Origin of the sequence: Mesorhizobium marinum, assembly GCF_040813675.1 — a bacterium.
GTDB classification, from domain to species: Bacteria; Pseudomonadota; Alphaproteobacteria; order Rhizobiales; family Rhizobiaceae; genus Mesorhizobium_K; species Mesorhizobium_K marinum.
The window spans coordinates 29318-124336 of sequence record NZ_JBFOCI010000010.1 but is presented as its reverse complement, the minus strand read 5'-3'; the positions used below and the strand labels follow the sequence as shown (position 1 = coordinate 124336).

Here is a 95019-nt window from a genome sequence, read left to right as displayed (position 1 = left end):
CTCAAGGTGCTCGCGGGCTGCCTCGGCGTCGGTGTAGATCGGTGCGGTGATGTCCATAACGGTAACTCCTTGGTTCCGTTATGAGTCCACCCCCTACTTTTGTCAAGTATATAATTAGGCATTTGTTCCTAGTCTGTGCCTATGCAGACATGGACGGATGCGGCCGAACTCGCCAACGCCATCGAGGAGCGCGTGCTGTGCGGCGCGCGGCGGATCGCACTCTCGCCGGCCACCGCGCTGATGCTCGTCGAGACGGTTCGAAGCGCCATTGCGCATCCGCAACAAGCGCCGCCGGCAACGTCCAAGTTCAACGTTGACCTCTACGGCACAGGATCCTGCATCATGGAGGTCGACCAGAACGCGGACATACGCAAGGTCGTCGCCTGGGCCGAAAACACGCTCGCCGCCCGTGCTGCCTTCGACGAGCTTTGCCGGCGTAATCCGACCACTTCCTATCACCAGCGGCGGCGCAGCTGGGTCGAGGCCGACAGGATGGTGAAGCGCTAGGGGAGTCCGTTCTGAGACACTTGTGTGTGGGCTACTTGCCCCGTCGGCGTGCCGATTTGGCCTTGGCGGCCGGCTTCCGGCCAAGGCCTAATTTCTTGGCCAGTTGTGAGCGTGCTGCAGCGTAGCTTGGTGCAGTCATCGGATAGTCGTGCGGCAGGTTCCACTTCGCACGGTATTCTTGTGGCGATAGCCCGTAATGGCTTGAGAGGTGACGCCTGAGTGACTTGAACCGCTTTCCGTCCTCGAGGCAGATAATGTAATCGTCGTGAACCGACCGCTTCGGATTGACAGCCGGCTTTGGCGGTTCAATCTCCTCGGCCACTGGCGTGGACAACCCCGAGACCGCGGAATGCACAGTCGCGATCAACTCAGCCAAATTGGATGAGGGAACGGAATTGTTCGCGACATAGGCAGATACGATCTCTGCCGTCAACTCGGCGAGCAGGCCGTCGGTATTCGATGTTTCAGACATCTCAATTCTCCAGTATCGGGCGCACTCAATAGCTGAGCCGTGAAGTTCTAGCAGCCTTTGTTTTTCTGCATCGCCTCGATCGCTACAATCTCGCCCTTGTGCTGGGCAACCTTGCCCTCCTGATCCCCGCCGAAGGTGCTGCTCATAGGAACGCCGATAAGGAACACGCCGACTGCGTCTCCGGTTGCTGCGTTGTTCTGAGCCTGAGACACAGTGGTAAGCGCGGCGCTCGACTTCTGATGCTCTGACGCAAGCTGCGCGCAGCTTAGGCCAGAGTAGGCATTGGCCGGCATCGACATCGGCGTGATGGCGTCTGGTCTCTTCGCGCAGCCTGCAAGCAGCACGACGGCTACCGCCGCGACAAGAGGTCTGATCATTCTATCCCCCCGAAAACACCAACCGTAACGCGGCCTACCAGCCTCATCAACCAGGAGGTGCGAATTAGGCAGAGCGTCCGAGCGCTCTTACCGGATCCCGAGATCGATGCCGGGTTTTGCGGTCACCCGGCCAACCCGGTTCTTGAGCCAGCATTCATTTTTCCGACGAACGAAGGCGAAAGCTAAACATACACGATCCATCTCGCATTCAATGTAGCAGCCCAAAAAGTTGCTTTTGCGAATGCGCCTATAATCTCCGCCAGCCATATCCCGCCCGGAAGCGACGACAAAGGTGGATACCAGAACATCATTTGACAGTTCGTCATCCACGAAAGCGGACGCATCGGAGTTGGCGACCAGCAGCTTTGCGTCGTCCTTTAGGAAGCAAAACCGTGCCTTCTTGTTGTAGGTCGTTGCCCTGCAAGAAGGATCAGCCTTACACGCATCACGGCATTGTAGCTCGGACACCGCCGACAAGGTTCGATAGTCGAAGCCGATCACATCGTAGTTCGCAACACGCTGGAAGGACCGCTCGATCGAGGCTGGCTGCGGGATGCTCGCAGGTCCAGTGGGTCCGCCAGCCGTTGTTGCTTCTGGCCTGCCGAAGCAGAGCAACGTGACCACCGCCGGAGCAATTCGCTCTGCCAAGTCGGCCGTCGAAAGTTCAACGCCACCGGAAGGCTGTGTCGCGTATGATACCGACCTGCTCTGAAGGAAAAGCTCAACGATAGCCGATCTGATTGCGAAGTTCACATTCTGAGGAAGGATTCCGGTGTTTCCGACAAATGTGGAGCCGAGGACTGCAGTTGCTACGCCCACCACGCGGCCTGTCCGATCAACAACTGGGCCGCCGGAATTGCCAGGTTGGAGAGGTGTCGATATCTGCAGGTAGCGGGCGTCATTGTCGATCCCGACCAACGAATTGATATTGCCAGTCGTTACCTTGATTGAGTCGGAGAGCAGGCCGCCAAGCGGGTATCCGAACGCGGTGATGTCTTCTCCCAACCTGGGAGAGCCACCAAGCAATCGTAGAAACGGCTTTCCAGTTCCGCCGGTGACTTTGACCACGGCAAGGTCGTTTTGTTTGTCGACGATCCAGTTCGTTGCTGCCCCAAGCGAAGGGACGGAGGCGCTGGTGCAGCCTTCAATCACATGGGCGTTGGTGATGGCCCAACCGTCTGAATTTATGAAAAAAGCGGTCCCCGAGCCGGAAGGGGATTGACCTGCCGCGGCACCAGCGCACAACACCGCAGCCAAGCAGGTCGACCAAAACCATCCACGCAACGTCGTACTCCTACTTTCCAAATCCCACAACTTCCCGATGTGCCCTACGCATTCCCCTTCGTCTCGGTCTCCTCGTCGATCGGATCGAACGGTAAGCGACCGTGGGCGATCAGCCAATCCCGTAGCGCTTCGTTGACAGTGAAGGGCTCCTGGCCCGCCTCGTTCAGTTCACGGATCAGCGACAGGTATTCGACGTCCAACTCGCATTCTTCGGCGGCACGACGCAGCAGCGCTCGAACGCTCGCGGGTAGGCTTTCATCGTCTGCGGCCGCGAGGAGTTCTTCGATGAGGGTCATGCACCGCTTGGGGCGAACTTCATCAAAACAGCCCTCCCTGATTGCCTTCGCCACGAAGCTTCAAAACTTCGCAAAACTCACGCACCATATCAGCGGTGACGTCTTCCGGAAAACACGGCGGGGAATATCCCCCAGGCCGGTTCCAGGCGCTTCGCTTACCGCAGTTGCGACCTCGAGCATCTTTGTTGTAGGGGCACGGACAGTTGCCTGGATAGCGCGCGATGCTCTCGGCTATCAGCCGATCCTTCAATGTGGGAACCGGGATCTGGCAGTTGAAAGTCTGAGCCGTCGCAGGTGTACCAGACAGGAGCGCCAAAAGGCAGCAGGCTGTCGGTAAAGTCCGGCTCAAGGCGTTCCAAGGCCGCCAGGTTCTGCATACGTCTGGAAGTGCAATCGCAAGGATTGCGAGAAATCGCATCGACCATCCCCCTCGAAAATACTGGAGGGCACTCAACCTATAGTCAACCATCGCGTTGAACTTGGCTGGACTCGTCTCGCGGCCGCATGCATCGTCTAGTCGATTGGAGGAAAATGGGCGGTCGGTCCTCACATGGTCGCGGAGGAAACGCGGTGCGCTTCAGGCGCCGACGGCGACCTGTGAGCGTACGTTCGATACTGGTTGCCACGATCATTGCCGGTGCAATCGGGTTCTCTTTGGCGGGGAGAGACTTCAGCAACGATACGAGTGCCGAAGTTCCATCGTCCGCCGCCGGTTCGGCCAAGGTAGTCAAGGTCGCCAAGGCCAAGACGGCGTCAGATGGCAGTACCATCTCAGGTAGGGCATCTGTGATCGACGGTGACACGATCGAGATCACTGGCACCCGCGTGCGTTTCAACGGCATCGATGCCCCGGAGACGAAGCAGCTTTGCAAAGACGCCAAGGGCAAGAGCTACCGCTGCGGGCAGGTTGCCAGTAAGGCGCTCTCTACCTGGTTGGCGAAGTCTCGGCCAGTCACCTGCACTTTCGTCGAGTGGGACAGGTATGGCCGCTTCGTCGGCGACTGCTATCGGGCCGATGGAGCGTCTGTCGCAAAGTGGCTGGTGCTTGAAGGCCACGCGCTGGATTGGCCGCGGCATTCGGGTGGCCTATACGCCAGCGATCAGGACGAAGCGCGAGCCTCGGGCAAGGGTATCTGGCAAGGCGAGTTTGAACCACCATGGGAGTGGCGTGCGGCGCAACAGGCGCCGCAGCAGGAAGTGTCCAGCCCGCCTGCCAGACTTCTCTCTGGGTCCTGTGCGATCAAAGGCAACATCAGCAAGAAGGGCGAGCGCATCTACCACGTCCCGGGTCAGCGCTTCTATGACGAGACGGTCATCACCAAATCCAAGGGCGAGCGCATGTTCTGTTCGGAGGGTGAGGCTCGCGCGGCGGGATGGCGCCGGGCACGGCAATAAGTAACAATGTCAGCTGGGTCGCAATCCCAACTCCCAAGGAGGAGAAAGGGACTTAGAAAGGCCAAGAGACATGACTAGGAAACTCGCTATTAGTCAAAAGCAAGTCACTGCCATATGCAAAGGTGCGGCTAGGGCTGGCTTTGTGCCGGAGTTCCGGATCGGCGAGGTAACTGTTCGATTGTTACCGCAGCACCTCGCTTTGGACAAACGCCTCCTCGAGGAAGAGGACGAAGAGGAAATCAGTCTCTAGGTCGTCTTCATGGAAATCACGCCTATCACAACGCCTGCGGAATTTGCGAAGCACGTTGGCTGCTCCGAGCGCAGGTTGCGCGAGATCGCCAGGCGAATCGGAGCTTGCCGCGTTATCGGAAACCGCATGTTCTTCACGGAGGCTGATGTGGATGCAATACTGGAGGCCACTCGCCCCAAACGAGCGCCTCCGATGCTTCCTTCCGGCCCCGACGCACTGGCCGTGCTGCGGGCAGAGATTGATAAGAGGAAGCCGAAAAAAGGCAGCAGGCGATCCGCGTAGAATTCTACCGGCCTCCGCGTCTCCCAATTCCTCTTAGTGCTGCGGTGGCAGCGCTCAATTCCGCCATCGAGGTCGCCAAGTTTCTTTCCTCCGATGATGTCGTTTCGATCTTGCGGTCGGAGATAGTGTAGGGGCTTGGCTTGACGCGGCAATTCGCCCTCATCTCCCGGATGGCGGCAGGGGTGGTGAAAAGGTTCTTGCCAATTTTCTCGGCTGCCAAGTTGCCGCGCTTGATTTCAGATCGCAAAGCACTGACGGTTACAATCCCTCGCAATACAACGCGGCTCGCTTCTGTGAGCGTAATCGGGTCTGTATCACGAAGCTCCGCAAGGATCTGTTCGCGAGACTTCTTCATCGTTTGGCTAGTCGGACCCCCGGTCCGCCTCCGTTTTCTGCGATGAACTGAATCCCAGCGCTTTCCAGAGCGGATTGAATTGCGCGCAAGGTCGATGCCTTTGGGTCGGCACTCCCTTTTTCTATGTTGTTCAAGCCGGTGGTCGATAGACCCGCCAGCTTAGCGAGTTCTGCTTGCGTTAAGCCCAACATGGCGCGGGCGCCGCGGATTTGCTCGGGGGTCAGCATTGGTCGTCATTACACTCCACTAGAAAAATTATCAACTGCAATTGACGCGACTTGCGGTTAAGGTTAAAGCAATTCTGCTTGATAAATATTCAGCTGGAGTTAATTCCGATGCCGAACACCGCTGTTCGGGCAGCCGCCGAAGGCGTGCCCAAGGTCATCTTCAGGACGGTCGCTGAATTCCCCGAACTCTACATCATGGAATTCAGCGGCAACGATTTCGCGCCGCGCATCAACGACGGCGACTCGCTGGTGTTCTCGAAGAGTGAGACGCCGAAGCGCGACGACATCGTCATCGCCTGGAAGCGGCCCGACAAGATGCAGCCGGGGGACATGCAGGCCAGCATATTCACCCTGTTCCTCGGCCAATCCGGGATCACGTTACCGGTCGACGACCATCCCCAATCGGAGGTCAAGCTGGTCTTCGTTCTGATGCAGAGCGACGGACGACGGGCGCTCGTCGAGGCAAGCAAGCTGCTGGCCGTCCATAAGTGCGTCAACATCGTCAAGCGGGAGGACTGCTCCAATGAAGATGACGCTTAAGAGCGCCGCAGGCGAGATTGCCACGGCACAGGACAAGCTCAGCCGCGCCCGGCAACTCGTCGAATTGATGTTCATGGCTGGCGAAAGCCTGCCGACGAGACAGGGCAGTGCCATCACCAACGCATGCGACCTAGTCGACGGCATCTTTGATGATGTCAGGGCCGACCTCGACAAGCTGCGCGCCCGAATGAGCAAGGCGGAGGACCAGCAATGAACCGCATCATCCCACAGGCCGACATGCCGGCTGCCCAACTCATGCAGTGCAGCAGCGACGTAGCTGCGCTGCTCAACCTGTGCCACCTCGCGGCGTGGGAAATCCAGAACTCCAACGACGAGGAAGAAATCGCCGCACTGGCCGACAACATCGTGCAGGTCACGCGGCTTGCCACCGAACTGCTGGAGCCCGTCACCGAGGCGCTTGCCACGCACGAAGGGCTGAGAAGTGGGACATGATAAGGGGAGGCGCCGGCCTCCGCGGTGAGTATTTGGTGAGTGGACTTTGGTGACCGCTCAGTGTCTGCAGCCTAAGCCCTTGAAATATTTGGTGCCGCTTGCGTGACTCGAACACGCGACCCCATCATTACGAATGATGTGCTCTACCAACTGAGCTAAAGCGGCCAGCGCTCGGGCGCGGGCCCGGCGGAGTGGCCGCGTGATACCCGTATTGCGGGCCGAATTCAAGACGGCCGCGGCCAGCCTGTGAATTTTCATGGCCAGAGACGGATTCTGACGGAATCCATGCTTAACAACGAGGGGCGGGCATACTATGGATGGCTTCCAAAGCGCTTTGGAGGATAGGATGGCGATCAGGACGGTGGTTTGGGGCGAAAACGTCCACGAGCAGACCAGCGAAGTCGTGCGGGCGATCTATCCCGACGGCATGCATGAGACGATCGCCTCGGCGCTGCGCCAGGACAAGGCGTTCGACGTCTCCACCGCGACGCTGCAGCAGCCGGAGCATGGGCTGACGGCTGCGCGTCTCGCCGAAACCGACGTGCTGCTCTGGTGGGGCCATGCCGCGCATGGCGAGGTCGAGGACACGGTGGTGGAGGCGGTCGCGCGCCGGGTCTGGGAAGGCATGGGGTTGATCGTGCTCCACTCCGGTCACTATTCGAAGATCTTCAAGCGTCTGATGGGCACGCCCTGCTCGCTGAAATGGCGCGAGGCCGGCGAGCGCGAGCGCGCCTGGGCGATCAACCGCGGCCATCCGATCGCGCAGGGGGTCGGCGAGTGCATCGAGATCGCCGAGACGGAGATGTACGGCGAGCCGTTCGCCGTGCCGGAGCCGATGGAGACGGTGTTCGTGTCCTGGTACGAGGGCGGCGAGGTGTTCCGCTCGGGCATGACCTGGCAGCGCGGCGCCGGCAGGATCTTCTATTTTTCGCCCGGCCACGAAACCTATCCGATCTATCACAACGAGGGCGTTCGGCAGGTGCTGAGGAATGCCGTGCACTGGGCGCACAACCCGGCGCCAGCCTGGAGCACCGTCACCGAGGCGCCCAACGTGCCGGTTGCCGCAGCCAGGGAGAAGATCGTGCAGAAGGGCGGCCGCCTCCACGCGGACGGCGACAAGGGTTTGAGCTGAGCGCCGCGAGTTCGGCGCGGACGCCGATGCGCTCGCGCCGACAGGGACGTTGCGGCCAGCCGAAATGCCATCCGAGGAGAATTTGATGCACCGTCTGTTGTTGCTCGGCACCGGCGCCATAGCCGGACACCACGTCGAGGAGTTCGCCGCCGTCCCGGGATGCGAGATCGTCGCCTGCGTCGACCGCTTGCCGGGCAAGGCTGCCGAGTTTGCGGCGAAGAACGGGATCGAAAGGCATTTCCAGAGCCTCGAGGAAGCGATCTCCTGGGGCGGTTTCGACGCCGCCATCAATGCGACGCCCGACGGCGCGCACAAAGGGACGACGCTTGCGCTGATAGAGGCCGGCAAGCACGTCTTCTGCGAAAAGCCGCTGGCGCCGACCTTCGCCGATGCGCTTGCCATGACCGAAGCGGCGGAGGATGCGGGGCTGGTCAACATGGTCAACCTCACCTACCGCAACGCGCCCGCCCTGCAGAAGGCGCGAAAAATGATCGAGGCCGGCGACATCGGTGCGCTGCGCCATGTCGAGGCGGCGTACAGGCAGAGCTGGCTGGTGTCGAAGGCCTGGGGCGACGCGATGACGGAGCCCCAGTGGCTGTGGCGTCAATCGACCGCGCATGGCTCGACCGGCGTGCTCGGCGACGTCGGCGTCCATATCCTGGATTTCGCAAGCTACGGAGCGGCGGACGAGTTCGCCAGCCTGCAGGCCGATCTGACGACCTTTCCGAAGGCCGAGGGCAACCGCGTCGGGGACTATCTGCTGGACGCCAACGACAGCGTTGCGATGACCGCGCGGATGCGATCGGGCGCGCTGGCGACCGTCGTGGCGACGCGTTTCGCCACCGGCTACATCAACGAGCTGTCGCTTTCGCTGCACGGCACGAAAGGCGCGCTTCGGGTCGTGTCGGACGGACGCGAATCGACGCTCCAGGCTTGCCTGGGCAAGGATGTCGACCCTGCCGCCTGGCGCGAACTCGAGGCGGAGCCGGTCGCGCGCAATGCCCGGCGTTTTGCCGACGCGCTGGCGACGGGGAAGAACGGCGATCCGTCCTTCCGTCGCGCTGCCGACGTCCAGAAGGTGATCGACGCGGCGTTCGAGAGCGCTCGCGTCGGGCGCCGCATCGTCCTCTGAGCGCCCGCGCGTCTCGCCCCTGGCGGGCAATTTCCCGGGCATTGGCGGCCGCCGGACATTGCCTGATGGTCCGGCTAAGGCTAACCATCGTCAACGCCAAGTTCCGCACCGGGGAAAAACCGTAATTGGATCCTGTTGAAAAAGCGATCCGCAACGCGCTTGAGAAGGGTGATGCCGAGGACCGCGCCTTCCGCGAGAAGGTGTATCGTTCGGCGTTCGCCGCGCTGGAGCGCGCCACCCAGGCAAATCCCCAACTGACCGTCGAGATGGCGATCAAGCGCCGGCAGAGCCTGCAGGCGAAGGTCACAAGCATCGAATCGGAATATCTGCCGGCGGCTCCTGCCTTGCCGGTGCAGCCGGACGATGTGCCGGAGATAGCGCTCCACGAGGACCGCGGCGAAGCCGCTGCGCCGGCCGTCGAGGCTCCGCAGGCGCCCGCGGGCGACGCCTTTGGCGATGCGCCGTCGGTTGCGCTCGATGGCGGGCCGGCGTCCGACGGGGGCGCGCCTCCCGTCGATCTCGGACCGCAGGAGGCAGCGCCGGCGGCGGTTGCGCCACCCGCCGAGGCTGTGTTGCCGGATCACGACGGGCGACGGTCGGACAGGGGCAGGCGTCCCTTCGCCGCGATGTTCGTCATTGTCACGCTGGTGTGCGCGGCCGCGCTCGGGGGCTGGTTGGCCCATGAAACCGGCATCTTGCGGATCCCGACTGCTCAGGCTCCAGCGCCGTCGCCTCTCGGCGACAGCGAGGATTTCGATCCGGCGCAGGAGATGCCGCTGCAGCCCGGCGAGCCGGCCGGAACGCAGCAATTGCGCAACTGGATCACCGTGTTCACGCCCGACGACCCCTCCGGCGTCAACGCCCCCTCGGGCGCGACCGCCGAGGTGAGCGAGGACGAGTCCGGCGAGTTCATTCGCATCCGTTCGGGCGCCGAAGGCGCGGCCGTCGTGTTCGACGTCGGGCAGGGGATACTCGAACGGATCGCCGGCAGGAAGGCGGTGTTCGACATTTCGGCGCGCGCCGAGGACGGAACGCAGACGCAGATTTCGATCAGCTGCGATTTCGGCGAGATGGGCGATTGCGGGCGCCAGCGCTACGCCGTTGGCTACGAGCGCGGCGAATACCTGTTCGACGTCGAGTTGCCGTCGAACCGGCCCGGCGCGGGCGGTTCGATCGCCGTCAACTCCGACTTCGCCAATGAAGGCAAGGCGGTCGACATTTACGAGATCAAGGTCTCGGTCCTCGAATAGGTCAGTCGAGCAGCGCCTTCAGCGTCTCGATGCGGTCTGCCTCGGCGGTCGGCTTGTCCCAGCGCAGCCTCGAGATTCGGGGGAAGCGCATGGCGACGCCCGACTTGTGGCGGGTCGAGCGGGCCAGTCCCTCGAAGGCGACCTCGAGCACCAGCCCCTTTTCGCGATCGGCCCGCACCGAACGCACCGGCCCGAAGCGCTCGACCGTGTTGTCGCGCACATATTTGTCGATCTGCCTGAGTTCCTCGTCGGTGAAGCCGAAATAGGCCTTTCCGACGGGCACCAGTTCTTCGTCGCCCGGCGAACCCTGCCAGACGCCGAACGTGTAGTCGGAATAGAAGCTGGAGCGCTTGCCGTGGCCGCGCTGGGCATACATCAGCACGGCGTCCACCGTGTGCGGGTCTCGCTTCCACTTGAACCATGGCCCTTTCGGCCGCCCGGCGACGTAAGGCGAATCCAGCCGCTTCAGCATGACGCCCTCGATGACCGGATGCGGCGGGTTGCTGCGCATGTGGTTCAGCGCGTCCCAGCCGGCGAACGCCGCCAGCGGCGAGAGGTCGAAACGCGCCGGGTCCAGCGTCGCCACCAGGGCCTCCAGGCGTTTGCGGCGCTCGCCGAAGGGCAGGGGCCTGAGGTCCTCGCCGTCGAGCAGCAGCACGTCGTAGCAGCGCATGAAGGCGGGGAACTTTTCGCGGATCTTGGCCGAAACGGTCTTGCGGTTCAGCCGCTGCTGCAGGTCGGAGAACGTGCCGGTCCCGCCCCTCGGATCGCCGACCAGGAGTTCGCCGTCGAGCGCGGCGGAAAAGTCGATCGCGTCGACCAGGTCCGGAAAGGCCCCCGACACGTCGTCGCCGGTGCGCGAGTAGAGCCGGCGCGCGCCGCCTTCCGACACCGCCTGCACGCGAATTCCGTCCCACTTCCATTCGGCGGCGTAGTCGGCGGGGTCGAGCTTTTCGAGGTCGCGGTCCTCGACCGGATTGGAGAGCATCACCGGCCGGAACAGCGCCATGGCTGCCTTCTCGGGTCTTGGCGCCTTGCCTTCCAGCCAGGCGAAGAGCTCGGTGTAGGGCGGCTTCAGCCCATGCCAGAGTTCCTCGATCTCCGCGACGTCGACCTTGCCGAAATCGGCGAGCGCCTGTTTCGCCAGCCGCGCCGAGACGCCGATGCGCAGACCGCCCGTGACCAGCTTGATGATGGCGAAGCGCGCCTCGATGCTGGCGCTGTCCAATAGCCTTGCGAGCACCGTCGGCCCGTCCGAGCGGCTGGCCGCCTGCAGCGCGCCGACCACGTCGCCAAGCGTCGGCTCGCGGTTGGGCTTCTGGTTCTGTGGCGGCTCGGGCCAGACCAGGGACACCGTCTCGGCGAGGTCGCCGACATAGTCGTAGGAATAGCCGAACAGCACCGGATCCATGCGATCGGCAATCAGCGCCCGCAACATGGCCGGCTTGACGGCGGCGATCGAGAGGTCGCCCGTGATCGCCGCCAGCGCAAAGCCGCGGTCCGGGTCCTCGACCGCGCGGAAATAGTCGGTGAGCAGCGTCAGCTTGCCGTTGCGGGCCGGCGTCAGCACCAGGCGGTCGAGCAGTTCGGCGAAGCGGTTCATCAATCCCCCTCGTCCTCGTAGCCGACGAGGTGCAGCGCCTTGGCCGAGATGCCCTGCAGTTCGCACCATCGCACCAGCGCTTCCTCGCGGCCGTGCGTCACCCAGATCTCGCTTGCCTCCGTCTCGACGATGGTCTCCAGCAGTTCGTCCCAGTCGCAATGGTCCGAGATGATGAGCGGCAGCTCGACGCCGCCCTGCTTGGCGCGCTGGCGGATGCGCATCCAACCCGAAGCGAAACAGGAGATCGGGTCGGGAAACCGTCGCGCCCAGCGATCGGCGAAGGCGGACGAGGGGCCGACGACGATGGCGCCGGCGAAATCGCCTTTGGCGCCGCCCTCGACCGTGGCGGGCCTGAGGTCGCCGAGATCGATACCCTCCGACTGGTAGTAGTCGCACAAGGTCGCCATCGCGCCGTGGATGTAGATCGGCTTGCCATAGCCGGAATCGCGGAGCAGTCGGATGACGCGCTGCGCCTTGCCGAGCGCATAGGCGCCGACGAGGTGGGCCCGCTCCGGGAACTGTTCGGCCGATCGGATAAGCTTGCCGATCTCCTTGTCGGCTGGCGGGTGGCGGAAAACAGGCAGGCCGAAGGTCGCTTCGGTGATGAAGACGTCGCAACGGACAGGCTCGAAGGGCAGGCAGGTGGCGTCGGGCCGGCGCTTGTAGTCTCCCGAGACGACGATGCGCGTGCCGCCGTGTTCCACCGAAATCTGCGCCGAGCCGAGAACGTGGCCTGCCGGGTGGAAGGTGACGGCGACGCCGTTGACGTCGATGGTCTCGCCGAGGATCGCCTCCTGGGTCGAGCCGGCGAAGTCCTCGCCGTAGCGCAATCCCATGATGTCGAGCGTCTGGCGCGTCGCCAGCACCGCTCCGTGGCCGGAGCGGGCATGATCGGAATGGCCGTGAGTGATCAGGGCGCGCGAGACTGGCCGCACCGGATCGACATGGAAATCGCCGGGCGGGCAGTAGAGGCCCGCGGGTTTGGGGCAAAGCAGATCGCGTGGTCGCATCGCCTCAAAGATAGGCGATACCGGCCGTGCGGGAAGTCGCATTTGTCAGCAGTCGTCGGTTCAAAAAATGCCGCTTGCTCTTTTTCGCGCGCGGCAGCATAGACGCGCGTCCTTCCTGAGCGACCCCCATGAGCGTGAAATTCAGCCTGTCTTCCGGCGATCCGGCGGCCGACCGCCGGGTGGACTTCGCTCTGATGCTGTTTGCCGAGTCGGACTTTTCCGGCGCCACGGAAATGCTGCTGGCCGCCCTCGACATGGTTCCGGGCTGGGCGCTCGGCTGGTACCAGCTCGGCGAATTCCATGAGGCCGCCGGCGACATGGCGGCCGCTGTCGTCGCGTGGCGCACCGCGCTTGCGCTGGACCCGGCGGACCACAGCGGAGCCAGTTTGAAGCTCGCGCTGGCCGAGGCCGGGGAAAGCGCTCCCGTACCGCCGAGCGCCTTCGTTGAGATGCTGTTCGACCAGTACGCGCCGAAATTCGACCAGGCGCTGGTCGACACGCTCGGCTATCGCGTACCGGAATTCCTGGCCGAGGCGATCAGCGGCGCGCGTCCCGGCCGGTTTGCGGTGGCGCTCGATCTCGGCTGCGGCACCGGGCTGATGGGCGAGCGGCTGCGCCCCTTCTGCGACCGGCTCGAAGGTTTCGATATCTCGGCCCAGATGCTGCGAAAGGCGCGGGAGAAGGGCGTCTACGACCGTATGGAGAAGGCTGACCTGCAGGCCTTCGCCTACGATGGGCCGAAGGCCGATCTGGTAACCGCGGCGGACGTCTTCATGTATGTCGGCGCGCTCGAAGGCGTGGTGAAGACCGTGGCCGGACTGCTGGTCGAAGGGGGGCTGTTCGCATTCTCGGTCGAGAGCCTGGATGCGCCAGACGGCTTCTGGCTGCGGCCTTCGCGGCGCTATGCGCATTCCGAGGCCTATGTCAGGCGCGTTCTCCGGGATGCCGGGCTTGCCGTCGTGTCGCTGGAAGAGCGCGCCATCAGGCAGGACCGCACAGAACCGGTGACGGGGCTGATCGTCGTAGCGGAACTGCTCCCTTCTCGTTGAACGGTCGAACGAAGGTCCGGCCGCGCTTGAGTGCTGGAGCGTCCGGTACCCGCTCAAAAGGTCGGCGCGAATACAGGCTGCAATCCGATCCCTGTTTGTTCCATTTTTCGCTTGGCGGCGGATAGCGCCCGCGCTACCTCTGGCGCGTGACGCGACAGCTCAAACCAAAGGCCGATCCCGAAACCACGGTCGCGATCCTGCCGGACCAGTTCATCAAATGGTTCGCGGAACGCGGCTGGTCGCCGCGCGCCCACCAGATCGAGCTTCTGGCCACGGCGCAGGCCGGCAAGTCGGTTCTGCTGATCGCGCCGACTGGCGCCGGCAAGACGCTCGCCGGCTTCATGCCGACGCTAACCGAACTCGCGGAGCGTCCCAGGCGCCGGCCGGGCGAGGCCAGGCGCGGCGTCCACACGCTCTACATCTCGCCGCTGAAGGCGCTGGCGGTCGATATCCAGCGCAATCTCGGCAAGCCGGTCGATGAAATGGGCCTGGCCGTCACGATCGAGACCCGCACGGGCGATACGCCGGCGCACAAGCGCCAGCGCCAGAAGCTCGCGCCGCCCGACATTCTGCTCACCACGCCCGAGCAGCTCGCGCTGCTGATCGCGACATCGGACGCGAAGCGCTTCTTCGAGGATTTGCGCTACGTCGTCTTCGACGAGTTGCATTCGCTGGTGACGTCCAAGCGCGGCCATCTTCTGGCGCTCGGGCTTGCTAGGCTCCGCGCCATCGTTCCCGGCCTGCAGGCGATCGGCCTGTCGGCGACGGTGGCTGAGCCGGACGAGTTGAGAAGATGGCTGGTGGCTCAGGACGTCACGGCGGCAAGCCCCCCCTCTGGCCTGCCGGCCATCTCCCCCTCAAGGGGGGAGATTACCCATTCCGCCCCCGCTGCATCCGCTTCGACGTCGGCGATTGGCGAAGGAAGAAAAAGACAGCCGATCTCCCCCCTTGAGGGGGAGATGTCCGGCAGGACAGAGGGGGGTGACGTTGCCCGCGCCCCACCCATGGCCGAGCTGATCACCGTCGCCGGTGGCGCGAAGCCCGACGTTTCGGTGCTGGATTCGCGCGAGCGCGTGCCTTGGCAGGGGCATTCCTCGCGCTACGCGATCCCCGAAATCTACGAGCAGGTGAAGGCGCACAAGACGACGCTGCTCTTCGTCAACACCAGGAGCCAGGCAGAACTGCTGTTCCAGGAACTCTGGCGCATCAACGAGGACTCGCTGCCGATCGCGCTCCATCACGGCTCGCTCGACGTCGGCCAGCGCCGACGCGTCGAAAAGGCGATGGAGACCAATTCGCTGCGCGCCATCGTCGCGACGTCGACGCTCGACCTCGGCATCGACTGGGGCGACGTCGACCTCGTCATCCATGTCGGCGCGCCGAAGGGGGCAAGCCGGCTGGCGCAGCGCATCGGCCGCTCCAACCACCGCATGGACGAGCCGTCGCGGGCGATCCTGGTCCCGGCGAACCGTTTCGAGGTGCTGGAATGTCGTGCGGCTCTCGAGGCGTCGACGGTGGGCGCTCAGGACACGCCGCCGCTGCTGGAGGGCGCGCTCGACGTGCTGGCGCAGCATGTGCTGGGCGTTGCCTGCGGCGCGCCCTTCGATGCCGACGACCTCTACCGCGAGGTGCTCTCCGCCGCGCCCTATGCCGGGCTCGCGCGCGAGACGTTCGACCGCGTCGTCGATTTCGTCGCCACCGGCGGTTACGCGCTGAAAAGCTACGAACGCTACGCCCGCATCCGCAAGACGAAGGAAGGGTTTTGGCGCGTCACCCATCCCCGCATCGCCCAGCAGTACCGGCTGAACGTCGGCACCATCATCGAGGTGCCGGCGCTGAACGTGCGCTACGTCCGCCAGGGCAAGGGGCCGGTGGCGCGCGGCGGCCCGGTGCTCGGCAAGATCGAGGAGGCGTTCCTGGAGACGCTGGTCTATGGTGACACCTTCCTTTTCGCCGGCAAGGTGCTGCGCTTCGAAGGCATCCGCGAGAACGAGTGTTTTGTATCCAACGCGCCGGGCAAGGACGCCAAGGTGCCCTATTATGGCGGCGGCAAGTTTCCGCTTTCGACCTACCTTGCCGACCAGGTGCGCGGCATGCTGGCGGACCCGCGGCGCTGGAAGGCGCTGCCCGAGCAGGTCGCTGACTGGCTGCGGCTGCAGGCGGAGTACTCGATCCTGCCGAAACGCGGCGAACTGCTGGTCGAGACCTTTCCTTATGGCGACCGTTTCTACATGGTCGCCTATCCCTTCGAGGGACGGCTGGCGCACCAGACGCTCGGCATGCTGCTGACGCGTCGTCTCGAGCGGATGAGGGCAAAGCCGCTCGGCTTCGTCGCCACCGACTACGTGCTCGGCGTCTGGGCTGTCGGCGACCTTGGCGCGCTATTCAGATCGGGCAGGATCAGGCTCGGCCAGCTTTTCGACGAAGACATGCTTGGCGACGACCTCGACGCCTGGCTGGCGGACAGCTGGATGCTGAAGCGCACCTTCCGCGCCTGCGCGCAGATTTCCGGCCTGATCGAGAAACGCTTTCCCGGCCAGGAGAAGAGCGGCCGCCAGGTGACGGTGTCGGCCGACCTCATCTACGACGTCCTGCGCACGCATGAGCCCGACCACATCCTGCTGCAGGCGACGCGTGCCGACGCCGCGGCCGGACTGCTCGATGTCAGGAGACTTGCCGACATGCTGTCGCGTATAAAAGGCCGAATCGTGCACAAGGATCTCGACCGGATTTCGCCACTCGCCGTGCCGATCATGCTGGAGGTCGGACGCGAGCGGGTCGACGGCGAGGCCGGCGACGCACTCCTGTCGGAAGCGGAAGAGCTGATCGCGCAGGCGACGGGAAGACCGAACGGAACAAGGGACAGACAGTGAGGGGCGCAGAACCGATTTTCCTGCCGGATGCTGGTGACGCTGCCGAGATCACGGTGGCGGGCGAGGCTGCGCTCTGCGATCGGCGCGGCGCCCTCTATTTTCCCCGTCACGACCTGCTCTGCGTCTCCGACCTGCACCTGGAGAAGGGGTCGTCCTTTGCCCGCCGCGGCATGCTGGTGCCGCCCTACGACACCGCCGCGACGCTTCTCAGGCTGCAGGCCGTCATCGATCACTACCGACCGAAATCCGTGGTCAGTCTGGGCGACAGTTTCCATGACGACGAGGGTTCTTCGCGACTGCCCGAACGATTGCGGCTGGACCTGTCGGCGCTGGCTGCCGGCCGCGACTGGTTCTGGGTCTCCGGAAACCACGACCCCAGTCCGCCGGCCGGCCTGCCGGGCGACACCGTCGAGGCGCTGGCGGTCGGTCCGCTCAGTTTCCGCCACGAGCCGTCGAAAAAGTCGCCGCCCGGCGAGATTGCCGGCCATCTTCATCCGTGCGCGCGTATCGTGCAGCGCGGCCGGTCGGTGCGCCGCCGCTGCTTCGCTGCCGATGGGACACGCATCGTCATGCCTGCATTCGGCGCCTACACCGGCTCGCTCAACGTGCTCGACCGCGCTTATGCCGGCCTGTTCCGCGAAGACGGGCTGGTCGCCTACATGATCGGCGCGAGCAAGGTGTTTGCGATCGCTGGCGCGATGCTCAGGCCGGGCTAGTCCTTCCGGAAGACAACCCGCCCCAGCCAGCCGGTCAGCACCGCCAGCAGCGTGGCAAGGATGCCGTAGGCGAAGCCATGATTGCTCGCGAAGCGGTAGATCGTCTGTTCGAAACCCGACTTCACGATGGACAGCTGCGCCGAGCTTTCCTTGATGAACACGCCGTTCTTGAACAGGAAGGCGCGGGCCTTGTGGGTACCGACCGGTACGCTGGGCGACAGAGGCAGCGAGGCGCGGAAGAGGCTCTGCGAAAGGAATTCCACGCCGCCGACGCGCATGCTGAACAGTCCAGCCGCAGCCTTGCGTTCGCGCAGCGCCGCGCGGAACTCGTCGATGGTGGCCGGGTTGCCGTCGCGGTCCATGGGTTCGATGTGCAGGTTGTCGGCGCCGAGCGACAGCCGCCGGTAGCTGTTTGTATCGGTGATGTCCTGCGGCATGCGCGTCGTCGCGACCGAATAGGAGACCGGGACGTTCACGAAGGTTTCGGACTCCACGTTGATCCACATGCCCAGCACGCGATCCTTGCGCCGGACGACGATCTCCTGCGCCGGGCCTTCGAGCACCACGATGACGTCGTAGCGCCCGTGCCTGGACGTCAGCGGATCGGAGTTGTCGAGCGACCCGAAGATCGTCAGGTCGGCGCCCGAGAAGTCGGCGGTGATGGCGACGCGGTTGGTCGAAAGGCCGATCTGGATCGATTCCGGGTTCGGCGCCGGCGCCGTTTCCTGCGTCTCGGCTTCCGGGCGCTGCGCAGCGGCGGCGCCGGCGAAAAGCATTGCCGCCGTCAGGATGGGCAGGATTGCGAGCCGACCCATCTCAGAATCCCGGCGTCGCAAGCGAATAGATCGACTGCGGGCGAACGAACAGGTCGAAGCCGAGCCGCAGCGCCACCGCCAGCACGAGCAGCGCCAGCAATGCGCGCAACTGCTCGCCGCGTAGCCGCTGCCCCGCCTTGGCCCCGTATTGTGCTCCGGCCACGCCGCCGATCATCAGCGCGAAGGCCAGCACGACATCGACGGTCTGGTTGGTCGAGGCGTGCACGATGGTCGTGTAGGCGGCCACGAAGATGATCTGGAAAAGCGACGTGCCGACGACGACGTTGGTCGGCACCTTGAGCAGGTAGATCAGCGCCGGAACCATGATGAAGCCGCCGCCGACGCCCATGATGGAGGACAGGAAGCCGATGCCGGCGCCCAGTCCGAGCACGGGGATGACGCTGACGAACAGCTTCGAGGCGCGGAAGCGCATCTTGAGGGGCAGACGATGGATCCAGTTGTGCTGGCCGGGCTTCTTCAACGTCGGCGCGGCGCCGTCGCGCGCGCGGCGGATCGCCCTGACGCTCTCCACCAGCATCAACCCGCCGACGGTGCCGAGCAGGGCGACGTAGAGCAGCGAGATGATCAGGTCGAGCTGGCCGAACTGGCGCAGGAGCGTGAACACATAGATGCCGACGGTCGCGCCGACAACGCCGCCCGCCAGCAGCACCGTGCCGAGCTTGAAGTCGAGCGTCCCCTTCTTCAGGTGCGACAGCGCGCCGGAGAACGACGAGGCGACGACCTGGTTTGCGCCGGTGGCCACGGCGATCGCCGGGGGGATGTTGTAGAAGATCAGGAGCGGGGTGATCAGGAAGCCGCCGCCGACCCCGAACATGCCCGACAGGAATCCCACCGCCGCGCCCATTGCAAGAAGCACGAACAGGTTTACCGACAGTTCGGCGATCGGCAGATATATGCCCACCCGCGACTCGTCCCGACAGCTTGGTTCCTCGGCCGTCCATGCGTTGAGGATAGCCCAGGCGAGTTAGCCAGCACTTGCGCCCACAATGCGGCGAAGTCAATTTCGCCGGCATTGTAGAAGCAAAAAAATCCCAATCGGTTAAAGCGCGTTTCCTAAACGGTCGCGGGCTTGTCCGCGACCTTTGCGCCTCTATTTGCGGGCGAGCAGCACGCGCACGAGCTTTTCGTCGATCTCGCCGGTGGCCTGCATGCCGTTGTCCATCTGGAACTGCGCGATCGCCGTCCTGGTCTTGTCGCCCATGACGCCATCGGCGTTGCCGGCCTGGTAGCCGCTCTTGTTGAGGATCTGCTGGACCGTCATGATCGCCTTCGGCATGTCGATGCTGGCGGTCTTCTCGTTGCTCTCCTGCCACTCGGCAGGGACATCGGTCGTGTTGGCCTCGGGGTCGAGCGGCCTGGGCTTCCAGAGTTCCGCGGTCGCGCGGGCGCGTTCGAGTTGCTCGGGGCGCAGCGCGTTGGCGATCTCGTCGCGCTTGTTGGCGGCGTCCTTGTCGCCGGTCTTGGCGACCAGCGCGAACCACTTGTAGGATTCCTCGAGGCTCTGCTTCATGCCGACGCCTTTTGCGCTGAGGATGCCGAGGTTGAACTGGCTGTCCTTCACGCCGAGTTCGGCCGCATTGACGAACCACCGGGCCGCCGCGTCGTTGTCGGACTGGCCTTCGGCGCCCATCGCGTAGAGGACGGCCAGGTTGTGCATGGCGCTGGCGTTGCCGCTTTCGGCCGCCTTGAGATACCAGCCTCGGGCCTTGCCGAGGTCGCGCTCGACGCCAGTACCCTTCTCGTACATGTTGCCGATGCGGTACTGCGCGGGAGCAAAGCCGAGTTCGGCCGACTTCTCGTACCATTCTGCGGCTGCCGCCATGTCCGGCTTGGCGCCGCGCCCCTCGGCATACCGTGTGGCGATCTCGAAGAGCGCCCTGGCGTCGCCCGCGGCGGCCGCCTCGCGAAGCGGCAGCGGGCCGGCGTCGGCAGGAACGTCGATCGAAACGCTCGGAAGCGGTTCGAGCGCGGCGGCGTCCGCGATCGGCTGGACGGGCGCGATCGCCGCCACCTTGATGTCGTGCATCGCGGTAGCCGGCATGTCGGCGGCCTGCGGCGCGTCGATCGCATCGAAGTCTTCGATATCCGTTCCCGCGTCGTCGTCCTGCCCGGCCAGGGACATGTCGTCCAAGGCGCCGGCCATGCGCGCGGCGACCGGGTCGTCGGTCGGGCTCGCTGCTGCCTGTGTGGCGGCAACCGGAACGGGATCGAACTGCGCGGCGACGACGGGAACGCTCTCGCCGTTGTCGTTCATAAGGGTCTTGCCGAGTTGCAGGCCGGCCAGTGCGGTCAGCAACGCGGTCGAGACCATCAGAACCTGCTTGCGCCGCGACTTCAGGATGTCGCCGAGGCGCAGCGCTTTGACAGGGCTGCCGACGTCGGACTTGCGCTTCTTCACGTCGGCTTCGGCCGCGGCGGCCTGGGCGGCGCGCCGCGCGGCGGCGATGAAGTCGGACTTGCCGGCGTCGCCTTCGCCGGCGCGGGCGGTCGGGCTGCGTTCGTCGCGCACGCGCTTCATGATGGCGCTGAGGTCCGGCGCTCCGGAGCCCGGCTCCAGCGGCCTGTTGGCGAATTTGGGGTCGAGCGGCGTATCCAGGTCCACCGTGGGTGCGACGGCGGCGGGCGCCTCGTTCACCGAGGATCCGGCAAGCTGGGGCTCCTTCGCCGCCTTCCTGCTGCGGAAGAGGCCGCCGAGCAGGGACCGCTTGTTCCCCGGGGCCTGTCCGGGATCGTCCGATTTGTTGTCGTCGCTGACCGCCGCCATTGCGGCCGCCGCAGCGGCTTGGGCCGGGGTGCGTTCGACGGTTGCGCGTTGTGCCGGGGCGGGCCCGGCATCGGAGTCCAGGTCGGCGTCGGCAAAAATGTCGTCCGCGTCGATCGACGGCGTGTCCTTGACTTCCAGCTTGCCGACGGGCCCGGCCGCGTCGCGCTCCAGCGAACCCATCCGGTCGACGATCTTGAGCAGCGTGTCGTGTATGGCCTCGAAGGTCTTCGAGTTGCGCTCGTCCGAACGGCGGGTGAGTTCCTCGAGAGCCTTCAGTTCTTCGGTCAGGCCGCTCACAGCGCCTGCTTCCGGCTGGGCGCCGGCAAGCGAGCGCGCCGCGGTTTCGGCCGCGGTCCGCGCTGCCTCCAGCACGGAGTCGCGGCTCTCCGCGATCGACTTTTCAATCTCCCTCAGCCGTGGCGAGAAGTCGACGAATTCCGGCAGCGGCGCCGTCGGCCTTGCGAGGTGCTCCGAAAGCCCGGAGACCTGTGCCTCGAGGCTGCGCACGAGGTCCGGATCGATGCCCGCGAACTGGCTGGCCGACTGGTCGATCTGCCTGGAAAGGCTCTCCAGCCTCGATTCGAGGCCGCGGATGACGTCGTCGCCGACGCCGTCGCTGCGGCCGGCGCCGAGCGTGGCCGCAAGCTCGCTGAAGCGCTGGTCGATCGCCTTCATGATCAAGCCGCTGTCGAGAGCGGGTTGCGCCTGGCGCTGGTCGATCCGCTCGGCCACCTCGTTGAGGCGGCGCTCCAGTTCGCGAAACAGCATGTTGCCCTGTTCGAGCGCGTCGTCCTGGCGCCGTTCGAACAGGCTTGAGAGGACGTCGAAACGCTGCTCGATGCCGGCGAAGATCTCGCCCACTTCGGGCATTGCCGGCGTGTGGTCGACTTTGTCGGCGATGATGGAGATCTGGTAGGCGAGACGCTCCACCGCTTCGTCGGGCAGGGAACTGCGCGCCGCGAGCTCGTCCACCCGCCGCGACAGGGCCTGCAGGTGCTGCATCATCTCGCTGCCGGCCCGGTCCTCGGCGACCTCGTCGATCTGCTTGGCGAGCGCGGAGATTCGCCCCTCGATGCGCTCGAAGGGTTCCGGATCGATATGCTGATGCTGGGAAGCCACCGTGGCCGCCACGATCGCCCGTGAAATCTCGTCGAGACGCTCCTCGATCTGGCCGAAGGTCTGGCTGGCGCGCCCGTCCTGCCGCTCGATGAAGTGATCGAGCGCGGCGGCGAGCGTGCGGACCTTGTCCTCGAGTGCGCGCAGCGGAAGCGAGTCGGGCAGTTCGCCGACGGCCCGGCCGATCTTCTCGATGCGGTCGGTCAGGGCTGCGATCTCCGCCGAGGGCGCCGGTTGTCCGCCGCCGCCGGCCAGGCGGTTCTCGAAATCGTCGAGACGCCGGCCGATGTCGTCCCAGCGGCGATCGACCGAAAGCACGGTTTCCTCGCGCGCCACCGTGTGCAGCGCGGCCTTGACCTGTTCGATCTCGGTCCTGAGCATATTGATGCTGCGGTCGTCGCCGCGCTCGCCCAGCGCCTGCACGGCGCTGGAAATGCGCTCGATATCCTGGGCGAGCTTGCCGGCGGCGTTGCCGCCGTGCGCGTTGACGTGCTGGAAATCCTTGCGCAGGTCGTCGAACTCGCGGCGCATGCTTGACGCCATCTGGTGCCTGAGTTCCTCGCGCAACCCCTTGAGTTCGCCGGCGATCTTGCCGAAGGCGGCGACGCCGACCTCTTCGCGGCGCATGCGTTCGATGTCGCTGGCGATGGACTGGTAGGGCTGCCGATCGGTTTGGTCCGGCCAGCCACGGTAGTCCTGCGGGCGTGCGCGCGAGGGCGCGCCCTGCGGGGCCTCGTAGGCGGCGCGGCGATGGCTCTCGAAACCGTGGCCTGAGGTTTCTTCGCGATTGCGCTCGAGGCGCTGCTCGAGGGTTTCGAGCGACCGGTTGAGTTGTTCCAGCGATGCGTAGGACCGGCGCTGCCTGCCTGCGTTGACTGCGTCGAGGTAGGATCGCTTGCTGCTCATCGAAACGTCCGTTCGCTCCGCTGGCCCGCCGCCAGCTGTGATTCTGCATGCCGGACCGGGCAGGCTGCGTTCCATCCGGTGGAAAACTGCGAGCCTTCGCCCGGGAGTTCCGTGAAAAAGTCGTTACAGATTAGCCACGGCGCACCGACATGCGCACCTTTCCCCTAACGTGGTAAACAAGGTGTTAACCGCGTTAGGGATTTGGCAAACTTCGTAAAAATCCGCGTTGGCGACCTGCCGCGGCTGCACAAAACTGGTTCAAACTGCCGCACATGCATGCAACCATCGCGCGCTTGCATCCTGTGATCGCCGGCTTTATAGGGCTGCGCTAATGCGGGCGGGGCGCTAAGGTGCCCGCTTGCGATGCATTTGTCGAAACCACGGCCGGATTGCTTACCCCTCCGCTTCCGGTCAGGCGTCTTCCAGACGCCGCATTGGGGAAAGTCAATGACCATGACCTTCAATCAGGCCGGCGCCGCCGCGCCGGCGAATGACGCTGTTGTTCCTGAGGCCGACGAAGAGTACGCCCGCATCGGCGAGATGGCGAAGATGTTCGATGTAACGCTTCGCACCCTGCGCTTCTACGAGGACAAGGGGCTGCTCAGCCCCAAGCGCGACGGCTCGACCCGTCTCTACACGCGCCGCGACCGCGCCCGCCTCAAGCTGATCCTGCTCGGCCGCAAGATCGGCTTTTCGCTGCGCGACGTGAAGCAGATCATGGATCTCTACGATCCGAGCGGCGCGAACACCAAGCAGCTTCGCCTGACCATGGACAAGTCCGAGAAGCAGCTTGCGCGCCTGCAGAAGCAGCGCGCCGCGATCGACGACGCGATCGCCGAACTCTCCGACATGATGACCGCGGTCCGCCGGATGCTCGCCGAGCGCAGCGCGCCGACGGCCGTCGCCAGCTGACGTCCTGACGGATCGGGCGGCTGCTTCTGGCTTCGCCCGATCGACGTTTCCCCAAGATCGACCATGATCGGACGGTGGCGCAAGCCGCCGCTTCTTCTGCTGCCTTGAGCCAGCGTTTCGCGGTATCGGAAGGCCTCCGGCGAACGCCTGATCGCCAGAAACCAGTTCCGAAAAGTTTCGCCGCCGCATTGGCCGCCAAGCCGATGCAGGATGAACCCGGGGCTCAAGCCAGTTCCTCCTCCCCACAAAACGATAGCCTGGCCGCCGGTTTCGCTGCCGCACCCATCGAGAAAGTGCGTGGCCCAATATTGACGTTTGCGTAAACGTCAATATTCTGGGGTGACGTTTCAGAGGCGACAGGATAGCCTGACCGGGCTGATCGGCCTCGCCGCCAAGACCGTCCGGAGGAAAGCATGCCGACCTACACGGCGCCCGTGCGTGATACCCTGTTCGTGCTCAATGAGGTTCTCGGCTACGAGCGCTATTCCAATCTCGCCGGCTTCGCCGATTCCTCCGCAGATGTCCTCGAGGCGATCCTGACCGAAGGCGCGAGGCTGACCGAAAATGTCATCCAGCCGACCAACCGCGCCGGCGACATCGAAGGTTGCGTCCGCCACGACGACGGTTCGGTAACGACGCCGAAGGTGTTCCGGGCGGCTTTCGACGAATATCTGCAGGGCGGCTGGATGGGCCTCGCAGCGCCCGAGGAATTCGGCGGGCAGGGCTTGCCCTACACGGTCCACACGGCCGTTTCCGAATACATGATCTCCGGCAACATGGCCCTGTTGATGTATGCCGGCCTGACCCAGGGCGCGATCGCCGCGCTGATCGCGCACGGCACCGAAGAGCAGAAGGCGACCTGGCTTCCGAAGCTGGTCGAGGGCGGCTGGACCGGCACCATGAACCTGACCGAGCCGCATTGCGGCACCGACCTCGGCCTGTTGCGCACGAGGGCAGTGCCGGCGGGCGACGGGAGCTACCGGATTTCCGGCCAGAAGATCTTCATTTCGGCCGGCGAACACGACATGGCCGACAACATCGTGCACCTTGTCCTTGCCCGCATCGAGGGCGCGCCGAAGGGCACCAAGGGCATTTCGCTGTTCATCGTGCCGAAATTCCTGCCCGACGCGTCAGGGAGCCCCGGACAGCGTAACGGCGTCTCCTGCGGCTCGATCGAGGAGAAGATGGGCATCCACGGCAACGCCACCTGCGTCATGAACTACGACGCGGCGACCGGCTGGCTGCTCGGCGAGGCCAATGGCGGCCTGAAGGCGATGTTCACGATGATGAACGAGGCGCGCCTCGGCGTCGGCCTGCAGGGACTGGCGGTCGGCGAGGCCGCCTATCAGGCCGCCGCCGTCTATGCCCGGGAGCGGCTGCAGGGCCGCGCGCTGACCGGCCCGAAGGAGCCTGACCGGCCGGCCGATCCGATCATCGTTCACCCCGACGTCCGCCGTATCCTGATGACGATGAGATCCGTCAACGAGTCGGGCCGCGCGCTGGCGCTGTGGACGGCGCTGAAGTCGGACATCGCCCATCGCTCCGCCGACGAAAAGGAGCGCCAGGATGCCGACGATGCGCTCGGCCTGATGACGCCCATCGTCAAGGGCGTTCTCACCGACAAGGGGTTCGAGCATGCGGTGATGGCGCAGCAGGTGTTCGGCGGCCATGGCTACATCGAAGAACATGGTATGAGCCAGTTCGTGCGCGATGCCCGCATCGCCATGATCTACGAGGGCGCCAACGGCATCCAGGCGCTCGACCTCGTTGGCCGCAAGCTGCCCATGCACGGCGGCCGCGCCATCCAGGCGTTCTTCAAGGAAGTCGGCGATTTCTGCGAGGAGAACCGCGCGGATGCCGACATGGCGCCGTTCACCAAGGCCCTCAAGAAGGGTCTGAACGACCTCCAGGCGGCGACCATGTGGCTGATGCAGAATGCCATGCAGAAGCCCGACAATGCGGGCGCGGCGTCGACCGATTACATGCATCTCTTCGGGCTCGTCGCGCTGGGCTACATGTGGGGCCTGATGGTCAAGGCCTCGCAGGCAAGACTCGCTGTCGGCGCGGGCGACGCGGCCTCGTTTTACGAAAACAAGATCGTCACCGGCCGCTATTTCATGGAGCGAGTGATGCCCGAGACGGCGGCGCATCTCGCCCGCCTCTCGGCGGGCGCCGACGCCATGATGGCGCTGCCGGCGGAGGCGTTCTGAAGCCATGACCGCTCCCGCTGACATCCTGGGCCTGCCGGCGCCCGCTTGGAGGAGCGAGGATGTCGCCATGCTCTACGACATGGCGCACCGCTTCATGACCGAGGAGATCGCGCCCCGCTACGACGAGTTCGAGAAGCAGGAGATGGTCGATCGCGCGAGCTGGGAGAAGGCGGGCGCAGCCGGCCTGCTCTGCGCCTCGATGCCGGAAGAGTATGGCGGCGCCGGCGGAAGCTTCGCCCATGAGAGTGCGATCATCGAGGCCATCGCCCATGTCGGCGTCGATGGTTTCGGCATCGGCCTCCACAACGCGATCGTCGCGCCCTACATCCTCCACTACGGCTCGGAGGAGCAGAAGAGGCAGTGGCTGCCGAAGCTCGCGACAGGCGAACTGATCGGCGCGATCGCGATGACGGAGCCCGGCGCCGGATCGGACCTGCAGGGCATCAGGACGCGCGCCGAGAAATCCGGAAACGGCTACCGCATCAACGGACAGAAGACCTTCATCACCAACGGCCAACTGGCCAACCTCGTCATCGTGGTCGCCAGGACCGATCCCGACAAGGGCGCCAAGGGCATTTCGCTGATGGTGGTCGAGACCGACGTCGTCGACGGCTTTGAGCGCGGCCGCAACCTCGACAAGATCGGCCTGAAGGCGAACGACACCTCGGAACTGTTCTTCAACGATGTCGACGTTCCGGCCTCCGCGCTGCTCGGCGCCGAGGAAGGCCAGGGCTTCGTCCAGCTGATGCAGCAATTGCCGCAGGAACGGCTGATGATCGGCACGACGGCGATCGCCATGGCCGAGCGGGCGCTGGCGCTCACCATCGAATACGTCAAGGAGCGCAAGGCGTTTGGCCAGCGCGTCATCGACTTCCAGAACACCCAGTTCAGGCTCGCCGAGCTGAAGACCGAGGCGACGATCGGCCGGGTGTTCTACAACGACTGTGCCGCCCGCCATATCGGTGGGGGGCTCGATCCGGCGACCGCCTCGATGGCGAAATACTGGCTGTCGGAACTGCAGGGAAAAGTCGTCGACGAGTGTCTTCAACTCTTCGGCGGCTATGGCTACATGAATGAGTATCCGATCGCGCGCATGTTCCGCGACGCGCGCGTGCAGCGCATCTACGGCGGCACCAACGAGATCATGAAGCTGCTGATCGCGCGCGGCCTCTGACGCGCAGCGACAGAATTCAAGGAGCAGGAAGATGGCCGAAGCCTATGTCTATGACGCCGTGCGCACGCCGCGCGGGCGCGGCAAGAAGGACGGGTCGCTGCACGAGGTGCCGGCCGTCCGCCTCGGTGCGAAGGTTCTGGAAGCGTTGCGAGACCGAAACGGACTCGACACCTCCACCGTCGACGACATCATCTTCGGCTGCGTCGATCCGGTCGGCGAGGCGGGCGCCGTGATCCCGCGCTCGGCCGCCTTCGAGGCGGGCTACGATACCAAGGCGCCGGGCATGCAGATATCGCGTTTCTGCGCGTCGGGCCTCGACGCCATCAACTTCGGCGCGGCCAAGATCGTGCAGGGCGCCGACGACATCGTGATCGCCGGCGGCGTGGAATCGATGAGCCGGGTCGGCATGGGCATGTCGGGCGGCGCCTGGTACATGGACCCCTCCGTCGGCCTGCCCGGCTGGTTCGTGCCGCAGGGCATTTCGGCCGATCTGATCGCCACCAAATACGGCTTTTCCCGCGATGACGTCGACGCCTATGCGGTCGAGAGCCAGAAGCGCGCCGGCAAGGCCTGGGACGAGGGCCGCTTCAGGAATTCCGTCATTCCGATCAAGGACCAGAACGGGCTGACCATCCTCGACCGCGACGAGCATATGCGCCCCTCCACCGACATGCAGGCGCTCGCCTCGCTCAACCCGTCCTTCGTCATGCCCGGCGAGATGGGCGGCTTCGACGCCGTCGCCGTGCAGAAGCATCCGGAAGTCGAGGAGGTGAACCACGTCCACCACGCCGGCAATTCCTCGGGCATCGTCGACGGCGCGGCCGGCGTCCTGCTCGGCTCCAGGAAGGCTGGAAAGACGCTCGGTCTGAAGCCGCGTGCGAGAATCCGCGCCTTCGCCAACATCGGCTCCGAGCCGGTCCTGATGCTGACCGGCCCGGTCGACGTGACCGAGAAGCTGCTGAAGCGCGCCAAGATGAAGCTGTCGGACATCGACCTGTTCGAGCTCAACGAGGCTTTCGCCTCGGTCGTGCTGCGCTACATGCAGGCCTTCGACATTCCGCACGACAGGATCAACGTGAACGGCGGCGCCATCGCCATGGGTCATCCGCTCGGCGCAACCGGCGCGATGATCTTCGGCACCGTGCTCGACGAACTGGAGCGTCGCGACCTCAACACGGCGCTGGTGACGCTCTGCATCGGCGCCGGCATGGGCACCGCGACCATCATCGAGCGGGTGTAGGGGAAGGTTATGTACATCCCCCAGCAGTTCCGCGAGGCGCGCCGCGACGTGCTGGTTTCGGCGATGCGTGACATCCAGCTTGCGGCGATCGTCACGCCGGGACCGGACGGGCTGCGCGCCACGCATGCTCCGGTCGTCGTGCGCGAGGAACGCGACCGGCTGGTGCTCGAATTCCATGTCGCCCGCGGCAATCCGCACTGGCAGCTTGCCGGAGCGCAGTCGATAGTGATTTTCCAGGGGCCGCAGGCCTACATTCACCCGGGCTGGTACGCCAGCAAGGCCGAGCATGGTCGCGTCGTTCCGACCTGGACCTATGTGATGGTGCACGCGCACGGCCGCCTGGAAACGATCGAGGCGCCGGAGGAACTGCTGGCTCATCTGGTGGCGTTGACCGACCGGAACGAGGCTGGACGCACCGTGCCCTGGGCGGTCTCGGACGCCCCGGAGAAGTATATCGATGGCATGACAAGGGCGATCGTCGGCCTGCGCGTGACGGTCGAGCGGCTGGAAGGCAGCTGGAAGCTGAACCAGCACAAGTCGGAAGGGGACCGCCGGGGCGTGCAATCCGGGCTTGCCGACCAGGCCGACGAGAACTCGCAGTCGATCTCGACGCTGATGCGCGACCTTGAACAGGTACGAGCCGCAGCAGCCGACAAGCAGAAGGTGAACCCGACATGACCTACAAGAACTTCACCGTCGAGACCGACGCGGACGGCATCGCGCTCGTCACCTGGGACATGCCGGACAAGTCCATGAACGTCTTCACCGAGGAGGTGATGGACGAGTTCGAGACGATCATCGACCGGGTGGCCGCGGACGCCTCCATCAAGGGGGCGGTGTTCACCTCGGGCAAGGACAGCTTTTCCGGCGGCGCCGACCTCGGCATGCTGCAGAAGATGCTGGGCGTCTTCCACGCCGAGAAGGCGAAGGACCCGGAACGGGCCATGGCGCTGCTGTTCGAGGGCGCCGGCCGCATGGGCTGGCTCTGGCGCAAGCTCGAAACCTCCGGCAAGCCCTGGGTGTCGGCAATCAACGGCACCTGCATGGGCGGCGCCTTCGAGCTGTCGCTTGCCTGCCATGGACGCGTCGCGGCCGATATCGACAAGGTGAAGATGGCGCTGCCCGAGGTGAAGGTGGGCATTTTCCCGGGCGCCGGCGGCACCCAGCGCGTGCCGCGGCTGACCGACCAGCAGCAGGCGCTGCAGATGCTGACTTCGGGCCAGACGCTGTCGCCGCAGAAGGCGAAGGCGATGGGCCTGATTCATGCGGTGGCCGAGCCGGCCAAGCTGATCGACGCGGCCAAGGCGATGATCCTCGGCGGCCTCAAGCCGGTGCAGCCGTGGGACGAGAAGGGCTTCAAGCTGCCGGGCGGCCCGATCTATTCCGCCGCCGGCGCGAACCTCTGGCCGGCAGCGATCGCCATCCTGCGGCGCGAGACCTACGGCAACTATCCCGCCGCCGCGGCGATCCTGAAATGCGTCTATGAAGGGCTGCTCGTGCCTTTCGACACGGCGCTGAGGATCGAGCAGCGCTACTTCACCGAAATCCTGCAGACGAAGGAGGCGGCGGCGATGATCCGCTCGCTCTTCGTGTCGCTGCAGGAGCTCAACAAGGGCGCGCGCCGCCCCGCCGGCGTTGCCGAGACGAAGTTCACCAAGATCGGGGTCGTCGGCGCGGGCTTCATGGGCGCCGGCATCGCCTACGTGACGGCCAGGGCTGGCATTCCCGTCGTTCTCATAGACCGTGACATGGAAGCGGCCGAGAAGGGCAAGGCGCATTCGGAAGGACTGATTTCCGATGCCGTGAAGAAGGGGCGCGCCAAGCCCGAGGAGAAGGAGAAGCTTCTCTCGCTGATCACGCCGTCTGCCGACTATGCCGACCTCGACGGCGCCGACCTCGTCATTGAGGCGGTGTTCGAGGATTCGGAGGTAAAGAAAGCGACGACCGGAAAGGCCGAGGCCGTCCTCAAGCCGGGCGCCGTATTCGCGTCGAACACCTCGACGATCCCGATCACGTCGCTGGCGAAGAATTCGGCGCGGCCGAAGGACTTCATAGGCATCCATTTCTTCTCGCCGGTCGATCGCATGATGCTTGTCGAGATCATTCTCGGCAAGAAGACCGGCGACAAGGCGCTCGCGGTCGCCATCGACTACGTCCGCGCCATCAGGAAGACGCCCGTCGTGGTCAACGACACGCGCGGATTCTACGTGAACCGCTGCGTGCTGCGCTACATGTCGCAGGCCTACAAGATGCTGATCGAGGGCGTGCCGGCTGCGATGATCGAAAACGGCGCGCGCGCCGCAGGCATGCCGGTCGGCCCGCTGGCGCTGACCGACGAGACCGCCGTCGACCTTGCCCAGAAGATCATGCGGCAGACCGCGCGGGACCTCGGAGAAAAAGCCGTCGACCCCGCGCAGATGGCGCTCATCGACACGCTGGTCGACAAGTTCGATCGGCGCGGCCGCAAGAACGGCAAGGGCTTCTACGACTATCCGGCCAAGCCGGCGAAGAAGAAGCTGTGGCCAGGCCTGAAGGATCTCTACCCGCAGAAGCGGGCGGAGGATGTCGACTATGAGGAGCTGAAGCGGCGCTTCCTGGTGGTCATAGCGCTCGAGGCGGCGCGCGTCATGGAGGAGGGCATCGTCACCGACCCGCGCGAGGCGGATGTCGGTTCGATCCTCGCCTTCGGCTTCGCGCCCTTCACCGGCGGAGTGCTCTCCTACATCGACGGCATCGGCGCCGCCGCGTTCGTCTCGATTGCGAAGGGGTTGCAGAAGAAGTACGGACCCGATTTCAAGCCGCCAAAGCTGCTGCTCGACATGGCGGCCAAGGGCGAGACCTTCTACCAGCGCTTCGACCCCTACACGAAGGACGGCGAGCGCAAGGCGGCCTAGTTTCCCTCCTTTCATGGGAGGGCAACCCGGAGAACTTCAAATGTATGTCTGGTTGCGGTTTGCCCGGATGGCGGCGACGACGGGCGCGCGCGGCCCCTACCGGCCGGGCGGCGAGAGCGTGCTTTCGTTCCGCTGCCTGCCCACCGACATCGACTTCAATCTCCACCTGAACAATGCCCGCTACCTGATGCTGGCCGACCTCGGCCGCATCGACATCTTTTTCCGCTCCGGCCTGTTCGCGCTGATGCGCCGCCGCAACTGGGCGCCGATGCTCGGCGGCGTGCAGACCGCGTTCGTGCGCGAGGTCAGGCTGTGGCAGCGCTTTTCCGTCGCGTCGTCGATCGAAACCTGGGACGGCACGCAGGTGATCGGTCGGCACAGGTTCATGCACGAAGACGGCGCGGTGGCGGCGACCGTCCTGACCACGGCCGGCGTCTACGACCGGAAGGCGAAACGCTTCGTGCCGATGGACGAGGTTGTCGCGGAGCTCGGCCATGGAGGCCGCGTGCCCCGTCCGCCGAACGATGCGGAACAGGCCTTCCTGGCGTCGCATTCCGGGTTGCGTGCCCTGTCGAAGCGCGGCTGAAGCGGCCGGGCGCAGGGCGTAGGCGCCGTTCGTTTGGTCTGGACAGGCATCGGCCGCAGGCCTACAAGGAAAAGGCATTTTTTCCTGTCTGAAGGAGACGAGCCATGCTGTCGCATGAGCGCGTCTGGGCCGCCATAGACGCTCTGGCCGCACGCTATTCACTGTCGGCTTCCGGCCTGGCCAAGCGCGCCGGCCTCGATTCGACCGCCTTCAACAAGTCGAAGCGCCGGTCGGCCGACGGACGCCCGCGCTGGCCGTCGACCGAGTCGCTGGCCAAGATCATCGAGGCGACAAATTCTTCCCTGGAGGAGTTCTTCGCACTGGTCGAAGACCGGCCACGGGCAGCCGGCCGCCCCTTGCCGGTACAGGCGCCCACCGTGCCGCTGATCGGCTTTGCCCAGGCCGGCGCCGGCGGGTTCTTCGATGACGCCGGCTTTCCGGCCGGGCAGGGATGGGACCTGATCGAACTGCCGGCGCCGGCGGGCGAGGGGTCTTATGCGCTGCAGGTGCAGGGCGATTCCATGCTGCCGCTCTACCGGCACGGCGACATGCTCGTCGTGCAGCCGAGCGCGGCCGTCCGCAGGGGCGACCGCGTCGTCGTGAAGACCACCTCCGGCGAGGTCATGGCGAAGGTGCTGGAAAAGCGCACGGCGGCCGTGATCGAACTCGTATCGCTCAATCCGGAGCATCCGCACCGCAAGCTTGCCGCCGGCGAGGTGGAGTGGCTGGCGCGCATCGTCTGGGCAAGCCAGTAGGCGCAGAACCGGTGCGCGCCATCATCCCTCCGGCAGTCGCGCTGGGACTTGCCGCGGCCCTCGTTCTTGCCGGTGGCCGCATGGTGGCGGGTCCGCCGGACGTGGATCCGGTCGTCCTGGACCAGCCGACTGTCGAAGATCTCGTCGCACTTGGCGAACCGGTCGGGGTCACCCCGACCGAACCCGGGCGTGTCGCCGACATTGCGGCCGCCGACCGAGGCGTACCTCCCGACGACCTGCCTGAGCCGCCATCGGCCGGCAAGGAAAGCGTGGCTTCCCAGGCTCCGTCGAACCCTGCCGTGCCGCCCGGCGACGACGCACCCGCCGCCGAACCAGCCAAGCCGACGGCGGCGTCGCGCCTTGTCGCGCCCGCCATCGTCGCGCCGCCCGATCTCTCGGCGGACGACCTGCAGCGCGACGCGCCCCGCGAGCCGCTGAGCCAGCTCAGCCTCGCTCTGCCGCCGAAGCCCGAAATCAGGAACGAGTGGGCCGGCACGTCCTTCTTCCGGCCGCTCGCCATCGAGTCCGCCGTCTTCGAATCCGGGGGACGGACCATCGCCATTTCGGGCGTGAAGAGCGTGCCGGTCGACGAGAGGTGCAACCATGACGGCGCGTCCTGGCCTTGCGGCATGAGGGCGCGCACCGCCTTCCGCCTCTGGCTGCGCGGACGTGCGCTGGTCTGCCAGTTGCCCGACGAGGAGCATGAGGTGACGCGCGCCCGTTGCCGGCTCGCAAAGCAGGATGCAGGCGCGTGGCTCGTGTCGAACGGCTGGGCCTTCGCCGCGCCCGGCGGTCCCTATGTGCAGGCCGAGGAAAAGGCGCGCGCCGCCGAGATGGGCATTTTCGGCGCGCCGCCCGATGCGTCCTCGATCTCCAGCGTGCCCGATGCTCCGGTCAGCGCCCCGCTGGACGACCTGCAGATCATGACCGAAGGCGGCGCGGAACCCCAGCCATCGGATCCGCGCCTGGCGTTTCCGCCGCCTCCGCCTGCTCCGTAGGCTGCGACCAGACCGTCAGGCAGCCAGTTTCCCGGCCAGCGCCTTGTCGATCAGCGCGCGGGTCTCGGCGATGCCGTAGAGGTGGGCGAAGGAGCCGAAGCGCGGGCCGCGCTCCTGGCCGAGCAGCACCTGGTAGATCATCTGGAAGAACGCGACGGAGACGCCGGGCCCACCCTCCGGGCTCTTCTTGGCGTGGTCCTGGTAGCGCTCGATCCGACGCGCGACGTTGAGCGCGGCATTCTGGATCGCCTCGCCGTCGGCCTCCGCAGGCAACGCGCCAAGCGCTGCTTCGAGCGCGGCGAGCGCCTCGCGCTCGACGGCGTCGGGCGCGCGATAGACCTTGGCCGGCTTCACGAAGTCGTCGAAATAGCGGATCGCATAGTCGGCCAGCCGGTCGAGCTCGGGATGCGTCTCTGGCGTCACGCCCGGCGCATGGCGCGAGATGAAGCCCCACAGCACACCCCTGTCATGCGCGTTGGACGCGCTGACGAGGTTCAGCAGCAGCGCGAAGCTGACCGGCAGGTCGATTGCCGGCGGATTGCCGTCGTGCATGTGCCAGACCGGATTTCCGAGCCGTTCCTTCCACTCCTGCCGCGGATAGGCGGACAGGAAGGAATAGTATTCGTCCACCGCCTTCGGAATGACATCGAAATAGAGCTTCTTCGCCTGCCGCGGGCGCTGGTACATGTAGAGGCCGAGGCTCTCGGTCGGCGCATAGGTCAGCCACTCGTCGATGGTCAGCCCGTTGCCCTTCGACTTCGAGATCTTCTGGCCGACCTCGTCGAGGAAAAGCTCGTAGACGAAATGCTCCGGCGGCCTGCCGCCGAGGATGCCACAGATCTTGTCGTAGATCGCGGCGTTGGTCTGGTGGTCCTTGCCGAACATCTCGAAGTCGACGTTGAGCGCAGCCCAGCGCATGCCGAAATCGGGCTTCCACTGGAGCTTGACGTTGCCCCCGGTGACGGCGAGCGTGGTCTCCGTGCCGTCCTCGTCGTCGAAGGTGATCGTNATCTCGAAGTCGACGTTGAGCGCAGCCCAGCGCATGCCGAAATCGGGCTTCCACTGGAGCTTGACGTTGCCCCCGGTGACGGCGAGCGTGGTCTCCGTGCCGTCCTCGTCGTCGAAGGTGATCGTGCCGGCCCCGGCGTCGACCTTCTTCATCGGCACGTAGAGCACGCGGCCGCTCTTCGGCGAAATCGGCAGGAACGGACTGTAGGTCGCCTGACGCTCCGGCCCGAGTGTGGGCAGCATCATTTTCATGATCGCGTCGTACTTCTCGGCGGTCTTGATCAGCATCGCATCGAAGCGGCCGGACTTGTAGTAGTCGGTCGCGCTGGCGAATTCGTAGTCGAAGCCGAACGTGTCGAGGAAGCGCCGGAGCATCGCGTTGTTGTGGTGGCCGAAGCTCTCGTAGTCGCCGCCGAACGGGTTGGGCACGACGGTGAGCGGCATGTGCAGGTAGGGCTTCAGCGCTTCCGGGTCCGGCACGTTGTCCGGGATCTTGCGCATGCCGTCCATGTCGTCGGAGAAGCAGAGCAGCTTGGTCTTGACCTTGTCTCCGGTCAGCACCCGGAAGGCGTGGCGCACCATGGTCGTGCGCGCCACCTCGCCGAAGGTGCCGATATGCGGCAGGCCCGACGGGCCGTAGCCGGTTTCGAACAGCACGGTCTCCGGAAAATCGCGGCCCTTGTAGCGCTCGATGATCTTCTTCGCTTCCTCGAACGGCCACGCCTTGCTCTCGGCCGCTGCCGCGAGCATTTCCGGATTGAGGTCGATGCTGGCAGGAGACGCCATGATGTTGACTTCCGATACTGTCCTGATTGTCGCCGGCTGCCCGGGCTTTCGTCGGCAATGCTCTATGGAACCCGCGCGGCGGCGTCAACGATTCCGGGCTTTTTCGTTGCCAAGCGCGCGGATGCTTCCTAGCTAGGGGGCATGGCAAGGGAGAACCGCATGAAGAAGCCCAGCGCGCACGAGGCGTTGATTTACCTGATGGTCGTCACGTCGGCGTCTGACCGGGACATGACCGACATCGAACTGGCGCGCATCGGCGACGTCGTGCGCACATGGCCGATCTTCGAGGGCTTTGACCCGGCCAAGCTGGTCAAGGTCGCGCAGGATTGCCAGAAGCTCCTGCACGAGGACGGCGGCATGCAGGCGGTGATCGGGATCGCCCGCCAGGTCGTGCCGCTGCATCTCCACGAGACGGCCTACGCGGCCGCCTTCGAGGTCGCCGCGGTCGACCTCGAAATGCGCATGGAAGAACTACGCGTGCTCCAGCTGCTCCGGCAGGAGCTGGCGGTCGATCCGCTCACCGTCGCGGCCATCGAGCGCGCCAACAAGGCGCGCCATCGCAGCCTGACCTGAGCCGACCTAGTAGAAGCTGACCGGGAAATAGCGCAGGTAGAGCTCGGCGAAGCGCCCCTTCAGCGCGATCTGCTGCAGCGCGTAGTCGAAGGCGGCGGCAAGCGTCGGGTCGCCGGCATTCGTGGCGATGGCAAGCCCGAGCCCCAGATATTCCGGCGCCAGGTAAGGCCCGCCGGCGAAGCGGCAGCACCCGCTCGCATCCGAGCCGGCGAGCCAGAAGGCGAAACGCATGCCATCGCCGAACGCGCCGGCGATCTTTCCGGCCTTCAGGTCGCCATACATCCACTCCTGGCGCGAATAGGTCACGACCTTCACGCCCGGGAAGTAGTCGCGCAGCATGGTCTCGTGGCCGGATCCTGCGATCACGCCGATCCGCTCGCCTTCGATCTTGCGGAAGATCGGCTCCGAGGTTGCGCGTGTCTTCTGCATCATGAAGCGGGCGGGAAACTGCAGGTAGGGGCGCGAGAACGCGAACTGGGCGCGCGACTCGGCGGTGATGGCGACACCGGCGATGATCGCCTCGCCACGGCCGCGCGCCAGCGCGTCCTCGATCTGCTCCCACGGCATCGCCTGGATCTGGCACTTGTCGGCGATCCCGAGTTCGGCGCAGATCGCCCGCACCAGGTCGACATGGAAGCCCGAGAGGCGACCGTCGCGATCAAGGTAGTTGAAAGGCGGAAAGTCGGTCGTGGTGAGGAACCTGACCCTCGTCACGCCGCTGAGGTCCGGTTTGGGAAGACGCTCCTTGACGTCCCAGAACACCGGCGCGACGGGCTCGGCGGCTGTCGGGATGGCGGCGCTCGCGAACAGGGCGGCGCAGATTGCGATGGCGAGACGGTTCATGCTGTTCCGGCCGTGCCGGCGACGCGCCGGCGGTTGACGGGTGATCGAAGTCGCCGTTGGGATTTACTCCGGCGCGCCGACCTGGAAAAGGCCTTATTGTCGAGCAAACATTCGCTCGAGCAAAGCCGGCAATCGGTCGTGCGCCCAATCCGAGCCGATTTTCTACCGGTAAACTGTCGAATGTGCTATTTTGCAATCCAAGGTTAATGGTAGGGTGCGGTTCGGGCGGCTACGTTAGGCGCATTCTTGCGGCAACATGGGTGGATGTTGCGATGGGACATTTTGATCGCACGCTTGCATATATAGGCGAGTTGCAGCAGGCGCAGACGGCCGGTGCCGTGTGCGAGAAGCTCCTCGACGTCACGTCGGCCTTCGGCCTGACCGCGCTGATGGCGGGAACGGTCCCGAAACCGGGAACGCCTACCGGCCGGCAGAAGGACCATGTGCTGCTCTGCGACTGGCCGGTCGAATGGCTCGAGCGCTACGTCGCGCGCAACTACATCGACCACGATCCGGTCGTCACCCGCATGAAGCAGTTGCAGGCGCCGTTCCAGTGGCGCGACGCGACCGAAGAAATCAGGATTGACCGCAGCAGCGAAGCCGTCATGGGCGACGCCGGCGAGTTCAAGCTCAAGGACGGCCTCGCCTTCCCGCTGGTGACGCTCGACGGCCAGATCGTCATGGTGTCGCTGGGCGGCGAGCAGATCGAGATGTCGGGCGTCGAGTTCGGGATGGTTTCGCTGGTCGCCACCTACGCGATCGGTCGCGCCATGCAGTTGCAGAGCGTGCAGGAGCCGACCGTCGAACATGTCGAACTGACGCCGCGCGAGCGCGAATGCCTGCAGTGGGCCGCAGTCGGCAAGTCGGAATGGGAGATCTCCCAGATTCTCGGAATATCCGAGCACACATCTGAAAAGCACCTGCTCAACGCCAAGTTCAAGCTTGGCGCGGTCAACCGTGTGCAGGCCGTCGCTGAGGCAATCCGTCGCGGTTATATTTAGATGCGGCCGAATCGTATCAGATCATTACATTCCTAAAGGTTGATGTAAGCATCCATAAGGGTAGCGGTCCCTAGTCTGCCTTGAGAAATCAAGGAGACTTTCGTGCTTTACGCGCTTACCACCGAAGAACTGATGCAGCGGCCGGACCTCTGGGAGGCGGTTCACCGGCTGCGCCACCGTATCTTCGTCGAGGAGATGGGGTGGGGAGACCTTCATCGCGACGATGGCCTCGAGATCGACCAGTTCGATCACGAGGAGGCGGTCCACCACGTCGTCATCCGCGATGGCGAGGTCGCCGGCTATCAGCGCATGCTGCCGACAACGCGTCCGCACCTGCTGACCGAAGTGCTGAGCGACCTCTATGAGGGCGAACCGCCCAGCGGCCACAACGTGTGGGAACTCACCCGCTACGCCGTGGCGCCGGCGTATCGCGACGGACGCCGCAACGTTTCCACCGTCGGAACCGAGCTGATCGCGGGCTTCGTCGAATGGGGCCTGCCGCGCGACGTAAATCAGGTGATCATCGAGTTCGAGCCGATGTGGGTTCTGCGCGCGCTGCAGTTGCACTTCCTCGCGCGGCCGCTGGGCTACCAGCGGACCTATGGCCGCCAGCAGGTCGTGGCGACGCTGCTGACCTTCAACGAGCACACGCTGGAGGTGGTGCGCAGCCGCCGCGCCCACCACGCCCCCGTGCTGGCGCGCGGCTATCCCGACATGCTCGACCAGCGACAGGCATCGTGACGATGACGACCGACCTTCCCGTCGATGGCGCCGCGGCGGGCATGCGTCCGCAGGCGGAGCTCAAGGGTCATATCCTGACGATCACCGTCGCCGCCGACGACGGGCGGCCGCTGCTCGACCGGAAGGCATACGAGCGGCTCGCCGCGACGCTTCGCGAGGCCGCCGGCGACGACGAGGTTCGCGTCGTCGTCCTGCGCGGGCTTGCCGGCTGCTTCTGCCTCGGCGGCGACCTCTCGGAGTTCCTCGACGCGACCAAGCACGCCGGACTGATCGAGGCGGTCACAGGCATGTTCCGCACGCTCGCGACCTATCCGAAGCCGATCCTCGCCTGCGTCGACGGCGACGCGGTCGGTGTTGGCTGCACCATGCTTTTCCATTGCGACATGGTGGTTGCGTCCGGCCAGAGCACCTTCCGCGTGCCGTTCGTGGATCTTGGCCTGGTTCCGGATGCCGCCACCAGCATCCTGGCGCCGGAACGGATGGGTTATGCCGCCGCGTTCCGCTTCTTCTGCCTCGGCGACACCCTCGGCGCCGAAGAGGCGATGACCCTTGGGGTGGTCGCCGAAATCGCCGTGGGCGACGTTGAGGAGCGGACCTTCGCGCGTGCGCGGCAATTGGCCAAGAAGCCGATCGAGGCCCTGCGGCAAACCCGCCATCTCCTGCGCGGCGACGGCGACGACCTGTGTGATCGCATCGACGAGGAGATCACGCTCTTCCACAGGGCTTTGCAGGACGAAACGACGCTTCGCAGGCTTGCGAGGATCGCCCGTCTCGCCGCCTGAGCGGAATACCTTTCAGCAAGAATATAGATGTCGCCGGCGCAAACATATCTTCTCGTTTGACTTGCCTTTGTTTTAGGTTAGGCTGAAATGCCGCAACAAATAGGCGGTAGGGGACGTGCGATAAGCTGATCGGGGATCGGCATGAAGCGCAATGTTGTTCGGTGATCTGCCACATCTGAACGATGCGGCAGTCCCTCGGGATATGTCGTTCGAAGGGGCCGCCCTTGCGGAGCATGGTCGCGGAGACGGCTACGAATTCGCCGTCCACCTGTTTCCGCAGCTACTGGAGTGGATGCCGGTCATTCGCCGCCTCCGCCTGCCGGCCGGAGATGCCGCCTGTGTGGCTGCGCTCGCGTCTCGCAACGGCACGGATTTCCAGACCGAGTTGCTTGTGTCCGGTCTCGTCACGGAAGCCGACTTCGTCCGCGCGCTCGCAGAGGAACTGCAGGTCGGACATTTGCTCGCGGTCGATCCGGACCGGCTCATCGTCTCCGATGAACTCGCCACCGCCTGCCTGCGGCGACGATCGTGGCACGTGCCCTTCAAGCTCGCCGGAAAGGATGGCGCTGCCAGCTATCTGATCGTGCCTGACGGCGTCGGCCTTTCAAGGCTCGGTCGGCTGATCGCGGACCGCCCTCGACTGCGCGACAGGCTGAAGCTCGTCGCGCCGGGGGCCATGCGCGCGGCGCTTCTCCTGCGCGTCCGGGAAGCACTGACCCGGCACGCGATCTCCAGCCTTTTCGACCGCTATCCGGAACAGTCGGCCCGCATCGTCGCGAACGCTTGGCAGGGCCTGGTCGTCGGCGCGTTCCTGGCGACGTTGCCCGTCGCCTTCTGGCTGGCGCCGGGCGACACGTGGTTTGCCCTGCATCTCGTCTTTTCGGTGATCTTCCTGACGTGTGTCGCGCTGCGCTTCGCGGCGCTCACCGCCGTTCGCGGCAAGCATCGGCAGCTTGTGCCGGAAGCGCGAGGCAGGATGCCCGTCTACTCGGTCCTGGTCGCACTCCACCGCGAAGCCGACGTGGTGTCGGAACTCGTCGCCGCCCTTCAGCGGATCGACTGGCCGAAAAGCAGGCTGGAGATCAAGCTTGTCTGCGAGATGGATGACCGGGCGACCCTGGGCGCTCTTCGCGCCATTTCGCTTCCGCCGAACATGGAAGTGGTCGAGGTGCCTGTCGCCGGACCGCGCACCAAGCCGAAGGCGCTCGCCTACGCGTTGCCGCTCACCAGGGGCGAGTTCGTCGCGCTCTACGACGCCGAGGATCATCCGGATCCTCGTCAACTGCTTCATGTCTGGGCAAAGTTCAATGAATCGCCGCCGGAAGTCGCCTGCCTCCAGGCCCCGCTTGAGATCGCCAATCGCGGCGCGGGCATTCTCGCCAGGATGTTCGCCTTCGAATACGCTGGTTTGTTTCGCGCGATGTTGCCGTGGCTCTCGGCCAGGCGGCTCGTGCTTCCATTGGGCGGCACGTCGAACCATTTCAGGCGATCGGCGCTGGACGAGGTCGGCGGCTGGGATCCGTTCAACGTCACGGAGGACGCCGATCTCGGCATGCGGCTCGCCCGTTTCGGCTATCGCACGGAAACGATCGACTGTCCGACCTGGGAGCAGGCGCCCGAGACGATCGCCACCTGGCTGCCGCAGCGAACCCGTTGGTTGAAGGGCTGGATGCAGACCTGGCTGGTCCACATGCGTCAACCCGTGCGTCTCCTGCGCCAGTTGGGCCCCGGTTCCTTCCTTGTCGGACAGATACTCTTTGGCGGCATGGTGCTGTCGGCGCTCGCCCACCCGTTCCTGCTGGGCACCGGCTTGATCCTGGCGATCGAGATCGCGCTTGACCGGCCGACAAGCCGCTGGAAATCGACGCTGCTCACCATCGACATCGTCAACGTCGCTTGCGGATACCTGTCCTTCCTGCTGCTCGGATGGCAGGTGCTGAAGGTTCGCGAAAAGCTCGGCTTCTGGAAGGTGGTACTGTTCACCCCGGTCTATTGGATGATGATGTCCATCGCTGCCTGGCGGGCGGTCTGGCAGCTGTGTCGTGAACCGTATCTCTGGGAAAAGACGCCGCACCGGCCGATGCGGCGGGCGCGCCCGCCTAGTCCTGCAGGCGCTTTGGTCCTTGCCCGATGATCTTGTTGTCCGCCTTGCCTATCACCCCGAGGTCGCGGCCGGTGTAGTCGAGCGACCGCAACACGTGCCCGATCACCTCGATGCGCGCCCGCCGCTTGTCGTTCGAACGCACGATCGTCCATGGCGCGTAGTCTGTGTGGGTTTCCTTGATCATCAGGTTGCGCGCCTTCGTGTAGTCGTCCCAGCGCGTGATGCCGGCGATGTCCATCGGCGAGAACTTCCAGTTCGTCAGCGGGCTGTGGCGCCGGTCGTGGAACCGCTTCAACTGCATTTCCTGGCCGAGGTTGAGCCAGAACTTGAAGAAATGGATGCCGTCCCCTTCGATCATCTTCTCGAAGCGCGGAACCTCCTTCAGGAACTCCTTGTGCTGCTCGGGCGTGCAAAATCCCATCACCGGTTCGACGCCGGCGCGGTTGTACCAGGAGCGGTCGAAGGTCACGAATTCGCCGGTAGTCGGGAAATGCGCCACGTAGCGCTGGAAATACCATTGCCCGCGCTCGGTTTCCGTCGGCTTGGGCAGCGCCACGTTGCGCGCGGTGCGCGGGTTCATGTAGTAGCGCATCGCGCCGATCGTCCCGCCCTTGCCCGCGGCGTCGCGTCCCTCGAACAGGATCAGCACGCGGCGGCCGGTGGCCTGCTGCCACGCCTGCAGCTTGACCAGTTCGATCTGCAGCGCCTCCAGCGACTTCTCGTAGTCCTCCCTCTTCAGTTTCTTGTCGTAGGGGTAGCCGTCGGACGTCAGCGCGAATTTTTCGACCCAGTCGGGCAGCACCGGGTCATTGATGTCGAACACCCGCTCGACGCCCGCCACCTTGATCTTCAGCGGTTCCGCCTTTGGTGGCGTGTTCTGGTTCGTCGCGTCCATCGCCGACACCCTTTCTTGTCATGAAAGGCATGCTATTGGGTGGCTTCGCGGTGGTCCATAGCGAAGTTCCGCCGCCGCCGAATGGAAGCCGATGGACGAGACCAGACGCAAAGAACAGACACGCCGCGCGGTGAGCCTGGTCGTCGGAAGACTGGCCGCGAACCGCTGGATGCTGGCTGCGGGCGTCGCCGCGCTTTGCGTGGTCGGCGCCGTTGCCGGGGCCCGGCCGGCGATCGTTGCCGGTGCCGTCCTGTTCCTCGCCGCCGCTGCGGCGCTGGCTCCGAAGCGCACCCGCGGGCAACTCCGGGCGGCCCGCGCGGCGGCCGATGGCGGCAGCCTGGATGCTCTGTCCGCGCAGAACCTTGCCGCCGCCGTCAGCGACCCGCTGATCGTGTTCGACGCCGCCGGAACCGCGGTCCATGTCAACGACGCGGCGCGCGGGGCCTTCGGCGCCATCGCCCCGGGTCTGTCGCTCCTGATGAAGTTCCGGGCGCCCGAGATCCAGTCGGCGATCGAGCGCGTGCGCAAGGGCGCCAGCGAGGCGGAGGTCGTCGACTATGTCGAGCGCGTGCCGATCGAGCGCGTCTACAGGGCGACGCTGACGGCGATCGGCCGGGGCACGGGTCTCTATGTGGTCATCTTCAAGGACCAGAGCGAAACGCGGCGCATCGACCGCATGCGGGCCGACTTCATCGCCAATGCCAGCCACGAACTGAGAACGCCGCTCGCCTCCATATCCGGATTTGTCGAGACGCTGCGCGGTCCGGCAAGGAACGACGCGGCCGCGCGTGATCACTTCCTGCAGATCATGCAGAACCAGACGGCCCGCATGGCGCGGCTGATCGACGACCTATTGTCGCTGTCGCGTCTTGAAATGAAGCCCTACCTGCCGCCGGGCGCCTTGGTCGACGTGCGCCAGATCGTGGTCAGCGTGATCGACTCGCTGTCCCCCCTCGCGCGGGATTCCGGCGTCGTCATAGAGCAGGATCTTGGTGAAGGGCCGGCGGAGGCGAGGGGCGATCGCGACGAGCTTTTCCAGGTCTTCGAGAACCTGCTCGAGAACGCCTGCAAATACGGGCAGTCCGGCGGTCGCGTCGTCGTCTCGATCGAGAGGAAAGGCGGACCGGAACCGGAAGTCGCGGTCACCATCCGGGACTTTGGCCCGGGCATTCCGGAGGAGCATATCCCCCGCGTCACCGAGCGCTTCTACCGCGTCGATGTCGATACAAGCCGCAAGGGGACGGGGCTCGGCCTTGCGATCGTGAAGCACATCCTGACGCGCCATAACGCGCGCCTGACCATCAAGTCCACCATCGGCGAAGGAGCCGCCTTCACCGTCCACCTCCCGGTGGCCTGACGCCTGCGATCAGTAGGTGGTGCGCCCGCCCGAGAGGTCGAACACGGAAGCCGTGGTGAAGCTGTTATCCCGGCTGACCAGCCAAGCGATCATCGAGGCCGCCTCGTCCACTTCCAGGAAGCGGCCGCGCGGAATGCGCACCAGCATGTAGTCGATGAACTCCTTGGTCAGAGTATCGAGGATCCGCGTGTTGGCGGTTGCCGGCGTCACGGCGTTGACCGCGATATCGTACTTGGCGAGTTCCTTGCCGAGCGACTTGGTAAGGCCGATCACGCCGGCCTTGGCGGCGGAATAGGCGGAAAGGTTCGGGTTGCCTTCCTTGCCGGCGACGGACGAGATGTTGACGATGCGGCCATAATTCCTCGCCTTCATCGACGGAATGACGACCTTGTTCACGTAGAAGGTGCCGTTGAGGTTGATCTCGACGACGCGACGCCATTCGTCCGGGTCGTAGTCCTCCAGCGTCGCGTTGTTGCCGGCGACGCCTGCCGAATTGACCAGGATTGACACCGGCCCCGCTTCCGCCTCGGTTTCGGCATGCACGCGGCGCAAACCCTCGAGGTCGGTAATGTCGACCTGCTTCGCCGAGGCGCCTTCGCCGAGCGCCGCGGTCGCCTTCGCCAGCGCGTCGGGATCGCGATCCCACAGGCTGACCCTTGCGCCCGATGCCAGCAGGCGCCGCGCGATCGCGAAGCCGATGCCCTGCGCTCCGCCCGTGACGACTGCCGTTTGCCCCTTGAGGTCGATGCTGTTCATGGTTCTTCCCCAGACGTTTGGTCAGTTTCGACTGACAACAAGTGGCTGGCTTCGTCAAGGGTTGCGATTGCGGGGAGGGAGGATGGTGTTCAGGCTCGACTCGAACGATGCTTTGCGCTGCTTGAAGAGGGCGGCCGCGAAAACATGCGATGCCTTGTCTGTCGCCTGTTTCTTTTTTCTGTCACGCGGTTAGCCTATCAGGACGATCAACGATCCCACATGCATGAGTCGCGCAGACTGCCATGAACACGCACATCGTCCGCTCCTATGACGAGGAGCTGAAATATCTCGGCAACCGCCTCGCCGCCATGGGCGGGCATGCGGAACGCATGGTCGACCAGTCGGTGCTGGCCCTGGTCAACGCCGATGCCGGTCTGGCACGCAAGGTGATCGCGGACGATGCCTTCCTCGATGACGCCCAGCGCGAGGTCGACGACAAGGCGATCGTGCTGATCGCCAAGCGCCAGCCCATGGCCGACGACCTGCGCGAGGTGATCGGCGCCATCCGCATCGCCGCCGATCTCGAGCGCGTCGGCGATCTCGGCAAGAACATCGCAAAGCGTGTCGTCGCCGTGACCGAGGGGCGCCAGCCACTCAGCCTTTTCCGCGGCCTGCAGGCGCTTGCCGAACTGGCGCTGACGCAGCTGAAGGACGTGCTCGACGTCTATGCCTCGCGCTCCGTAGCGAAGCTGGCGCTGATGCGCGACCGCGACGACCAGATCGACGCCATGTACACCTCGCTTTTCCGCGAGCTGTTGACCTACATGATGGAAGACACGCGCAACATCACGCCCTGCACGCATTTGCTGTTCTGCGCCAAGAACATCGAGCGTATCGGCGACCACGCCACCAACATCGCGGAGACGGTCTACTACGTGGTGACCGGCGAGCAGATGCCGATCGACCGGCCGAAGCAGGACAAGAGCCACAACGTGGTGTTCAAGGACGACGCCGGCTAGCCGCTCACGTCCGCTTTTTCTCAGACACGGCCAATTTCACGCCGGCTATCCGGCATTGCGGATGCAGCGTCCTGCCTTCAGCGCCGGCGGCGTTCGGCGGCCGGCTGGAAGGCGATGCGGGAGTGATAGGTGCAGTAGGGCCCGGTTTCGGCGCAATCGTTGCCGCAGAAGGAAAACTCCTCGGTCAGCGGGTCGCCGTTCGGCCATTTGCAGGTGCGTTCGGATAGCTGCACCAGCTGTAGCCGGCGCGAGATCGGCACGACGACGTCCTCCACCGGCCGCTGGTGATAGCGCGCGACCGGCTCTGCGTCGAACTGGGCCTGCAGCGCCGTGGCGCCGATGGTCGTCACCGAGCGGGTGACGGTCGCCGTCCGGGTGACGCTGCGCGTGGCGGTCGATCCCGAGACGGTCTTCTTCTGGCGGGCGGGCGACGCCGTGGCGCGGCCGCGGCTCGACAGCTTCAGGCGATGAACCTTGCCGATGACGGCGTTGCGGGTGACCGAGCCGAGCTGGGCTGCGATCTGGCTGGCGCTCAGCCCCTCCGACCACAGTTTACGAAGAAGTTCGACCCGTTCGTCCGTCCAGTTCATGGCTGTGCGCTCCAGGTGCTGTGCGGAATCCGGAATCCGACGTCGTCCCGAGGCTGTCGGGGTCGACACCACATATACGCTTCGGATTAGGGTAGCCGCACGAGATATAGGCTTTTATTGGCTGCAAATTACTCCATCGGCTGACTCGGTGACAAGAGTCCCCGGTGCAACACGATTCGGAATCTTCGGTTTTCCCCAACTTGCCGGAAGCATGTCCGAAGTCGTCCGCTGGACCTGCCGGCAATGGAGTGTGACACAGTTCAAATGCGACCTTTTCGTTGACTTCACGCCCGAAAACCACAATATGGCCCCGGTTGGCCGCCGCTTGGGCGGCTTTTTGATTTTTTGGCCGCTGCACGGGCCGAGCGGTCGCTTAGGCGGCGGCGCCCGGATGCGGATCCGGAGACGCATATAATGAGCGGTTCGGCGCTTTTCGATACCTATGCCCGGGCGCCCCTCGCCTTCGAGAGGGGCGAAGGCTGCTGGATGACTACCGACAGCGGCGAGCGATACCTCGACTTCGGCGCCGGCATCGCCGTCAACGCGCTTGGCCACGCCCACCCGCACCTTGTCGCCGCGCTGACCGAGCAGGCTGGCAAGCTCTGGCACGTGTCCAACCTCTACGAGGTGCCCGGACAGCGCCGTCTCGGCGAGCGTCTGGTGGCGTCGACCTTCGCCGACCGGGTGTTCTTCACCAACTCCGGCGCCGAGGCCATCGAAGGCGCGATCAAGACGGCCCGCCGCTATCACTTTGTGAACGGCCATCCCGAGCGTTTCGGCGTCATCACCTTCGAAGGCGCCTTCCATGGCCGGACCCTGGCGACCATCGCCGCGGGCGGCCAGCAGAAGTACCTCGAGGGCTTCGGCCCGAAGGCGGCCGGCTTCGACCAGGTCCCCTTCGACGACATCGACGCCGTCGAGAAGCTGATCGGTCCGGAGACCGCGGCCATCATGCTGGAACCGGTGCAGGGCGAGGGCGGCATCCGCGCCTTCCCGACGCAGTCGCTCAAGCGGTTGCGCGAACTGTGCGACAAGCATGGCCTTCTGCTCATCTTCGACGAGGTCCAGTGCGGCGTCGGCCGCACCGGCAAGCTGTTCGCCTATGAGTGGTCGGGCGTGACGCCCGACATCATGGCGGTCGCCAAGGGCATCGGCGGCGGTTTCCCGATGGCGGCCGTGCTGGCCACCGAAGAGGCCGCCAGCGCCATGACGCCGGGGGTCCACGGCACCACCTTCGGCGGCAATCCGCTTGCCATGGCCGTCGGCAATGCCGTCCTCGACGTTCTGCTCGCCGACGGTTTCCTCGACGACGTCGCGCGCAAGGCCCTGCTGATGAAGCAGGGGCTGGCCGCCATCGCCGACGAGTTCCCGGACGTCATCCAGGAAATCCGCGGAGCCGGCCTGATGCTCGGCGTCAAGTGCAAGGTGTCCAACGCGGCCTTCAACGCGGCTCTGCGGGAGCACAAGTTGCTGGCCGTTCCGGCCGGCGACAACGTGGTGCGCCTGCTGCCGGCGCTCACCATCACCGACGCCGACATCCGCGAAGGGCTCGACCGGATCCGCGCCGCCGCCGCGTCGATGTCGACGCAACACGCCGCTGCAAGCTGAGCCGGAGCCACGCATGTCCGGGATTCGTCATTTCACCGATCTGTCAGCGATCCCGGCGGCCGATCTGCGCGGCATGCTCGACGATGCGGCTGCCCGCAAGGCCAGGCTGAAGGCCGGCGAGCGTTCGAAACCGCTCGACGGCAAGGTGCTGGCGATGATCTTCGACAAGCCGTCGACCCGCACCCGCGTCTCCTTCGACGTCGGAATGCGCCAACTGGGCGGCGAGACGATCATGCTGACCGGCACGGAAATGCAGCTCGGCCGCTCGGAGACCATTGCCGACACCGCCAAGGTGCTGTCGCGCTATGTCGACGCGATCATGATCCGCACCACCGACCATGCGCGGCTCCTTGAGCTCACCGAGCATGCGACGGTTCCCGTCATCAACGGCCTGACCGACGACACGCATCCCTGCCAGATCATGGCCGACATCCTGACCTTCGAGGAGCATCGCGGTCCGGTCGCCGGCAGGACGATTGCCTGGACGGGCGACGGCAACAACGTGCTGCATTCCTGGCTGGAAGCGTCCGCCCGCTTCTCCTTCCGGATCAACGTCGCGACGCCGCAGGGTAGCGAACCCGGGGAAACCTATGTCCAGTGGGCGCGGGCCAACGGCGGCGCCGTCAGCCTGACGAACTCGGCCGAGGATGCCGTGCGCGACGCCGACTGCGTCGTCACCGATTGCTGGGTGTCGATGAACCAGGAGCATCGCGCCCGCGGCCACAACGTCTTCGGCCCCTACCAGGTGAATGGCGCGCTGATGGCGAGGGCCAAGCCTGACGCGCTGTTCATGCACTGCCTGCCGGCGCATCGCGGAGAAGAAGTCACCGACGAGGTGATCGACGGCCCGAACTCTGTCGTGTTCGACGAGGCGGAAAACCGCTTGCATGCCCAGAAGGCGGTGCTCGCCTGGTGTCTCGGCGCTTGAGCCCCGGCTTGAAGATGGACGCGGCGATGCCTATCTGGCGGACATCCCAGAAAACCAGGGCGTAGCGCGCATGCTTCCGCGACGGCGGCATCGCCGGACGCTGGAGACGTGCCATGTTGGAAACCGTGAACGTGCCTGACGCAACCAAGAAGCTCGGCGATTTCGGCTTTGCCGGCGAAGACCATGTGATCCCCTTCGAGGTCGGGGCGCTTGACGCGCGTGGGCGCGTCATCCAGCTCGGTCCGCTGCTCGACGGCATTCTCGGCCGCCACGACTATCCGGAGCCCGTCGCGAGGCTGCTGGCGGAGGCTTGCCTCGTCGCCGTGCTGCTTGGCTCGTCGCTGAAGTTCGAGGGCAAGTTCATCCTGCAGACGCGCACCGACGGTCCGGTCGACATGCTGGTGGCCGATTTCACCACGCCCGGTTCGCTGCGCGCCTATGCGCGCTTCGATGCCGACCGGCTGGAAGCGCTGGCTGCCGCCGGCGAGGCGTCGCCCGAGACGCTGCTCGGTCACGGCGTACTGGCGCTGACGATCGACCAGGGCGCCTACACGCAGCGTTACCAGGGCATCGTGCAACTCGAAGGCACGACCCTGCAGGAGGCGGCGCACATCTACTTCCGCCAGTCCGAGCAGATCCCGACCGAGATCAGGCTCCAGGTGGCGAAGCTCGTGCGTCCGGGCGAGGGCGAGTTCTGGCGCGCCGGCGGCCTGATCGCCCAGTTCCTGCCGGAATCGCCCGAGAGGCTGCGCATGGGCGACCTGCACGGCGGCGACGGCGCGCCGGACGTCGAGGTTGAGATCGACAACGCCTGGCGTGAGGTGCAGGCGCTCGTCGGCACCATCGAGACCGGCGAACTGATCGATCCGACCATCGAGCCCGAGCGGCTGCTCTACAGGCTGTTCCACGAGCACGGCGTGCGGGTCTTTCCAGCGACGCCGGTGGCGGACGTCTGCTCGTGCTCGCGCGAACGCATCCGCGGCATCCTCGACGGGTTCTCAGCCGAGGAGATCGTCGAAAGCACGGAGGACGGCAGGATCTCGGTCAATTGCGAGTTCTGCTCGAAGTCCTACGAGTTCGATCCGGCCGAGTTCGTCGCCGCCAACTGACGCTCGATCCCCGCTCCGTCACGCCTCGCGTGACACCTCTCCCCCGCTCGCCGGGGGAGAGCAAGCGTCTGCGCTGGCGGCAGGCGGGGTCCGTAAATCAGGCGAGCTCCCACTCCGCATACTGCTTGATCAGCCCTTCATAGGCTTCCATCGGCGGCAGTTTCTCGAAGCTGTGCACCGCCGCGGTCTTCGCCCAGGGGAAACCCTCGCTGGTCCACGTCTCGATGAAGGGCGGCGACCAGCTGGCGTCGTCGAGCATGGTCGGACGGATGTTGACGAACCAGTCGATGCCCTCCGGCCGCGTGAACATCCACGTCATGCAGTATCCGCAGAAATAGTGTCTGGATGCACCGTGCAGCCCGCCGATGACCGGCTCGCCCTCGGTCACCTCGAAGCCGTCGGCCGGGATCGCCGCGCTCAGCGAATAGGCGCTCGAACTCATGCGCTGGCAGCCCGTGCAGTGGCACGCCATGGTGATCAGGGGCCGCTTGGTGACCTTCAGCCGCACACGGCCGCAGCGGCAGCCGCCTTCCCTGGCAACGGTCTCGGCGCTCATATCGTCCCTTTCAGTTCACCACGCGCGGCTTGCCCGGCAGATCGAGCGAGAAGGCGGGAATATCGATCTCGAACAGCTCGCCCCTGTCGTTCTGCATCGTGTAGCGGCCGACCATGATGCCCGACGGCGTCGGCAGCGGGCAACCCGAGGTGTACTGGTAGCTGTCGCCGGGGTCGAGCTCCGGCTGCTCGCCGACCACGCCTTCGCCGATCACTTCCTCGACGCGGCCCGCCCCGTCGGTGATCTGCCAGTATCGGGCGACCAGCTTCACCCATTCGTCCGACTGGTTGTCGATGGTTATGCGATAGGCCCAGACGTACCGGCCTTCGGACGGATCGGAACGATCGTCGAGGTAGAAAGGCTCGACGCTGACCGCGATGTTGTTGGTGGTTGCGCTGTACATGGTCGCTGCTCCCGCTACAGCCTCCTTAGCCACAGTGATCAGCGACATTGTGGCGGCGCTACCCGGCGCGATCCAGCGCTTCTCCGATGTCGGCGATCAGATCGTCGGTGTCCTCCAGCCCGACCGAGAGCCTCAAAGTGCCGCCGCCGATGCCGAGTTCGGCGCGCGCATCGTCGGTGAGGTTCTTGTGCGTGGTCGTCGCCGGATGCGTGATCAGGCTCTTGGCGTCGCCGAGATTGTTGGAGATCTTCACAACCTCGAGCGCGTTCTGGAACGCGAATGCCGTCTTCTTGCCGCCCTTGAGTTCGAGGCAGATCAGCGTCGACCCGCCCGCCATCTGCTTGGCGACGACCGCTGCCTGCGGATGGTCGGCGCGGCCGGGATAGATGACGCGCGCGATTTCCGGCCGGGTGGCCAGGAAGCCGGCGATCTCAGCGGCGCTCTCCGTCTGCTGCCGTACCCGGACCGGCAGCGTCTCCAGGCCCTTCAACAGCGTCCAGGCGTTGAAGGGCGAGAGGCTCGGCCCGGTGTGGCGGAAATAGTCGTGCAGGTTCTTGTCGATCCACTCCTTGTCGGAAAGCACGATGCCGCCCAGGCAGCGCCCCTGGCCGTCGATATGCTTTGTCGCCGAATAGACGACGACATGCGCGCCGAGTTGGAGCGGCTTCTGCTGCAGGGGCGTGGCGAAGACATTGTCGACGACCAGCCTTGCGCCCCGCGATGTCGCGAGTTCCGCCACCGCCGCGATGTCGATCACTTCAAGCGTCGGGTTGGTGGGGCTCTCGAGGAAGAACAGCTTGGTGTTGGGGCGGCAGGCTTGCTCCCAGTTCCCGATGTCGGTTCCGTCGACGAGCGTGGATTCGATGCCGTAGCGCGGCGCCAGCGTCTCGATTACCCAGCGGCACGAGCCGAAAAGGGCGCGCGCGGCGACGATGTGATCGCCGGCCTGGAGACCGCAGAGGATCGCCGCGGTGACGGCGGCCATGCCCGACGAGGTCGCCCGCGCGTCCTCCGCTCCTTCGAGCGCGCACATGCGCTTTTCGAACATGTCGACGGTCGGGTTTGCGTAGCGCGAATAGATGAAACCGGGCTCCTCGCCCTTGAAGCGGGCTTCCGCCGCTTCGGCCGTGTCGTAGACGTAGCCCTGCGTCAGGTAGATCGCTTCCGACGTCTCGCCGTGCGGCGAGCGCAGCGTTCCCGAATGGACCAGCTGCGTTGCGGGCTTCCAGTTGCGCTTCCTGCTTGTCATCGACCTGCCCCAAACAACAAAAAACCGGCCGCGGAAGTCGCAACCGGTCCATATGGGCTTCGAGCCCCGACGGTCCTTTAGCGACTTGTTTAACGTGGCTGCAAGCCGACCGGCCAAATCACCACGGGATAAAGAGCCTTTAGACCTGTCATCGGCTTGCGTCAATCGCGCCGTTCGCTAAACCACTTGGCCAGCATGGTCCGACGGCGATGGTATGGCTTGCCGGGGCCGCACGGAGACCGGCGATTGCGTCAGACTGGCATCCTGCCCGACACCGAGATAGCCGCGCTTTTCGAAAGTGGCGCGCTTGCGGTTTCGCGCGCCCTCGATCACGACCAGATCCAGCCGGCGAGCCTCGACCTCAGGCTGGGCGACAGGGCCTGGCGGGTGCGCGCCAGCTTCCTGCCCGGGCCGAACAGCCTGGTCGCCGACAAGCTCGACCGGCTGAAGCTGCACGAGATCGACCTCGCCAACGGCGCGGTGCTGGAGACCGGTTGCGTCTACATCGTGCCGCTCCTGGAAAGCCTGAACCTGCCGGCCGGCATTTCGGCCTCCGCCAATCCGAAGAGTTCGACCGGTCGCCTCGACATCTTCACCCGCGTCATGACGGACCGCGGGCAGGAGTTCGACAAGATCGCGCCGGGCTACGGCGGGCCGCTTTATCTGGAGGTCAGCCCGCGCACGTTCCCGATCGTCGTGCGCACCGGCTCGCGGCTGTCGCAGATCCGGTTCAGGACCGGAAACGCGCTCCTCACCGAGGACGAACTCGCCGTCCTCCACCGGGCCGAGACGCTGGTCGCCACCGATCCGCCGAACATTTCGGGCGGCGGGATCGCCCTCTCGATCGATCTCAGCGGCGAGGCGGGCTCGCTCATCGGCTACAGGGGAAAGCACCACACCGGCTTGGTCGACGTCGACCGGCGCGCCGCGCACGAGGTGCTCGACTACTGGGAGCCGCTCTATGCGCACGGCGCGCCCGAACTCGTGCTCGACCCCGACGAGTTCTACATCCTGGTCAGCCAGGAGGCGGTGCACGTGCCGCCTCTCTACGCCGCCGAGATGACGCCGTTCGACCCGCTGGTCGGCGAGTTCCGCGTTCACTATGCGGGCTTCTTCGATCCGGGCTTCGGCCATTCCAGCGCCGGCGGCACCGGCAGCCGCGCCGTGCTCGAGGTGCGAAGCCACGAGGTGCCGTTCATCCTGGAGCACGGCCAGATCGTCGGCCGCCTGGTCTACGAGCACATGCTGAAGCGCCCCAAGGCGCTCTACGGCGTCGATCTCGGCTCCAACTACCAGGCACAGGGCCTGAAGCTGTCGAAGCATTTCCGCCCGACCTGACCGTCAACGCCGCGCTGCGCTGTCGTCCACCTCCGGCGGCAGCGTCCCGTCGCGCATCTGCAGTGCGATCAGGCCGGCGCAATGTTCCGCAAATCGTCGGGTCGAGGCCAGGGTTGCGGCGGTAATCGCCTCGTTCGCTGGAACAAGCGGCAGCCGTGCGGTCGGGGTCGCGGCGAGCAGGCTGTCGGCGGCGATCCTCCGGTCCAACGCGCGCAGACCCTCCACGCCCTGGTCAAGCCGCTCCAGCCTGTCGAACGCAAGGCCGATCTCGGGATACACGTCCCGGCCGCCCGTCCAGCGATAGGCCGCCAGATCGGCTGCCGGCACATCTTGCAGTTCATAGGTGACGCGTCCGGCCCTCAGCGCGTAGATCGGCTTGTTGGTGCCGATCTCGTAGAGTCTCGCCCACTCTCCCGGTCCGGTTTGGCTCGCTTCCAGCCATGCGGCCGCGGCCCTGGCGGCGGCCAGATACCGCCCGTCGCCGGTGGCCAGGTGGAGGTCGATCAGGGCATTGATCGCATAGGCAGTCTCCAGCGACGAATAGGCAGCGGGTTCGAACTTGCGCGCCGGGGCGACGTTGAGGGCTGAGTCGTACTGCTGGCCGAAGGCGCGCTGCGCGCCAGCGCCCTGGGCGCGCAGCAGGAAGTCGCCGCCGCGCCGTGCGGCGTCGAGATAGGCGGTATTGCCGTTTCGCCTGTAGGCCGCGATCAGGACCCGGATCATGCCCGTCGTGACATCGTCGTTGAGGGTGCCGAGCCGGGCGTAGCCCTTGCCGTCGTCGACGATCTGCGGCCAGCTTCCGTCTTCTCGCTGCGACCGGATCGAAAAATGCTGCGCCCGCCTGGCGCTCGCGGTCAGCCATAGTGGCGGCTCGATCGAAAGTTCCGAAAGCCGGTCTTCGAGGTCGAACAGGAAGTACAGGATCGACGGGATCGTGCCGTCGTCGAGGGTCTCTTTTGCTTTCGTCGTCTCGGCGCCGTGCGACCCGCAAACCGGCCCCGGCGACGCGGTCTCGCTCCAGCCTCCGTTGGCGTTCTGCACGCAGGCCAGGGCTTGTGCCACGCCGAGGGCCTCCAGAAGCAGGCGTCTGCTGTCCGACGCGCGCGACGCAGCGACCAGGCACGCGCCCAGTTCCTGGGCCGAGCCGGGAGGGCGCGCGACCACGGCGTGTTCAGGCAAAGGTGACGGGGGGGTCCGGGCGCGCCAGCCGCTCGCCCGGCTGCTGCCCGTCGAGGCCTCCAAGGCTGCCCGCGACGACCATGGGCAAATGGGCAAGCAAGCGGCTTTCGAGGGGTGTTTCTGGAGCCGTTGCCGCAAACAGGGGAATTGACGGCTTTGAATAGCCTTCGGTGGCGGTTGAAAGTCTGGGGGTCAGCGCCCCGATCCGGTTCAGCAGGTCGGGACTGTAGCCGCGCCGGCGGAGCATCACCGGGCTGTCGGGGTGCGTTCGCACCTCGTGCAGGATTTCATCCTCTGTGATGCCGCCGACCGCGATCCGCTTTTCCGACCAGACCGCCAGGTTGGGCGGCACGGACTTTCGCTGCCGGAACGCGTCCATCGGCTTGTCGGTAACCACGACTTGGGACGCGCTGCCAAGAACGGCTAGGCTTGTGCTCGCCATCTCCTGGGCGATCGTCGGGCGTGCATTCAGGAGCTGCTGGACATGTCTCATGTCCTTAAGCGCGAGGGCCGCCATCGCAGCCAGGAACGAGAGGACGAGCGCGCCGCCGCCCAGGCGGACCATTCGATGCGGGTGCTTGGCGATCCGGTCGACGATCCCGAGCCGCTCGCCCTTGACGAACAGGCTCTTCAGGCCGACGCCGCCCAGCCAGCAAAGCGGCGGTACGAGAAGGAGGACCTGATGGTCCCAGAACGGCCTGTGCGTTCCGAGCAGGGTTATTGCAGCGACAAGCCAGAGGATCGGAACGAGCAAGTGGGACGCCGGCCGCTTCCAGAACGCGGCGAGGCCGAAGGCGGTGGCGGTGCAGAGCGCGACCGCAGCCCCTCTCCAGAGTGTCTCGAACAAGACCACGAAGCCGCCGATGGTCTCGAAATCCTCCGTTTGGCGGGCTATCGCGTGGGTTCCGACCAGCTGCTCGAGCGAGAAGCCCCGGACAAGGACGAACACGACGGGAACCGTGATCGCCGCGGCGCCCAGGAACCACAGGCAGGCCAGAACGCCGGCTCGCCTGCTTCTGTCGCCCCTGGCCGCCATCCACGTGCCTGCGAGCGCGGCCGGCAGGATCAGCACGACGAACAGCTTGGTCAGGGCGGCGAGCGCGAAGACGCCGCCGGCCGCGGCCGCGTTTCGGTGGTCGCGCGCGCTGCCTGGCCTGGTCGCGACGTCGATCGCCAGCATGGCCAGCGCCACCGCCGGCAGGCCGACCATCACGGACACGCTCAGTTTCAGGAAAAGACTGCTGCAGGCCAGAAGGACGACCGCGTTCCAGCCGGCCATCGTCCCGTCGAAGCGGGCCGTCACGCGAAACAGGCAGCCAGCCAGCAGCGCGCCGAACAAGAGGACTGTCGCGCGCGCGGCCGGAACCGAAAACGGAAAGACCAGGTGGGTCGCCGCGAGCAGATATGTCAGGATCGGCGGCTGGTCGCTCCAGATATCGGCATGCAGGCGATAGCCTTCGGCGACGAGGACGGCCTTCTGCAGGTTGAGCCCCTCGTCGGGATTGAACTCATAGACCGACCACCAGGGGCCGAGCAGGCTGGTCAGGCCGATGATCGCCAGCGCGGCAACGGTCGGGCGGACAAAACTCATCGACGGTCATGTCCTGAAAAATCCCGGACCGCCCTGCCGCTCGGGGGCGGGCGAAACCTTCGCTGGAAGGGAGCGCCTTGTCGACGGCGCCGGTGCGCAGTGGAGCGGGTAGCGGGAATCGAACCCGCGCGTTCAGCTTGGGAAGCTGACAGGCTACCATTACATCATACCCGCAACGGAAGCCTGCCTATCATGCCCGTCGCGGGGTGCGCAATCGGGAAGCTTGCCTCGCCGGTCGTCAGGTGATCGAGAATTGCCTCGTTCCGCGGGAACGTGGCCAGATAAGCTTCATGAGCCTACGATCTGCCGTCTGAATTGCGCCTCGCGTTGGCAGCTACCACGTCATCGGCTCGCTTTCGGGCGCCTCCGGCAATGCCTTGACGTAGACCGCTGCCAACCCGGCATGTCCTTCACGAAGGAAGTGTGATCCCTGAGGTCCCAGTTCCCGCCGCATTCCTGGCTATCTCGGGGTTCGACCAGGTACCGTAGCCGGCCGCCGAGTAGATGGTCAGCTCTCTCTGGCAAGTTGCCGAGAAATACTTGCAAGTATCGGCAGGTCTTGCCTCGAGCAAAACTTTGCAGGAAGCTTTGCTTGCAGGCTGGCGGGTGACGCGGAGGACGACCATGAAGTCTCTGTTCAAGATTGCTGCTGCGTGTGCGTTCGTCGGCCTTGGAGTGGCCCAGTCCCAGGCGCAGGACCAGTCGGCTGCTTCCGACCCGGACCGCACCGTGCTTCCCATGCCCTTTCCTCCCTTCGGAGGGGTCATCGGCGAGACCTACAAGGAATCCACGGCGGAGTGGCCGAGGCTGCCGACCCCGCCGGAAGGTGCGCCGAACATCGTGGTGATCTTGCTGGACGATGTCGGCTACGGGCAGACCAGCACGTTCGGCGGGCCGATCCCGACGCCCGAACTGGACAAGCTCGCGGCCGATGGCCTGCGCTTCACGCAGTTCCACACCACGGCGATCTGCGGCCCCTCGCGCGCCGCCCTGATCACCGGGCGAAACCATCACAACGCGGGTTCCGGCTTCCTCGCCGAATGGGCGACGGGCTTTCCGAGCTACGACAATCTCATCCCGCGCACCACCGCGACGATGGGCTCCATCCTGAAATACAACGGCTACTCCACGTCGTGGTTCGGCAAGAACCACAACACGCCCGACTGGGAAAGCAGCGTGTCCGGGCCTTTCGACCGTTGGCCGACGGGCATGGGCTTCGACTATTTCTACGGCTTCATCGGCGGGGAGACCCACCAGTACTATCCGGTGCTGTTTGAGAACACGAAGCCGGTCGAGCCCGACAAGACGCCCGAGGAAGGCTATCACTTCATGGCGGACATGACCGACAAGGCGATCGACTGGATGCGCTATTCCAAGTCGGTCGCCCCGCAGAAGCCGCTGTTGATTTATTTCGCGCCGGGAGCGGCACATGCGCCGCACCATGCGCCGAAGGAATGGCGCGACAAATTCAAGGGCAAGTTCGACGCCGGATGGGATGCGATCCGCGAGCAGACCTACAGGCGCCAGATCGAGATCGGCGTCATCCCAAAGACGGCGCAACTTACCGCGCGGCCCGATTGGGCGAGAACCTGGGACAGCCTGAGCGACGAGCAGCGCACGGTCTATGCGGCGCTGATGGACAATTTTTGCCGCCTACCTGGCCTATACCGATCATGAGATCGGCCGTCTCATCGACGCCATCCACCAGATGCCCGACGCCGACAACACGCTGATCTTCTATATCGTTGGCGACAACGGCGCGAGTTCGGAGGGAGGCTTCGACGGCACGATCAACGAAGTCATGAACCTGAACGGGTTCCCGACCGACCTGCACACCGTGGTGGAGCGCCTCGACAAGGTCGGCGGCCCCGATACCGAGCCGCACTATCCGCTGGAGTGGGCATGGGCCGGCAATTCGCCGTTCCAGTGGGTCAAGCAGGTGGCGTCGCATCTCGGCGGGACGCGAAACCCGATGGTCGTCTCCTGGCCCGGGCACATCAAGGACCCCGGCGGGATCCGTGGGCAGTTCACCCACCTGATCGACGTGCTGCCGACGATGCTTGAAGCCGCTCACCTGCCGGCTCCGAAGGTTGTCGACGGCATCGAGCAGAAGCCGATGGATGGGGCGTCGTTCCTTTCCGTCGTCAACGACGCCGGTGCCGGCGAGGTGCGCACCCGGCAGTACTTCGAGGTGTTCAGCAACCGGTCGATGTACGACAATGGCTGGAAGGCCAACGCCCAGCACACGCTGCCCTGGCGCCAGGACGTTGCCCCGGGCAACTGGGACAGCGACAAGTGGGAACTCTACAACCTCAAGGAAGACTACAGCGAGGCGAAGGACCTCGCCGCTGAGATGCCCGACAAGCTTGCGGAGCTGAAAGCGCTCTTCAAGGAGGAGGCGGAGAAATACCACGTCTATCCGCTGGATGATCGCGGCGCGCAGCGCCTGGCCATCCCGAAGCCGACGCCGTCCGATCCGAACCGGACGCACTTCGTCTTCTATCCAGGAGCGGTGCGGCTCGCGGAAACGGCTGCCCCCAACACCAAGAACAAGTCCCATACGATCACCGCCGACATCGTCGTGCCGGATGGGGGTAGCGAAGGTGTGATCGTCGCCGAGGGCGGCAGTTCGGCCGGCTTCGCCCTCTTCATGCGCGAAGGGAAGCTCGTCTATCACTACAACTGGTTCGACGAGGAGCGAACCGAGGTCGTTTCCGAAAAGGCACTGCCGGCGGGCGAGGTGAAGGTGAAGATGGAGTTCGCCTACGACGGCCAGAAGGACGAACTCGGCAAGGGCGGAACGGCGACGCTGTTCGTGAACGACGAGAAGGTCGGCAGCGCCATGATCGAGAAGACGGTGCCCGGCCGGTTCGGCATCGACACGTTCGGCGTTGGCGAAGACACGGGCTCGCCCGTCGTCAACACCTACTCCCCGCCCTACCGCTTCACCGGCGAGATCAAGGCGGTGGAGATCGACCTGCAGTAGGCGCGCGGTGGCAAGCGCTTTGCCACCGAGGCTTTGACGGGTGGGCGCTCGGGGCGGTCGGTTCCGCCCCGTCGCGCACAGGACCGGAGGCCACGGCGATGGTACGGAGCCGGTCGGTCAGAGCGTCCTGTGCGGGGGAGCGATCTCGGGTTCCTGGTGGTCTCCGAACACCTGCCGAAGCCCCTCGAGCGTGGTCTTGTAGTGTTCGGTCAGCAGGTCGCAGGCAAGCGCGGTGTCGTGTTCGAGAACCGCGTCGAGGATCGCCTGGTGCTCGGCCGCCGCACCTTCGCGCCGGGCCTTGCTGGGGTTGGTGTTCATCGACAGGCTGCGGTAGCGCACGGCCTGGTCCATCAGTGTCGAGCAGAAGCCGAGCAGCCAGCCGGAGCCGCAGCGGTCGAGCAGCAGCATGTGGAAATCCTTGTGGCGGATCTCCCATTCGTCGGACACCTCGCTTCCGACCTCGGACGGCAGCCGTCGCTGGATCCGCGCCAGCCTGTGGTAGCTGACGACGAGTTCGTCCTCCCACGCCTCGTCGCCGTTCGACATCGACTCGGCAAGCGCCCTGGTTTCCAGCCAGATACGCGTCTTCACCAGTTCCTCGAGGCTGGCGATGGAGATCGTCTGGACGAAGAAGCCGCGATTGCTCTTGCGGTAGACCAGGCCCTCGGACGAGAGCCTGTTCAGCGCCTCGCGGACCGGCACCGCGCCGATGCCGTAGCGTTCCGAGATCGCTTCGATCTGCAGCTTCTCGTCGGGAAACAGCGCGCCGTGCAGGATGTCGTGCCGGATCCTGTCGTAGGCCTGCTCCGACAGGTTCCGTCCGTCGGACGCGCTGCTCTCGACGATGCTCATGTCAGCCGATCGCCCCGGGTTGATCCGACTTGTTCCAGAATACGAACCGCCGCTGGACCCACACCACCGTGAAGTAGAGCGCCAGCCCGAGGATGCTCAGGTAGAGGATGAGCGCGAACACGCGCGGCGTGTTCATCTGGCTCGCCGACTGCCGGATCAGCGCGCCGAAGCCCTTGCCGCCGCCGAGGAATTCGCCGGTGATCACGCCGGCCATGACGCCCACTGCCGCGATCTTCAGGCCGGTGAAGATGTAGGGCAGGCCGGTCGGCAGCTTCAGCCGCAGCAGGATCTGCATCCGCGACGCACCGATCGACTTGAACAGCATGCGCTCGTTTTCGCTGGCGGCGTAAAGCCCGGCCGCGGTCGACACGACGATCGGGAATGTCGCGATGAAGGCCGCGAGCGCGACCTTGGACGAGATGCCGAAACCCAGCCACGCGATGAAGAGCGGCGCGAAGGCCACCTTGGGCATCGTGTCGATGGCGACGAGATAGGGCATCACCGCGCGTTCGCCGAACTTCGTCTCGCCGACCAGGACGCCGAGCGAAAAGCCGATCCCGGCGGCGATCAGGAAGCTGTAGAACACCGTCAGCGTCGTGGTCCAGAGCGCGTCCAGCATGTAGTCGCCGGACAGGAGGTTGCCGCCGACGAACATAAGGTCCGCCAGCGTCTCGCCGGGCGTCGGCAGGATGATCGGCGACACCCAGCCCATGCGCGTCACGAGATCCCAGATCGCGACAACGGCGACGAACAGGAACACCATGGCGACGCTGCGCGGGATGCGGTCGATCAGCGCGTCCTTTTCCACCCAGACCGTATCGCCGTTCGCCGTTGTGGAAACGTCGCTCATCCGAAAGTCTCCTTGCCCAGCAGGTCCCGGATATGGGCCACGATCTCGCCGAAGCGCGGCGTGTTGATCATCTCCAGCGTGCGCGGACGCGGAAGCTCGACCGGAACCTCCTCGACCACGCGCCCGGGCCGGGGTTTCATCACCAGGATACGGTCGCTCAGGATCACCGCTTCCGCAAGCGAGTGCGTCACCAGGAAGGCGGTGGCCTGCCGCTCCATGCAGATGCGCTGCAGTTCCATGTTCATGAAGTCCCGCGTCAGTTCGTCGAGCGCGGAAAACGGCTCGTCGAGCAGCAGGACCGCGGGGTCCGCGACGAGCATGCGGCAGATCGCGGCGCGCTGCGCCATGCCGCCCGACAGTTCGCCGGGATAGACATTGCCGAAATCGCCGAGGCCCACGAGTTGCAGCAGTTCGCGGGCTCGCCCGGTCGCCGCCTTCGCCGCCGCCTTGCCGTTGCGGATCTCGATCGGCAGGACGATGTTCTCGACCGTCGTCTTCCAGGGCAGCAGCGTGGCCTGCTGGAACATCATGCCGATGTCGGGCCGCGGCCCCATCACGGGCTTGCCCTCCAGCATGACCCGGCCAGTGGTGGGCGGCAGCAGGCCGGCCATGATCTTGAGCAGCGTCGATTTTCCGCACCCGGAAGAACCGACGACCGACACGAACTCGCCCTTGTAGAGCGACAGGTCGACGCCCTGCAGGGCAACGAGTTCGTTTCGGGCGTAGGTCTTGGAGAGCCGCGAAATCTCGTAGACCGGTCGCGTCGGGGACGCGACCGGTTCTGCTTGCCCGGTGTTTCGGGACACCGCCATTGTCATCAGGCGTTCCAGCCTGCCACGAAATCGTTCGTGTAGACCGCCGACAGGTCCGCGATGGGCGCCTCGAGCGCGCCGGACGCCACCGCCGAGTCGTGGATCGCCTGCCAGTGCTCCGGCGGCTGGTAGCCGTAGCCCTTGGCGAAGAACGCCTCGGTCGGCGTCATGCGATGGATCACGCCCTCGAGCAGCGACGCGGCAAAGCCCTTGTCCTCGCCCTCCTGCGGGTTGCCGGCCGCGCAATGCGCCAGCGCCTTGTCCTTGTTGGCCGGATCGATGGCGAAGCGCATGCCGCGCACCAGCGCCTTGCCGAACTTCGGCGCAAGGTCGGGCGTCGCGGCCATCTGCGATTCCAGCATGGCGATGCCGTTGCCGAAGAAGCCGAGATAGGCCTCCGGCGTGATCTCGCGAAGCTTCAGGCCGCGCGCGCCGAGGATCGCCGCGTCAGACACGGCGCCCGCATAGCAGGAAACCTCGTCGCGCAGGAACGCAACCGCCGCGGTGCCGCCGTCGCCGACCGGCAGGAAGGTGTAGTCGGTGCCTTCGCTCAGGCCCACATCCGTCAGGATGGCGCGGCTGAACGAGACTTCGGCGCCGTCGGCGGTGCCAACCCCGATCACCTTGCCCTTCAGGTCCTCGGGCTTCTGGAAGGGGCTGTCGTCCTTCACCAGCAGGCCGAAGACCGACTTCGGGTAGAGGTTGTAGAGGAACTTGATATCGACGCCGCGCGACCGCGCGCCGAGCGTCGGGCCCGGCCCGGGGGCGCCGATCTGGGCCTGTCCGGCCGACATCGCCTGCATACACGCCGAGGAGCCGTCGACCGCCTCGAGGGTGGGCGCAAGCCCTTCGTCTCCGAAATAGCCCTCGCCGACGGCGACCCAGTAGGGCAACCAGGTCAGCGCGGAGGGGTTCGGCACCACGAAGGTGATTGCCGTCTGCGCGCGCACGATCGCCGGCATGCCGACCACCGTCGCCGCGAGGCCGCCGGCGGCCAGTTTGCCAAAGCTACGTCGCGATATGTTGAAGCCCTGCTTCATCGATCATTCCTCCCATTGTTCTCCTCGGCGGGGCGGCGGCCGGTAGCCGGTCGCCCTCATCGAGCAATCTATACGAACTGTCCTGGTTTGCAAAAAGAATATATGAAATGACGAAATTTTGAGTTTCGTATCTTGATTTGGACTCCCAAACGCGAAATCCTAATGGGCGATCGTGGGTCCCTCCAGCCCGCGGGCCAGGCATCTGACATTGGAGGGGAGGAGTTTCATGGTTTCCTACGCCATTGCGGCGCCCGCTCAGGCGCATCTCGACATCGTCGGTTCCGACGAGAAATTCCCGGTGCGGCGCATCTACTGCATCGGCAAGAACTACGTCGCGCACATCCGCGAGATGAACCAGGACGAGCGCGATCCGCCCGTGATCTTCATGAAGCCGGCGGACGCGATCGTGAAGAACGGCGGGGAGATCCCCTATCCCGTCTTCACCAGCAACTTCCACTACGAGTGCGAACTGATCGTCGCGCTGAAGTCGGGCGGCTACAACATTGCCGAAGAAGACGCCTCCAGCCACATCTTCGGCTATGCGGTCGGCCTCGACATGACCCGTCGCGACCACCAGGCGGCCGCGCTTGCGAAGGGGCTCCCCTGGGAGGTCACCAAGTCGTTCGACCTGTCCGCGCCGGTCGGCCCCATCACCCGCGTCGAGGACAGCGGCGTCCTCGAGAACGGCCATGTGCGCCTCAAGGTGAACGGCGACGTGCGCCAGGATGCGGACATCTCGCTCATGATCTGGAAGATCGACGAGATCATCGCCAAGCTGTCCGAGCAGCACAGGCTGATGCCCGGCGACATCATCATGACAGGCACGCCGGCCGGCGTCGGCGCCGTGGTCACCGGCGACGTGATGGATTGTTCGGTCGACGGCCTGGCCCCGATGCAGGTGCGCGTCGGAGGCGTCGCGGCGTGAGCCTCGCCGCCCGCCTCGCCGCGCTTGGCACCGCCACGATAGGCGAGGTCGCGTCGGAGGCGCGGGCGATCGACCTGCCGCTGCGCGCCCTTGCGCCGGCGGCCATGGCGGGTCCGGCGATCACGGTGCGTTGCCGGCCCGGCGACAACCTGGCGCTGCACAGGGCGATTGCCGCAGCCACGGCTGGCGACGTCCTCGTGGTCGACTACGGCGGCAGCGTCGCCAGCGGGCCCTTCGGCGAGATCATGGCGCTGGCCTGCCAGTTGCGCGGCATCGCCGGCATGGTCATCGACGGCTCGGTGCGTGACAGCACCAGGATCGCCGCGTTGGGATTTCCCGTATTCTGCCGCGGGCTGAACATCCGCGGCACCACGAAACAGGATCGCGGCGATGTCGGCGCGCCGGTCACTCTCGGCGGGATGCTTGTCCGGCAGGGAGATTTCGTCATCGCCGACGCCGACGCGATCATTGTTCTCCCGGCAGGGCAGGCCGAGGCCGCGGCCACCGCCGGCGAGGCGCGGGTCGCGCGCGAGGACGCCATGATGGACCGCTTGCGCGCCGGTGAGACGACGCTGCAGATTCTCGGCCTGAACGAGGGAGACGAGCGATGACGACAGTCGGGATAGCCGGCGCGGGCAGAATGGGAACCGCCTTTGCGCGCCGCCTTGTCGAAACCGGCCACAGGGTTGTCGTGTGGAACCGCACACTGGCGCGGGCCGAAGCCGCCGCAGGCGACGGCGCCGAAGCGGTCGCCGACCTCTCTGCCCTGGCCGCTGCCGCCGACGTCATCCTGATTTCGCTGACCGATGCAGCTGCCGTCGAAGCTGTCGTGGACGGCCTGGTGGCTGCCGGGATCAAGGGCCGTCTCGTGGTCGACATGTCGACCGTCCTTCCGGACGAAAGCCGCGCGATCGCCGCGAAGGTTGGCAGAGCCGAGGCGGAGTTCGTCGATTGTCCGGTCGGCGGAACGGTGGCGCCGGCGCTCCGGGGACAGCTTCTCGGTCTGGCGGGCGGCACGGCGGAAGCGCTTGCTCGGGCAAGGCCCGTGCTCGAACAGCTCTGCCGGCGGGTCGAGCACCTCGGTCCTGCGGGAAGCGGGGCGCAGATGAAGCTCGCGATCAACCTGCCGCTTGCCGTGTACTGGCAGACCCTGGCCGAGGCGCTGGCCCTGATCGAAGGCGCCGGGATTTCGCCTGCGACGGCCGTCGACCTGATTGCCGACAGCTCGGCCGGGCCGACCGTGCTGAAGAACCGCGCGCAGGTCGTCGTCGATACGCTGTCCGGCGCCGACCAGTCCGGCACCTTCGACATCGCGGGGCTGAGCAAGGATCTCGACCTGGCGCTGCGCTGGGCGCGCTCCGGCGGGAAAACGCTTCCCTTGTCGGAGGTCGTCAAGGCCAGCTATGAAAAGGCGCGGGCCTCGGGCCTCGGGCGTTTCGATGGCGCCAGCCTGACCCGGATGCTGCTGGACGGATCCTGATCTTTGGAAGCGCTGTCGGACCCTGAAACACTTGTTACGCTCGCCTTCTCCCTTGTTGCCGCTGGCGCGGCCATCGGGTTCCTGGCGGGTCTGTTCGGCATCGGCGGGGGCGCGATCTCGGTGCCGGTCTTCTTCGAGATTTTCAGCGTTCTTGGATACGCATCGGACGTCGCCATGCCGCTCGCCGTCGGCACTTCGCTCGCCGTCATCATCCCGACCTCGATCAACTCCGCACGGGGCCACTACAAGAGAGGCACGGTGGACGTGTCGCTGCTTCGCGTCTGGGCAGTGCCGATCCTGCTCGGCGTTCTCGCGGGGTCGGCGATCGCGCGCTTCGCCACGCCCGAGGTCTTCCAGGTGGTCTTCATCGCCGTCGGATTGGTCAACGCCACCAAGCTGCTGTCCGGCGGCAAGGGGTGGCGGTTGCGCGACGGGCTGCCGTCCCGGGCAATCCTCAGGGTCTACGGGGCCGTGATCGGCCTGCTCTCGGCGCTGATGGGCATCGGCGGGGGCGCCATATCCAACCTTGTCATGACCCTGCACGGCGTGCCGATCCACCGTGCGATTTCGACGTCTGCGGGCGTCGGCGTCCTGATCGCCATCCCGGGCACGATCGGCTACATGGTCGCGGGCTATGGCCGCCCCGACCTGCCGCCCGATGCCATCGGCTTCGTGTCGCTGGCGACCTTCGCGCTCACCATCCCGACATCGCTGATGACGACGCGCCTCGGCGTGTCGCTTGCCCACGCGCTGTCGCGGCGGGCGCTGGAAACGGGCTTCGGGCTTTTCCTCGTGCTGGTCTGCGCACGGTTCATCTGGGACATGCTCGCCTAGCGCGGCGAACGCATCTCCGCCGCCCGGACAGGTGTCCGGGCGGCGGGCTGGCTTTGGCTTGTTAGGGTGGGGGAACCCAGCGCTCAGGCGGCGCTGAGTTTCGCCAGCGTCGCGTCGTCCACTTCGAAGTTCGCGTAGACGTTCTGCACGTCGTCGTCGTCTTCCAGCGTGGCGACCAGCTTCATCAGCGATTGTGCGCGCTCTTCGTCGACCGGCACGTTGTTCTGCGGTTTCCAGATCGTCTTCACCGATTCGGCTTCGCCGAGCGATGCTTCGAGCGCCTTGGAGACGTCGCCGATGCTCTCGAAGGCACACAGGATCGTGTGGCCTTCCTCGTCGGACTGCACGTCGTCGGCGCCGGCTTCGATGGCCGCGTCCATCACCTTTTCGGCGTCGCCGGCCGATGCCGGGTAGTAGATCTCGCCGGCGCGGTCCCACATGAACGAAACCGAGCCCGTCTCGCCGAGCGAGCCGCCGGCCTTGGTGAAGGCGGCGCGGACGTTGGATGCCGAGCGGTTGCGGTTGTCGGTCAGCACCTCGACGATCAGCGCGACGCCGCCCGGGCCGTAGCCCTCGTAGCGCACTTCCTCGTAGTTCTCGGCGTCTCCGCCCGAGGCCTTGTTGATCGCCCGCTGGATGTTGTCCTTCGGCATCGACTCGGCCTTGGCGTTCTGGATCGCCAGCCTGAGGCGCGGATTCATGGCCGGGTCGGGCATGCCGGTCTTGGCCGCGACCGTTATTTCGCGCGCGAGCTTGGAGAACATTTTCGACCGCATGGCGTCCTGGCGACCCTTGCGGTGCATGATGTTTTTGAACTGTGAATGGCCGGCCATCGAGCCCCCGTCGTCATTTGGCACATGTTTTGGGATGGCGCGCCTTATAGATAAGTCGGCGCACCTCGTCCAGACGAGCCGGCCTTTTCGGCTCGCGCAAACGTGACCGCGCCGCCGCCTTGTCGTCTGGCGATCGGCGGCGGGGGCGCTATCGTTGCGTCATCAGTGCCCAGGGAGATCGCCATGCTCCGCCGCCTCGCCTTGATGCTTGTCGTCTTCCTGTCCTGGCCGACGATCGCCCCGGCGGCATCGGAGGCCCCGCCGTCACGATGCGTGGCGATCGCGCAGGCGCTGCCGTCGGTCACCCTTGTCCGTTTCGATCCCGCTGGCGCCGGGCCGCTGCTGCCTGTGCAGGCGGCCGCCGGCGACGCGGTGACGATCAGCTATGCCGGCCATTCGACCTATGTCATCGAAACCCCGGGTGGCGTCCGGATCGCTACGGACTTCTCCGGATTTTACGGCGGCGATCCCCTGCCGCGCGTCGTCACCATGAACAAGGCGCACCGCACCCATTTCACCGAAGCGCCCGATCCGCGCATCGAACATGTGCTGCGCGGCTGGAGCCCTGACGGAGGCTCGGCGAGGCATGCGCTCGTCGTCGACGACGTCTACATCCGCAACGTGACGACCGATATCCGCGGCTGGGGAGGAGAGCTTGAACGGGACGGCAACTCGATCTTTATCTTCGAGGTGGCGGGCCTGTGCATCGGCCATCTCGGCCATCTGCATACCGGCTTGAGCGACGCGCAATACGGCCAGATCGGTCGCCTCGACATCGTGATGGTGCCGATCGATGGCGGCATGACGCAGTCGATCGGCTCGATCAGCGAAATCACCACGCGGCTCTACTCGTCGATGATCCTGCCGATGCACCGGCATTCGACACCGATCGGCGCGTTCACTGCCATGATGGGCAAGGAGTTCGAGGTCGAGTTCCGACCGTCCCGTTCGCTGTCGGTGTCGCTGCGGACCTTGCCGAGCCGGCCGACCGTCGTCGTGCTCGACGGAGTCTGAACGGCCCTGCAGGAGCCGGGCCGGCAATCGGCTGGAATCCCGGGCGCGCGGGAGCGCCCGGTCAAATACTCACCGCTTCTTGCGCCGCGCCAGCATGTTCAGCCCCTCGACCAGCGCCGAGAAGCCCATCGCGGCGTAGATGTAGCCCTTGGGCACATGGAAGCCCATGCCGTCGGCGATCAGCGTGGTGCCGATCATCAGCAGGAAGCCCAGCGCGAGCATGACGATCGTCGGGTTCTTGGCGATGAAGTTTGCCAGCGGCGCGGCGGCGATCAGCATCACGGTCACCGCTGCGATGACGGCGATGTACATGATGGCGATCTCGTCGGTCATGCCGACGGCGGTGATGATGGAATCGATCGAGAAGACCAGGTCGAGCAGCAGGATCTGGAAGATCGCGCCGCCGAGCGACAGCTGCAGCGTGCCGACCATGGTGTCCTTGTGGTCGGTCGGGTCGACGGTGTGGTGGATTTCCTTCGTCGCCTTCCAGACCAGGAAGAGGCCGCCGGCGATCAGGATGATGTCACGCCAGGAGAAGGGATGGTCGAAGAGCGTGAAGAGCGGGTTGGTCAACTGCACGATGAAGGAGATCGTCGCCAGCAGGGCCAGCCGCATCAGCAGCGCCGCACCGATGCCGAGGCGGCGCGCGCGCGCCCTCTGATGCTCAGGCAGCTTGTTGGTGAGGATGGAGATGAAGATCAGGTTGTCGATGCCCAGCACGATCTCCAGCACGACCAGCGTCAGAAGCGCCACCCAGGCGGTCGGGCTGTCGATCCACGCGAAGTGTGGTGCAAGAAAGTCGATGATAGGCATTCAGGTCGTTCCCCCCAAGCCCGTCAGCAGGTTCGGCTTTGCCGCCAAGTAGGGCCGGGGTGCGCCAACGTCAATGCCCGGACCAGAAGGACGGGACGGCTTCTTCCAGGCGCGGTCCGCGGCGGAACGGCGCGACCTTCTCGGCAAGTCCGGTCCGGTCCGAAATCTCGACCGCCACGCCGCACAGCGTGGCCGGTCCGGTCGCCGCCTCGAAACGCCCCTTCGGAACCTTCGAGAGGAAGCGGTTGAGCGGCTCTTCCTTGTCCATGCCGAGCGAGGAATCGTAGTCGCCGCACATGCCGGCGTCGGAAATGTAGGCGGTGCCGCCGTTCAGGATCTGGTGGTCGGCAGTCGGCTGGTGCGTATGCGTGCCCACGACGAGGCTGGCGCGCCCGTCGACGAAATGCCCGAAGCACATCTTTTCGGAGGTCGCCTCGGCGTGGAAGTCGATGACGGCCGCGTCCACCTGGTCGCCGAGCGGGCAGGCGGCCAGTTCGCGCTCGCCGGCGATGAACGGATCGTCCAACTCGGGGTGCATGAAGATGCGGCCCATGATGTTGGCGACGAGCACGCGCGCGCCGTTGCGCGCCACGTAGACGCCGGAACCGCGGCCCGGCGTGCCCCTGGGGTAGTTGGCGGGGCGCAGGAAGCGGTCCTCGCGGGCGGCGAATGTCAGCGCCTCGCGCTGGTCCCAGACGTGGTTTCCGGTGGTGACGACGTCGGCGCCGGCCGAAAGCGTCGTCTGGAATATCTCTTCGGTAATGCCGAAGCCGCCGGCCGCGTTCTCGCCGTTGACCACCACGAAATCGAGCCTGAAATCGGAGATCAGCCCCGGGAGTTGCTCCCAGACCGCTGTGCGCCCGGACTTGCCGACCATGTCGCCGAGAAAGAGAAGTCTCATGCTTCCTCTATAGGGGCGCGGCGAAGCGGCGCAACCCGCCTTCGGTGAGGATTTCGTCGAGGACGACGTCGTGCGGTTCGTCCGGCACCCTTTGCACCTCCTGGCAATCGAAGGCTATGCCGACGAGGCGAGGGGGGCGGCCGGCCTCCGTCAGCCTGGCAATGGCGCGGTCGTAGTAGCCTGCCCCGTAGCCGATGCGGTGGCCGCGGGCGTCGAAGGCGGCGAGCGGCACCAGCATGATCTGGGGATCGAGCGTTTCGGCGCTTTCGCCGGGGCCGAGCGTCCCAAAACCCATGTCGACCAGATTCGCGCCGCGCACGAGGTCGCGGAACACGATGGTCGTCTTGTCGAGGATGGCGGGCAGGCAGAGCCGCGCGCCGTCCTCGCGCAGCGCGAACATCAGCGGCCTGACGTCGACCTCGGAACGCATCGGCCAGAAGCCGGAGACGACGGCGCCCGGCCCGGCGGCGATCCGCCCCCTGCCGGTTGCGGCCATGTCCAGCGACGCCTCGATGCGCCAGGCCGGATCGAGCGCATCCCTGCGCGCAAGCGCCTCGCGGCGCAGTTCCCGTTTCAGCTCTTTCGGAGAAGTCATGAACCAGATGATTTCAGGGGAAACCGTGGCGATCCACGCAACCGGTGGAGAAGTCGATCCCGGGAACCTACAAAGTAGGTGGGCGCCATATGTCCGGACCCACGAGCCCGGCCAGGGACAGCTCCCTAGGGATCAATAAGGCCCCGGGGAAATGTCTCTCCTGCCGGGAAGCGCAGACCGCCACCGCCTATATAGGCGCGCCGCCCGCCCCGCGCCATCGGAATTCGAACGCTTCGCGTCGCCCGTCCACCGGCATCGAGGACGGCCGGCTCAACGCGGTCCTGGCGTCTCCTCGAGGGCAATCATGGTTAAGCGACAGGGTTAAGTCGCATTTAACCTTTGCATTTCATTATCCCTAACGAAATCAGCATAACTCGGGCTCTGGCCCGGGGCAGACCGAAGGTAAGAAGCATGCATGCATTTGGGAGGAATACGCTGGTTGCGGTGTGCCTGGCCGCCGCGACCGGACCGGGATTTGCAGCAGACCTCTATGAGCCTGTTCCCGTCGTGCCCGCCGTGGGCGGTTGGTACATCCGCGGCCATCTCGGCATGAGCAATCAGTTCTTCGACCAACTCGAGTCGGACCTGTTCGACACCGCCGACTCGTTCGGCTGGTACGACGAAGGAGGATTCGCCGCCGCGCCGATCGCCGGCGCCGGCTTCGGCTACGCGTTCAACGACAACCTGCGCGGCGACCTGACCGTCGAATGGCGCGGCAAGTCCGACTTCTACGCCCTCGACTGGGTCGACAATGGCGGGGGCGTCACCACCAACGAATACACGGCGACGAAGTCCGAACTGGTGTTCATGGCCAACGGCTACTACGACATCGGCAACTACTACGGGTTCACGCCCTATGTCGGCGCCGGCATCGGCGCCTCCTACAACACGATCTCGCATTTCCGCGACGTGAACATCATCAACGGCGGCGGCGCCTACGCCGACGACAATTCCGAATGGAACCTCGCCTGGGCTCTGCACGCCGGCCTCGGCTTCAAGGCGACCGAGCGCATGACGATCGACTTCGGCTACAGCTTCATCTCGCTGGGCGATGCCTCCACCGGGGAACTCAAGAACGACGATCCGTCGGAACCGTTCCCGCCGGCTGGCAACAACGGCATCCAGTTCAACGACATCTACTCGCACGATTTCAAGCTGGGCGTGCGCTACGCGCTGAACTAGGCGCGGACGAGTTCCGGTCAGAAGGCCCCGGCGACGGGGCCTTCTTTTTTGCTGCTGCATCGCAACTCGGATTCAATAACCATATGAAAACAAAGGGATTGCGTCGCAATCGTGGTTAACCCGCATTTAACCTCCATGGTTAACAATGCGCTCTCGAGACGGGCGGATCGTTCCCATGCCCGGCGCCACTTCGGGGAGTTCGCGCCATGAACCTGACCTTGCGTATCGCGCTGTCGCTTGCGGCGCTTGCACCATTCGCGGCGCACGCCGCCGACTACGAGCCGCCGATCTATGTCGAGGAAGCCGCGGAATACGTCCCGGTCGAAGTCGGCTCCGGCTGGTATCTGCGCGGCGACGTCGGCTACATCTTCAACAGCAGCATCGGCGGAGTCGACTACACGACATACGACGGCGTCGACTACGCGTCCGCCTCGTTCAGCTCGAGTTCCATCGACCCGGATTTCACCTGGGGCGGCGGCTTCGGCTATCGCTTCACCGACTACTTCCGCGCGGACGCGACCGTCGAGGGCTTCCGTGGCGGCTTCAGCGGCAGCACGGCCAGCGATGAGCCCTGCCTTGCCGATCCGGCGGTCGACACCGGCTGCCGTTCCAGCAACAGTTCCGACTTCTCGGCGATCGGCGTGATGGCCAACGGCTATGTCGATCTCGGTACCTATGTCGGACTGACGCCCTATGTCGGCGCCGGCATCGGCTACTCTNCGAGTTCCATCGACCCGGATTTCACCTGGGGCGGCGGCTTCGGCTATCGCTTCACCGACTACTTCCGCGCCGACGCGACCGTCGAGGGCTTCCGTGGCGGCTTCAGCGGCAGCACGGCCAGCGATGAGCCCTGCCTTGCCGATCCGGCGGTCGACACCGGCTGCCGTTCCAGCAACAGTTCCGAGTTCTCGGCGATCGGCGTGATGGCCAACGGCTATGTCGATCTCGGTACCTATGTCGGACTGACGCCCTATGTCGGCGCCGGCATCGGCTACTCTCTGGTGAGGTGGAACAGGCTGAGCGACACCACCTACTGCGTTGATGGCGTCGCCCTCTGCTCCGGAACCGATCCGGTCGGCAGCACCAGCCATGGCGGCGAGGACGGCTGGCGCTTCACCTATGCGCTCATGGCGGGGTTCGCCTACGACATCACCAGGAACTTCAAGCTCGACGTCGGCTACAAGTATCGCAGCATCGACGGCGGCGACATGTTCGGGTGGGATTCCGGAGAGACCTTCGGCAACGGCTCGCACGACAACATCGATACGCACGAGGTCAAGGTCGGTCTGCGCTACGAACTCTGGTAGCGCACGCGCATTTGCTTCGCGGCGGCGGGCCTCGGCCCGCCGTTTTCGTTTTCGGCACACTTGCGGGTCGGCGAAACGAATTCTCTTGACGCGGTCGTGGCGAAGGCATATCGCCGCCAGTGGGACACCTCTCCCCAACGAGAGGCTTTCTATCTGGAAGGATAGCCACGATGACGACGACCCAGAAGCCCGGACTCCGTCCGGCAAACCCCCATTTTTCATCAGGCCCTTGCGCGAAACGTCCCGGCTGGTCGCCGGCGGCGCTCGAAAATGCCGCGCTCGGCCGCTCCCATCGCGCCAAGATCGGAAAGGCCAAGCTCGAGCAGGCGATCGACCTGACGCGTGAGGTCCTAGAGGTTCCGGCCGACTATCGCATCGGCATCGTTCCCGCCTCCGACACCGGCGCGATCGAGATGGCGCTGTGGTCGCTGCTCGGCGAACGCGGCGTCGACATGGTTGCCTGGGAGAGTTTCGGCGAGGGCTGGGTCACCGACGTGGTCAAGCAGCTCAGGCTCGCCGACGTGCGCGTCATTCGGGCGCCCTACGGCGAACTTCCCGATCTCGGGGGCATCGATTTCGACCGCGACGTGGTGTTCACCTGGAACGGCACGACCTCCGGCGTACGCGTCCCGAACGGCGGTTTCATTCCCGCCGATCGCAAGGGCCTCACCATATGCGATGCGACGTCGGCGGCCTTCGCCCAAAAGCTGGATTTCGCAAAACTCGATGTCGTGACCTTCTCCTGGCAGAAGGCGCTCGGCGGCGAGGGCGCGCACGGCATGCTGATCCTCAGCCCCCGCGCAGTGGCGCGCCTGGAGAGCTACAAGCCGGCATGGCCGCTGCCGAAGATCTTCCGCCTGACCTCGAACGGCAAGCTGATCGAGGGCATCTTCAAGGGCGAGACGATCAACACGCCCTCCATGCTCTGCGTCGAGGACTACATCGATGCGCTGGAATGGGCGCAGTCGATCGGCGGGCTGGATGGGCTCGTCGCGCGCGCGGACGCCAACACCCGGGCGATTTCCGACTGGGTGGCGAAGACGCCCGCTGTCGAGTTCCTGGCGTCGGTCGAGGAGACGCGCTCGAACACCTCGGTCTGCCTGCGCTTCGCCGACCCGGCGGTTGCAGGTCTCGACGACGCCGGCCAGCAGGCCTTCGTGAAGGGTTTTGTCGCGCTGCTCGAGGCGGAAAAGGTCGCCTACGACATAGCCGGTTACCGTGACGCCCCGCCCGGCCTGCGCATCTGGTGCGGCGCGACCGTCGAGACCGCCGACGTCGCGGCGCTGCTGCCTTGGCTCGCCTGGGCCTTCGCCACGCAGAAGGCGACGCTCAAGGCCGCGGCCTGACTTTTTACCCTCCCCCGCGGGGGGGAGGGCCCGGACCACATCCTTCAGACAATCCACGCCCGCCCGGTCGTTCGGCGACCGATCTCCCAGGGGGGAGGCGGGCAACCGCAGAGGACAACACCCATGCCCCGCGTACTTGTTTCCGACAAGCTGTCGCCGACCGCCGTGCAGATCTTCAAGGACCGCGGCGTCGACGTCGACTACATGCCTGAAGTCGGGCCCGACAAGGAGAAGCTGCTCTCGATCATCGACCAGTATGACGGCCTCGCGATCCGCTCCGCCACCAAGGTCACCGAAAAACTGATCGCCGCCGCGACCAACCTGAAGGTGATCGGCCGCGCAGGCATCGGCGTCGACAACGTCGACATCCCTGCTGCCTCGCGCAAGGGCATCATCGTTATGAACACGCCCTTCGGCAACTCGATCACGACAGCCGAACACGCCGTCGCGATGATGTTCGCGCTGGCCCGCCAGCTGCCCGAGGCGAACGCGTCGACCAAGGCCGGCAAGTGGGAGAAGAACCGCTTCATGGGCGTCGAGATCACTGGCAAGACGCTCGGCGTCATCGGCTGCGGCAACATCGGATCGATCGTCGCCACGCGCGGCGTCGGCCTCAAGATGCACGTCGTCGCCTTCGATCCGTTCCTGTCGGAATCGCGCGCTTCCGAACTCGGCGTTGAGAAGGTCGAGTTCGACGAACTCCTGGCCCGCGCCGACTTCATCACGCTTCACACGCCGATGACCGAGAAGACGAAGAACATCATCAACGCCGACTCGATCGCGAAGATGAAGACGGGCGTCTACATCATCAACTGCGCGCGCGGCGGCCTGATCGTCGAAGCAGATCTGGTGGCGGCCCTGAAGAGCGGCAAGGTCGCCGGCGCGGCGATCGACGTGTTCGAGGTCGAACCCGCGAAGGAGAGCCCATACTTCGACCTGGAGAATGTCGTCGCGACGCCGCATCTCGGCGCCGCGACGACCGAGGCGCAGGAAAACGTCGCCCTGCAGATCGCCGAACAGATGTCCGACTACCTGATGAAGGGCGCCGTCTCCAACGCCATCAACATGCCCTCCATCACCGCGGAGGAAGCGCCGCGGCTGAAGCCCTTCGTCAAGCTCGCCGAAGTGCTCGGCTCCTTCGTCGGCCAGGTGACGGAGGAACCGATCAAGGAAGTCGAGATCGTCTTCGACGGCGCGACGGCCCAGATGAACACGCGGGCCCTGATCAGCGCGGCGCTCGCCGGCCTGATCCGGCCGCAGGTCGCCGACGTCAACATGGTGTCGGCGCCGATCATGGCCAAGGAGCGCGGCATCATGCTGTCGGAGGTCAAGCGCGACAAGTCGGGCGTCTTCGACGGCTACATCATGCTGAAGGTTACGACGCCGAGCATGACGCGCACGATCGCCGGCACCTGTTTCTCGGACGGCAAGCCCCGCTTCATCCAGATCAAGGGCATCAACCTCGACGCGGAAGTCGGCCAGCACATGCTGTACACGACCAATGCCGACGCTCCCGGCATCATCGGCCTGCTCGGCACGGTCTGCGGCCAGAACGGCGTCAACATCGCGAACTTCCAGCTCGGCCGCAACAGGCCGGGCGGCGACGCGATTGCGCTGCTTTATCTGGATGCGCCGTTCCCCGAAGACGTGCTCGCGCAGGTGCGCGCGCACCAGGCGATCGATTCGGCCAAGCGGCTGCAGTTCGACGTCGGGCTGACGTAGACGCGGCCGTCGCCACGCGACATGCTTGACCCGGACGTTCAAAGCCTGCTTTCAGGGTGGATCTGAAAAGAGCCGGGATGGAGCGCACGATGGCCATGGGTGAAATTCGACTGCCGGCCGACGGCGTTTTCCTGGGCCGCGCCATGGCTGACGGCTGGGCGCATCCGGCCGTCGTCACCGTGCGTGACGGCACGGTCTTCGACATCACGTCGCGGGCCGCGCCGACCTCGCGCGACGTCTGCGAGCAAGCCGATCCGGCCAGCTACGTCGCCGGCGCACCGGGCAAGCCGATCGGCACGCTTGCCGACATCGCCGCGAACAGCAACGTTGCCGTCAGGGACCCGAAAAGGCCCCACCTCTTGTCGCCGGTCGATCTGCAGGCGGTGAAGGCGGCGGGCGTCACCTTCGTCGTTTCCCTCCTCGAGAGGGTGATCGAGGAGCAGGCCCGGGGCTCGGCCGAGAAGGCCGATGCGATCCGTGCGGATATCGCATCGCTCATCGGCCACGATCTTTCGAAGCTCAAGCCGGGGTCCGATGAGGCGGCGGCGGTCAAGGCCAAGCTGATCGCGCGCGGGGTGTGGTCGCAATATCTGGAAGTCGGCATCGGGCCGGACGCCGAAGTCTTCACCAAATGCCAGCCGATGGCGTCGGTCGGCTTCGGAGCCGACGTCGGCCTGCATCCCGTGTCGACCTGGAACAATCCGGAACCGGAAGTCGTCGTGGTCGCATCGAGCGCCGGCAGGATCGTCGGTGCGACGCTCGGCAACGACGTCAATCTGCGCGACGTCGAGGGGCGTTCCGCGCTCCTGCTCGGCAAGGCCAAGGACAACAACGCCTCGGCGTCTCTCGGCCCGTTCATCCGGCTTTTCGACACGGGTTTCTCGCTCGACGACGTGAAGACGGCGGTTGTCGGCCTGAGGGTCGAGGGAACGGACGGCTTCGTGCTCGACGGCGAAAGTTCGATGGCCGAGATCAGCCGGTCGCCGGAGGAACTCGTTGCCGCGGCGATCGGCCGGCACCACCAGTACCCGGACGGGTTCGTGCTCTATCTCGGCACCATGTTCGCCCCGGTCAAGGATCGCGGCGAGGCGGGCAAGGGGTTCACGCATGCCGTGGGCGACGTCGTCACCATCTCGACCGGGAAGCTCGGCGCGTTGGTGAACCGGGTCGGCCTGTCGCCGGACTGTCCCCCCTGGACCTATGGCGCGAGCCACCTGATGCGCGACCTGGCGAAGGCCGGGCTCATCTGACGCCTGCCCTCAGGCCGCGGCCTTCCGGCGGCTGCTGCGCTCGGCGAGCCAGATGCCGCCCAGCACCAGGGCGAGCGCTACGCCGTGGTAGAGGTGCAGGTCTTCGCCGAGCAGAAACACCGACATCAGCGTGCCGAACACCGGCACGAGGTTGACGAACAGTCCCGCTCGGTTGCCGCCGATGAACTCGATGCCGCGGATGTAGAACATCTGCGCCAGCATCGAAGGGAAGATCGCGGCATAGGCGATGACGGCCAGGCCGCGCGAGTCGGGCATGATCGCGTTCTGCGACGCGATCTCGACCGCGGTGAACGGAAGCGATGCGAGGAAGCCTCCGGCGGCGAGCGCGATCATCAGGCTCTGCCAGTGGATCTGCGGCCTGAACCGCAGCGCGACCGTGTAGCCGGCATAGGCGGTAATCGCGCCGAGCATGAGAAGGTCGCCGAAGTTGAGGTCGAGCGCGAGCAGCCTTCGGGGATCGCCATGGCTCGCGGTGATCGCCACGCCGACGAAGGACACCAGGAACCCGACGATCTGCGCCATGCTGGCGCGCTGTCCGAAAAGCAGGAAATTCGCGATGATGATGAGCATCGGGATGCCCGCCTGCTCGATGCTGGCGTTGATCGCCGACGTGTAGAGAACCGCCGAATAGAGCGCGACGTTGAAGAGGCTGAAGCCGGCCGCCCCGAGAAGCAGGAGATAAAGCGCCCGGCGCCGCACCTCGGGCCAGTCCACGGCAAATCTGCGCCACCCCAAGGCGCTGAGGATGACGAGCGCGATCCCCCAGCGCGACGTGTTGAGCACCATCGGAGAGACGTGGCCGACGGCAAACTTTGCGGCGACGGCGTTGCCGGCCCAGAAGATCGTCGTTAGCAGGAGCAGGAGGTAGGCGGTGCGGTACATGTCCGGGCCCGGTTGGACGGCCAGTCGAACATCGCACCTAGCGGCGGGCGCGCTGCAAGTAAATGGTGCCGTGCCGGCATCTTGTTGTGCCTGTGCCGGAAGCGGAAAGAAATGTCGCGCTGCGCAAGGCTTGCCGCTATAGAGGCCTGTCGTCGCGTCGCGGCGACGCTGCAGCATGGTGATCGAAGGAAGGTATCATGGCCAACGTGGTGGTCGTCGGCTCCCAGTGGGGCGACGAGGGCAAGGGCAAGATCGTCGACTGGCTGTCGGAACGCGCCGACGTGGTCGTGCGCTTCCAGGGCGGCCACAATGCCGGCCACACGCTTGTCATCGACGGCAAGGTCTACAAGCTGTCCCTTCTGCCATCCGGCGTGGTCCGCCCCGGCAAGCTGTCGATCATCGGCAACGGCGTCGTCTTCGATCCGCATGCGTTTGTCTCCGAACTCGCGAAGCTGCGGGCCGAAGGCGTCGACGTGAAGCCCGATCGCCTGAAAATCGCCGAAAACACGGCGCTTATCCTGTCCCTGCACGGGGAACTGGACCGGATGCGCGAGGCGAAGGCCGCCAAGGGCACGAAGATCGGAACGACTGGACGCGGCATCGGCCCGGCCTATGAGGATCGGGTGGGCCGTCGCGCGATCCGCATCATGGACCTCGCCGACCCCGCCACGCTGCCGGCCAAGGTCGACCGTCTGCTCGCCCATCACAATCCGCTGAGGCGCGGCCTCGGCGAGGCCGAATGCGATCCGCAGACGATCCTCGACGAACTCACTTCGGTTGCCGACAAGGTCCTGCCCTACATGGACCGGGTGTGGAAGGTGCTCGACGATCACCGCCGCGCCGGCAAGCGAATTCTCTTCGAGGGCGCCCAGGGGACCCTGCTCGACATCGATCATGGCACCTATCCCTTCGTCACCTCGTCGAACACGGTCGCCGGGCAGGCCGCCGCTGGTTCGGGCGTCGGACCGAGCGCGATCGACTACGTGCTCGGCATCACCAAGGCCTATACGACGCGCGTGGGCGAGGGGCCGTTCCCGACCGAGCAGCAGAACGAGGTCGGCGAGTTCCTGGGTACGCGCGGGCACGAATTCGGCGTCGTCACGGGACGCAAGCGCCGCTGCGGCTGGTTCGACGCCGTGCTCGTCCGCCAGGCCGTCGCAGTCAACGGAATCAAGGGCATAGCGCTGACAAAGCTGGATGTCCTCGACGGTCTCGAAGAGATCAAGGTGTGCGTCGGCTACCTGCTGGACGGCGAGGTCATCGACTATCTGCCGGCCAGCCAGGGCGCGCAGGCGAGGGTCGAGCCGGTGTACGAGACGCTCGAAGGCTGGTCGGGAACGACGGCCGGCGCGCGCAGCTGGAACGACCTTCCGGCGCAGGCGGTGAAGTACGTTCGCTACATCGAGGAACTGATCGGGGCTCCGGTGGCGCTTCTGTCCACAAGCCCGGAGCGGGACGACACGATACTTGTGACGGACCCGTTTCAAGATTAGTTAATGAGCTCCCCGGCATAATTCGGTCAATGACTTAACGCATCGCGGGTACCGGCACACAGGTCGAATGGAATGGCAGATTTCGTAGCGGTTCTGAAAAAGACCCTCGACGGCATGGGTGAAACCACGCCGGCGACCCGTCAGCGTGTCTACGACAAGGCGCGCCAGACGGTCGCCGCCAAGCTGGCCGCCATCAACCCGCCGCCGCCGCCCAGCGTCGCAGATCGCCAGCGCCGCGCGCTGGAAGACGCCATCGCGTCGATCGAGCGCGGCTACGCCGCCAGTTCCGATCCCCTGGCGGAACTGGAAGACGTCTTCGCGTCGCTCAAGAACCCGCAACCCAAGGAACTGGAACGCCCGGTGGTCAAGACCGGCGCGCGGCCGTCGCCGCCGCCCTCGATGCCGGCTCGCCCTGCGGCCCCGGCCGCCCGGCAGCCCGCCACGCCGCCGCCGGCTCCGCCGATGCGCCAGCCGGCTCCGCCTCCGCCGCGCCAGCCGCAGCCCGACCCGTCGAGCATCGAGGCGGATGACGAGCATATGGAATACGCCCGCGCCCGGCAGGAGCCGGCGCGGCGGCGTAGCCTGGCGCCCCTTCTGGTCGCCGCCGTGCTGCTCGCCGTCATCGCTGGCGGCGGCTACGGCATATGGCTCAACCGCGACGCATTCGGTGACCTGTTCGGGATGGGCGGTTCGCAGACCGCGGAAACCACTCCGCCGGCGCCGGCCCAGGATGCGGCCGCCAACGCGCCGCCGATCCAGACCAGCGAGACGCCGAAGTTCACGCAGCGCCTGACGCCGGAGGGCACCGAGAGCGATCCCGGTCCCGCAAACGGTGGCGCGACCGTCGGCGAAGGCACGTCGGTGTCCGCGCTGACGCAGCCGCCGGGCGTCAACCCGCCGATGACGGTCGATCCCGCTGCCGCCCCCGACGGAGGGGACGCGGCGCCGGCCGCCACGGACCAGGCGGCTGCCCCCGACGCTGCCGCTTCGGACGCCACGCTCGCCGTCGCGCAGAAGGCGATCTTCTACGAGGAGCGCACGAGCGCTGCCGAAGGCTCGGCCGAGCCGGGCACCACGGTGTGGTCGCTCGTGCAGGAATCGCCCGGGGGCAACCTGCCGCCCGAGCCGGCGATCCGCGCCGAGGCGACGATCACCGGCAAGGACGTCAAGCTTCGCATGACGATCAAGCGCAATGCCGACCAGTCGCTGCCGGCCAGCCACATCATCGAGATGATCTTCCTGACGCCTGAAGGCTTCCCGGGCGGCGGCATCGACAACATCCTGCGCGTCGCCATGAAGGGTTCCGAGCAGGAGGCCGGCAATCCGCTGATCGGCATCCCGGCGAAGATCGCCGATGGCTTCTTCCTGGTCGCGCTGAACGACGGCAAGGCCGAGACCAACGCCAACCTGACGCTGCTTCGCCGCCAGAGCTGGATCGATATCCCGGTCGTCTACAAGTCGGGGCGTCGCGCGCTCTTCACAATGGAAAAGGGCGTGCCGGGCGACAAGGTGTTCGACGAGGCGCTCAAGGCTTGGGCGGCGGCGTCGGCCAGTTCGTCGGCCGCTCCCGCCGATTCGCCCGGCTAGCCTTCCAGCTCTTCCCGCAGCATCTCCAGTTCCAGCCACTCTTCTTCCATGGCTGACAGCGTCTGCCGCTCCTTTTCCAAGGCCGCGATGGTCTTGGCGAAGGAAGCCGGGTTCTTCTCGTAGAAGGACGGGTCGGCGAGCTGGTTCTCGAGCGTCGAGATGGAGGTCGTCACGGCTTCCATCCTGCCTGGCAGTGTCTCGAGCGAGAACTTCTGCTTGTAGGAGAGCTTCTTCGCGGCGGCCTTGGGCTGGCGTTCGACGGCCTTCTCCGGCGCGGGCGCGCGGGCCTGTGCCTTGCGGTCTTCCAGCTTGGCCCCGCCGCGCTGCGCCAGCATGTCCGAATAGCCGCCGGCATATTCGATCCAGCGTCCGGCGCCGTCCGGCGCGATCACGCTCGTCACGGTTCGATCCAGGAAGTCGCGGTCATGGCTGACCAGCAGGACGGTGCCGGGGAAGCCGGTGATGAGTTCCTGCAGGAGCTCCAGCGTTTCCATGTCGAGGTCGTTGGTGGGCTCGTCCAGCACCAGGAGATTGGCCGGGCGGGCCAGGACGCGCGCCAGGATCAGCCGCGCCCGCTCGCCGCCCGACAGCTCGCGGATCGGGGTCCGCGCCGCCTCGGGCTTGAACAGGAAGTCCTTCATGTAGGCGACGACATGGCGTTCCTCGCCATTGACAAGCAGCGTCTCGCCGCGCCCGTCGGTCAGGAAATGTGCAAGCGTCTCGTTCGGGTCGACCGCCCGCTTCTGGTCGAGCGTCGCGATATCGAGATTGACCCCGAGCCGCACGCTGCCGGAATCGGGTTCCAGTTCCCCTGTCAGCATTTTCAGAAGCGTCGTCTTGCCGGCTCCGTTGGGGCCGACCAGACCGACCCGGTCGCCGCGCTGGATGCGGATCGAGAAATCGTCGACGACCTTGAGGTCGCCAAAACTCTTGGCGATCGACTTGGCCTCGATGACGAGTTTACCGGATTCCGCCGCGTCGCTTGCCGCCATCGTGGCGACGCCCTCGGCGCCGCGGTGCGCGCGGAACGCCTGGCGCATGGTCTGGAGTTCGCCCAGCCGGCGCATGTTGCGCTTGCGCCGCGCCGTCACGCCGTAGCGCAGCCAGTGTTCCTCGCGAACGATCTGGCGCCCGAGCTTGTGCTGCTCGCGCTCCTCCTCCTCGAGGATCGTATCGCGCCATTCCTCGAAATGTGAAAATCCCTTGTCGAGCCGGCGGGTTCGCCCGCGGTCCAGCCAGACGGTGGCGCGGCTGACGCGTTCGAGGAACCGGCGGTCGTGGGAGATCAGCATCAGCGCCGACGACGAGCGGACGAGTTCCTCCTCCAGCCACTCGATGGTGGCCAGGTCGAGATGGTTGGTTGGTTCGTCGAGAAGCAGGATGTCGGGTTCCGGCGCCATCACGCGGGCAAGTGCCGCGCGCCGGGCCTCGCCGCCGGACAGCGTGTCCGGCCTGGCCTCGCCGTCGAGGCCGAGATGGTCGAGCAGGTAGGCCGCGCGGTGCGGGTCGTCGGCCGGTCCGAGTCCCGCCTCCACATAGGCGCGCACGGTCTCGAAACCATCCATGTCAGGCATCTGCGGCAGGTAGCGCACCGTTGCCGAGGGGTGCCGGAACACCTTGCCGTCCTGGGGTTCCACGAGGCCGGCGGCGACCTTCAGCAGGGTGGACTTGCCCGAACCGTTGCGGCCGACCAGAGCGATGCGGTCGCCGGCCGAGACCGACAGTTCGGCGCCGTCGAGCAGCGGCGCGCCGCCAAATGTCAGCAGGATGCCGTCCAGCGTCAGGAGGGGAGGTGGCATCGGAAGGCTAGAGGTCGCCCGGGTAGGGATGGGCAAGCAGCAGCGCGCGTCCGACCCCGATCGAGATGCGCAGGTCGCCGCGCACTTCGTTGGAAAGGGTGAGCGACGAGCCGAACGGAATCTCGACGCCATCGAGCGGCCAGCGCGCGCCCATCACGGTGACGCCGGACAGGTGCGAGAAGCCGAGGATGCTGAACTGGGTGCCATCGTCGAAGTCGAAGTCGCGCGCGCCCGGCAGCAGCGGATGCGCCTCCTGGTTGCCGCTGGTGATCACCACCGGCAGGCCTTCCTTGGCGCGGCGGATGGCAAGCGCGACATGCAGGAACGCATGGTCGACGCGGCCGCCGAAGGCGCCGGCGAGCACGAGCGACGTCGCGCCCCGCTTCAGCGCCTCGGTAACCGCAAGCTCGCCGTCCGTGTTGTCCTTTTCCTCGGGGTAGCGGCTCTGCGGGATGTGGGCGTATTCCGCCGCCAGTTCGGCGGTCGATGAATCGAAATCGCCGACCCACAGTTCCGGCGTGATGCCGAGCGTCTTGGCATGCGTCATCCCGGCGTCCGCGGCGATCACGCGGGCGCCCGCCAACTGGGCGTCGAGGCGCGGTGTGCGCACCAGCCTGCCGCCGAGGAGGATGACAAATCTGCTCATGGCGACGCCCTTACCATGCGCCGTGCCGAAATTGGAAGGCGCAAAGCCGCCCGAATCCAAAAGAAACGCTTGCCTGCCTAAGGCTTGGGCACTATTTGTCGGGCCGCTCTAACGGGGTGCCGGACGTGACCGGCTGAGAGGCAAAAGCCAACCCGCTGAACCTGATCCGGCTTGTACCGGCGGAGGGATTAGACGCTTCGGAAACCCGGCGCCTTTCTTCCCTTCAACCCAATAACGAAGGAGGCGCTGATGCGCACAAGTCTCTGTTCCGTTTTCGCTTTCGCCATCGGCCTCTCGGTCCTGCCCGCCGTGGCCCAGGACAAGCTGACGATCTATACCTATGACAGCTTCACCTCCGAATGGGGGCCGGGTCCGCAGGTGGAGAAGGCGTTCGAGGCCGATTGCGGCTGCGATGTCGAGTTCGTCGCGGTTGCCGATGGCGTCGCCCTGCTCAACCGGCTGAAGCTGGAAGGCAGCGCCACCAAGGCCGACATCGTGCTCGGCCTCGACACCAACCTGACGGCCGAGGCCGCCGCGACCGGCCTGTTTTCGCCCTCCGGCGTCGATCTCGCATCGATCGACGTCCCTGGCGGCTGGAGCGACGACGTCTTCGTGCCCTACGACTACGCCCATTTCGCAGTCGTCTACGACTCCGAGAAGCTGGCGAACCCGCCGGCGAGCCTGGCCGAACTGGTGGATGGCGACCCGAGCCAGAAGATCGTGCTGCAGGACCCCCGCACGTCGACGCCCGGCCTCGGGCTGGTCCTCTGGGTCAAGGCGGTCTATGGCGACAAGGCTGGGGAAGCATGGGCCAAGCTGAAGGATCGCGTCCTGACGGTGACCCCGGGCTGGAGCGAAGCCTATGGCCTGTTCACCAAGGGCGAGGCTCCGATGGTGTTGTCCTACACAACCTCGCCGGCCTACCACATGGTCGCCGAAGGCACCGAGCGCTACAAGGCGCTCGCCTTCGCCGAAGGCAATTACCTGCAGATCGAGGTGGCCGGCATCACCACCAAGGGCGCGAAGAATCCGCTCGCGGCCCGCTTCATCGCGTTCATGACCGGCCCCGGCTTCCAGGACGTCATTCCCGAGACCAACTGGATGCTTCCCGCCGGGCGCACCGACAAGCCGCTCGACCCGGCCTTCGGCAAGCTGCCGCAGCCGGTCAAGACCCTGCTCTTCACGCCAGATGAAGTCGCCGCGAACCGCAAGGACTGGGTTGACGAATGGCTGGCAGCGATGAGCCGGTGACGCGACCGCCGCGCCCTTCACCTCCCCTCGTGCAGGGGAGGGACGGCCGGATCGTCGCCGGCGCGCTCGCGCTGGGAGGCATTGGCCTGCTCATCGGCGGGGCCTTTGCCGGGCTGATCGCGGAGGGCGCGCGCGACTTTGGCGGCGCCGTCGCGGCGCTCGATCCCTACCTCGCGCGGGTCGTCTGGTTCACGCTCTGGCAGGCGACCCTTTCGACCGTCCTGTCGGTGGCGCCGGCCATCCTGGTCGCCCGGGCCTTGTCGCGCCACCCCGCGTTCCCGGGGCGCGCGCTCATCCTCAGGCTGTTTGCCCTGCCGCTGGCGATCCCCGCCATCGTCGCGGCGCTCGGCATGCTGGCGCTGCTCGGCCGCGCAGGGCTCCTCGCGACGCCGCTTTCGGCGCTCGCCGGCGGGGCCGCCTGGCCTGGGATCTACGGCCTCTCCGGCATTCTCGTTGCGCATGTCTTCTTCAACCTGCCGTTGGCGACCCGGCTTTTCCTGGAGGCGCTAGACACGCTGCCGGCCGACCAGTGGCGGCTGGCGAGCCAGTTGGGCATGGGCGCGGGGTCCACGTTCCGGCTTGTCGAATGGCCGGCCATACGAACGGCGATCCCCGGCGTCGCGGGGTTGGTCTTCATGCTCTGCATCACCTCCTTCACGATCGTGCTGACGCTCGGAGGGGGACCTGCGGCGACCACTCTCGAGGTGGCGATCTACCAGGCGCTGCGCTTCGACTTCGATCCGGCGCGCGCGGTCACCTTCACCGCGCTGCAGATCGCCTTGACCGGCGTCGTCGTGCTTGCCCTGACGCGGCTCGGCGCCAGCACGGCGATCGACGTCAACCTTCCGGTAGCGCCGAGGAAGTTCGTCGTCGTCGGCGCGGCGGAGGCCGCGGCCAATGCCGCGATCATCGTCGCCGCGCTCGTCTTCGTCGCCGCACCGATGGCGGCGACGCTGATCGCCGGGCTGGGCGCCGACCTGGGCAGGCTGGCCGGCGAAGCCGCGGTGCGGCAGGCGGCGGCGACGAGCATCGCGCTCGCCGTGCTGTCGGCGCTCCTGTCGGTTGCGCTGGCGTTGTCGCTGGCCGCCGCGCGGCGCGCGGCGTCCGGCGCGCGTTCCCCGGCCGGAAGGTTCTTCGAAAGCGCTGCAGGCACCGGCGCGGGCTTCGTGCTCGTCGTGCCGCCGATCGTCATCGGCGCCGGCTGGTTCGTGCTGCTTCGGCACACCGACCTGTTGTTCGCGGTCGCGCCCGTCATGGTCGTCACGGTCAATGCCGTCATGGCCATGCCGTTCGTGATCCGGGCGATACGCCCGGCCTACGACGCCGCCGGCGAGCGCAATGACCGGCTCTGCGCGCAACTCGGCATTGCCGGGTGGAACCGCGCCAGGTTGATCGACTGGCCGGCGCTGCGAAGACCCGTTGCGACCGGACTGGCCTTCGCCATGGCGCTTTCGCTCGGCGATCTCGGCGTCATCGCGCTTTTCGGCAGCGACTCGGTGCAGACGCTGCCCTATCTTCTGCTTGCAAGAATGGGATCCTACAGGACCGAGGACGCTGCGGGCCTGGCGCTGCTTCTCGGCCTCCTTTGCCTGGCTCTCGTTTTCGCGGCGGATCGGTTCGGGGGAACGAGGGCGGCATGAACGTCAGCAAGGCGAACAGCGTCGCGGTGCGCCTCGACAAGGTGCGCTTCACCTACGGCGATGCGGCGATGCGTTTCGATGTCGAATGCCGGGCGGGCGCCGTCACGGCGGTGATGGGCCCGAGCGGTTCGGGCAAGTCGACCCTGCTCAACCTTGTCGCCGGGTTCGAGACCCCGGCGGCAGGCCGCGTTCTCATCGGCGGCGAAGACGTCACCGGCCTGCCGCCGGCGGCGCGACCGGTGTCGATGGTGTTCCAGGAGAATAACCTCTTCGCCCACCTCGACGTCAGGAAGAACGTCGGCCTCGGCCGTTCGCCCTCGCTCCGTCTCGACGAGGCCGACGACATGGCAATCGCCGAGGCGCTGTGGCGCACCGGCCTTTCGGGCAAGGAGCACCGGCTCCCCCGCGAGTTGTCGGGCGGCGAGCGCCAGCGGGTCGCGCTGGCCCGCGTGCTGGTCCGCAACCGCCCGGTCCTGCTGCTCGACGAGCCGTTCGGCTCGCTCGGGCCGGCCCTGCGCTCCGACATGCTCGAACTCCTGCTCGGCCTGCAGGCCGAGCGCCGCATGACCACGCTTTTCGTGACGCACCAGCCGGAGGACGCGCGGCGCGTCGCCGACGAGGTCGTCTTCCTGGAGCAGGGCGTCGTCGTTGCGGCGGGTGCGACCGACAGCTTCTTCGCCGATGGTGCGCCTGAGGCGTTCCGGCGCTATATCGGGTCCGACTTCACGAAGTTTGCCCGCAAGCCGACATAATTTACGGCCACATCGCATTTCGGGGGCCATTTCGTGCTATTGGTGACCCCGAAACAGTTTGTGACCGCGCCTCTCTCCCAAATTGGTGCGTCGACCGAAAGGAGCTGCCGGTTCCTATGATCAGCCGAGGAGGGACCAGTTCGCGGTCGTCCCGCCCGCTGAACCACGTTGCGCGCCTCGCCGCCGCGGCGGGGCTTTCGGCGTTGTTCGCCGGCTGCCAGGCGCTGTCCGGCCTGTCGACGTCCGGCGGCATCAAGGAATCGGCGTTCAGGCCGTCGGAAACCCCGGTCACGGTCGATTCGGTCTCTCGCAACGATCGGTTGGCCGAACTCGCCCGCGCCCAGCATCCGCGCATCCTGGCCACCTATGGCGGCGAATATTCGGATCCGAAGCTCGAGCGGATGGTCGCCAAGGTCGTCGGCAGCCTGACCACGGTCTCGGGCAATCCGGGGCAGACCTACCGCATCACCATCCTGAACTCGCCCAACGTCAACGCCTTCGCGCTTCCGGGCGGCTATCTCTACATCACCCGTGGGCTGCTGGCGCTGGCCAACGACTCGGCCGAACTGGCGGCGGTCGTGGCGCACGAAATGGGCCATGTCACCGCCAATCACGGGCTGCAGCGCCAGCAGAAGGAAGCCGAGGAGGTGATCGCCACCAGGGTGGTCACCGACGTTCTCGGCAACAACCAGAACGCCAACGTCGCGCTGCTGCGCGGCAAGCTGCGCATGGCCCAGTTCTCGCGCAACCAGGAACTGGAGGCCGACGCAATCGGCATCAGGACCAGCGGCCAGGCAGGTTTCGACCCCTATGCGGCGGGACGGTTCCTGCAGTCGATGTCGGCATACACCGATTTCCGTTCGGTCAGCGGCGCGACGGACGCCAGCCTGGACTTCCTGGCGAGCCACCCCAACGCGCCGCAGCGCATAGATCTTGCCCAACGGCATGCGCGCCAGATCGGCGCGGCGGGGCAGGGCAGCCGTGATCGCGATTCCTTCCTCGCCGGCATTGACGGGCTGCTCTATGGCGACACGCCGGAAGAGGGGTTCGTTCGGGGCAACACGTTCCTCCACCCGCGCCTCGGCGTCTCGTTCTCCGTGCCGCCCGGCTTCGTCATCGACAACAGCGCCGCAGCGGTGACGGCGACCGGGCCCGGCGACCTCGCGGTTCGCTTCGACGGCGTCGCGCTCGCCTCGCGCACCAAGCTGCCCGACTACATCCGTTCGGGCTGGGTGGCCGGGCTCGACCCGTCCAGCGTGCGCGCGGTGACGATCAACGGCAATGAAGCCGCGACCGCTCGCGCCGCGGCCGACGGCTGGAAGTTCGACATCACCGTGGTGAGGGCTGGCGGGCAGGTATACCGGCTGCTGACGGCCGCACCCCTGGGCAGCGATCGGCTCGACGCGGTGGCGCAGACCGTCGGCGGAAGCTTCAAGATCCTGTCGGCGCGGGAAAAGGCGTCTCTCAAGCCGCTCAGGGTCAGGGTCGTCACGGTCAAGCCCGGCCAGACGGTCGGCTCGATCGCCGCCACGATGGTCGGCGTCGACCGGAAGCTCGAGTTGTTCCGCGTCCTCAACGCGCTTGCGCCGGGCGCGTCGGTTTCGGCCGGAGACAAGGTCAAGATCATTACCGACAGCTGACGCCGGTCAGGCCGCGAGGAAACCGCCCCCCTGGCTGGTCAGCGCGGCCTTCAGCTTTTCCAGCGCCCGGTTCTCGATCTGTCGCACCCGCTCTTTCGAGATGCCGAGCGCGTCGCCGAGCGCTTCCAGCGTGGCGCCGTCTTCGGTCAGCCTTCGCTGCTCGATGATCGTCATCTCGCGCGTGTTGAGCACCCCCAGCGCCTGCCTGAGCCAGACGCTGCGGCGTTCGACGTCGATAGTCTCCTCGACGATCGCGTCGGGCAGGGGGTCGTCGGACACCAGGAAGTCCGAACGCTCGGCCGACGAGCCTGCTTCTTCCGAGAGCGGCGCGTTGAGCGACGTGTCGGACCCCGACAGGCGCGCATCCATCAGCGCGACGTCGGCCTCTGACACCCGCAGCGCGATGGCGATCTCGCGGTGGATGGCGTCGTTGGTCAGCGCCTGCGATCCCTGCGCGAGCCGCGCCCTGAGCCGGCGCAGGTTGAAGAACAGGGACTTCTGCTGGGAACTCGTGCCGCCGCGAACGATCGACCAGTTGCGCAGGATGTAGTCCTGGATGGAGGCCCGGATCCACCAACTCGCATATGTCGAGAAGCGCACCTCTCGCTCGGGCTCGAAGCGGGCGGCTGCCTCGAGCAGGCCGACATGCCCTTCCTGGATGAGGTCGCCCAGCGGCAGCCCGAAATTACGGAACTTGGAAGCCATCGCGATGACCAGGCGCATGTGGGAGAGGGTGATCCGGTTGAGCGCCTGCTGGTCGCTCTTTTCCTTCCAGCGAATGGCGAGTTCGTATTCCTCGCTGCGTTCCAGGTAGGGCGCCTGCATCGCGGCCCTCGCCAGTCGTCGGTCGATGGTTTCCCGGGTCACGCGGCGCTCCCGTCTTGGATCGGCGCGATTGAGATACCGTGCCGCACAAATTTCGCGCCTGACGGCGCACGCAAAAACGGCAAACGCGGCGAGCCCGAAAAGGTTCCTAAGGTATCTGTTCCTGGCAAACAGGCGGGGATCCCAACTCGCCGCGACCCGTGGCGCACTTGCCAGGAACGTCGCTTCCGTCCGATAAGCGTGCCTCGGCGGCGCCGCCTTCGCGTCGGCGCAGCGGGAAAAAACGACTGGGGGAGACTTATCGTGAAGCTTGGACTGCTGACTGCGCCGTTTCCGGAGATGCCGCTTGGTGAGGTCGCCGACTGGGCGAGTTCGGAAGGCTTCGAATCGCTTGAGATCGCCTGCTGGCCGGTCTCGGCCGGACCGGCGCGCCGCTACGCGGGAACCTCGCACATCGATGTCGCTGCGATTTCGGTCGGCCAGGGCAGGGAAATCGTCGGCCAGCTCGCCGCCAAGGGCCTGACGGTCTCCGCGCTCGGCTATTATCCGAACCCGCTGCACCCGGACGCCGGTCACCGCGAGACCGTGCTCGACCACCTCCGCAAGGTCATCGCCGCTGCCGGCGCGATGGGCGTCGGTCTTGTCAACACCTTCTGCGGCGGCGACGCCGCGCAGGACGTCGACGCGAACTGGAAGCAGGCGGAGAAGGTCTGGCCGGACGTCATCGCCTATGCGCGCGACCACGGCGTCAGGCTCGCCTTCGAGAATTGCCCGATGATCTTCAGCCGGGACGAGTGGCCGGGCGGACACAACATCGCCTATTCGCCGGAGGTCTGGCGCCGCATTCTCGATGTCTGGAAGGGCGAGGTCGGCATGAACTTCGATCCGTCGCACCTGGTCTGGCAGATGATCGACCAGGGCCGCTTCATCCGCGAGTTCGGCGCGCACATGTTCCATGTCCACGCCAAGGACCTGATGATCGACCGCGACGGCCTCTACGAGCGCGGCATCATGTCGGCTGGCATGGGCTGGCAGATTCCGCGCATGCCCGGGCTCGGCGAGGTCGACTGGAGCGGCTTCTTCTCGGGCCTGTACCGTGCCGGCTATGACGGCCCGGTCATCATCGAACATGAGGATCGCCGTTTCGAGGGAACCGACGAGGCGGTCAAGCGCGGCTTCCTGCTTGCGCGCGACGTGCTGCGGCCCTTCGTGAAGTAGTCTCGGGGGCGTCTTGCGCGGCAGCGGCTTGAACGCGGTCGTGCAAATGCGTATTTCGGGGCGGCTGGACTGCACTGGAGACTGATCTTGTCGGCATTTGACCGCTTCCTGGGCGATTCGCCGCTTCGCGTGCTGATCAAGCTGATCGTCATCTCCTTCCTGGTGGGGGTGGTCATGCATGCCTTCGGCTGGTCGCCCTTCGACGTGCTCTACGGCATCCGCGACTTCTTCCTCGACATCTGGAACATGGGCTTCCGGGCAATCGAGCGCTTCGTCGGCTACTTTCTGCTCGGCGCGGCGATCGTCGTGCCGGCCTTCATCATCCTCAGGCTGTTCAGCTACCGGCGCTGACGCGCCGTCACCTTTCGGTTGGCCCAGCGCGCGCCGGCGATTGCGCATGGCCGCAAGCTGAGGCAGGAGGTCGCCCGAAAGGGATCTCGTTTGGACCAGCCTGCCTCTTCCGTGGCGACCCGGCCGTTTTCGGTGACGCACCGCTCGGTGCTGGCGATTGCCGTGCCGATGACGCTCGCCTACCTCACCACGCCGCTCCTCGGCCTTGTCGATACGGCGGTCGTCGGCCAGTTCGGTGACGCCGCCCTGATCGGCGGCCTCGCCACCGGCGCCCTCGTCTTCGACGTGGTCTTCACCACCTTCAACTTCGTCCGCTCCGGCACGACCGGCCTGGTCGCCCAGGCTTTCGGCCGCGGCGATGCGCCGGAGGAGCAGGCCGTCTTCTGGCGCGCCTTTGCGATTGCCGTGGTCGCCGGCGCGGCGCTCGCCCTGCTTGCTCCGGTTTTCGTGCTTGTCGGCCAGTGGTTCATCGCGGCCGAACCGGCCGTCGGCTCGGCGATGGAGGCCTATGTCCGCATCCGGCTCCTGGCGGCGCCGCTGACGCTCGTCAACTATGCCGTGCTTGGCTACGTCCTGGGGCGTGGCGAGGGTTTTCTCGCGCTGCTGCTGCAAATCACCCTCAACGGCGTCAACATCCTGCTCTCGGTCATCCTCGGACTGAAGCTGGGCTGGGGGCTGGAGGGCGTCGCCTGGGGCACGGTCGGCGGGGAACTGGCCGCTTCGATCCTCGGGCTGGCCATCGTCGTTCGACGGTTTTCCGGTGCGCCGGGGATCGGCCTCGCCCGCATCCTCGACCGCCAGGCGTTCGGCCGCATGATCTCGCTCAACCGCGACATCATGATCCGCTCCTTCACCCTGCTGGCAGCATTCGCCCTCTTCACCCGCCAGGGCGCGCAGTTCGGCACGGTGACGCTGGCCGCCAACGCGGTGTTGATGAACTTCTTCATGGTGGCGAGTTTCTTCCTCGACGGGTTCGCGACGGCCGCCGAACAGCTCGCAGGGCGGGCGGTCGGCGCGCGCTACCGCGACGGCCTGCGAGAAGCGGTCAGGCTGACGTCGATCTGGGGTTTCGCGCTGGCCGGCCTGGCCAGCGTCGTCACGCTCGCCTTCGGCCTCGAACTCGTTGCGCTCATCACGACCGCCGAAGACGTCAGGGCTGTCGCGGCCGCCTACCTTCCGTGGGCCGCGATGACGGCGGTCAGCGGCGTGCTCGCCTTCCAGATGGACGGTGTCTTCATCGGAGCCACGTGGTCGCGCGACATGCGCAACGTGATGCTCGCCTCGTTCCTGGTATTCGCGCTCGCCCTGCTCTCGCTCGGCACGGCATTCGGCAATGCCGGGCTGTGGGCGGCGCTGCACATCTTCCTGCTCGCGCGCGGGCTGGGCCTGCTGGCGCTGCTGCGCGTGCGCATGCGCGCCGGGCTATAGCTGCAGCGGCCTGTCGGCCCAGTGGTCCAGCCGGCTGTCGCGGATGTCGGCAAGCGAGCGAAGGCCTTCCCGGTCCAGGAATTTCGAGAAGCCCTTGACGATCTGGCCGGGAAGCGCCGGTCCGGCATAGACCATGCCGGTATAGAACTGCACCAGATCGGCGCCGGCGCGGATCTTCTCGAGCGCTGTTTCGGTCGAGTCCACCCCGCCGACCCCGACGACCGCGTGCTTCGGTCCCAGCAGACGTCGCATCTTGGCAAGCGCGATGGTCGAGCGTTCGAACAGCGGCCGGCCCGACAGCCCGCCGGTCTCGGCGCGGTCAGGCGATCGCAGGTCGGGGCGCGATGTCGTCGTGTTCGAGACGATGACCCCCTCGATGGACCGCTCCATCACTTCCGTGGCGATGTCCTCGAAGTCGGCGTCGTGCAGGTCCGGTGCGATCTTGAGGAATATCGGCGTCTTGCGCCCGGCCGCCGGCACTGCCGCGTCCCGGGCGGCTGCCACCGCCCGCAGCAGTTCGGCAAGGGCCGCGCGCGCCTGCATGTCGCGCAGGCCCGGCGTGTTCGGCGAGGAGATGTTGACCGTCAGGTAGGATGCCAGCGGCGCGAACCGCTCGACGCCGAGCACGTAGTCGCGGATGCGGTCCGTGCTGTCCTTGTTGGCGCCGATGTTGACGCCCACGACGCCCGCCCTCCAGGCGCGCTCCGAAAGGCGCCTTTCGGCGGCGTCGTGGCCCTCGTTGTTGAAGCCGAGCCGATTGATGACCGCCCCGTCGGCGGTGAGGCGGAAGATGCGCGGCCTAGGGTTGCCGGCCTGTGGCAGCGGCGTCAGCGTCCCGACCTCGGCGAAGCCGAACCCCAGCCGCAACAGCGCGTCCGGCACTTCGGCGTTCTTGTCGTAGCCGGCTGCCATGCCGAGCGGATTGTCGAACGTGATACCGGCGACCGTCGTCTTCAGCCGCGCGTCGAGGCGCGGCGCAAGCGCCACCGGCACGCCGGCCTTCAGTGCCTTGATCGACAGGCCGTGCGCGGTTTCGGGGTCGAGGCAGAACAGCGCCCGCCGGCCGAGCTTTTCGATGGCGCCGAGCATCATGGTAGGTCGGCCGGAAACTGGTGGTTGCCGGAGGCGTCGAGCGGCAGAGGCTTGATCCAAAGGACCGCCGAAAGGGCGAGTTGCGCATAGAGATGCGGGAAGAGCGCGCCGCCGCGCGAGACCTCCCACTTCAGGGCCGGCCCGAGCGGCGTCGGGTCCACCGCGACCAGCAGCAGGCCCTGCTGCCCGGCAAAATGCCTGGCGGCGGTTTCGCGGACCTGCTCTGCTGTCGAGAAGTGGATGAAACCGTCGGACGTGTCGACCGGCGCGCCGTCGAAGCGGCCGGCTTTCTCGGCCTCGCGCCACAGTGTTTCGGGGCAGATCTTGTAGATGATGGTCGCCATGGGCGGCCTATAGGCCGAATGCGCCGCGCGCGGAAGGCTTTGTGGACGGCGCGTCCCCAATTTCGGCGCAAAGCGGGCCGAGAATCGGCTAGGTTTCCACCACGGTGGATCCGGGCTTCGGCCCGATCAAGCGAATGGAGGTCGCAATGCGTCCGGTCGCGCTCTTTTCCCTAGCCTTTCTTCTGGCAGTCCCGCTCGCCGCATCGGCCGAGACCGATCGCTACAGGCTTGAGAAAACGCCGGAAGGATATGTCCGGCTCGATACCAGCACCGGCGCGATGTCGATCTGCACGCAGCGCCAGGACGAACTGGTGTGCCGGATGGCCGCGGACGAACGCACCGCCATGCAGGACGAGATCGAGCGCCTGCAGGCTGGCGTCAAGTCGCTGGAGGACCGGGTGGCCAGGCTGGAGCGCGCGCCTGCGGCGCAGGCGCAGTCCTCGCTGCCGACGGAAGAGGACTTCAACCGGACCATGGGCTACATGGAGCGTTTCTTCCGCAGCTTCATGGGCATCGTGCGGGATTTCGAGGCGGAGCAAGGCCGGACGCCTGCTCCAGGCGCGAACAAGACCTGACGCGCCTGGCCGGGGGGCTCCGCCTGCATCGCCGATGGCGGAGGAAATCGCCATTGGCGCTTGATATTGCTCGCCGCCGTCGCATAATCCGGCAGCGCACACCTGCAAGGCATAAGGCGAGGGGCGCGGGGAGGGGATGTTGCCGTCAGGCTACAAAGTGTTGATCGCGGACGACCATCCGCTTTTTCGTGGTGCGCTGAAACAGGCCCTTGCCGGCATCGGCGATGTGGCGACGATTCTGGAGGCCGGAGATTTCGACAGCGCCAAGGCGTCGGTCGCGGGCGCCGAGGACATGGACCTAGTGCTGCTCGACCTCGCCATGCCGGGCGCCGCCGGCCTTTCAGGACTGATTTCGCTGCGCGGCATCAATGCTACGGTCCCGCTTGTCGTGGTCTCCGCCCATGATGATCCTGCCACCATACGCCGTTCGCTCGAGCTCGGCGCGTCAGGCTTCATCTCGAAGTCGGCCAGCATGGAAGACATCCGCCGCGCGGTCGAGACCGTGCTCGACGGCGGCGTGTCCGCGCCGGCCGGCATCGATCTCGGCGTCGAGCGCGATCCCGACATCTCGGATCTGATCAATCGCCTGCAGTCGCTGACGCCGCAGCAGACGCGGGTGCTCGGCATGCTGGCCGAAGGCCTGCTCAACAAGCAGATCGCCTACGAGCTCGGCGTGTCCGAGGCGACGATCAAGGCCCACGTCTCGGCTGTCCTGCACAAGCTCGGCGTCGACAGCCGCACGCAGGCGGTGATCCTGCTGTCGCGGATCGGCGCCGATCCGCT

At 65.9% G+C, this 95019-nt stretch carries 89 protein-coding genes, 2 tRNA genes, 1 other RNA gene and 2 riboswitches; of the genes, 54 read left to right on the top strand and 38 right to left on the bottom strand.

All coding sequences use genetic code 11. The features are described from left to right. Positions 1 to 141: 141 nt before the first annotated feature. Positions 142 to 507 (top strand): hypothetical protein, encoded by a 366-nt coding sequence (locus tag ABUE31_RS22285; protein ID WP_367725969.1) that lies wholly within the window; start codon positions 142 to 144, stop codon positions 505 to 507. A 31-nt stretch (positions 508 to 538) separates the two neighbouring features. Here ABUE31_RS22285 and ABUE31_RS22280 read toward each other — a convergent pair whose 3' ends face one another. The 4 genes from ABUE31_RS22280 to ABUE31_RS22265 all read right to left on the bottom strand — a co-directional run bounded on the left by ABUE31_RS22280 (position 539) and on the right by ABUE31_RS22265 (position 2936). Next, on the bottom strand, positions 539 to 979 hold the full coding sequence (locus ABUE31_RS22280) for a Ros/MucR family transcriptional regulator (RefSeq protein WP_367725968.1): 441 nt from the start codon (positions 977 to 979) through the stop codon (positions 539 to 541). A 47-nt stretch (positions 980 to 1026) separates the two neighbouring features. Then, positions 1027 to 1356, bottom strand: coding sequence for a hypothetical protein (locus tag ABUE31_RS22275; protein ID WP_367725967.1), 330 nt, complete (start codon positions 1354 to 1356; stop codon positions 1027 to 1029). An 87-nt stretch (positions 1357 to 1443) separates the two neighbouring features. After that, positions 1444 to 2604 carry a trypsin-like peptidase domain-containing protein gene (locus ABUE31_RS22270; protein ID WP_367725973.1) on the bottom strand — a complete coding sequence of 387 codons (1161 nt, stop codon included), beginning with the start codon at positions 2602 to 2604 and terminating at the stop codon, positions 1444 to 1446. A gap of 80 nt (positions 2605 to 2684) precedes the next feature. Then, positions 2685 to 2936 (bottom strand): hypothetical protein, encoded by a 252-nt coding sequence (locus tag ABUE31_RS22265; RefSeq protein WP_367725966.1) that lies wholly within the window; start codon positions 2934 to 2936, stop codon positions 2685 to 2687. Positions 2937 to 3533: 597 nt separating this feature from the next. On the opposite strand from ABUE31_RS22265, the gene ABUE31_RS22260 reads away from it, so the two are divergent. Next, complete coding sequence (locus ABUE31_RS22260) at positions 3534 to 4331, top strand: thermonuclease family protein (RefSeq protein WP_367725965.1); 798 nt, start codon at positions 3534 to 3536, stop codon at positions 4329 to 4331. Positions 4332 to 4867: 536 nt separating this feature from the next. Here the strand turns inward: ABUE31_RS22260 and ABUE31_RS22255 are convergent. Both ABUE31_RS22255 and ABUE31_RS22250 read right to left on the bottom strand, forming a co-directional pair. Next, positions 4868 to 5218 carry a hypothetical protein gene (locus tag ABUE31_RS22255; RefSeq protein WP_367725964.1) on the bottom strand — a complete coding sequence of 117 codons (351 nt, stop codon included), beginning with the start codon at positions 5216 to 5218 and terminating at the stop codon, positions 4868 to 4870. Next, positions 5215 to 5445 carry a helix-turn-helix domain-containing protein gene (locus ABUE31_RS22250; RefSeq protein ID WP_367725963.1) on the bottom strand — a complete coding sequence of 77 codons (231 nt, stop codon included), beginning with the start codon at positions 5443 to 5445 and terminating at the stop codon, positions 5215 to 5217. The genes ABUE31_RS22255 and ABUE31_RS22250 overlap by 4 nt, the downstream gene beginning before the upstream one ends. A gap of 108 nt (positions 5446 to 5553) precedes the next feature. Here ABUE31_RS22250 and ABUE31_RS22245 point away from each other — a divergent pair, with 108 nt between their 5' ends. Genes ABUE31_RS22245 through ABUE31_RS22235 form a run of 3 tightly spaced genes read left to right on the top strand, consistent with a single transcriptional unit; the run spans position 5554 to position 6438 of the window. Next, the gene (locus ABUE31_RS22245; protein ID WP_367725962.1) at positions 5554 to 5985 is read left to right on the top strand and encodes a S24/S26 family peptidase; all 432 of its coding nucleotides are present in this window, start codon (positions 5554 to 5556) and stop codon (positions 5983 to 5985) included. Beyond that, complete coding sequence (locus tag ABUE31_RS22240) at positions 5969 to 6199, top strand: hypothetical protein (protein ID WP_367725961.1); 231 nt, start codon at positions 5969 to 5971, stop codon at positions 6197 to 6199. Before ABUE31_RS22245 ends, ABUE31_RS22240 begins: the two co-directional genes overlap by 17 nt. After that, positions 6196 to 6438: a hypothetical protein gene (locus tag ABUE31_RS22235; protein ID WP_367725960.1), complete on the top strand. Its 243-nt coding sequence runs from the start codon at positions 6196 to 6198 to the stop codon at positions 6436 to 6438. The genes ABUE31_RS22240 and ABUE31_RS22235 overlap by 4 nt, the downstream gene beginning before the upstream one ends. An 89-nt stretch (positions 6439 to 6527) precedes the next feature. Here ABUE31_RS22235 and ABUE31_RS22230 read toward each other — a convergent pair. Further along, positions 6528 to 6603: transfer RNA gene (locus ABUE31_RS22230), tRNA-Thr, on the bottom strand. 181 nt (positions 6604 to 6784) lie between these two features. On the opposite strand from ABUE31_RS22230, the gene ABUE31_RS22225 reads away from it, so the two are divergent. From ABUE31_RS22225 to ABUE31_RS22215, 3 genes are all read left to right on the top strand, one after another. Continuing rightward, positions 6785 to 7570, top strand: coding sequence for a ThuA domain-containing protein (locus ABUE31_RS22225; protein WP_367725959.1), 786 nt, complete (start codon positions 6785 to 6787; stop codon positions 7568 to 7570). An 85-nt stretch (positions 7571 to 7655) separates the two neighbouring features. After that, complete coding sequence (locus ABUE31_RS22220; RefSeq protein ID WP_367725958.1) at positions 7656 to 8702, top strand: Gfo/Idh/MocA family protein; 1047 nt, start codon at positions 7656 to 7658, stop codon at positions 8700 to 8702. A 125-nt stretch (positions 8703 to 8827) separates the two neighbouring features. After that, on the top strand, positions 8828 to 9952 hold the full coding sequence (locus tag ABUE31_RS22215) for a hypothetical protein (protein WP_367725957.1): 1125 nt from the start codon (positions 8828 to 8830) through the stop codon (positions 9950 to 9952). Position 9953: 1 nt separating this feature from the next. Here ABUE31_RS22215 and ABUE31_RS22210 read toward each other — a convergent pair whose 3' ends face one another. Further along, entirely contained in the window at positions 9954 to 11555 is a 1602-nt protein-coding gene (locus ABUE31_RS22210; RefSeq protein WP_367725956.1) for a cisplatin damage response ATP-dependent DNA ligase, read from the bottom strand. Continuing rightward, positions 11555 to 12565, bottom strand: coding sequence for a ligase-associated DNA damage response exonuclease (locus tag ABUE31_RS22205; RefSeq protein WP_367725955.1), 1011 nt, complete (start codon positions 12563 to 12565; stop codon positions 11555 to 11557). The genes ABUE31_RS22210 and ABUE31_RS22205 overlap by 1 nt, the downstream gene beginning before the upstream one ends. Before the next feature lie 128 nt (positions 12566 to 12693). On the opposite strand from ABUE31_RS22205, the gene ABUE31_RS22200 reads away from it, so the two are divergent. From ABUE31_RS22200 to pdeM, 3 genes are all read left to right on the top strand, one after another. After that, on the top strand, positions 12694 to 13614 hold the full coding sequence (locus ABUE31_RS22200; RefSeq protein WP_367725954.1) for a class I SAM-dependent methyltransferase: 921 nt from the start codon (positions 12694 to 12696) through the stop codon (positions 13612 to 13614). 146 nt (positions 13615 to 13760) lie between these two features. Continuing rightward, positions 13761 to 16487 carry a ligase-associated DNA damage response DEXH box helicase gene (locus ABUE31_RS22195; protein ID WP_367725953.1) on the top strand — a complete coding sequence of 909 codons (2727 nt, stop codon included), beginning with the start codon at positions 13761 to 13763 and terminating at the stop codon, positions 16485 to 16487. Continuing rightward, positions 16484 to 17203 carry a ligase-associated DNA damage response endonuclease PdeM gene (gene pdeM / locus ABUE31_RS22190; protein WP_437344179.1) on the top strand — a complete coding sequence of 240 codons (720 nt, stop codon included), beginning with the start codon at positions 16484 to 16486 and terminating at the stop codon, positions 17201 to 17203. The genes ABUE31_RS22195 and pdeM overlap by 4 nt, the downstream gene beginning before the upstream one ends. On the opposite strand, the gene ABUE31_RS22185 is transcribed toward pdeM, so the two are convergent. The 3 genes from ABUE31_RS22185 to ABUE31_RS22175 all read right to left on the bottom strand — a co-directional run bounded on the left by ABUE31_RS22185 (position 17200) and on the right by ABUE31_RS22175 (position 22825). After that, positions 17200 to 18018: a TIGR02186 family protein gene (locus tag ABUE31_RS22185; RefSeq protein ID WP_367725952.1), complete on the bottom strand. Its 819-nt coding sequence runs from the start codon at positions 18016 to 18018 to the stop codon at positions 17200 to 17202. The genes pdeM and ABUE31_RS22185 overlap by 4 nt on opposite strands. 1 nt (position 18019) lies before the next feature. Beyond that, entirely contained in the window at positions 18020 to 18940 is a 921-nt protein-coding gene (locus tag ABUE31_RS22180) for a sulfite exporter TauE/SafE family protein (RefSeq protein ID WP_367725951.1), read from the bottom strand. A gap of 189 nt (positions 18941 to 19129) precedes the next feature. Next, positions 19130 to 22825: a peptidoglycan-binding protein gene (locus ABUE31_RS22175; RefSeq protein ID WP_367725950.1), complete on the bottom strand. Its 3696-nt coding sequence runs from the start codon at positions 22823 to 22825 to the stop codon at positions 19130 to 19132. A 447-nt stretch (positions 22826 to 23272) separates the two neighbouring features. Here ABUE31_RS22175 and ABUE31_RS22170 point away from each other — a divergent pair, with 447 nt between their 5' ends. The 9 genes from ABUE31_RS22170 (at position 23273) to ABUE31_RS22130 (ending at position 33594) form a co-directional block, all read left to right on the top strand. Then, on the top strand, positions 23273 to 23737 hold the full coding sequence (locus ABUE31_RS22170) for a MerR family transcriptional regulator (protein WP_367725949.1): 465 nt from the start codon (positions 23273 to 23275) through the stop codon (positions 23735 to 23737). Between the two features lie 413 nt (positions 23738 to 24150). Continuing rightward, complete coding sequence (locus ABUE31_RS22165) at positions 24151 to 25947, top strand: acyl-CoA dehydrogenase C-terminal domain-containing protein (RefSeq protein WP_367725948.1); 1797 nt, start codon at positions 24151 to 24153, stop codon at positions 25945 to 25947. Positions 25948 to 25951: 4 nt separating this feature from the next. Continuing rightward, on the top strand, positions 25952 to 27121 hold the full coding sequence (locus ABUE31_RS22160; RefSeq protein ID WP_367725946.1) for an acyl-CoA dehydrogenase family protein: 1170 nt from the start codon (positions 25952 to 25954) through the stop codon (positions 27119 to 27121). A 31-nt stretch (positions 27122 to 27152) separates the two neighbouring features. After that, the gene (locus ABUE31_RS22155; protein WP_367725945.1) at positions 27153 to 28361 is read left to right on the top strand and encodes an acetyl-CoA C-acetyltransferase; all 1209 of its coding nucleotides are present in this window, start codon (positions 27153 to 27155) and stop codon (positions 28359 to 28361) included. Between the two features lie 9 nt (positions 28362 to 28370). Then, positions 28371 to 29039 (top strand): FMN-binding negative transcriptional regulator, encoded by a 669-nt coding sequence (locus ABUE31_RS22150; protein ID WP_367725944.1) that lies wholly within the window; start codon positions 28371 to 28373, stop codon positions 29037 to 29039. Beyond that, positions 29036 to 31255 carry an FAD-dependent oxidoreductase gene (locus tag ABUE31_RS22145; protein WP_367725943.1) on the top strand — a complete coding sequence of 740 codons (2220 nt, stop codon included), beginning with the start codon at positions 29036 to 29038 and terminating at the stop codon, positions 31253 to 31255. The genes ABUE31_RS22150 and ABUE31_RS22145 overlap by 4 nt, the downstream gene beginning before the upstream one ends. A 40-nt stretch (positions 31256 to 31295) precedes the next feature. Then, positions 31296 to 31841 (top strand): thioesterase family protein, encoded by a 546-nt coding sequence (locus ABUE31_RS22140; protein WP_367725942.1) that lies wholly within the window; start codon positions 31296 to 31298, stop codon positions 31839 to 31841. Positions 31842 to 31945: 104 nt separating this feature from the next. Next, positions 31946 to 32596: a S24 family peptidase gene (locus ABUE31_RS22135; protein WP_367725941.1), complete on the top strand. Its 651-nt coding sequence runs from the start codon at positions 31946 to 31948 to the stop codon at positions 32594 to 32596. Between the two features lie 11 nt (positions 32597 to 32607). Next, positions 32608 to 33594, top strand: a complete 987-nt coding sequence (locus ABUE31_RS22130) for a thermonuclease family protein (RefSeq protein WP_367725940.1) — start codon at positions 32608 to 32610, stop codon at positions 33592 to 33594. A gap of 15 nt (positions 33595 to 33609) precedes the next feature. Here the strand turns inward: ABUE31_RS22130 and ABUE31_RS22125 are convergent, their stop codons facing one another. After that, on the bottom strand, positions 33610 to 35388 hold the full coding sequence (locus ABUE31_RS22125; protein WP_367725939.1) for a lysine--tRNA ligase: 1779 nt from the start codon (positions 35386 to 35388) through the stop codon (positions 33610 to 33612). 159 nt (positions 35389 to 35547) lie between these two features. Here ABUE31_RS22125 and ABUE31_RS22120 point away from each other — a divergent pair, with 159 nt between their 5' ends. Continuing rightward, positions 35548 to 35961, top strand: coding sequence for a tellurite resistance TerB family protein (locus ABUE31_RS22120; protein ID WP_367725938.1), 414 nt, complete (start codon positions 35548 to 35550; stop codon positions 35959 to 35961). A gap of 6 nt (positions 35962 to 35967) precedes the next feature. Here the strand turns inward: ABUE31_RS22120 and ABUE31_RS22115 are convergent, their stop codons facing one another. Then, a complete protein-coding gene (locus ABUE31_RS22115) occupies positions 35968 to 36804 on the bottom strand; it encodes a transporter substrate-binding domain-containing protein (RefSeq protein ID WP_367725936.1) in 837 nt (278 codons plus the stop codon). 272 nt (positions 36805 to 37076) lie between these two features. Between ABUE31_RS22115 and ABUE31_RS22110 the strand changes: the two genes are divergently transcribed. The 4 genes from ABUE31_RS22110 (at position 37077) to ABUE31_RS22095 (ending at position 41462) form a co-directional block, all read left to right on the top strand. Then, complete coding sequence (locus ABUE31_RS22110; RefSeq protein ID WP_367725934.1) at positions 37077 to 37805, top strand: helix-turn-helix transcriptional regulator; 729 nt, start codon at positions 37077 to 37079, stop codon at positions 37803 to 37805. 102 nt (positions 37806 to 37907) lie between these two features. Next, a complete protein-coding gene (locus ABUE31_RS22105; protein ID WP_367725932.1) occupies positions 37908 to 38546 on the top strand; it encodes an acyl-homoserine-lactone synthase in 639 nt (212 codons plus the stop codon). A gap of 41 nt (positions 38547 to 38587) precedes the next feature. Then, the gene (locus tag ABUE31_RS22100; protein ID WP_437344180.1) at positions 38588 to 39328 is read left to right on the top strand and encodes an enoyl-CoA hydratase-related protein; all 741 of its coding nucleotides are present in this window, start codon (positions 38588 to 38590) and stop codon (positions 39326 to 39328) included. A 340-nt stretch (positions 39329 to 39668) separates the two neighbouring features. Beyond that, positions 39669 to 41462, top strand: a complete 1794-nt coding sequence (locus ABUE31_RS22095; RefSeq protein WP_367725930.1) for a glycosyltransferase family 2 protein — start codon at positions 39669 to 39671, stop codon at positions 41460 to 41462. Here ABUE31_RS22095 and ppk2 read toward each other — a convergent pair. Next, positions 41428 to 42327 carry a polyphosphate kinase 2 gene (gene ppk2 / locus ABUE31_RS22090; RefSeq protein ID WP_367725929.1) on the bottom strand — a complete coding sequence of 300 codons (900 nt, stop codon included), beginning with the start codon at positions 42325 to 42327 and terminating at the stop codon, positions 41428 to 41430. The genes ABUE31_RS22095 and ppk2 overlap by 35 nt on opposite strands. Positions 42328 to 42418: 91 nt before the next feature. On the opposite strand from ppk2, the gene ABUE31_RS22085 reads away from it, so the two are divergent. Next, on the top strand, positions 42419 to 43684 hold the full coding sequence (locus ABUE31_RS22085; RefSeq protein ID WP_367725928.1) for an ATP-binding protein: 1266 nt from the start codon (positions 42419 to 42421) through the stop codon (positions 43682 to 43684). A 9-nt stretch (positions 43685 to 43693) separates the two neighbouring features. On the opposite strand, the gene ABUE31_RS22080 is transcribed toward ABUE31_RS22085, so the two are convergent. Further along, positions 43694 to 44440, bottom strand: coding sequence for an SDR family NAD(P)-dependent oxidoreductase (locus tag ABUE31_RS22080; RefSeq protein WP_367725927.1), 747 nt, complete (start codon positions 44438 to 44440; stop codon positions 43694 to 43696). A gap of 242 nt (positions 44441 to 44682) precedes the next feature. Between ABUE31_RS22080 and phoU the strand changes: the two genes are divergently transcribed. After that, positions 44683 to 45399: a phosphate signaling complex protein PhoU gene (phoU, locus tag ABUE31_RS22075; RefSeq protein ID WP_367725926.1), complete on the top strand. Its 717-nt coding sequence runs from the start codon at positions 44683 to 44685 to the stop codon at positions 45397 to 45399. Between the two features lie 77 nt (positions 45400 to 45476). On the opposite strand, the gene ABUE31_RS22070 is transcribed toward phoU, so the two are convergent. Next, positions 45477 to 45989 carry a GcrA family cell cycle regulator gene (locus ABUE31_RS22070; RefSeq protein WP_367725925.1) on the bottom strand — a complete coding sequence of 171 codons (513 nt, stop codon included), beginning with the start codon at positions 45987 to 45989 and terminating at the stop codon, positions 45477 to 45479. A 414-nt stretch (positions 45990 to 46403) separates the two neighbouring features. Here ABUE31_RS22070 and ABUE31_RS22065 point away from each other — a divergent pair, with 414 nt between their 5' ends. From ABUE31_RS22065 to ABUE31_RS22055, 3 genes are all read left to right on the top strand, one after another. Then, complete coding sequence (locus tag ABUE31_RS22065) at positions 46404 to 47597, top strand: aspartate aminotransferase family protein (protein ID WP_367725924.1); 1194 nt, start codon at positions 46404 to 46406, stop codon at positions 47595 to 47597. Between the two features lie 13 nt (positions 47598 to 47610). After that, the gene (argF, locus tag ABUE31_RS22060; RefSeq protein WP_367725923.1) at positions 47611 to 48525 is read left to right on the top strand and encodes an ornithine carbamoyltransferase; all 915 of its coding nucleotides are present in this window, start codon (positions 47611 to 47613) and stop codon (positions 48523 to 48525) included. Positions 48526 to 48638: 113 nt separating this feature from the next. Next, positions 48639 to 49634, top strand: a complete 996-nt coding sequence (locus ABUE31_RS22055; protein ID WP_367725922.1) for an Hsp33 family molecular chaperone — start codon at positions 48639 to 48641, stop codon at positions 49632 to 49634. A 97-nt stretch (positions 49635 to 49731) separates the two neighbouring features. Here ABUE31_RS22055 and ABUE31_RS22050 read toward each other — a convergent pair whose 3' ends face one another. Genes ABUE31_RS22050 through ABUE31_RS22040 form a run of 3 tightly spaced genes read right to left on the bottom strand, consistent with a single transcriptional unit; the run spans position 49732 to position 51842 of the window. After that, complete coding sequence (locus ABUE31_RS22050; protein ID WP_367725921.1) at positions 49732 to 50190, bottom strand: GFA family protein; 459 nt, start codon at positions 50188 to 50190, stop codon at positions 49732 to 49734. A 10-nt stretch (positions 50191 to 50200) separates the two neighbouring features. Further along, complete coding sequence (apaG, locus tag ABUE31_RS22045; RefSeq protein ID WP_367725920.1) at positions 50201 to 50593, bottom strand: Co2+/Mg2+ efflux facilitator ApaG/CorD; 393 nt, start codon at positions 50591 to 50593, stop codon at positions 50201 to 50203. Between the two features lie 58 nt (positions 50594 to 50651). Further along, positions 50652 to 51842 (bottom strand): O-succinylhomoserine sulfhydrylase, encoded by a 1191-nt coding sequence (locus ABUE31_RS22040; protein ID WP_367725919.1) that lies wholly within the window; start codon positions 51840 to 51842, stop codon positions 50652 to 50654. A 57-nt stretch (positions 51843 to 51899) separates the two neighbouring features. Continuing rightward, positions 51900 to 51977: riboswitch (SAM riboswitch) on the bottom strand. A gap of 60 nt (positions 51978 to 52037) precedes the next feature. Between ABUE31_RS22040 and ABUE31_RS22035 the strand changes: the two genes are divergently transcribed. Then, positions 52038 to 53180, top strand: a complete 1143-nt coding sequence (locus ABUE31_RS22035; RefSeq protein WP_437344178.1) for a 2'-deoxycytidine 5'-triphosphate deaminase — start codon at positions 52038 to 52040, stop codon at positions 53178 to 53180. 3 nt (positions 53181 to 53183) lie between these two features. Here the strand turns inward: ABUE31_RS22035 and ABUE31_RS22030 are convergent, their stop codons facing one another. The 3 genes from ABUE31_RS22030 to ABUE31_RS22020 all read right to left on the bottom strand — a co-directional run bounded on the left by ABUE31_RS22030 (position 53184) and on the right by ABUE31_RS22020 (position 56124). Then, a complete protein-coding gene (locus ABUE31_RS22030) occupies positions 53184 to 54422 on the bottom strand; it encodes a pectate lyase (protein WP_367725917.1) in 1239 nt (412 codons plus the stop codon). Next, entirely contained in the window at positions 54352 to 55950 is a 1599-nt protein-coding gene (locus ABUE31_RS22025; protein ID WP_367725916.1) for an ArnT family glycosyltransferase, read from the bottom strand. The genes ABUE31_RS22030 and ABUE31_RS22025 overlap by 71 nt, the downstream gene beginning before the upstream one ends. 100 nt (positions 55951 to 56050) lie before the next feature. Beyond that, positions 56051 to 56124: transfer RNA gene (locus ABUE31_RS22020), tRNA-Gly, on the bottom strand. A 450-nt stretch (positions 56125 to 56574) separates the two neighbouring features. Between ABUE31_RS22020 and ABUE31_RS22015 the strand changes: the two genes are divergently transcribed. Next, positions 56575 to 57627, top strand: coding sequence for a sulfatase-like hydrolase/transferase (locus ABUE31_RS22015; RefSeq protein ID WP_367725915.1), 1053 nt, complete (start codon positions 56575 to 56577; stop codon positions 57625 to 57627). Positions 57628 to 57658: 31 nt separating this feature from the next. Then, on the top strand, positions 57659 to 58936 hold the full coding sequence (locus tag ABUE31_RS22010) for a sulfatase-like hydrolase/transferase (protein ID WP_367725914.1): 1278 nt from the start codon (positions 57659 to 57661) through the stop codon (positions 58934 to 58936). Between the two features lie 117 nt (positions 58937 to 59053). Here the strand turns inward: ABUE31_RS22010 and ABUE31_RS22005 are convergent, their stop codons facing one another. From ABUE31_RS22005 to ABUE31_RS21990, 4 genes are read right to left on the bottom strand one after another with little or no spacing between them, the layout of a single operon-like run. Then, positions 59054 to 59788: a GntR family transcriptional regulator gene (locus ABUE31_RS22005; RefSeq protein WP_367725912.1), complete on the bottom strand. Its 735-nt coding sequence runs from the start codon at positions 59786 to 59788 to the stop codon at positions 59054 to 59056. A gap of 1 nt (position 59789) precedes the next feature. Beyond that, the gene (locus ABUE31_RS22000; protein WP_367725910.1) at positions 59790 to 60638 is read right to left on the bottom strand and encodes an ABC transporter permease; all 849 of its coding nucleotides are present in this window, start codon (positions 60636 to 60638) and stop codon (positions 59790 to 59792) included. Further along, positions 60635 to 61456 (bottom strand): ABC transporter ATP-binding protein, encoded by an 822-nt coding sequence (locus ABUE31_RS21995; protein WP_367725909.1) that lies wholly within the window; start codon positions 61454 to 61456, stop codon positions 60635 to 60637. Before ABUE31_RS21995 ends, ABUE31_RS22000 begins: the two co-directional genes overlap by 4 nt. After that, a complete protein-coding gene (locus ABUE31_RS21990) occupies positions 61456 to 62490 on the bottom strand; it encodes an ABC transporter substrate-binding protein (RefSeq protein ID WP_367725908.1) in 1035 nt (344 codons plus the stop codon). The genes ABUE31_RS21995 and ABUE31_RS21990 overlap by 1 nt, the downstream gene beginning before the upstream one ends. Before the next feature lie 226 nt (positions 62491 to 62716). Here ABUE31_RS21990 and ABUE31_RS21985 point away from each other — a divergent pair, with 226 nt between their 5' ends. From ABUE31_RS21985 to ABUE31_RS21970, 4 genes are read left to right on the top strand one after another with little or no spacing between them, the layout of a single operon-like run. Then, positions 62717 to 63415, top strand: a complete 699-nt coding sequence (locus ABUE31_RS21985) for a fumarylacetoacetate hydrolase family protein (RefSeq protein ID WP_367725907.1) — start codon at positions 62717 to 62719, stop codon at positions 63413 to 63415. Next, a complete protein-coding gene (locus ABUE31_RS21980; protein WP_367725906.1) occupies positions 63412 to 64026 on the top strand; it encodes an RraA family protein in 615 nt (204 codons plus the stop codon). The genes ABUE31_RS21985 and ABUE31_RS21980 overlap by 4 nt, the downstream gene beginning before the upstream one ends. Next, positions 64023 to 64895 carry an NAD(P)-dependent oxidoreductase gene (locus ABUE31_RS21975; protein ID WP_367725905.1) on the top strand — a complete coding sequence of 291 codons (873 nt, stop codon included), beginning with the start codon at positions 64023 to 64025 and terminating at the stop codon, positions 64893 to 64895. The genes ABUE31_RS21980 and ABUE31_RS21975 overlap by 4 nt, the downstream gene beginning before the upstream one ends. 3 nt (positions 64896 to 64898) lie before the next feature. Then, the gene (locus ABUE31_RS21970; protein ID WP_367725904.1) at positions 64899 to 65729 is read left to right on the top strand and encodes a sulfite exporter TauE/SafE family protein; all 831 of its coding nucleotides are present in this window, start codon (positions 64899 to 64901) and stop codon (positions 65727 to 65729) included. An 83-nt stretch (positions 65730 to 65812) separates the two neighbouring features. On the opposite strand, the gene ABUE31_RS21965 is transcribed toward ABUE31_RS21970, so the two are convergent. Further along, a complete protein-coding gene (locus ABUE31_RS21965) occupies positions 65813 to 66562 on the bottom strand; it encodes a YebC/PmpR family DNA-binding transcriptional regulator (protein ID WP_367725903.1) in 750 nt (249 codons plus the stop codon). 183 nt (positions 66563 to 66745) lie between these two features. Here ABUE31_RS21965 and ABUE31_RS21960 point away from each other — a divergent pair, with 183 nt between their 5' ends. Then, entirely contained in the window at positions 66746 to 67576 is an 831-nt protein-coding gene (locus tag ABUE31_RS21960) for an MBL fold metallo-hydrolase (RefSeq protein WP_367725902.1), read from the top strand. Between the two features lie 69 nt (positions 67577 to 67645). On the opposite strand, the gene ABUE31_RS21955 is transcribed toward ABUE31_RS21960, so the two are convergent. The 4 genes from ABUE31_RS21955 to ssrS all read right to left on the bottom strand — a co-directional run bounded on the left by ABUE31_RS21955 (position 67646) and on the right by ssrS (position 70067). Beyond that, positions 67646 to 68389 (bottom strand): TerC family protein, encoded by a 744-nt coding sequence (locus ABUE31_RS21955; protein WP_367725901.1) that lies wholly within the window; start codon positions 68387 to 68389, stop codon positions 67646 to 67648. A gap of 70 nt (positions 68390 to 68459) precedes the next feature. Continuing rightward, a complete protein-coding gene (locus ABUE31_RS21950; RefSeq protein ID WP_367725900.1) occupies positions 68460 to 69290 on the bottom strand; it encodes a TIGR00282 family metallophosphoesterase in 831 nt (276 codons plus the stop codon). 7 nt (positions 69291 to 69297) lie between these two features. Next, positions 69298 to 69885, bottom strand: coding sequence for a 5-formyltetrahydrofolate cyclo-ligase (locus ABUE31_RS21945; RefSeq protein ID WP_367725899.1), 588 nt, complete (start codon positions 69883 to 69885; stop codon positions 69298 to 69300). A 26-nt stretch (positions 69886 to 69911) separates the two neighbouring features. Beyond that, positions 69912 to 70067: non-coding RNA, 6S RNA (gene ssrS / locus ABUE31_RS21940), on the bottom strand. 229 nt (positions 70068 to 70296) lie between these two features. Between ssrS and ABUE31_RS21935 the strand changes: the two genes are divergently transcribed. From ABUE31_RS21935 to ABUE31_RS21915, 5 genes are all read left to right on the top strand, one after another. Then, entirely contained in the window at positions 70297 to 71067 is a 771-nt protein-coding gene (locus ABUE31_RS21935) for an outer membrane protein (RefSeq protein WP_367725898.1), read from the top strand. 206 nt (positions 71068 to 71273) lie between these two features. Then, the gene (locus ABUE31_RS21930) at positions 71274 to 72374 is read left to right on the top strand and encodes an outer membrane protein (RefSeq protein ID WP_367725897.1); all 1101 of its coding nucleotides are present in this window, start codon (positions 71274 to 71276) and stop codon (positions 72372 to 72374) included. A gap of 170 nt (positions 72375 to 72544) precedes the next feature. After that, complete coding sequence (locus ABUE31_RS21925; protein WP_367725896.1) at positions 72545 to 73720, top strand: phosphoserine transaminase; 1176 nt, start codon at positions 72545 to 72547, stop codon at positions 73718 to 73720. A gap of 123 nt (positions 73721 to 73843) precedes the next feature. Then, a complete protein-coding gene (gene serA / locus ABUE31_RS21920; RefSeq protein ID WP_367725895.1) occupies positions 73844 to 75442 on the top strand; it encodes a phosphoglycerate dehydrogenase in 1599 nt (532 codons plus the stop codon). Between the two features lie 95 nt (positions 75443 to 75537). Then, the gene (locus ABUE31_RS21915; RefSeq protein ID WP_437344177.1) at positions 75538 to 76692 is read left to right on the top strand and encodes a fumarylacetoacetate hydrolase family protein; all 1155 of its coding nucleotides are present in this window, start codon (positions 75538 to 75540) and stop codon (positions 76690 to 76692) included. 9 nt (positions 76693 to 76701) lie between these two features. Here ABUE31_RS21915 and ABUE31_RS21910 read toward each other — a convergent pair whose 3' ends face one another. Further along, complete coding sequence (locus tag ABUE31_RS21910; RefSeq protein ID WP_367725894.1) at positions 76702 to 77595, bottom strand: DMT family transporter; 894 nt, start codon at positions 77593 to 77595, stop codon at positions 76702 to 76704. Between the two features lie 197 nt (positions 77596 to 77792). Here ABUE31_RS21910 and ABUE31_RS21905 point away from each other — a divergent pair, with 197 nt between their 5' ends. Then, a complete protein-coding gene (locus ABUE31_RS21905; RefSeq protein WP_367725892.1) occupies positions 77793 to 79088 on the top strand; it encodes an adenylosuccinate synthase in 1296 nt (431 codons plus the stop codon). 72 nt (positions 79089 to 79160) lie between these two features. Next, complete coding sequence (locus ABUE31_RS21900) at positions 79161 to 80675, top strand: hypothetical protein (protein ID WP_367725891.1); 1515 nt, start codon at positions 79161 to 79163, stop codon at positions 80673 to 80675. Here the strand turns inward: ABUE31_RS21900 and ABUE31_RS21895 are convergent. Together ABUE31_RS21895 and ABUE31_RS21890 are read right to left on the bottom strand one after the other, a co-directional pair. Further along, entirely contained in the window at positions 80672 to 82474 is a 1803-nt protein-coding gene (locus ABUE31_RS21895) for an ABC-F family ATP-binding cassette domain-containing protein (RefSeq protein WP_367725890.1), read from the bottom strand. The genes ABUE31_RS21900 and ABUE31_RS21895 overlap by 4 nt on opposite strands. A gap of 7 nt (positions 82475 to 82481) precedes the next feature. Further along, on the bottom strand, positions 82482 to 83120 hold the full coding sequence (locus ABUE31_RS21890) for a thiamine diphosphokinase (RefSeq protein WP_367725889.1): 639 nt from the start codon (positions 83118 to 83120) through the stop codon (positions 82482 to 82484). A gap of 102 nt (positions 83121 to 83222) precedes the next feature. Beyond that, a riboswitch (TPP riboswitch) is annotated at positions 83223 to 83325 on the top strand. 44 nt (positions 83326 to 83369) lie between these two features. Between ABUE31_RS21890 and thiB the strand changes: the two genes are divergently transcribed. The 4 genes from thiB to ABUE31_RS21870 all read left to right on the top strand — a co-directional run bounded on the left by thiB (position 83370) and on the right by ABUE31_RS21870 (position 88403). Then, positions 83370 to 84371, top strand: a complete 1002-nt coding sequence (thiB, locus tag ABUE31_RS21885) for a thiamine ABC transporter substrate binding subunit (protein WP_367725888.1) — start codon at positions 83370 to 83372, stop codon at positions 84369 to 84371. Beyond that, positions 84347 to 86011, top strand: coding sequence for a thiamine/thiamine pyrophosphate ABC transporter permease (gene thiP / locus ABUE31_RS21880; protein WP_367725887.1), 1665 nt, complete (start codon positions 84347 to 84349; stop codon positions 86009 to 86011). The genes thiB and thiP overlap by 25 nt, the downstream gene beginning before the upstream one ends. Continuing rightward, positions 86008 to 86763, top strand: coding sequence for a thiamine ABC transporter ATP-binding protein (gene thiQ / locus ABUE31_RS21875; protein ID WP_367725886.1), 756 nt, complete (start codon positions 86008 to 86010; stop codon positions 86761 to 86763). Before thiP ends, thiQ begins: the two co-directional genes overlap by 4 nt. 116 nt (positions 86764 to 86879) lie before the next feature. Further along, on the top strand, positions 86880 to 88403 hold the full coding sequence (locus ABUE31_RS21870; RefSeq protein WP_437344176.1) for a M48 family metalloprotease: 1524 nt from the start codon (positions 86880 to 86882) through the stop codon (positions 88401 to 88403). A gap of 6 nt (positions 88404 to 88409) precedes the next feature. On the opposite strand, the gene ABUE31_RS21865 is transcribed toward ABUE31_RS21870, so the two are convergent. Then, positions 88410 to 89270: an RNA polymerase factor sigma-32 gene (locus tag ABUE31_RS21865; RefSeq protein ID WP_367725885.1), complete on the bottom strand. Its 861-nt coding sequence runs from the start codon at positions 89268 to 89270 to the stop codon at positions 88410 to 88412. Positions 89271 to 89531: 261 nt separating this feature from the next. Here ABUE31_RS21865 and ABUE31_RS21860 point away from each other — a divergent pair, with 261 nt between their 5' ends. From ABUE31_RS21860 to ABUE31_RS21850, 3 genes are all read left to right on the top strand, one after another. Further along, complete coding sequence (locus tag ABUE31_RS21860; protein WP_367725884.1) at positions 89532 to 90446, top strand: sugar phosphate isomerase/epimerase family protein; 915 nt, start codon at positions 89532 to 89534, stop codon at positions 90444 to 90446. Between the two features lie 87 nt (positions 90447 to 90533). After that, on the top strand, positions 90534 to 90797 hold the full coding sequence (locus tag ABUE31_RS21855) for a DUF6460 domain-containing protein (RefSeq protein WP_367725883.1): 264 nt from the start codon (positions 90534 to 90536) through the stop codon (positions 90795 to 90797). 90 nt (positions 90798 to 90887) lie between these two features. After that, positions 90888 to 92225, top strand: coding sequence for an MATE family efflux transporter (locus tag ABUE31_RS21850; protein ID WP_367725882.1), 1338 nt, complete (start codon positions 90888 to 90890; stop codon positions 92223 to 92225). On the opposite strand, the gene ABUE31_RS21845 is transcribed toward ABUE31_RS21850, so the two are convergent. Then, positions 92220 to 93314, bottom strand: a complete 1095-nt coding sequence (locus tag ABUE31_RS21845) for a quinone-dependent dihydroorotate dehydrogenase (protein ID WP_367725881.1) — start codon at positions 93312 to 93314, stop codon at positions 92220 to 92222. The two genes, ABUE31_RS21850 and ABUE31_RS21845, sit on opposite strands and share 6 nt — an antisense overlap. Continuing rightward, positions 93314 to 93661, bottom strand: coding sequence for a DUF952 domain-containing protein (locus tag ABUE31_RS21840; protein WP_367725880.1), 348 nt, complete (start codon positions 93659 to 93661; stop codon positions 93314 to 93316). Before ABUE31_RS21840 ends, ABUE31_RS21845 begins: the two co-directional genes overlap by 1 nt. Before the next feature lie 146 nt (positions 93662 to 93807). Between ABUE31_RS21840 and ABUE31_RS21835 the strand changes: the two genes are divergently transcribed. Beyond that, on the top strand, positions 93808 to 94236 hold the full coding sequence (locus ABUE31_RS21835) for a hypothetical protein (RefSeq protein ID WP_367725879.1): 429 nt from the start codon (positions 93808 to 93810) through the stop codon (positions 94234 to 94236). Positions 94237 to 94375: 139 nt separating this feature from the next. Further along, positions 94376 to 95019 (top strand): response regulator transcription factor (locus ABUE31_RS21830; protein WP_367725878.1); only part of this gene is annotated, 644 nt, incomplete at its 3' end.

Bases quoted from the DNA above. Each gene is read 5' to 3' on its own strand.
- ABUE31_RS21840 (WP_367725880.1), bottom strand. From the start codon at position 93,661: ATGGCGACCATCATCTACAAGATCTGCCCCGAAACACTGTGGCGCGAG.
- ABUE31_RS22200 (WP_367725954.1), top strand. From the start codon at position 12,694: ATGAGCGTGAAATTCAGCCTGTCTTCCGGCGATCCGGCGGCCGACCGC.
- ABUE31_RS22000 (WP_367725910.1), bottom strand. From the start codon at position 60,638: ATGAGCGACGTTTCCACAACGGCGAACGGCGATACGGTCTGGGTGGAA.
- ABUE31_RS22140 (WP_367725942.1), top strand. From the start codon at position 31,296: ATGTATGTCTGGTTGCGGTTTGCCCGGATGGCGGCGACGACGGGCGCG.
- ABUE31_RS22160 (WP_367725946.1), top strand. From the start codon at position 25,952: ATGACCGCTCCCGCTGACATCCTGGGCCTGCCGGCGCCCGCTTGGAGG.
- ABUE31_RS22065 (WP_367725924.1), top strand. From the start codon at position 46,404: ATGAGCGGTTCGGCGCTTTTCGATACCTATGCCCGGGCGCCCCTCGCC.
- ABUE31_RS22085 (WP_367725928.1), top strand. From the start codon at position 42,419: ATGGACGAGACCAGACGCAAAGAACAGACACGCCGCGCGGTGAGCCTG.
- ABUE31_RS22150 (WP_367725944.1), top strand. From the start codon at position 28,371: ATGTACATCCCCCAGCAGTTCCGCGAGGCGCGCCGCGACGTGCTGGTT.
- ABUE31_RS21895 (WP_367725890.1), bottom strand. From the start codon at position 82,474: ATGCCACCTCCCCTCCTGACGCTGGACGGCATCCTGCTGACATTTGGC.
- thiQ (WP_367725886.1), top strand. From the start codon at position 86,008: ATGAACGTCAGCAAGGCGAACAGCGTCGCGGTGCGCCTCGACAAGGTG.
- ABUE31_RS22165 (WP_367725948.1), top strand. From the start codon at position 24,151: ATGCCGACCTACACGGCGCCCGTGCGTGATACCCTGTTCGTGCTCAAT.
- ABUE31_RS21935 (WP_367725898.1), top strand. From the start codon at position 70,297: ATGCATGCATTTGGGAGGAATACGCTGGTTGCGGTGTGCCTGGCCGCC.
- ABUE31_RS22275 (WP_367725967.1), bottom strand. From the start codon at position 1,356: ATGATCAGACCTCTTGTCGCGGCGGTAGCCGTCGTGCTGCTTGCAGGC.
- ABUE31_RS22120 (WP_367725938.1), top strand. From the start codon at position 35,548: ATGAAGAAGCCCAGCGCGCACGAGGCGTTGATTTACCTGATGGTCGTC.
- ABUE31_RS21925 (WP_367725896.1), top strand. From the start codon at position 72,545: ATGACGACGACCCAGAAGCCCGGACTCCGTCCGGCAAACCCCCATTTT.
- ABUE31_RS22035 (WP_437344178.1), top strand. From the start codon at position 52,038: ATGGTCCGACGGCGATGGTATGGCTTGCCGGGGCCGCACGGAGACCGG.
- ABUE31_RS21945 (WP_367725899.1), bottom strand. From the start codon at position 69,885: ATGACTTCTCCGAAAGAGCTGAAACGGGAACTGCGCCGCGAGGCGCTT.
- thiP (WP_367725887.1), top strand. From the start codon at position 84,347: ATGGCTGGCAGCGATGAGCCGGTGACGCGACCGCCGCGCCCTTCACCT.
- ABUE31_RS22070 (WP_367725925.1), bottom strand. From the start codon at position 45,989: ATGAACTGGACGGACGAACGGGTCGAACTTCTTCGTAAACTGTGGTCG.
- ABUE31_RS22250 (WP_367725963.1), bottom strand. From the start codon at position 5,445: ATGCTGACCCCCGAGCAAATCCGCGGCGCCCGCGCCATGTTGGGCTTA.
- ABUE31_RS21900 (WP_367725891.1), top strand. From the start codon at position 79,161: ATGGCAGATTTCGTAGCGGTTCTGAAAAAGACCCTCGACGGCATGGGT.
- ABUE31_RS21870 (WP_437344176.1), top strand. From the start codon at position 86,880: ATGATCAGCCGAGGAGGGACCAGTTCGCGGTCGTCCCGCCCGCTGAAC.
- ABUE31_RS22210 (WP_367725956.1), bottom strand. From the start codon at position 11,555: ATGAACCGCTTCGCCGAACTGCTCGACCGCCTGGTGCTGACGCCGGCC.
- ABUE31_RS21960 (WP_367725902.1), top strand. From the start codon at position 66,746: ATGCTCCGCCGCCTCGCCTTGATGCTTGTCGTCTTCCTGTCCTGGCCG.
- ABUE31_RS22255 (WP_367725964.1), bottom strand. From the start codon at position 5,218: ATGAAGAAGTCTCGCGAACAGATCCTTGCGGAGCTTCGTGATACAGAC.
- ABUE31_RS21835 (WP_367725879.1), top strand. From the start codon at position 93,808: ATGCGTCCGGTCGCGCTCTTTTCCCTAGCCTTTCTTCTGGCAGTCCCG.
- ABUE31_RS22155 (WP_367725945.1), top strand. From the start codon at position 27,153: ATGGCCGAAGCCTATGTCTATGACGCCGTGCGCACGCCGCGCGGGCGC.
- ABUE31_RS21995 (WP_367725909.1), bottom strand. From the start codon at position 61,456: ATGACAATGGCGGTGTCCCGAAACACCGGGCAAGCAGAACCGGTCGCG.
- ABUE31_RS21965 (WP_367725903.1), bottom strand. From the start codon at position 66,562: ATGGCCGGCCATTCACAGTTCAAAAACATCATGCACCGCAAGGGTCGC.
- ABUE31_RS22240 (WP_367725961.1), top strand. From the start codon at position 5,969: ATGAAGATGACGCTTAAGAGCGCCGCAGGCGAGATTGCCACGGCACAG.
- ABUE31_RS22005 (WP_367725912.1), bottom strand. From the start codon at position 59,788: ATGAGCATCGTCGAGAGCAGCGCGTCCGACGGACGGAACCTGTCGGAG.
- ABUE31_RS21845 (WP_367725881.1), bottom strand. From the start codon at position 93,314: ATGCTCGGCGCCATCGAAAAGCTCGGCCGGCGGGCGCTGTTCTGCCTC.
- thiB (WP_367725888.1), top strand. From the start codon at position 83,370: ATGCGCACAAGTCTCTGTTCCGTTTTCGCTTTCGCCATCGGCCTCTCG.
- ABUE31_RS22100 (WP_437344180.1), top strand. From the start codon at position 38,588: ATGCGTCCGCAGGCGGAGCTCAAGGGTCATATCCTGACGATCACCGTC.
- ABUE31_RS21950 (WP_367725900.1), bottom strand. From the start codon at position 69,290: ATGAGACTTCTCTTTCTCGGCGACATGGTCGGCAAGTCCGGGCGCACA.
- ABUE31_RS21955 (WP_367725901.1), bottom strand. From the start codon at position 68,389: ATGCCTATCATCGACTTTCTTGCACCACACTTCGCGTGGATCGACAGC.
- ABUE31_RS22225 (WP_367725959.1), top strand. From the start codon at position 6,785: ATGGCGATCAGGACGGTGGTTTGGGGCGAAAACGTCCACGAGCAGACC.
- ABUE31_RS21890 (WP_367725889.1), bottom strand. From the start codon at position 83,120: ATGAGCAGATTTGTCATCCTCCTCGGCGGCAGGCTGGTGCGCACACCG.
- ABUE31_RS22135 (WP_367725941.1), top strand. From the start codon at position 31,946: ATGCTGTCGCATGAGCGCGTCTGGGCCGCCATAGACGCTCTGGCCGCA.
- ABUE31_RS21915 (WP_437344177.1), top strand. From the start codon at position 75,538: ATGGGTGAAATTCGACTGCCGGCCGACGGCGTTTTCCTGGGCCGCGCC.
- ABUE31_RS22110 (WP_367725934.1), top strand. From the start codon at position 37,077: ATGGGACATTTTGATCGCACGCTTGCATATATAGGCGAGTTGCAGCAG.
- ABUE31_RS22040 (WP_367725919.1), bottom strand. From the start codon at position 51,842: ATGACAAGCAGGAAGCGCAACTGGAAGCCCGCAACGCAGCTGGTCCAT.
- ABUE31_RS22245 (WP_367725962.1), top strand. From the start codon at position 5,554: ATGCCGAACACCGCTGTTCGGGCAGCCGCCGAAGGCGTGCCCAAGGTC.
- ABUE31_RS22145 (WP_367725943.1), top strand. From the start codon at position 29,036: ATGACCTACAAGAACTTCACCGTCGAGACCGACGCGGACGGCATCGCG.
- ABUE31_RS22265 (WP_367725966.1), bottom strand. From the start codon at position 2,936: ATGACCCTCATCGAAGAACTCCTCGCGGCCGCAGACGATGAAAGCCTA.
- ppk2 (WP_367725929.1), bottom strand. From the start codon at position 42,327: ATGGACGCGACGAACCAGAACACGCCACCAAAGGCGGAACCGCTGAAG.
- apaG (WP_367725920.1), bottom strand. From the start codon at position 50,593: ATGTACAGCGCAACCACCAACAACATCGCGGTCAGCGTCGAGCCTTTC.
- ABUE31_RS21975 (WP_367725905.1), top strand. From the start codon at position 64,023: ATGACGACAGTCGGGATAGCCGGCGCGGGCAGAATGGGAACCGCCTTT.
- ABUE31_RS22015 (WP_367725915.1), top strand. From the start codon at position 56,575: ATGAAGTCTCTGTTCAAGATTGCTGCTGCGTGTGCGTTCGTCGGCCTT.
- phoU (WP_367725926.1), top strand. From the start codon at position 44,683: ATGAACACGCACATCGTCCGCTCCTATGACGAGGAGCTGAAATATCTC.
- ABUE31_RS22170 (WP_367725949.1), top strand. From the start codon at position 23,273: ATGACCATGACCTTCAATCAGGCCGGCGCCGCCGCGCCGGCGAATGAC.
- ABUE31_RS22185 (WP_367725952.1), bottom strand. From the start codon at position 18,018: ATGGGTCGGCTCGCAATCCTGCCCATCCTGACGGCGGCAATGCTTTTC.
- ABUE31_RS22220 (WP_367725958.1), top strand. From the start codon at position 7,656: ATGCACCGTCTGTTGTTGCTCGGCACCGGCGCCATAGCCGGACACCAC.
- ABUE31_RS22080 (WP_367725927.1), bottom strand. From the start codon at position 44,440: ATGAACAGCATCGACCTCAAGGGGCAAACGGCAGTCGTCACGGGCGGA.
- ABUE31_RS22285 (WP_367725969.1), top strand. From the start codon at position 142: ATGCAGACATGGACGGATGCGGCCGAACTCGCCAACGCCATCGAGGAG.
- ABUE31_RS22050 (WP_367725921.1), bottom strand. From the start codon at position 50,190: ATGAGCGCCGAGACCGTTGCCAGGGAAGGCGGCTGCCGCTGCGGCCGT.
- ABUE31_RS22280 (WP_367725968.1), bottom strand. From the start codon at position 979: ATGTCTGAAACATCGAATACCGACGGCCTGCTCGCCGAGTTGACGGCA.
- ABUE31_RS21990 (WP_367725908.1), bottom strand. From the start codon at position 62,490: ATGAAGCAGGGCTTCAACATATCGCGACGTAGCTTTGGCAAACTGGCC.
- ABUE31_RS22055 (WP_367725922.1), top strand. From the start codon at position 48,639: ATGTTGGAAACCGTGAACGTGCCTGACGCAACCAAGAAGCTCGGCGAT.
- ABUE31_RS22235 (WP_367725960.1), top strand. From the start codon at position 6,196: ATGAACCGCATCATCCCACAGGCCGACATGCCGGCTGCCCAACTCATG.
- serA (WP_367725895.1), top strand. From the start codon at position 73,844: ATGCCCCGCGTACTTGTTTCCGACAAGCTGTCGCCGACCGCCGTGCAG.
- ABUE31_RS22025 (WP_367725916.1), bottom strand. From the start codon at position 55,950: ATGAGTTTTGTCCGCCCGACCGTTGCCGCGCTGGCGATCATCGGCCTG.
- ABUE31_RS22175 (WP_367725950.1), bottom strand. From the start codon at position 22,825: ATGAGCAGCAAGCGATCCTACCTCGACGCAGTCAACGCAGGCAGGCAG.
- ABUE31_RS21910 (WP_367725894.1), bottom strand. From the start codon at position 77,595: ATGTACCGCACCGCCTACCTCCTGCTCCTGCTAACGACGATCTTCTGG.
- ABUE31_RS22115 (WP_367725936.1), bottom strand. From the start codon at position 36,804: ATGAACCGTCTCGCCATCGCAATCTGCGCCGCCCTGTTCGCGAGCGCC.
- ABUE31_RS22010 (WP_367725914.1), top strand. From the start codon at position 57,659: ATGCCCGACGCCGACAACACGCTGATCTTCTATATCGTTGGCGACAAC.
- ABUE31_RS21985 (WP_367725907.1), top strand. From the start codon at position 62,717: ATGGTTTCCTACGCCATTGCGGCGCCCGCTCAGGCGCATCTCGACATC.
- ABUE31_RS22205 (WP_367725955.1), bottom strand. From the start codon at position 12,565: ATGCGACCACGCGATCTGCTTTGCCCCAAACCCGCGGGCCTCTACTGC.
- argF (WP_367725923.1), top strand. From the start codon at position 47,611: ATGTCCGGGATTCGTCATTTCACCGATCTGTCAGCGATCCCGGCGGCC.
- ABUE31_RS21905 (WP_367725892.1), top strand. From the start codon at position 77,793: ATGGCCAACGTGGTGGTCGTCGGCTCCCAGTGGGGCGACGAGGGCAAG.